Origin of the sequence: Faecalicatena faecalis, from assembly GCF_012524165.2 — a bacterium.
Taxonomy (GTDB): Bacteria; Bacillota; Clostridia; order Lachnospirales; family Lachnospiraceae; genus Faecalicatena_A; species Faecalicatena_A faecalis.
Genome location: NZ_JABACJ020000002.1, coordinates 173,015 through 288,357 on the forward strand (window position 1 = coordinate 173,015; position 115,343 = coordinate 288,357).

103 protein-coding genes and 2 pseudogenes (1 of these 105 cut by a window edge) are annotated in these 115,343 nt (G+C 44.4%); 24 read left to right on the forward strand and 81 right to left on the reverse strand.

What is annotated here, in order from left to right; translation table 11 throughout:
- The first annotated feature begins 128 nt into the window (after nucleotides 1–128).
- Complete coding sequence (locus tag HGO97_RS03450) at nucleotides 129–1,112, forward strand: MerR family transcriptional regulator (protein ID WP_216239457.1); 984 nt, start codon at nucleotides 129–131, stop codon at nucleotides 1,110–1,112.
- Nucleotides 1,113–1,258: 146 nt separating this feature from the next.
- On the opposite strand, the gene HGO97_RS03455 is transcribed toward HGO97_RS03450, so the two are convergent.
- The 4 genes from HGO97_RS03455 to HGO97_RS03470 form a co-directional block, all read right to left on the reverse strand.
- Complete coding sequence (locus HGO97_RS03455; protein WP_216239462.1) at nucleotides 1,259–1,537, reverse strand: helix-turn-helix domain-containing protein; 279 nt, start codon at nucleotides 1,535–1,537, stop codon at nucleotides 1,259–1,261.
- Nucleotides 1,538–1,691: 154 nt separating this feature from the next.
- A complete protein-coding gene (locus HGO97_RS03460) occupies nucleotides 1,692–3,245 on the reverse strand; it encodes an AAA family ATPase (protein WP_216239463.1) in 1,554 nt (517 codons plus the stop codon).
- 62 nt (nucleotides 3,246–3,307) lie between these two features.
- The gene (locus tag HGO97_RS03465; RefSeq protein ID WP_216239464.1) at nucleotides 3,308–3,883 is read right to left on the reverse strand and encodes a DNA-3-methyladenine glycosylase I; all 576 of its coding nucleotides are present in this window, start codon (nucleotides 3,881–3,883) and stop codon (nucleotides 3,308–3,310) included.
- 45 nt (nucleotides 3,884–3,928) lie between these two features.
- Nucleotides 3,929–4,468 carry a methylated-DNA--[protein]-cysteine S-methyltransferase gene (locus HGO97_RS03470; protein ID WP_216239467.1) on the reverse strand — a complete coding sequence of 180 codons (540 nt, stop codon included), beginning with the start codon at nucleotides 4,466–4,468 and terminating at the stop codon, nucleotides 3,929–3,931.
- A 335-nt stretch (nucleotides 4,469–4,803) separates the two neighbouring features.
- Between HGO97_RS03470 and HGO97_RS03475 the strand changes: the two genes are divergently transcribed.
- The 3 genes from HGO97_RS03475 to HGO97_RS03485 are packed head-to-tail and all read left to right on the forward strand — an operon-like array spanning nucleotide 4,804 to nucleotide 5,850.
- Nucleotides 4,804–5,166, forward strand: a complete 363-nt coding sequence (locus HGO97_RS03475) for a DUF2089 domain-containing protein (RefSeq protein WP_216239469.1) — start codon at nucleotides 4,804–4,806, stop codon at nucleotides 5,164–5,166.
- A gap of 21 nt (nucleotides 5,167–5,187) precedes the next feature.
- Nucleotides 5,188–5,574 carry an SHOCT-like domain-containing protein gene (locus tag HGO97_RS03480; protein WP_216239471.1) on the forward strand — a complete coding sequence of 129 codons (387 nt, stop codon included), beginning with the start codon at nucleotides 5,188–5,190 and terminating at the stop codon, nucleotides 5,572–5,574.
- Nucleotides 5,575–5,586: 12 nt separating this feature from the next.
- Nucleotides 5,587–5,850: a hypothetical protein gene (locus HGO97_RS03485; RefSeq protein WP_216239473.1), complete on the forward strand. Its 264-nt coding sequence runs from the start codon at nucleotides 5,587–5,589 to the stop codon at nucleotides 5,848–5,850.
- Between the two features lie 50 nt (nucleotides 5,851–5,900).
- On the opposite strand, the gene HGO97_RS03490 is transcribed toward HGO97_RS03485, so the two are convergent.
- The 5 genes from HGO97_RS03490 to HGO97_RS03510 all read right to left on the reverse strand — a co-directional run bounded on the left by HGO97_RS03490 (nucleotide 5,901) and on the right by HGO97_RS03510 (nucleotide 13,451).
- Nucleotides 5,901–7,538 carry an AAA family ATPase gene (locus HGO97_RS03490; protein ID WP_216239474.1) on the reverse strand — a complete coding sequence of 546 codons (1,638 nt, stop codon included), beginning with the start codon at nucleotides 7,536–7,538 and terminating at the stop codon, nucleotides 5,901–5,903.
- A 248-nt stretch (nucleotides 7,539–7,786) separates the two neighbouring features.
- Complete coding sequence (locus HGO97_RS03495; RefSeq protein WP_216239475.1) at nucleotides 7,787–9,760, reverse strand: oleate hydratase; 1,974 nt, start codon at nucleotides 9,758–9,760, stop codon at nucleotides 7,787–7,789.
- A 210-nt stretch (nucleotides 9,761–9,970) separates the two neighbouring features.
- Nucleotides 9,971–10,534, reverse strand: a complete 564-nt coding sequence (locus tag HGO97_RS03500) for a TetR/AcrR family transcriptional regulator (RefSeq protein WP_216239476.1) — start codon at nucleotides 10,532–10,534, stop codon at nucleotides 9,971–9,973.
- A gap of 81 nt (nucleotides 10,535–10,615) precedes the next feature.
- Nucleotides 10,616–11,818, reverse strand: a complete 1,203-nt coding sequence (locus HGO97_RS03505; protein WP_330654158.1) for an AAA family ATPase — start codon at nucleotides 11,816–11,818, stop codon at nucleotides 10,616–10,618.
- Nucleotides 11,736–13,451, reverse strand: coding sequence for an AAA family ATPase (locus tag HGO97_RS03510; protein ID WP_216239484.1), 1,716 nt, complete (start codon nucleotides 13,449–13,451; stop codon nucleotides 11,736–11,738). The genes HGO97_RS03505 and HGO97_RS03510 overlap by 83 nt, the downstream gene beginning before the upstream one ends.
- 434 nt (nucleotides 13,452–13,885) lie before the next feature.
- On the opposite strand from HGO97_RS03510, the gene cptIN reads away from it, so the two are divergent.
- The gene (gene cptIN, locus HGO97_RS03515; protein ID WP_246597277.1) at nucleotides 13,886–14,305 is read left to right on the forward strand and encodes a type III toxin-antitoxin system CptIN family toxin; all 420 of its coding nucleotides are present in this window, start codon (nucleotides 13,886–13,888) and stop codon (nucleotides 14,303–14,305) included.
- Nucleotides 14,306–14,427: 122 nt separating this feature from the next.
- Here the strand turns inward: cptIN and HGO97_RS03520 are convergent, their stop codons facing one another.
- From HGO97_RS03520 to HGO97_RS03575, 12 genes are all read right to left on the reverse strand, one after another.
- Nucleotides 14,428–15,432, reverse strand: a complete 1,005-nt coding sequence (locus HGO97_RS03520; RefSeq protein ID WP_216239843.1) for a TRAP transporter substrate-binding protein — start codon at nucleotides 15,430–15,432, stop codon at nucleotides 14,428–14,430.
- Between the two features lie 29 nt (nucleotides 15,433–15,461).
- The gene (locus HGO97_RS03525) at nucleotides 15,462–16,748 is read right to left on the reverse strand and encodes a TRAP transporter large permease (RefSeq protein ID WP_216239485.1); all 1,287 of its coding nucleotides are present in this window, start codon (nucleotides 16,746–16,748) and stop codon (nucleotides 15,462–15,464) included.
- Nucleotides 16,736–17,230, reverse strand: coding sequence for a TRAP transporter small permease (locus HGO97_RS03530; RefSeq protein ID WP_216239487.1), 495 nt, complete (start codon nucleotides 17,228–17,230; stop codon nucleotides 16,736–16,738). Before HGO97_RS03530 ends, HGO97_RS03525 begins: the two co-directional genes overlap by 13 nt.
- 37 nt (nucleotides 17,231–17,267) lie before the next feature.
- Nucleotides 17,268–18,485: an MFS transporter gene (locus tag HGO97_RS03535; RefSeq protein ID WP_216239489.1), complete on the reverse strand. Its 1,218-nt coding sequence runs from the start codon at nucleotides 18,483–18,485 to the stop codon at nucleotides 17,268–17,270.
- 16 nt (nucleotides 18,486–18,501) lie between these two features.
- A complete protein-coding gene (aroD, locus tag HGO97_RS03540) occupies nucleotides 18,502–19,266 on the reverse strand; it encodes a type I 3-dehydroquinate dehydratase (RefSeq protein ID WP_246597278.1) in 765 nt (254 codons plus the stop codon).
- A gap of 80 nt (nucleotides 19,267–19,346) precedes the next feature.
- Entirely contained in the window at nucleotides 19,347–21,362 is a 2,016-nt protein-coding gene (locus tag HGO97_RS03545) for an NAD(P)/FAD-dependent oxidoreductase (RefSeq protein ID WP_216239493.1), read from the reverse strand.
- A 30-nt stretch (nucleotides 21,363–21,392) separates the two neighbouring features.
- Nucleotides 21,393–22,202 carry a sugar phosphate isomerase/epimerase family protein gene (locus tag HGO97_RS03550; RefSeq protein ID WP_216239495.1) on the reverse strand — a complete coding sequence of 270 codons (810 nt, stop codon included), beginning with the start codon at nucleotides 22,200–22,202 and terminating at the stop codon, nucleotides 21,393–21,395.
- Nucleotides 22,203–22,213: 11 nt separating this feature from the next.
- Nucleotides 22,214–23,260, reverse strand: coding sequence for a zinc-dependent alcohol dehydrogenase (locus HGO97_RS03555; RefSeq protein WP_216239498.1), 1,047 nt, complete (start codon nucleotides 23,258–23,260; stop codon nucleotides 22,214–22,216).
- A 112-nt stretch (nucleotides 23,261–23,372) separates the two neighbouring features.
- The gene (locus HGO97_RS03560; RefSeq protein WP_216239500.1) at nucleotides 23,373–24,416 is read right to left on the reverse strand and encodes a zinc-dependent alcohol dehydrogenase; all 1,044 of its coding nucleotides are present in this window, start codon (nucleotides 24,414–24,416) and stop codon (nucleotides 23,373–23,375) included.
- Between the two features lie 129 nt (nucleotides 24,417–24,545).
- Entirely contained in the window at nucleotides 24,546–25,508 is a 963-nt protein-coding gene (iolN, locus tag HGO97_RS03565) for a 3-dehydro-scyllo-inosose hydrolase (RefSeq protein WP_216239502.1), read from the reverse strand.
- Between the two features lie 123 nt (nucleotides 25,509–25,631).
- The gene (locus tag HGO97_RS03570) at nucleotides 25,632–26,540 is read right to left on the reverse strand and encodes a beta/alpha barrel domain-containing protein (RefSeq protein ID WP_216239503.1); all 909 of its coding nucleotides are present in this window, start codon (nucleotides 26,538–26,540) and stop codon (nucleotides 25,632–25,634) included.
- A gap of 130 nt (nucleotides 26,541–26,670) precedes the next feature.
- Nucleotides 26,671–27,303, reverse strand: a complete 633-nt coding sequence (locus HGO97_RS03575; protein ID WP_216239505.1) for a GntR family transcriptional regulator — start codon at nucleotides 27,301–27,303, stop codon at nucleotides 26,671–26,673.
- Between the two features lie 362 nt (nucleotides 27,304–27,665).
- Between HGO97_RS03575 and HGO97_RS03580 the strand changes: the two genes are divergently transcribed.
- A complete protein-coding gene (locus HGO97_RS03580; RefSeq protein WP_216239507.1) occupies nucleotides 27,666–28,955 on the forward strand; it encodes a dihydroorotase in 1,290 nt (429 codons plus the stop codon).
- Here the strand turns inward: HGO97_RS03580 and HGO97_RS24370 are convergent.
- The 4 genes and pseudogenes from HGO97_RS24370 to HGO97_RS03600 form a co-directional block, all read right to left on the reverse strand.
- Nucleotides 28,943–29,495, reverse strand: a pseudogene (locus tag HGO97_RS24370) (carboxymuconolactone decarboxylase family protein); the annotation flags it as partial. The gene HGO97_RS03580 and the pseudogene HGO97_RS24370 sit on opposite strands and share 13 nt — an antisense overlap.
- 98 nt (nucleotides 29,496–29,593) lie before the next feature.
- Nucleotides 29,594–29,713 (reverse strand): hypothetical protein, encoded by a 120-nt coding sequence (locus HGO97_RS03590; protein WP_246597297.1) that lies wholly within the window; start codon nucleotides 29,711–29,713, stop codon nucleotides 29,594–29,596.
- A 227-nt stretch (nucleotides 29,714–29,940) separates the two neighbouring features.
- Nucleotides 29,941–31,119, reverse strand: coding sequence for a DUF3737 family protein (locus HGO97_RS03595; protein WP_216239510.1), 1,179 nt, complete (start codon nucleotides 31,117–31,119; stop codon nucleotides 29,941–29,943).
- A gap of 20 nt (nucleotides 31,120–31,139) precedes the next feature.
- Nucleotides 31,140–31,415 (reverse strand): hypothetical protein, encoded by a 276-nt coding sequence (locus HGO97_RS03600; RefSeq protein WP_246597305.1) that lies wholly within the window; start codon nucleotides 31,413–31,415, stop codon nucleotides 31,140–31,142.
- A 133-nt stretch (nucleotides 31,416–31,548) separates the two neighbouring features.
- Here HGO97_RS03600 and HGO97_RS03605 point away from each other — a divergent pair, with 133 nt between their 5' ends.
- Nucleotides 31,549–32,445: a LysR family transcriptional regulator gene (locus HGO97_RS03605; RefSeq protein ID WP_216239512.1), complete on the forward strand. Its 897-nt coding sequence runs from the start codon at nucleotides 31,549–31,551 to the stop codon at nucleotides 32,443–32,445.
- Between the two features lie 54 nt (nucleotides 32,446–32,499).
- Here HGO97_RS03605 and HGO97_RS03610 read toward each other — a convergent pair whose 3' ends face one another.
- The 8 genes from HGO97_RS03610 to HGO97_RS03645 form a co-directional block, all read right to left on the reverse strand.
- Nucleotides 32,500–33,420, reverse strand: coding sequence for a D-ribose ABC transporter substrate-binding protein (locus HGO97_RS03610; RefSeq protein WP_216239515.1), 921 nt, complete (start codon nucleotides 33,418–33,420; stop codon nucleotides 32,500–32,502).
- A 20-nt stretch (nucleotides 33,421–33,440) separates the two neighbouring features.
- Nucleotides 33,441–34,379, reverse strand: a complete 939-nt coding sequence (locus HGO97_RS03615) for an ABC transporter permease (protein WP_216239519.1) — start codon at nucleotides 34,377–34,379, stop codon at nucleotides 33,441–33,443.
- Nucleotides 34,379–35,866: a sugar ABC transporter ATP-binding protein gene (locus HGO97_RS03620; RefSeq protein WP_216239521.1), complete on the reverse strand. Its 1,488-nt coding sequence runs from the start codon at nucleotides 35,864–35,866 to the stop codon at nucleotides 34,379–34,381. Before HGO97_RS03620 ends, HGO97_RS03615 begins: the two co-directional genes overlap by 1 nt.
- Before the next feature lie 111 nt (nucleotides 35,867–35,977).
- Nucleotides 35,978–36,385, reverse strand: a complete 408-nt coding sequence (gene rbsD / locus HGO97_RS03625; RefSeq protein WP_216239534.1) for a D-ribose pyranase — start codon at nucleotides 36,383–36,385, stop codon at nucleotides 35,978–35,980.
- A 118-nt stretch (nucleotides 36,386–36,503) separates the two neighbouring features.
- Nucleotides 36,504–37,394, reverse strand: a complete 891-nt coding sequence (gene rbsK / locus HGO97_RS03630) for a ribokinase (protein WP_216239536.1) — start codon at nucleotides 37,392–37,394, stop codon at nucleotides 36,504–36,506.
- A 213-nt stretch (nucleotides 37,395–37,607) separates the two neighbouring features.
- A complete protein-coding gene (locus HGO97_RS03635) occupies nucleotides 37,608–38,585 on the reverse strand; it encodes a LacI family DNA-binding transcriptional regulator (protein ID WP_216239538.1) in 978 nt (325 codons plus the stop codon).
- A gap of 317 nt (nucleotides 38,586–38,902) precedes the next feature.
- A complete protein-coding gene (locus tag HGO97_RS03640; protein WP_216239540.1) occupies nucleotides 38,903–39,871 on the reverse strand; it encodes an aldo/keto reductase in 969 nt (322 codons plus the stop codon).
- Nucleotides 39,872–40,022: 151 nt separating this feature from the next.
- Nucleotides 40,023–40,388 carry a hypothetical protein gene (locus HGO97_RS03645; RefSeq protein ID WP_216239542.1) on the reverse strand — a complete coding sequence of 122 codons (366 nt, stop codon included), beginning with the start codon at nucleotides 40,386–40,388 and terminating at the stop codon, nucleotides 40,023–40,025.
- A gap of 108 nt (nucleotides 40,389–40,496) precedes the next feature.
- On the opposite strand from HGO97_RS03645, the gene HGO97_RS03650 reads away from it, so the two are divergent.
- Together HGO97_RS03650 and HGO97_RS03655 are read left to right on the forward strand one after the other, a co-directional pair.
- Nucleotides 40,497–40,694, forward strand: a complete 198-nt coding sequence (locus HGO97_RS03650; protein ID WP_216239544.1) for a helix-turn-helix domain-containing protein — start codon at nucleotides 40,497–40,499, stop codon at nucleotides 40,692–40,694.
- A gap of 81 nt (nucleotides 40,695–40,775) precedes the next feature.
- Nucleotides 40,776–41,003 carry a helix-turn-helix domain-containing protein gene (locus tag HGO97_RS03655; RefSeq protein WP_216239547.1) on the forward strand — a complete coding sequence of 76 codons (228 nt, stop codon included), beginning with the start codon at nucleotides 40,776–40,778 and terminating at the stop codon, nucleotides 41,001–41,003.
- Between the two features lie 32 nt (nucleotides 41,004–41,035).
- Here HGO97_RS03655 and HGO97_RS03660 read toward each other — a convergent pair whose 3' ends face one another.
- From HGO97_RS03660 to HGO97_RS03685, 6 genes are all read right to left on the reverse strand, one after another.
- A complete protein-coding gene (locus HGO97_RS03660) occupies nucleotides 41,036–41,698 on the reverse strand; it encodes a hypothetical protein (protein ID WP_216239548.1) in 663 nt (220 codons plus the stop codon).
- The gene (locus HGO97_RS03665) at nucleotides 41,682–42,155 is read right to left on the reverse strand and encodes a hypothetical protein (protein WP_216239549.1); all 474 of its coding nucleotides are present in this window, start codon (nucleotides 42,153–42,155) and stop codon (nucleotides 41,682–41,684) included. The genes HGO97_RS03660 and HGO97_RS03665 overlap by 17 nt, the downstream gene beginning before the upstream one ends.
- A 161-nt stretch (nucleotides 42,156–42,316) precedes the next feature.
- The gene (locus HGO97_RS03670; RefSeq protein ID WP_216239550.1) at nucleotides 42,317–42,667 is read right to left on the reverse strand and encodes a transporter; all 351 of its coding nucleotides are present in this window, start codon (nucleotides 42,665–42,667) and stop codon (nucleotides 42,317–42,319) included.
- A gap of 2 nt (nucleotides 42,668–42,669) precedes the next feature.
- Nucleotides 42,670–42,861, reverse strand: a complete 192-nt coding sequence (locus tag HGO97_RS03675; protein ID WP_216239551.1) for a DUF4177 domain-containing protein — start codon at nucleotides 42,859–42,861, stop codon at nucleotides 42,670–42,672.
- Between the two features lie 110 nt (nucleotides 42,862–42,971).
- A complete protein-coding gene (locus HGO97_RS03680) occupies nucleotides 42,972–43,154 on the reverse strand; it encodes a hypothetical protein (protein WP_216239552.1) in 183 nt (60 codons plus the stop codon).
- On the reverse strand, nucleotides 43,138–43,560 hold the full coding sequence (locus HGO97_RS03685; protein WP_216239553.1) for a hypothetical protein: 423 nt from the start codon (nucleotides 43,558–43,560) through the stop codon (nucleotides 43,138–43,140). The genes HGO97_RS03680 and HGO97_RS03685 overlap by 17 nt, the downstream gene beginning before the upstream one ends.
- 169 nt (nucleotides 43,561–43,729) lie before the next feature.
- Between HGO97_RS03685 and HGO97_RS03690 the strand changes: the two genes are divergently transcribed.
- Together HGO97_RS03690 and HGO97_RS03695 are read left to right on the forward strand one after the other, a co-directional pair.
- Nucleotides 43,730–44,455 carry a LytR/AlgR family response regulator transcription factor gene (locus HGO97_RS03690; RefSeq protein WP_216239554.1) on the forward strand — a complete coding sequence of 242 codons (726 nt, stop codon included), beginning with the start codon at nucleotides 43,730–43,732 and terminating at the stop codon, nucleotides 44,453–44,455.
- Nucleotides 44,452–45,801 carry a GHKL domain-containing protein gene (locus HGO97_RS03695; RefSeq protein WP_216239557.1) on the forward strand — a complete coding sequence of 450 codons (1,350 nt, stop codon included), beginning with the start codon at nucleotides 44,452–44,454 and terminating at the stop codon, nucleotides 45,799–45,801. The genes HGO97_RS03690 and HGO97_RS03695 overlap by 4 nt, the downstream gene beginning before the upstream one ends.
- Nucleotides 45,802–45,869: 68 nt before the next feature.
- Here HGO97_RS03695 and HGO97_RS03700 read toward each other — a convergent pair whose 3' ends face one another.
- The 5 genes from HGO97_RS03700 to HGO97_RS03720 form a co-directional block, all read right to left on the reverse strand.
- Nucleotides 45,870–46,787 (reverse strand): DMT family transporter, encoded by a 918-nt coding sequence (locus HGO97_RS03700; RefSeq protein WP_216239558.1) that lies wholly within the window; start codon nucleotides 46,785–46,787, stop codon nucleotides 45,870–45,872.
- Entirely contained in the window at nucleotides 46,780–47,631 is an 852-nt protein-coding gene (locus HGO97_RS03705; protein WP_216239561.1) for an AraC family transcriptional regulator, read from the reverse strand. Before HGO97_RS03705 ends, HGO97_RS03700 begins: the two co-directional genes overlap by 8 nt.
- 210 nt (nucleotides 47,632–47,841) lie before the next feature.
- Nucleotides 47,842–49,308: an MFS transporter gene (locus HGO97_RS03710; RefSeq protein WP_216239563.1), complete on the reverse strand. Its 1,467-nt coding sequence runs from the start codon at nucleotides 49,306–49,308 to the stop codon at nucleotides 47,842–47,844.
- Nucleotides 49,309–49,398: 90 nt separating this feature from the next.
- Nucleotides 49,399–52,173 carry an alpha-L-rhamnosidase gene (locus HGO97_RS03715; protein ID WP_246597279.1) on the reverse strand — a complete coding sequence of 925 codons (2,775 nt, stop codon included), beginning with the start codon at nucleotides 52,171–52,173 and terminating at the stop codon, nucleotides 49,399–49,401.
- Between the two features lie 19 nt (nucleotides 52,174–52,192).
- On the reverse strand, nucleotides 52,193–53,395 hold the full coding sequence (locus HGO97_RS03720; protein WP_216239565.1) for a serine hydrolase domain-containing protein: 1,203 nt from the start codon (nucleotides 53,393–53,395) through the stop codon (nucleotides 52,193–52,195).
- A 156-nt stretch (nucleotides 53,396–53,551) separates the two neighbouring features.
- On the opposite strand from HGO97_RS03720, the gene HGO97_RS03725 reads away from it, so the two are divergent.
- Nucleotides 53,552–54,517: a helix-turn-helix domain-containing protein gene (locus HGO97_RS03725; RefSeq protein WP_216239568.1), complete on the forward strand. Its 966-nt coding sequence runs from the start codon at nucleotides 53,552–53,554 to the stop codon at nucleotides 54,515–54,517.
- Here the strand turns inward: HGO97_RS03725 and HGO97_RS03730 are convergent.
- From HGO97_RS03730 to HGO97_RS03745, 4 genes are all read right to left on the reverse strand, one after another.
- The gene (locus tag HGO97_RS03730; protein ID WP_216239570.1) at nucleotides 54,514–55,533 is read right to left on the reverse strand and encodes an alpha/beta hydrolase; all 1,020 of its coding nucleotides are present in this window, start codon (nucleotides 55,531–55,533) and stop codon (nucleotides 54,514–54,516) included. The genes HGO97_RS03725 and HGO97_RS03730 overlap by 4 nt on opposite strands.
- Nucleotides 55,534–55,540: 7 nt before the next feature.
- Complete coding sequence (locus tag HGO97_RS03735) at nucleotides 55,541–58,135, reverse strand: glycoside hydrolase family 3 C-terminal domain-containing protein (protein ID WP_216239580.1); 2,595 nt, start codon at nucleotides 58,133–58,135, stop codon at nucleotides 55,541–55,543.
- Between the two features lie 113 nt (nucleotides 58,136–58,248).
- Complete coding sequence (locus HGO97_RS03740; protein ID WP_216239582.1) at nucleotides 58,249–60,816, reverse strand: family 78 glycoside hydrolase catalytic domain; 2,568 nt, start codon at nucleotides 60,814–60,816, stop codon at nucleotides 58,249–58,251.
- Nucleotides 60,803–63,616, reverse strand: a complete 2,814-nt coding sequence (locus tag HGO97_RS03745; protein WP_216239584.1) for a family 78 glycoside hydrolase catalytic domain — start codon at nucleotides 63,614–63,616, stop codon at nucleotides 60,803–60,805. The genes HGO97_RS03740 and HGO97_RS03745 overlap by 14 nt, the downstream gene beginning before the upstream one ends.
- A 474-nt stretch (nucleotides 63,617–64,090) precedes the next feature.
- Between HGO97_RS03745 and HGO97_RS03750 the strand changes: the two genes are divergently transcribed.
- The 4 genes from HGO97_RS03750 to HGO97_RS03765 all read left to right on the forward strand — a co-directional run bounded on the left by HGO97_RS03750 (nucleotide 64,091) and on the right by HGO97_RS03765 (nucleotide 69,067).
- On the forward strand, nucleotides 64,091–66,325 hold the full coding sequence (locus HGO97_RS03750) for a PTS transporter subunit IIABC (RefSeq protein WP_216239587.1): 2,235 nt from the start codon (nucleotides 64,091–64,093) through the stop codon (nucleotides 66,323–66,325).
- 18 nt (nucleotides 66,326–66,343) lie between these two features.
- Nucleotides 66,344–67,183, forward strand: coding sequence for a PRD domain-containing protein (locus HGO97_RS03755; protein WP_216239589.1), 840 nt, complete (start codon nucleotides 66,344–66,346; stop codon nucleotides 67,181–67,183).
- Between the two features lie 167 nt (nucleotides 67,184–67,350).
- Nucleotides 67,351–67,782: an EamA family transporter gene (locus HGO97_RS03760; RefSeq protein ID WP_246597280.1), complete on the forward strand. Its 432-nt coding sequence runs from the start codon at nucleotides 67,351–67,353 to the stop codon at nucleotides 67,780–67,782.
- Between the two features lie 115 nt (nucleotides 67,783–67,897).
- Nucleotides 67,898–69,067, forward strand: coding sequence for a M28 family metallopeptidase (locus HGO97_RS03765; protein WP_216239591.1), 1,170 nt, complete (start codon nucleotides 67,898–67,900; stop codon nucleotides 69,065–69,067).
- Between the two features lie 110 nt (nucleotides 69,068–69,177).
- On the opposite strand, the gene HGO97_RS03770 is transcribed toward HGO97_RS03765, so the two are convergent.
- From HGO97_RS03770 to HGO97_RS03840, 16 genes and pseudogenes are all read right to left on the reverse strand, one after another.
- Nucleotides 69,178–69,888, reverse strand: a complete 711-nt coding sequence (locus tag HGO97_RS03770) for an HAD family hydrolase (RefSeq protein ID WP_216239592.1) — start codon at nucleotides 69,886–69,888, stop codon at nucleotides 69,178–69,180.
- A complete protein-coding gene (locus HGO97_RS03775; RefSeq protein WP_216239593.1) occupies nucleotides 69,885–70,568 on the reverse strand; it encodes an L-ribulose-5-phosphate 4-epimerase in 684 nt (227 codons plus the stop codon). The genes HGO97_RS03770 and HGO97_RS03775 overlap by 4 nt, the downstream gene beginning before the upstream one ends.
- A gap of 44 nt (nucleotides 70,569–70,612) precedes the next feature.
- Nucleotides 70,613–71,662: a hypothetical protein gene (locus tag HGO97_RS03780; RefSeq protein WP_216239851.1), complete on the reverse strand. Its 1,050-nt coding sequence runs from the start codon at nucleotides 71,660–71,662 to the stop codon at nucleotides 70,613–70,615.
- Between the two features lie 20 nt (nucleotides 71,663–71,682).
- The gene (locus tag HGO97_RS03785) at nucleotides 71,683–72,534 is read right to left on the reverse strand and encodes an L-ribulose-5-phosphate 3-epimerase (RefSeq protein ID WP_168866755.1); all 852 of its coding nucleotides are present in this window, start codon (nucleotides 72,532–72,534) and stop codon (nucleotides 71,683–71,685) included.
- Nucleotides 72,535–72,548: 14 nt separating this feature from the next.
- Nucleotides 72,549–72,854 carry a PTS sugar transporter subunit IIB gene (locus HGO97_RS03790; protein WP_168866756.1) on the reverse strand — a complete coding sequence of 102 codons (306 nt, stop codon included), beginning with the start codon at nucleotides 72,852–72,854 and terminating at the stop codon, nucleotides 72,549–72,551.
- Nucleotides 72,855–72,967: 113 nt separating this feature from the next.
- Nucleotides 72,968–74,461 (reverse strand): PTS ascorbate transporter subunit IIC, encoded by a 1,494-nt coding sequence (locus HGO97_RS03795; RefSeq protein WP_216239594.1) that lies wholly within the window; start codon nucleotides 74,459–74,461, stop codon nucleotides 72,968–72,970.
- A 23-nt stretch (nucleotides 74,462–74,484) separates the two neighbouring features.
- Complete coding sequence (locus HGO97_RS03800) at nucleotides 74,485–74,940, reverse strand: PTS sugar transporter subunit IIA (RefSeq protein ID WP_216239595.1); 456 nt, start codon at nucleotides 74,938–74,940, stop codon at nucleotides 74,485–74,487.
- 35 nt (nucleotides 74,941–74,975) lie between these two features.
- Nucleotides 74,976–76,079: an L-ascorbate 6-phosphate lactonase gene (gene ulaG / locus HGO97_RS03805; protein WP_216239602.1), complete on the reverse strand. Its 1,104-nt coding sequence runs from the start codon at nucleotides 76,077–76,079 to the stop codon at nucleotides 74,976–74,978.
- 279 nt (nucleotides 76,080–76,358) lie between these two features.
- Nucleotides 76,359–78,398 carry a BglG family transcription antiterminator gene (locus HGO97_RS03810; RefSeq protein WP_216239604.1) on the reverse strand — a complete coding sequence of 680 codons (2,040 nt, stop codon included), beginning with the start codon at nucleotides 78,396–78,398 and terminating at the stop codon, nucleotides 76,359–76,361.
- 175 nt (nucleotides 78,399–78,573) lie between these two features.
- Nucleotides 78,574–80,433, reverse strand: coding sequence for an FtsX-like permease family protein (locus HGO97_RS03815; RefSeq protein WP_216239606.1), 1,860 nt, complete (start codon nucleotides 80,431–80,433; stop codon nucleotides 78,574–78,576).
- Nucleotides 80,434–80,446: 13 nt separating this feature from the next.
- On the reverse strand, nucleotides 80,447–81,124 hold the full coding sequence (locus tag HGO97_RS03820; protein ID WP_216239608.1) for an ABC transporter ATP-binding protein: 678 nt from the start codon (nucleotides 81,122–81,124) through the stop codon (nucleotides 80,447–80,449).
- 9 nt (nucleotides 81,125–81,133) lie between these two features.
- Nucleotides 81,134–83,122, reverse strand: coding sequence for a MerR family transcriptional regulator (locus tag HGO97_RS03825; RefSeq protein WP_216239610.1), 1,989 nt, complete (start codon nucleotides 83,120–83,122; stop codon nucleotides 81,134–81,136).
- Nucleotides 83,123–83,374: 252 nt separating this feature from the next.
- Nucleotides 83,375–84,340, reverse strand: a complete 966-nt coding sequence (locus HGO97_RS03830) for an aldose 1-epimerase family protein (RefSeq protein ID WP_216239612.1) — start codon at nucleotides 84,338–84,340, stop codon at nucleotides 83,375–83,377.
- A gap of 24 nt (nucleotides 84,341–84,364) precedes the next feature.
- Complete coding sequence (locus tag HGO97_RS24490) at nucleotides 84,365–85,033, reverse strand: xylulokinase (RefSeq protein WP_408610841.1); 669 nt, start codon at nucleotides 85,031–85,033, stop codon at nucleotides 84,365–84,367.
- Nucleotides 85,034–85,186: 153 nt separating this feature from the next.
- A pseudogene (locus HGO97_RS24495) lies at nucleotides 85,187–85,848 on the reverse strand (FGGY-family carbohydrate kinase); the annotation flags it as partial.
- A gap of 50 nt (nucleotides 85,849–85,898) precedes the next feature.
- Complete coding sequence (locus tag HGO97_RS03840; protein ID WP_216239614.1) at nucleotides 85,899–86,816, reverse strand: class II fructose-bisphosphate aldolase; 918 nt, start codon at nucleotides 86,814–86,816, stop codon at nucleotides 85,899–85,901.
- Between the two features lie 233 nt (nucleotides 86,817–87,049).
- On the opposite strand from HGO97_RS03840, the gene HGO97_RS03845 reads away from it, so the two are divergent.
- The gene (locus HGO97_RS03845) at nucleotides 87,050–87,889 is read left to right on the forward strand and encodes a PocR ligand-binding domain-containing protein (protein WP_216239617.1); all 840 of its coding nucleotides are present in this window, start codon (nucleotides 87,050–87,052) and stop codon (nucleotides 87,887–87,889) included.
- A gap of 95 nt (nucleotides 87,890–87,984) precedes the next feature.
- On the opposite strand, the gene HGO97_RS03850 is transcribed toward HGO97_RS03845, so the two are convergent.
- The 4 genes from HGO97_RS03850 to HGO97_RS03865 form a co-directional block, all read right to left on the reverse strand.
- Complete coding sequence (locus tag HGO97_RS03850; protein ID WP_330654166.1) at nucleotides 87,985–89,049, reverse strand: alcohol dehydrogenase catalytic domain-containing protein; 1,065 nt, start codon at nucleotides 89,047–89,049, stop codon at nucleotides 87,985–87,987.
- 15 nt (nucleotides 89,050–89,064) lie between these two features.
- Complete coding sequence (locus HGO97_RS03855; RefSeq protein ID WP_216239622.1) at nucleotides 89,065–90,033, reverse strand: ABC transporter permease; 969 nt, start codon at nucleotides 90,031–90,033, stop codon at nucleotides 89,065–89,067.
- Nucleotides 90,034–91,533 (reverse strand): sugar ABC transporter ATP-binding protein, encoded by a 1,500-nt coding sequence (locus tag HGO97_RS03860; RefSeq protein ID WP_216239624.1) that lies wholly within the window; start codon nucleotides 91,531–91,533, stop codon nucleotides 90,034–90,036. It lies immediately after the preceding gene.
- Between the two features lie 75 nt (nucleotides 91,534–91,608).
- Nucleotides 91,609–92,727 carry a substrate-binding domain-containing protein gene (locus tag HGO97_RS03865; RefSeq protein WP_216239628.1) on the reverse strand — a complete coding sequence of 373 codons (1,119 nt, stop codon included), beginning with the start codon at nucleotides 92,725–92,727 and terminating at the stop codon, nucleotides 91,609–91,611.
- Nucleotides 92,728–93,141: 414 nt separating this feature from the next.
- Here HGO97_RS03865 and HGO97_RS03870 point away from each other — a divergent pair, with 414 nt between their 5' ends.
- Together HGO97_RS03870 and HGO97_RS03875 are read left to right on the forward strand one after the other, a co-directional pair.
- Nucleotides 93,142–93,852, forward strand: coding sequence for a response regulator transcription factor (locus HGO97_RS03870; protein WP_216239853.1), 711 nt, complete (start codon nucleotides 93,142–93,144; stop codon nucleotides 93,850–93,852).
- Nucleotides 93,849–95,258, forward strand: coding sequence for a sensor histidine kinase (locus tag HGO97_RS03875; RefSeq protein ID WP_216239629.1), 1,410 nt, complete (start codon nucleotides 93,849–93,851; stop codon nucleotides 95,256–95,258). The genes HGO97_RS03870 and HGO97_RS03875 overlap by 4 nt, the downstream gene beginning before the upstream one ends.
- 49 nt (nucleotides 95,259–95,307) lie before the next feature.
- Here the strand turns inward: HGO97_RS03875 and HGO97_RS03880 are convergent, their stop codons facing one another.
- The 3 genes from HGO97_RS03880 to HGO97_RS03890 all read right to left on the reverse strand — a co-directional run bounded on the left by HGO97_RS03880 (nucleotide 95,308) and on the right by HGO97_RS03890 (nucleotide 98,078).
- Nucleotides 95,308–95,937 (reverse strand): DedA family protein, encoded by a 630-nt coding sequence (locus HGO97_RS03880; RefSeq protein ID WP_216239630.1) that lies wholly within the window; start codon nucleotides 95,935–95,937, stop codon nucleotides 95,308–95,310.
- A gap of 94 nt (nucleotides 95,938–96,031) precedes the next feature.
- Complete coding sequence (locus tag HGO97_RS24160; protein ID WP_216239631.1) at nucleotides 96,032–97,333, reverse strand: sensor histidine kinase; 1,302 nt, start codon at nucleotides 97,331–97,333, stop codon at nucleotides 96,032–96,034.
- Between the two features lie 10 nt (nucleotides 97,334–97,343).
- Nucleotides 97,344–98,078 (reverse strand): LytR/AlgR family response regulator transcription factor, encoded by a 735-nt coding sequence (locus tag HGO97_RS03890; protein WP_216239632.1) that lies wholly within the window; start codon nucleotides 98,076–98,078, stop codon nucleotides 97,344–97,346.
- 250 nt (nucleotides 98,079–98,328) lie between these two features.
- On the opposite strand from HGO97_RS03890, the gene HGO97_RS03895 reads away from it, so the two are divergent.
- Both HGO97_RS03895 and HGO97_RS03900 read left to right on the forward strand, forming a co-directional pair.
- A complete protein-coding gene (locus tag HGO97_RS03895; RefSeq protein ID WP_216239633.1) occupies nucleotides 98,329–99,087 on the forward strand; it encodes an ABC transporter ATP-binding protein in 759 nt (252 codons plus the stop codon).
- A gap of 43 nt (nucleotides 99,088–99,130) precedes the next feature.
- Entirely contained in the window at nucleotides 99,131–101,176 is a 2,046-nt protein-coding gene (locus HGO97_RS03900; protein WP_246597283.1) for an FtsX-like permease family protein, read from the forward strand.
- An 87-nt stretch (nucleotides 101,177–101,263) separates the two neighbouring features.
- Here the strand turns inward: HGO97_RS03900 and HGO97_RS03905 are convergent, their stop codons facing one another.
- From HGO97_RS03905 to HGO97_RS03930, 6 genes are all read right to left on the reverse strand, one after another.
- Complete coding sequence (locus tag HGO97_RS03905) at nucleotides 101,264–102,493, reverse strand: [Fe-Fe] hydrogenase large subunit C-terminal domain-containing protein (protein WP_216239637.1); 1,230 nt, start codon at nucleotides 102,491–102,493, stop codon at nucleotides 101,264–101,266.
- A 336-nt stretch (nucleotides 102,494–102,829) separates the two neighbouring features.
- On the reverse strand, nucleotides 102,830–102,976 hold the full coding sequence (locus HGO97_RS24165) for a hypothetical protein (RefSeq protein ID WP_216239639.1): 147 nt from the start codon (nucleotides 102,974–102,976) through the stop codon (nucleotides 102,830–102,832).
- Nucleotides 102,977–103,055: 79 nt separating this feature from the next.
- A complete protein-coding gene (locus HGO97_RS03915) occupies nucleotides 103,056–105,902 on the reverse strand; it encodes an ATP-binding protein (RefSeq protein WP_216239641.1) in 2,847 nt (948 codons plus the stop codon).
- Between the two features lie 274 nt (nucleotides 105,903–106,176).
- Complete coding sequence (locus HGO97_RS03920) at nucleotides 106,177–107,307, reverse strand: DUF4179 domain-containing protein (RefSeq protein WP_216239643.1); 1,131 nt, start codon at nucleotides 107,305–107,307, stop codon at nucleotides 106,177–106,179.
- A gap of 2 nt (nucleotides 107,308–107,309) precedes the next feature.
- On the reverse strand, nucleotides 107,310–107,837 hold the full coding sequence (locus HGO97_RS03925; protein ID WP_216239645.1) for a sigma-70 family RNA polymerase sigma factor: 528 nt from the start codon (nucleotides 107,835–107,837) through the stop codon (nucleotides 107,310–107,312).
- A gap of 377 nt (nucleotides 107,838–108,214) precedes the next feature.
- Nucleotides 108,215–108,424 carry a helix-turn-helix domain-containing protein gene (locus tag HGO97_RS03930; protein ID WP_216239646.1) on the reverse strand — a complete coding sequence of 70 codons (210 nt, stop codon included), beginning with the start codon at nucleotides 108,422–108,424 and terminating at the stop codon, nucleotides 108,215–108,217.
- A 261-nt stretch (nucleotides 108,425–108,685) separates the two neighbouring features.
- Between HGO97_RS03930 and ade the strand changes: the two genes are divergently transcribed.
- From ade to HGO97_RS03945, 3 genes are all read left to right on the forward strand, one after another.
- Entirely contained in the window at nucleotides 108,686–110,416 is a 1,731-nt protein-coding gene (gene ade, locus HGO97_RS03935) for an adenine deaminase (protein ID WP_216239855.1), read from the forward strand.
- Nucleotides 110,417–110,549: 133 nt separating this feature from the next.
- On the forward strand, nucleotides 110,550–111,107 hold the full coding sequence (locus HGO97_RS03940) for a TetR/AcrR family transcriptional regulator (protein ID WP_216239647.1): 558 nt from the start codon (nucleotides 110,550–110,552) through the stop codon (nucleotides 111,105–111,107).
- An 83-nt stretch (nucleotides 111,108–111,190) separates the two neighbouring features.
- A complete protein-coding gene (locus HGO97_RS03945; protein WP_216239648.1) occupies nucleotides 111,191–111,625 on the forward strand; it encodes a hypothetical protein in 435 nt (144 codons plus the stop codon).
- Here HGO97_RS03945 and HGO97_RS23980 read toward each other — a convergent pair.
- The 4 genes from HGO97_RS23980 to HGO97_RS03960 form a co-directional block, all read right to left on the reverse strand.
- Nucleotides 111,622–111,753, reverse strand: coding sequence for a response regulator (locus HGO97_RS23980; protein WP_281419929.1), 132 nt, complete (start codon nucleotides 111,751–111,753; stop codon nucleotides 111,622–111,624). The two genes, HGO97_RS03945 and HGO97_RS23980, sit on opposite strands and share 4 nt — an antisense overlap.
- Nucleotides 111,753–113,057: a sensor domain-containing diguanylate cyclase gene (locus tag HGO97_RS03950; protein ID WP_216239655.1), complete on the reverse strand. Its 1,305-nt coding sequence runs from the start codon at nucleotides 113,055–113,057 to the stop codon at nucleotides 111,753–111,755. The genes HGO97_RS23980 and HGO97_RS03950 overlap by 1 nt, the downstream gene beginning before the upstream one ends.
- Nucleotides 113,058–113,065: 8 nt before the next feature.
- Nucleotides 113,066–113,602 (reverse strand): V4R domain-containing protein, encoded by a 537-nt coding sequence (locus tag HGO97_RS03955; protein ID WP_246597284.1) that lies wholly within the window; start codon nucleotides 113,600–113,602, stop codon nucleotides 113,066–113,068.
- A 268-nt stretch (nucleotides 113,603–113,870) separates the two neighbouring features.
- Nucleotides 113,871–115,343: the 3' portion of an IMP dehydrogenase gene (locus tag HGO97_RS03960; protein WP_216239657.1), read on the reverse strand. 21 nt of this gene lie beyond the right edge of the window; 1,473 of the gene's 1,494 nt are visible here — the last part of the coding sequence; the start codon falls outside the window, past its right edge; it ends in the stop codon at nucleotides 113,871–113,873.

Consider the following 115,343-nt stretch of genomic DNA (forward strand, 5'->3'; position numbering starts at 1 on the left):
ATACTATTTATAGTTTTTATGGAAAATACGTGTTTATCTGCAGCAAAAGTGTTACGTTACGTTCCACTTATGTTCTTGTATGACTGCCTGAAACAGAACTTCAAAAGCATGAAAAGGAGAATTCGGTTATGAGACTTGGAGAGGTTGTAAAATTGACTGGCTTAACAAAAAGAACGATTTATTTTTACATCGGGGAACAATTTCTTACTCCCAGCACCGATCCTGCGAACGGATACTATGATTTTTCCCAGGAAGATGTGGAACGCTTAAAGGTATTAAAACAGCTTCGGAAGGCGGATTTTTCAATCAAAGATATCCATGCCATGCTTAAGCATCCTGCAACCGCATATCTCTACGTGCAGAAACAAATCGAGACGCTTAAAAAGGAACGGGAACTGTTGAACCGGAAAATCGTGGGACTGCAGAATCTCCATGACCGCATGCCGCTTTTGGTTTCTGATGAATCCTTCTCAGATGCAGTTTTCCATGCAGATTTTCCGGATAATTCTGTGCCAGTCATACCGGATGAGGAAAATGATGCCCATCTGATCAGTTTATATTTGTGGGGACCATTTCTGAAAGATATTCCCATGACAGAATACCGTCAGTTCCTCTGGAGTAAGCTGGTCACAGCGGCAGGGAAATCCGACAGTACAGATCTTGAGACATTGAAAGCCCATCTGTATTCCTTATCTGCGGAGGAACTGGATGAACAGTTTACCGAGTGCACCAGACACATCCAGCAGGTAGTTTCTCTGTCGAAAAGCAACATTGAAGAATATGTAGAAAAGGCGAAGGAATACATCAAAAAGATATCAGATAATGAAGCTTTTGCCAAAGAATGGAAAAAGAAATATCACAGCCTGACCCTGCCGACTACCATTTTATATGATTCAGATTTTAATACGCTGGTGGCAGAGCTCAGCCCATGCTTCTCTGCATATTATGATAATATCCATAGATGCTGTGATGATATATACCAGTGGCTTTGCTCAGAGGAAGGCATCCCGGTAAAGGCTGCTTTGCTTAAGAATCTGGATGAGTATCTTGATCTGTGCACGGACCACCATGCACAGATCGGGGCATTGTTTGGGACGGGGATGCGGGAATAGGCCTGTCCGCTTTGACTAAGAATAGGATTACAATTCTACCATTCCCATTGACACAGGTGGCATGCTCTCCTCCAATTGAATTACTGTAAGTCAGATCATTATAATCCAGGATTCCGACCATCCTGCCATGATATCTCACTGTTAGATTATTGATTTCTTTCATCTATAACCTCCTGAATTGATTGATATTCCTTACTTGTAAAAAGTTCTTCAAACGCCCCCTTTTCTCCCAGAATATCCGCTATTTTAATCAGTGAAACAAAAGAAATCTCTCCCGTCTGCTCAAAACGCTTTAAGGATGCAAGGCTGATTCCTGCCCTTTCACTCAACTCCGTCTGTGTCAGTTTTCGCATCTTCCTTTTCTTCTTCTCTTGTAATGCAATGTCCTTTGCAATTTCTTTCGGAAATTTAAGATTGCCAAGCATGTATGCCTCCACTTTTTAAATATATTGCACTAATATTTTATTCTTTTTTATTATTTTCATAACAAAAAGCTAATATTTTATCAGTTTTATCATGTCACGATTTGGGATTTTTTAAGTACTATAACATCTTCAATACATTTAATCTCTAATCTTTTCAGTTATTAGTACATCTTTCAATCATACAAACATGTTCCTTTTTCCTGCTATATGCAATCCCAACCAGTAAAATCTCCTGATATTTCTCCGTTTTCTGTAGATAATTTCGATCCTTTATCTGCCTGATTGCTTCCTCACATGTTCCACCTGATTTTAACTCAAGTATAATTGCCGGAAGTCCTGACTTCCGTGGTCGGAAAAGATAATCGCAGTAACCTTTTCCACTTTTTGCTTCTCTTTCTATATCATAATCTTTTCTTGCATATAGATAGCACAACGTAATTACGCAGGATAATGAATTTTCATCTCCATATTGTAAAAAAGGAATCTCCTGGTCGTGTACATATTCGATCATAGATGCAACCTTCTTTTCATCACATTTTATCGTTGCTTCCAGCATCTCCCTGGAGCGATCTACAATCTCTTTCACTCCGCCCATACTGTCTCTAGATAATACACGTTGAAACTTCTCCATCAGTTCATGATTTGGGATACTGAGGTGGCCATCATAATATGATAAAAAACCATACACTACCATTGCAGACAGTATCTCATCTCTGGTATTCAACTCCAAATCCAGGGCACTGTACCCATGCAGGTCCTCCTCAACAGAAATTCCCGACACCATCTTTACAATATCTTCGCGTACCTCATCAACATTATTTTCAATACAATCTGCAATTTCATTCATCGGTCCTGTTTCTGTCCAGTAATTCAGACAGAGTTTTCTGTTCAATGCTTTTGTTACAGAACGAGGATTAAACAGACTTTTCCCATCACTTGTATAGTAGCCATCATACCAACGTTTCAACTCATCAAACGTAATTCCTTCATTCTTTTCACAGAGTTCTTTTACTTCACCTTCGCTGAATCCAAAAAAATGATCGAAAATGTTATCATTCATAAAATTGAACTCATCAAACATGTTGAGCTCTGAACCACTGGAATACTTGGCAATCGGCAGTACCCCCGTCATATAAGCAAGCTCCACATATGGCTGATCTTTTAAAAGCCCCCGCAAAAATTTCAGAAAATGGACCTTATCTCTGGTGTTTACGAATTCTTCATGAAAAATAGAGTCCCACTCATCTAAGATAAAAATGAAACTATCACCTGTCTCCCAAAGCATCTGGCTGATTCGATCATAAGCCTTACCTCTTGTCTGCGAATATGCTTCTGCCAGATCACTTTTAAGCATTTTCAGAATACTCTCCAAATACTCCTGGTAAGAAGTACAGAAATCAGGCATACGACTGAAATCGATCTGGATAACATTATGTTGATTCAAATGATCCCGGTATTCCTGTGTACATGCTATTTTAAAATCAGCAAACAGCTTATCACTGTCATACCCCTTCGTATAATATGCTCCGAGCATATTTGCATTAATTGTTTTTCCAAATCTTCTTGGTCTTGTCAGACACAAATACTTGCTTTCTGTGCCAATATATTCTGAAACCTTCTTTATCAACAGACTCTTATCCACGTAAGTCTTACTGTTCACTATCTCCTGAAACGTTCTGATTCCAATATCAGTATTCAAAAAATTCATAAGACACCTCCTTGCCTGCTTTTATTATAGACAGAATTTCATATAACAGCAACCTGAATCAATCATTTTTCCACGGTCTCCTGATAAACAAAACACTCTTTAATATGGTCATTCACCATCCCGACTGACTGCATAAAGGAATAGATGATCGTTGTCCCCAGAAATTGAAATCCCATCTTTTTTAGATCCTTACTGATCCGGTCTGAAAGCGGCGTGCTTGCAGGCATGTCTTCAATCTTTTCCCAATGTCCTGTAATCGGAGTATTATCCACATATTTCCAGATAAACTTATCGAAGCTTCCATACTCTTCCTGTACTTTTAAAAACAGCTTTGCATTGTTAACCGCCGCTGTTATCTTCCGGCGGTTTCTGATTATCTTCTCATTGTTCATGAGTTCTTCTATCTTCTCATCGTCATAAAGGGCAACTTTTTCCGGGTCAAACCCATCAAAAGCCTCCCGGAATGCTTCTCTCTTTTTTAAAACCGTAATCCAGGAAAGACCTGCCTGCATGCTTTCCAGAACCAGCATTTCAAAAAGTTCCCGGTCATCATGTGTCGGACGCCCCCATTCATTGTCATGATAGTCTATATAAATCGGTGTGTCCCCCGGCCAGGGGCATCTTTTCTTCTTATCCATATTTAATCATCCTTTTTTAAATTTTCCAGCATGGTACCATGAATACTATAGCGCTGTCCCTTTCTTCGGTACACGAAACTGCTTCGTATCGACTCCCTCCAGACGAAGCAGCGCTTCTTTCTTCTCTATGCCGCCCGCATACCCTGTAAAACTTCCATTGCTTCCAACGACCCGGTGACAGGGAACGATAATGGAAATCGGATTATGTCCTACAGCACCCCCGACTGCCTGAGCGGACATATTACCAAGGCCTTTTTCTTCTGCGATCTTCTTCGCGATATCCCCATAAGTTATGACACTTCCGTATGGGATCTCGCAGAGAATCTTCCAAACTGCCTGTCTGAACTCACTGCCGGCAGGTGCAAGAGGAAGTTCTGAGATATCTGGTCTCTTTCCTGCGAAATACCGGTCAAGCCACTCCTTCGCAGACTCTAAAACAGGAATATCCTCTTTTTCTACAGGTTCTTCCGCCAGACTCCCATAAAAATACTTCTGTCCCTCAAAGTATACTCCTAATAAGCTTGTCCCATCACTTGCAATGGTAATCTCACCAAGTGGTGATAAATAACGCGCTGAATAAATCATTGACACGCTCTCCTTTCACATCCTCTGCACTTGCCCTTACACAGGCGCCTTTTTACGTCCATAGAACATTCGTTCTGTTTTCATTATACAGAAATCTACGACGCTTTGCAATCACAACTTTATCTTTTACTCTTCCGTTTTATTTTCTATTTTTTTACAGTCAAATCAGATATTCGGAATCGACTTCGCTGCTTCCTTGATGAATTTAAAATTTATATTTTTGACATTAATATTAATATTTTTAATTTTTATATTAAATTATTTAATTCAGCTATTGATTTTTTCAATTTGTGTGTTATATTAATACTAAGAACACAAGAAAAGGATGTGATTATATGAATAAAGTTATCAGCCGCTGTCCAATCTGCGATAACGAGCTGACCGTGGTTCGGCTCAAATGCGATTCCTGCGATACAGTCATTGAGAACAACTTCCGACTCAGCAAGTTTGATTACCTTTCCGATGAAGAACTCTATTTTACAGAGACATTTATCCGATGCAGAGGGAATATCAAGGAAGTAGAAAAGGAACTGGGGATCTCCTATCCCACCGTCCGCTCCAAACTGGATGGGGTCATTAAGAAACTGGGATATGAAACAGAATCCGAAGACCAGCGTTCCAAGAAGAAAGAAGAGATCTTAAAAGCCCTGGAGAACGGCGAAATTACTGCCGAACAGGCAATTGCACAGTTAAAGTAGCATTCGAAAAGGAGAATGAATATGGATGAAACAATGAGAATTTTAAAAATGATCGAAGATGGAACCATCACAGCAGAACAAGGAGCAGAACTTATGGCCGCCCTGAATGCAGACGTGCCGGCGCAACAGACTGCCATCGTAAAGACCAGCTATGATAAGAAGATGTTCCGTATCATCGTAGACAGCACCAATGGTGACAAAGTGAACGTCCAGTTTCCAGTCAGCGCAATCAAGAAGATTTTAAAAGTGACCGGAAAGCTGCCTATCCCGGAACAGGATCTTCAGGGAGTGGATCTGCCCGCAATGATGGATGCCATTTCCGAATGTCTGGAAGACGAAATCGACGGAGACTTCGTCAACGTGCAGGCTGCTGATGGGACAACAGTCCGCGTATTTGTAGACAAATAAAGGGAGCATGCTATGAAGATTAAGATCAGAACAAAGGACTTCCGGTTTTCCATGCCTGTCCCTGTTTCCATGGCCGGATTCGTCCTTAAGTTCCTCCCGGAAAGGCTGTTCATTGAGATGAGAACAAATACACCTGAACCCTATGCAGCTCTGGTCACAAGAGAGAACCTGAATATGATTCTTTGGGAATGCATGGATATTATAAAGGAAAACAAAGGTCTGGAAATCGTACATGTGGAGGCTTCTGACGGGACATTTGTGTCGATCCGGTTATAGAACAGAGCGAGAATAAGGGAGAACTGCCGCCGGCACGATCTCCCTTCATTTTATTTTTTCCTATCTATTTTCCACACTGCTTCCATACATTTCCCCCGATGTCCCAATCCAATGCACAAGACCGTTCCATCCAGTCCTGCCGCATAACGCTTCTCTTCTATCTGCTGTAATGCCTCTTCAGCCAATTTTTCGAGATCATAAGATGTATCTTTTGTATACTTAAATTCCATTATCACATGAGGAGAGGCAGGACTTTTGGAACGAAGCAAAATGTCACTTCTTCCATATCCCCATTCCCTGTTACTACTGATTTCATAATCACCAGAAAGTGTAATGCAAATGCCAAGCATCATCATATGGTAACTGTTTTCATCTTTCAAATCATGATAAGATGGCAGAGTTTCTAACAGAACACGGTATTGCGCAATAAACCCCTCTATATCACTATGCCGAAGTGCCCCAAACAAATTACCAAGAGCTCCATCCTGAATCTGTAAGTAATATTCTGTGATTCCGATAAACGCGGACTTTACTTCCTGATTCGGTATCCGCACCTGATAATATCCTGGTTCCAATTCATGCTCAATCGTAATCATTCCCGAATTCAATAAAAGTCCCCACAAAGAAGATGTACTCGGCATTTCATAAAACGAATTTTCAGGCTGAACAGAAGTTGTAAGGGTTCCCGACTCTATCAACTTATCATAATTTCGGTAAAATGATTTATCACATTGAGTCATGGCAGACCGAATCATCTTATTTTCACTTGTATTCACCCAATATGGCTGTAAACTTTTTCTCTGCGCATAGTTAAGAATGGACCATGGATTATAGATCTCTGCTCCCGAAAAAGAATACCCATCATACATGGACTTAACTTTCTCATCCAATTCCATTCCGTAGTAGTCAAGCAGTTTTTCACTCTCAGCCATAGTGAATCCAAAACAGTCTTTGAATTCTGGATCCTTCACAGTACAGACTAAAAGATTATTCAGACCTGAAAAAATATTTTCTTTGGCTACTCTTTGTATCCCTGTAAGCATGGCAAGATACAGAGATTCATTTCCTTCCAAAGCCGATGACAGCATCACAGAAAGTTCACTGTGGACTTCATCATAAAATCCATTTAAATGTGCTTCTAAAAAAGGCGTATCATATTCATCAATCAACATGATTACTGGCTTTTGATAGTAGTGAAACGCTGCTCTGGATAAAAAAGACAACGCATTATCTATTCCTGTCAGGCTGCCTGTATTATAATCTAACAGTTCGCTGAGCGTTTGCTCATAAATCTTCCGGTCAATATGTGACAGCTGATTAAATACAACTGAAAATCTCTGATATTCTGCTAGCAATGCAAGCTTCACCTGTTTAATCAGCAGATTTCTATTTCCCTTTGCATCTTTAAAGGATAAAAAAATAACCGGAAATTGATTCATTTCATTCGCATAGCAAGTCTGCATAATCTCCGTACCTTCAAAAATCGCCTTTGAATCCTTGGTTATATCCAGAAATTCTGCCAGCATTGACATATTTAGAGTCTTTCCAAATCTGCGGGGACGTGTGATCAGGGTTACCTCTGCTTTTCGTTCTAAAAATTCACTTATCATACGTGTCTTATCAACGTAGTAGTAGTTGTTCTCAATAATTTTCCGGTAGTCCTGTATGCCTAATGCGATATCCTTCATAATCTCACCTGCTTCCTGGAATTTGGGATTGCTTTAGATGATTATTGTACCACGAAAACCTAACTCGTAAAAGCCCCCTGTGAACAATTCTCTCTCCCGCAAAACTATAAGAACCCTGTAATGCTATTAAACGAAATGAGCATTACAGGGTTCTTATTTTCTAAACAACTATTGATATGCTACCGTATATCAAAGCATTTATTTACTTACTTTACAAAATCTCTTCCACGCAGCCGATCCAGAATCTCTTACATGCCTTCTTTCAGCACGTTATGATCTCTCAGCAGTTTCTCCACAACGGTTCCCTTCACCAGTCCGATCAATGGCTTTTTCAGTACATTCAGCGGTCCCGGCAGTTCAATCTCAAGCGGAGATTTTCCGTCCATCAGCTTCACAGAGCTGTCGAGCAGCTCACGGACATCATAGACGCTTCCCCATACTTCCGGCACACCTCTGTCCACGCCAAGCAGGCCATAGACTGCCTCCATCGCGGTCCTTACGGAATATTCTGTCGTGAAAACGGTATCTCTCGGTGTATCGGCAAACTGTCCCAGGAATGCGAAGTTCACACATCCATCCGGGATGACATCCGGGCGGTCACCTTTTGTTCTCGGCATGAAGAATGCTGTGATATAAGGCATCATGGTCGGAACGCAGACTGCACTGTGTTCTGCCAGCTCTGGTATCTGTTCGGTCGGAACTCCAATATGATAGAGCCACTCTTCAGTAATTTCTTTTCCGGTGCAGTCTCTCATCGGCTTCTTCACATAGTCGCCTTCCACATCTGTAAATAGACCGTATACCCAAACACAGACCTTCTCCGGGTCCTGCCCCTTGAACTGCGGCTGTCTGTTGATGGTCCAGCTCATGAGCCATCTGGAATCCTTGCAGCTTACGATACCGCCTGTTACCACCTTGCCGCTTCTTGGATCGCGTTTGCAGATGTTGGTAATATAAGGAATAATCTTGTCATCCAGTGTTGTAATTGTCGCAGATTCCCAGTTTGTCTTCGGGATATCGGAACAGAATTTCTCCGGGTGACCGAAGGATGGGTCTTGTTTTGCGATATTTTTCCAGAGATTCCAGCAGCCGCTCGTTCTGACCTCTGCATCACCGTTCGGCGCATGGTTCTGGTCTCCATAAATTGTTCCCTCTGTACAGCTTCCATTTGTGACAAATACAAGGTCATTTTCTGTCAGCAGAATTCCCTTTTCCACGCCTTTTACCTTGCACTCGATCGCTGTTGCCACTTTTTTGCCTTCCTGAATGTCGAAGAGTACATTGGTCACTTCTGTATTGAACTGGAAGTCAACACCTGCTGCCTCCAGGTATCTCTGCATTGGCAGGATCAAGGATTCATACTGATTATATTTCGTAAATTTCAGGGCGCTGAAATCCGGCAGTCCTGCGATATGGTGGATGAATCTCTGGAAATATAACTTCATTTCCAATGCACTGTGCCAGTTTTCAAATGCAAACATGGTCCGCCAGTACAGCCAGAAAGTAGAGTCAAATACTTCCTCGTCGAATACATCTTCTATTTTCTTATCATACAGATCTTCATCTTTTGTCATGAAAAGCTTCATGATCTCCATGCAGCCCTTCTGGCTTAAATTGAACTTTCCGTCCGTGTGTGCATCTTCTCCGCGGTTCACGGTCGCACGGCACAGAGAATAGTTCGGGTCATGCTTATTCAGCCAGTAATATTCATCCAATACAGACACATCCGGCGTCTCGATGGATGGAATACTATGGAACAGATCCCATAAACATTCGAAGTGGTTCTCCATCTCACGTCCGCCGCGCATGATATAGCCGCGGGTTGCGTCAAAAATTCCGTCACATGCTCCGCCTGCGATATCCATTGCCTCTAAAATGTGGATGTGGGAGCCTTCCATCTGCCCGTCACGCACCAGGAAACAAGCTGCTGCCAAAGAAGCCAGGCCGCTTCCTACGATGTAAGCGCTCTTGTCATCCACACCCTCTGGTTTCTCCGGACGTGCGAATGCTTCATAATTGCCATTGGTGTAGTAGATTCCCTTGCTGTTCTTCTCATGTTTGCCGAGTTCTGTATTGCGGTATTCATTTTCACCACTTGAAACCTTCTCTTCTTTCTTCTCTGCTTCCTTATTCTCTTTTGATCTCTTAGCATATAATGCAGCCGCACCTGCACCAACTGCGATTGCAGAAGCAACACCTAATTTTGTTCCCTTTTTTGACATAACCGTGACCGCCTTTCTAAAATTGTTTTTACCTTTTTCCAGGTAAAACAGATTATATACTGTTGTTTTATAAGATGCCCCTTGTGGACTTTCTGTATTCCAATAGACTTTCTCTATTCAAATGGGCTTCTTATCTTTGCTACAGTCACATCATAATCTTTTCTATTTCGGCGTGCAATTTACAAAACAGGAGGTTTGATAAAAAACTTATCAATCCTCCTGCTTTGTAAAGTTATGTATTGAGTTCGTAATATTTCCCTTCAAAGTAGTACTGAGCCGTTCCGTGATTTCCTGATAATCTTCCTTCATCCCCTGCTTGATCCAGTCCAGCATCATCCCCACAAATCCATACTTGTAGAAATCTGCGATGAAGGCTTTCTCTTCCTCCGTAATCTCAAGCCCGGCAGACTTTTCCTCCACCACGCCCATCAGCAGGTTATGGGTCAGCTTAAACAGGTAATTCTCGATCTGCTCTCTGCTCAGCGTATGGTAAACATTCATGATAAAAGGCTTGTTCTCAATCACCGCCTCGAAAATCTGCTCAAGCCCCTCCTGCCAGGTATCGTATGTCTTCTTACCTTGTAAAGCTTTTGTCGCATCCTCCAGGCAGACCCATTCTACCAGGTCATAGATGTCCTTAAAATGGTAGTAGAACGCCATGCGGCTGATGCCGCAGTCGTTCGTTAGGTCGCTGATTGTAATTTTATCGATTGGCTTCTGGAGGAGCAACTTCTTTAAAGATGCCTCCAGGGCGTATTTTGTAGTGTTAGACATGGTATATTCCTTCTTATTTCGTATCTTTCAAAACTTCAATCCTGCAGCTATGTTTTTTATCTACTCTGTTATAACTGATTCCTACAGCATATCTTCAAACCTTTCCATCAACTCCTGATTCGGAATACTCACCCTGCCATTTTCGTAGCTTAAGAACCCATAGACAATCATAGCAGAAAAAATTTCATCCTTCGTCTGCAGATTCATTGAAGTCGCTGCATACTCCTGAATTTTGGCAGGCACAGCAGTACCAGACACCATCAATGCCAAGTCGTCTCTGACATCGTCAACATTATGTTCAATATAATAAAATATCTCGTCATAGGGACCGGCACTTGTCCAATAGTTTTCCAAATGATTATATTGCAATGCCAAAACTACAGAACGTGGATTATAGACCCTCTCTCCTGCAGCCGTATGATATCCGTTATACCAGGTGCGCAGCCCTTCCTGTGTGATTTCCGGTGTCTCGCATATGTTCAGATACCGCCCATGCAGATTCGATACCTCCGCCTCTGTAAATCCAAAATAGTCCGAAAATGCCGGTGATTTTGCCATAGTAAATTCCACAAACATATTCAACTCTGAACCGCTTGAATACTTTGCTATCGGAAGAATTCCTGTCATATATGCAAAGACAACATATGGCATATCCTTTAATAAGTCTCTTAAAAAAGACAAATATTCTCTTTTATCCTCATCAGTCACAAAATCCTGATGAAAAATAAAATCCCACTCATCCAGAATAAAAATAAACTGTGCAGTATCATCTACAGCATAGATCGACATAAGGACATCCCATACAGCATCTGTCTCATTCACTTCTACTTCTGGATATTCATCTTTCAAATCTTTTATCAGAATCCGTTCAATACGGTTAATATACTCCCTATATGAATTACATTGCCGTGGCAGTTTATTAAATGAAATATGGATTACTGAATACTTATTCCGGTATTGGTTATATTTTTCACTTGCAGAAATTTGAAGTCCATTAAAAATATCCTCTGCATCACAGCCTCTGGAAAGGAAAGAGGAGATCATGTTGGCCATAACCGTTTTCCCAAACCGTCTCGGTCTGGTAATGCAGATCTGATTATTTCCCTGCTTAATCAAGGGAAACAATTCCACTAACATAAGTGATTTATCCACGAAATATGGCTGCTTTGTTTCTTTCTTATATAAAGTGTATGCCGTTTTACTATTCAAATAAACGCCCATTGTCTTCCCCTTTTCTTTTTCCACATAATGCAATGCATCCCTTCTTAAAGAAACACACTCCATATTTCAGCACTTCACGATACCCCTCACTCCTCAGTGCCGCCTCATATTCTTTCTCTTCAATCTGCCTGAGTGCCTTATGACACAATTCTTCCATCTCTGAATAATCCCGTGCGGACTTCAATTCCAAAATCACCGCACGTCCACGAAATTTCTGTTCTTTCATGATAATATCTGACCTGCCGCTCTCCCTGTTAGACAGAATCTCATATCTCCCGGAGCTTTTTAACAGTCCTACCAGAAAACCATGATAGTAATTCTCGGCATAATCAAAGAAGCTGATTGACTCCGCCAGCTGTTCGGAAACAAAATCTCCGAAGGCATTACCGTCTCCATTTTCAATTGCAGTAATCAAAGGCGTCATATCCTGCTGCTTTACTCTCTTTTCAAACCATTTCAAAATTGTCTGCCGGTAAATAAAACGCACTTCAATATTCGGTATGGCAAGGGTTAGATAAGTAAATTCTTCTTCTCTTCGTTCGCCCGCCTTTTTCAGATACCCCGTGAAAAACAGAAAATTCCACAGGTTGTCCTGAGATTCGTAAATATCTCCATAAGTAATGTCTTCATGCACAGGCTTTTCTATCGTCTCTCCGGCAACTAAACGTTCGATCTCACTCCTGGTCTCCAGATCAGCTCTTTCCACTAATTCCCGGATGATACTGTTGGAGGAAGTATTGGACCAGTATGGCTCGGGAAATGCATCCGGCTTCATGACCACTGCATCTACATAGTTCAAAATACTCCAAGGATTGTAGATTTCTGTATCTCCAAACAGATAACCGTCATACCATTTCCTGACTTCATCCTGCTTCCTGGACAGGTCATAGTAAGAAAGGATCTCTGTTACCTCTTCCTGTGTAAATCCAAAACTGTCAGAATATCCGCCTGATAGAATAGAGTGGATCTTTAAATTATTCATCCCGGTAAAAATACTTTCTTTGCTGATCCGCAGGCATCCGGTAATCACAGCAAATTCCAAATGAGGATTTGTTTTCAGCACGGATTCAAACAGCGTCCGGATAAAATCACTCATCGTATCATAAAAACCACGAAAATATGCATTTTCAAGTGGTACATCATACTCATCAATCAGAATCACTGTTTTCCTGCCATACTCCTCAGATAAAAGCCGGGACAAAAATGCCAGTGCATCCGCATAATCTGCAAGCTCTCCCTGCCCGGACATGAGCAGCCGGAAACGTTCACAATCTGCTCCCTCTGTCAGCTTTGACAACAGGAAAGCATGTCTCCTGAATTCGTCTGCTATTGTACGCCTTAACATCTGAAATGCCATATCAAAATCGGGCTGCTTGGCAGACTTCAATGACAGATTAATCACTGGATATTTTCCCTGATGTGACAGATATCGTTCTCCACATGTACTGATCTTAAGCCCATTGAAAAGGAAACTGTTATCTGCCGGCGCTCCATCTGTTCCTTTCTCTGCTTCGAAGAAATATCTGAGCATACTTAAATTCAGTGTCTTTCCGAATCTGCGCGGCCTGGTGATCAGATTGACTTTTCCTGCACTATCTAACAGTTCTTTTATCATCAATGTCTTATCTACATAGTATAAATCCTTTTCAATCATCTCCCGGAAATCTTCATATCCGATCGGTATGGCTTTTCTCATTGCAATCCGCCCTTTCTGGTGGTGTTCTTTTATCATTATACCCAGAATATGTGAGCATTGCAATAGAGTGGATATTAGTAGTAATTGCTTAGTTAGCTCCAAGAATGGGCTTTGGCGAATGGCACGTAAGAACTGTAGCTCAATCAAAATATTTTATAAAAGATTAATTGAATTTTTCTTGCTTTTTTTGAGTATACTTCATATAATAAAATTATAGAAAATGTTCCCGCTTACTGATGGTGCGGGTTATAAATTATTCAGTGTGTCAAATGTTTCCGCTTACCGATGGTGCGGATTTATAAATTATTCGGTGCGAAAATCATGTCCCCACCCTTGTGGTGGGGATTTCTATTAAGGAGATTTATGGAAATAAGATCAGGCTTTCTTTATCATATTAAAGATTCTTTTTTCGATGATGTAAAAGATCATCATTAATGAGTAATAAAGAAAGGGGAAGTTACCGCCCCCACTTTCTTGCCATACAGGATACACAAAATTCAGAAATCTTTTGGATGGTTCCAGTAAGTTCGAAATTTAGCAAATACAAAAAAATCTATGAGTCACAGATACGCAAATACAAAAAATGTACAAAAATTGTATTAGGAAAATGTGGTGGATGGGACGCCGCCTACTTGATACAAAATGCATTTCCTATTATTCCAGACTATTTTGATCATATACATATCAGCCAGGGACAAGCATTAACGATACATGACACCACTCAAAAACGGATTATGAAAAACTTAAATTACAATTTACGATTACACAAACGAGGTGTTTCTCTTTTCTTTGCTGATATTGACCGTATCTATACATTAATGGAAACTTTAATCAATAAAAGGAAGGCTATATAAAATTACACTCGAAGCCTCATATATTATATAAATCTTATCTATAAAGGCGCAGCGTCCACCCGCTGCGCCAAAACTTTCTTTTAATTCCCCCGATTTAAAGGCGAGATTCGAACTCTGCCTTCCTACTTCTCCCCCGATATATACAGCTCCACCAGCTCGTCCCCGACCTGTCCTTGTATCTCTTCATAAAGCGGTTCACACACCTTGCGCATCTCCTCGAAGACTTCATCCGACAGTTCAATCACCTCAGTCCCCGACTCTTCCATGATCTGCATCCTGTCATCGACTCTCTCATCGGCCTGCTGCCTCGCGTAGGCCGTAGCAATCGCCCCCGCCTCAGTAATGATCTCCTGATGCTTCTCATCGAGCCCCTGGAAGAGCTCATCACTCACATACAGACTGATGTAATGCGGCAGATGATTCGTCTCCACCACATAATCCTGCTGCTCATACAATTTTCCTGAGACAATCACCTCACATGGATTTTCCTCCGCATCAATCGTATTCTGCTGCAATCCGATATAGACCTCACTGAATGCCATTGGGGTAGGATTGGTGCCCAGTGCCTGCCAGAAAGCAAGATGGTTTGCATTTTCCATGGTCCGTATCTTCTGGCCTTTAAAATCAGATAACTTCGTGATCTTCTTATTCGTCGTCATCACGCGGAACCCCTGGTCCGCCATGCCCAGCAGCTGATACCCATTCTGCTCGAATATATTCACGATCTTCTCATAAAATTCAGGGTTATCCACCGCTGCCCTCGCTTCTTCAATTGTCTGGAAAGCTACCGGCAGATCAAAAACTGCCATCTCCGGCATAAAGCTCACCTGTGGAGCTGTACTCTGTACGACAAAGGGAATATCCCCCTCCTTGCAGCTTTCCAGCAGTTCCCGGTCATTGCCGACCGTAGAATTGGGGTAGATCTCGATGTGCATCCTGCCATCGCTTAAGTTTTCCACCTCCTCGGCAAATTTCTCCGCAAAGACCTGTGTGACCGTATCTTCCGGGCTGCCTGTTCCGAGAGGCCATGAGTACGTCTGTACGTCGTCCTTACTTTCTTTTTCTTTCGCGCATCCCGCCATACAGACTGTAAGTAACGCTGCAAGAAGGATACAAAATACCCGCATTTTTTTATCTTTCACACGCCTTTCCTCCTTTACAATGCCAGGCTGATTGCCGGAATAAACGTAATGAGCATTAACGCAATCAGGAAAATGATGATCAGTGGAAATGCCTTTTTCGCAATGCTCATGACCGGAATATCCGAAAGTGAGCTTGCCACAAACAGGTTGACTCCGATCGGCGGAGTCACAAAACCGATTGCCAGGTTGATGACCATGACAATACCGAACTGCACCGGACTCATTCCGATCTGCACGATGATAGGCAGAAGGATCGGAGTCGTAATCAGGATAGCCGGGCTCGTGTCCATGACCATTCCAACAATTAACAGGAACAGATTAATCACAATCAGAATCACAACAGCACCTGTAAAGTTATCCAGGATCCAGCCGCTGATCGCCTGTGGCACCTGCATCAATGTGAGTACCCTGGAAAATGCTGTGGAAGCAATCAAGATAAACATCAGCGGTCCATATGTATGCACTGCCTCGGAGCAGATTGCGATGACATCCTTTATTTTCAGCGTTTTATAGATCACAATACTGACAAATAATGCATAAAATACCGAAATCACAGCTGCTTCTGTAGGAGACGCGATACCTCCGTAAATGCATCCCAGTATGATGACTGGTGTCAGAAGTGCCCAGATTCCTTCCTTCATCAGGTGCAGAAATCCCCGTTTTCTCAGGATATCAACCACTTCTTCAATCTTTTCCCGGTCCTCCCCGTATCTCCGGCAATAATAGCTGGCATACAGCATCAGAAGCACTGCAATCAGAATTCCCGGAACAATACCGGCCTTGAACAGCGCGCCTACGGATTCACCGGATGCCATGGAATACAGGATATAAGGGATGCTCGGAGGGATAATCACACCCAGGCCTCCTGCCACTGCCACGATGGCTGTGGAAAATGTTTTATCATATCCCAGATTGATCAGGATCGGAATGGTCATGCTTCCTACCGCCGCTACCGTTGCCGGAGCGGAGCCGGATATAGCACCATAGAACAGACACGTGATAATGACCGCACAGGGCACCCCTGCCCTTCTTTTCCCGATAAAATAGGTGAAAATATCAAATAATTTCCTGGACACACCGCCCCGCGCCATGATGATACCGGACAGTACGAACATCGGTATCGCCAGCAGCGGAAAGCTGTCCACACCGCCTAACATGGAGCGGATCACATAAGAAACACTTGCTGGAAAATCCGCATCAAATGCTCCCGGCAGGATCGATGCGATTCCCAGTGAGGAAGCGATCGGCAGGGAAATAAACAATAATATAATAAAGATCAGAAATACGCCTACTGCTGACATGTTTTCATCCCCCTCACCTTTTTGATTTCCAGATAAATCTTCTGGAGCAGCCGGAATTCCACCAGCACAAATCCCACAACAGGTGCTGCCTGCAGAATCCACATCGGCATTGCACAGGCCGGGCTTACCTGTCCACTTTGGATCGCGGTCACAAAATACCGGTAAGCCGCCGGGATCATATAGGCAAAGAACACAAATTCAATCAGATAATCCAGAATAAATATCGCTGACTTTGCCTTTCCTTTCAGCTTATCTGTCAGCTGTTCCAACCTGATCGCAATGGATCTCTGAACCCCAAACCCGATACTTAAAAAGCCGCTCCATACAAAAAGATATCTTGTAATTTCCTCTGTCCATGACAGGGAAAAGTTGAACAAATATCTGGCACAGATCTGCACTCCCATGATGAGCGTCATAATCATAAGAAGTCCGATCAGCACCGCCTCCTCAAAATACTGATTCAGCCATTTCAATATTTTCATAGAATCCTCCCATTCTGGCGGAGACTTTAACGTCTGTTTAGCCGCGTGAACTTTCCGTCAGTCTGCCGTAGCGCAGATTTACAAATAATGCCAGCACCACACCGATTATAGTAATCACGATATTCAGCATGATGACAGAAGCGGCTCCCTTAGAAGCCTGCATAGAACCGGCAAGTGACAGGATGGTGTAATTCGAAAGACTGGAAGCGATCATAATAATACTGGTGATCGTTCCTTTGATCGTCGGGAACAGGTCATTGACCGTTGCCGTTGCAAGCTGAAGCACACCTCCTGCTGCCGAATAACCGATCACAAATGCACCGACCTGGCAGATAAACGGAGTTTTTACCACATACACCGCAATCAGCATTGCCGCCGCAATTGCCGGGTAAATCGCCAGGAAACGGACCGGCAGGAACTTATTTACCAATATAGAAGTAATAAAGATCGCTGCAATCGTTCCTGCGGAATAATAAGTCTGCATTAAACTTGGATCTGCCATGTGAGCCACTTCTTTTCCAAAGGTCTGTGCACAGTTCAGCCAGAGCTGGAAGGTTGCGGTACAGGTAAACCCAATCACGATCAAAGCTACACTCTCCATGGTGAATTTTGCCTTTTTCAGGCTGCCCAGGAAAGAATCTGCCTTCCCTTCCGCCTTTTTATTCTCCGGCAGAGGGATCTTAAAGACCAGCACTCCGATTACCAGAATTGCCGCCGCAGACACATACATCAGTACAGAATACGGAAGGTTCGCTGCCGCCAGCGCTCCCATGATAAATGGAAGGATGAGCTGTGCCACAGAGATGAACAGTTTCGTCAGCATTGTCGCCAGTCCTGATTTTGGCTCCATAATCTCCACACAGGCCGGAATGACTCCCGTGTCTAAAAATGAGTTTGCTGCCCCGCCCAGGACTGCCGCAATATAAGCGACCGTCATATTCGGTGAAAATGCAATTCCAATGAAAAACAACGCATAAGAGGCAATTCCCATCAATGCACACGGTCTGCGTCCCATTCGGTCTGAAATTGGTCCGGAAAACGGCAGGGTGATCAGTCTTCCAAGCCCCAGTGCCGCTGCGACCATGGTCACCTTTTCCACGCCCGTCCCCCACTGTCCTGCCAGGAACTCCTTAATCACCTGCTGTCCCAGAAGCGAACAGCCGATTCCATGGATAAAAAAATTCAAATATAAAATAAATGCACTCCCCAGATATTTCCGGTTCGGGGCAGATGCTTTTGTGATATTCCCGCTCATATTCCTCTACTCCTCTTTAAACGTTTTCCGGGCGATGCAGTACATCCAGAACATATTTTAAATCAGCAATATCCAGTTGTCCAGGGGCAGATGTACGCGTGGTACTTCCAAATGTCAGTGCTGACCCGAAGATTTCACCGCTGATCCGGCTTAACTGTCCCAGCCACCCCATCGACATCGTGATCAGGGGGCCGTCAGCATGTGCATTCGCATACTGATTGGTCGCAGATAACAAAGTCAATACGTCCTCCGCATTCCTTGGCATCACGGCCACCTTCGGCACGTCCGCGCCCAGTTTTCTCATCTTGCACATCCGTTCCACGATTTCCTGATCATTTGGCGTCTTGTCAAAATCATGGTTGGAGATGATCACCGTTTTATTTCTCTCATGTGCATATTCACAGAACTTCTGGCAGACCTCATCTCCCATAAAAAGTTCAATGTCTAACAGGTCCACATCCCCGGCATCCGCCATGCGCTGATTCAGTTCAATATATTTTTCCAGTTCCATACTGTGCCCGCTGCCCTCGGTGCGGTATGTAAATAAAATTGGTCTGCTGCCCATTACATCACGCAGCCTGCTGCCCAGCCTCACAGTCTTCTCCATATCATCCGCCTCGGCAAAAAAGTCAGCCCGCCATTCAACCAGATCCGCTTTCGCCTCAACGGCAAGCCTTGCCTCTCTCAAAATCTCCTCTTCCTCTATGGCAGTGATCGGTACACACACCTTGGGGCGTCCCGCGCCCAGTTCCATATTCCTGATTTTAATTGTTTTTCTCATGCTTACCTCCTGCTTATGTAACTTAGGCTCGGTCATATCGAGCCTTAGTTACAAAGTACATCCTGTCGACTTTGGCTCCCTTATTTATTTGCAAGATATCCGTGTTTGCGCAGTACATTCAGGATATTATGTCCTTCCTGGACTCCTTCGATGATACGCCGCGCGCGGACACTGTCACCGATGTTGATGATTTCCACCTTACTGTCGTTACTGAACGTTTCCTCAATCTCTTCCAGAACCGGACTTAAGGATTTCATTCCCAGACAGACAAATCCGTAGTCAAATGTCAGTTCTTCGATACCGCCATCCGGAGTCTTCACCTCAAAATGGCTCTCGCACACTTTTGTCAATGCCGTCTTTGTCATTTCCCTGACACGGTATTTACTGCTGATTTCCTTCATCCGAAGCTTGCTGATCGGGTCTAAGTCCCTTCCGATCTGATCCAGCATCTCCACAATCGTCACATCTGCCCCTCTTGGAGCAAAGAACTCAACCACATCGAGGCCTACGGCGCCTCCTCCGATAACAGCCACTCTTTTCCCTTCCAGATTTTCCGGGAAACTCTCCAGACTGTCAATCATCCGCAGGATAGAGTACACCCTGCTTCCCTCCTGGTCAATCCATTCATGCAGCCCTTCGATCGGCGGGAGCAGCGGCTTGGAACCTGTCGCGTTGACGATGATATTCGGTTTCAGACATTTTACCAGCTTTCCAGTTGCTTCTGTCTCTGTAAATGTATAGAGATTCGGCAGTTTTTCCGCACGGTTGGTCAGATAGTCTACAAAATCATGAATTCTCCGTTTGTCCGGTATTTTGCTGATTTCAGAAGCCAGTCCGCCCAGCACATCCTTTTTCTCAATCAGGAAGGTCTGGCATCCTGCCTCGGCTACGGTACAGGCTGCCTCCAGTCCGGCGGTTCCTGCGCCGATAACTACCACATTACACGGCTTTACCACCTTCTGTGTCTTATCCTCCCAGCGGTTCACCAGCGGATTGACCGTACAGCGGATCGGGGTATTCTGTGCAAGCCGGTGTCCTGCACATCCGATATTACAGGAAATACATTTGCGGATGTTGTCTTCTTCACCGAATTCTACCTTATTGACCCATTCCGGGTCTGCAATCAGCCCACGGCCTATGCCGATAAAATCAGCTTCTCCTTTTTCCAGGATTTCCTCCGCACGTTTCGGGGAACGGATATTTCCAGTCGTAATGGTCGGTTTTCCAAAAGTCTCCTTGATTGCCCTGGACATATAGGAACGCCATCCGTCTTCCAGCTGGCAGCTGTCGATCTGGTATTGCAGGGAATTGTTCAGTCCTGCGGAAACATCGATGACATCCGCTTCCTCCTGGAAATAAGTCAAGAGTTCTTTCGTATCCTCCAATGTGTTGCCGCCTTCTGTCAACTCATCTGCACTGATTCTGACGAAGATCGGGAAAAATGGTCCCACCTGTCTTCTGACTTCTTCCATGACCATTTTAGCAAAGCGGGCCCTGTTTTCCGGGCTTCCGCCAAATTCATCGGTACGGTGGTTCATGGTCGGGGAGAGAAACTGGCTGATCAGATATCCGTGTCCGGCATGAATCTCGACTGCATCAAAGCCTGCTGTCTGTGCCCGCTTCGCCGCCTCACCGTATTTTTTAACGATTCCTTCGATTTCCTCTTTGGTCAGAGGTCTTGGGATGCATCCGCCCGATTTGGAAGGGACATCAGATGATGACACAGTCTGCATTCCAATCCGGCTCTCCAGGGCAGATGCCCCGGCATGATTGATCTGAATGGCAATGCAGGTGCCGTACTGGTGAACAGATTCACAGAGCTTATAAAGTCTGGGGATGTAATTATCATGGTCGATTCGAATCTGCGTGGTGCCGTTAGAGCCTAAAGGAAAGTCCACGCATGCATTTTCCACGATGATCAGTCCTACGCCGCCCTGTGCCCTCTGCTCATAGTAATCCATATGAAGAAAACTCATTTCTCCATTCTGCTCCCCATAGTTCGTGCCCATAGGCGCCATTGATATTCGGTTTTTCACTGTCATTCTTTTCACTGTGAACGGTTCAAATAATTTTGGATATTTTTCATGTTTCTTCATATCGATTACTCCTTCTTACGCTTCTTCTATTTATTCATCACACCCGTAGGGGTGAATGTCATAATGTCTAAGCAGCTTTAGTCCTTTTCTTAAATCCTGCTCATAATCATCGAATGTATTTGCCTCATAGGAAATGTATCCTTTATAGGAAATTGCCTTCAAGGTGTTAAATAACTGGCTGTAGTCAAATCCATCGTCCAGCATCGGAACACGCCTTTCCGGGAAAGGAAGCAGCGGATTGTCTACATGGACGTGCTTGATAAAATCTGCATACTCTACAATATCTGAATACGGATGTCCTCCCGCGATGAACCATCGGAAGTCTAACAGAGTCTTTAAATTTTTCTGTCCCAGCTTTTTCGCATATTCATAAGCCTGTGGGACACTTAAAACAGAATTGCAGATAGCATCTGCCAGAGGCTCCATCATGATCGTCACGTTATACTGGGACGCGATCTCACATAAAGTCACGATGAGCTGGTCATTCTTTTTCACGGCTTCTTCCCGCTTATCCCCCTCGGGAAGACTTCTCGTCTTCCCGTTTCCATAGACGAAATATCTGGCGCCCATTTCTGCTGTCCGGTCAACGGCCTTTTTCAGATATTCGGTGTAATACTTAAAATCAAAATCATCGTCTGCAATCACCACATCCAGGGGCAGGGGATTGTCAAATACTTCACTTGCCAGGCCGCTGTCCTTTACAAGCCTTCTGGCTTTTTGATATTCCTGGTCATCAAAGGACATGATTTCCTTAATGTGCAGTTCAATGCCATCGTATCCTGCAGCGGCGATCTGATCTGCCTCTTTTACAAAACCGAAATGGCTGGTCTTCATTCTCATCAGGCTGCCCCCTATTCTTCGTTAACTAAGATGATCTTCACATCTGTAGATTTACCGGATACAAGCTCTTCCATCTTCTTCTGTACCTGATTCATCGGAACAACGGACGTGATCAGTTTCTTTAAGTCGATTTTTCCTGATGTGATCAATTCCGGAATTTCATATAACTCGTCAACGTAGCAGTAGCTGCCTTTCAATTTCATCTCATGTGCGACCGCATATTTATACTCGAATCCATCCATATGCTCTGTAGCCATTCCAATCATCGCGATCTCGCCACCGTTTTTCACCATCTTCATACTGGTGTTTAAGCTGACTGCGATTCCGACACAGTCTGCACCGGCATCTGCACCTTTTCCACCTGTAATTTCCATGACCTTTGCAACTGGGTCCTCCTTGCCGGAGTTGATCACATAAGATGCCCCGCATTCCAGTGCCTTCTCAAGACGCTGTTCATTCAGGTCGATGCAGATTACATCCTTTGCACCCAGGCTCTTTAAGCATTCCAGAGCCAGAAGTCCGATCGGGCCGGCACCAAATACAGTCACCACTTTGTCCTTCACATCACTGAGCATCTTGACACCGCGCAGTGCAACAGATGTTGGTTCGAACATGGAGCCTTCTTCAAAGCTCATGCTGTCTGGAATCGGGATGAGCTTGTCGGCTGGAACCACCACGTAATCTGCCATGGCTCCGTCATAACCTCCTGCCGGCATTGTCGTTCCTGGTATAAAACGGTTCTCACACAGGTTCGGAAGCCCCGCCTTGCAGTCCGGGCACTCCCCGCATGGGATGTTGGGATATACCACGACTCTGCCGCCCACCGGGACGGAAGGGTTTTTCACATCCTCCCCGTATTTATCTACAATACCGGAAAATTCGTGTCCCATGACCAGCGGTGCGACACGCATGGCGCTGGTCCCTTTGAATCCGCCGCTGTCTGATCCGCAGATGGAGACTGCCTTCACCTTAATTCTAACCTGTCCTTTGCCCGGTTCCGGAGTCGGACGTTCCTGCTCTTCTATTTTAAATGGCTCTACATAGCAATACGCTTTCATAATGATTCCCTCCTACAGCTTAATTTAAAGCTTCTTTTACTGACTGACCTGCTGCTGTCCTGACAGCATGATATACCATTAAATGCTGATGGCTGCTTCTAATTTTCTCTGCCTATAATTTAATCTGAACCTTGATCTCTGTGTTCTGCGGATCGTTCAGGACATCGAATGCTTCTTTTCCTCTTTCCAGCGGGTAGGTAGATGTGATGAGGTCCTCCACATTCAGCCTGTTATCGGCAAGCATCTGTGCTGCCTCTTTCATCTCGCTTGTGAACATATAGCTTCCGAGAAATTTCAGCCCACGGCCTACGATTTCCATCGGATCGATTTCTACTTTTTCATGCATCAGTGCTACCAGTACGATTGTTCCGCCGTTTCTGACCAGCTCAAAGGACTGGTTGATGGAGGAACCTACTCCTGCCGCGATGATGACTCTGTCTGCTCCGTAGGAATCAGTCAGTTCTTTTACTCTTGCTACGACATCCTCTTCTTTCGCGTTGATGACCTCATCTGCTCCGACCTCTTTTGCCTTCTTCAGTCTGGTATCCAGAATATCGGAAACAATGACCTTTTCGACGCCCAGAGCCTTTAAGAATTTTACGATCAAAAGACCAATTGGACCGGCTCCGATCAGTACCACACTCTTTTCATCCTCTGTCATGCCTTTTTTCGCACACGCCAGTGTGACGCCGCACGGCTCCAGCATCGCCGCTGCTTCGTAGGAAACATTGTCCCCTACCGGAACGACCATCCAGTCAGGAACAGTCACATATTCTCTCATAGCTCCGTCTGTCTGCGTTCCGCCGATTGCAGTTCCCATACTCTTTCTGTTTCCGCACAGGTTTCCCTCGCCGCGTCTACAGAAAAAGCAGTCGTTGCACAGTACCATCGGATTGACGGTCACCTTCTGTCCCACTTTCAGATCCTTCACGTTTTCTCCCACCATGGTGATGTCCCCTGAGAATTCATGTCCCAGTACCAGCGGCGGTGCGAAACGGTCTGATGCGAAACGGTATGCCCCCAGGTCTGATCCACAGATGGATACCGTATTGATCTTGATCTGTACTTCCCTATCCTTAGGCATCGGGATGCTGCGTTCTTCCAGTTCTAACACTCCGGGACCCTGATAAACTAATGCCTTCATTGTCTCTCCCATTTTCCTGATCTCCTTCTATTTTTAAATATAATATTGTCTGGTTGAGAGTCTGCCTGAACATTCATGTACCTGACAGATTTCATCCGGGCTTTTCGTATCATGAATGTTCAGGCCGCTCTGTTAAGGCTCTTAGCAAGGCCAGGCGATTGTATAAATATGTTTTCCGCCCTTTGTAGGTCCTTTGAGCAGCTTTTCGATCTCTTCCGGGTCTCTCTGGCTCATGTATTTTGCATCCGGAAGGGTTCCGACCGGGCATGCCTCAAGGATATCGTGATGAAGTTTTACAAGGTAATCACATACTTTTTCAATGCAGGCTTTTGCTTTTGCAGGATCAGCTTCTGTTGCGTGTCCAAGAACGCCCTGAGGAGCGGTCACACACTCGATTCCTGCATTTCCGACTACACAGTGCCCTGGAATTGGGTTGCCGTAAATATCTCCGCCGCGATCAACGTGTCCTGCCGGCAGGATTCCGTGCACATCTGTGTCTTCTGCATGTTCCATGTCACAGTATTCCGGGAACAGTGCAAGGGAAATGCTCTGCTCTGCCTCACATGCATGCTGGAACGGTCTGTTGAAAGGTCCGCCGTGCTCTTTGTCCATCAAGGTCTGTGCCATCACACGTGGAAGATCTACAAAATAAATCATAGCAGGAACCTGATATTTTTTGCCCCATTCCTGGATAGCCACAGGAAGGGAATATTCCTGACCGTGCATGCTGATGAAGATCATCTTGCGGAATCCTGTGTTCCAGAATCCAGTGATAATTGCACGCAGATATGCCATAAACACATCGTCCGGAAGCGGAATCGTGCATGGCTGGCCGATGTGGTGGAATGGATGGGAACCATACCATACAGGCTCTGCCACTGTACAGCCGACTTTTTCTGCTACCATCTCAGCGATACGGGAAACAATAAATGTATCCTCTCCGATCGGGCCTGAATTTCCGTGATTTTCTGTGGAACCAACCGGAATGATGATGACATCGTCCTTTTCCAGTCTCTGCTCAACATCTCTCTTTGTCATTGTCTGATAATACATCTTCTTTGCGGACTCCATCTGTCCTTCATTTGGGAAACTCCATTCTGCCATTTTTAAATCCTCCTTGTAAAAACACTTTTTCATTTTTTCTTTTTATGAATAATGGATCTGGTCCACTATTTCTGAATTTGTAGGTAAAGCTGTATATCTCTTTATATCTGATTCTTTTGCTGCTTATTTCCCGGCCAGTGCCCTCAATCGCTGCTGATAGCTGTCTGTACCTTCGCCATGTACCAATTTTACGATTTTGGCTCCTGCATCCATAATTTTTTCAAAATTCATTCCAGTCTCAACGCCCATGGAATCCAGCATGAACAGGACGTCCTCTGTGGAAATGTTACCTGTTGCTCCTTTTATGTAAGGGCATCCGCCAAGTCCTGCAAGCGATGTATCGATCTTGTCGATCCCTGCTTCCATCGCGGCCACCACATTGGCAAGCCCCATGCCTCTTGTATTGTGCATATGAAGCATCCAGTCCATGTCTGGAAATGCATCTCTAAGGGCCATTGTTCTTTCATACACAAGCTTTGGTGTGCCAAGTCCTGCGGAATCAGAAAGAGAGATCTGCGTGGCGCCTGCATCCTGAAATGCTTTTACGATTTCCTTGATGAAATCAAAGGGAATCACACCCTCCCACTGGGATGCGAACGGTAGTGAAATCGATCCTGCGAACCCCATCTTGTTGTCTCTGGCGATCTGTCCTGATTCGGCAAAGGTCTTCATGGACTCCATTGGGGAACGTCCAGCCCCTGCTTTGTTATGTTCCATGCTCGCGGAAACATTCAGCTTGATCTTCTGGCATCCGCATGCCGCCGCTCTTCTGACATCGTCCGGAAGATATACGAGACCTCTGTACTCCACGCCTTCTTTCTTATGAAGCTTTTCGAATACTTTGTCGGTATCCTTCATTTTGTACATAGTCTCATAAGTGGAAAATGCTCCTACTTCGATGCTTCTGCATCCGGCATCCACGACTTCCTCGATGATACGCACCTTCTCTTCCACCGGGTAGATCTCCGGGGCTGTCTGGAATCCATCTCTGGTAACGACCTCGCAGAGGGTTACTTTTTTGGGTAAATTCATGTCTTCTTCTCCTCCCTGTCCTTGTTGCTTTCCATCTCTCTATGTGATATCACGTGGTTGAATTGATGTTTTATGATTCTTTTGATATTATGTGATGCATCACTTTGTTTTAAAAATATGTTCAGATGGTTTACATCCCAATCTGAACATATCCGTCTTTCATTCTCTCGACGGCAGCACTCGTATGCTGATACATACATTCCAGTGCCTCTTCATACTTTTTCTCTTCTACCAGTTTCAAAAACTTCTCGTGCTCTTCAATCGGCAGGCTGCTGTGTTCCTTCACGATCTTGCGGGAACCTACCCGGTACTGGCTGCGCACGCTTCTGTAAAAATCAGAGAGCTGCTTGTTCCTTAACAAATCGATCAGGTAGATGTGGAACTGTGCATCTACCTCTGTATAAGCCGAAATATCTTTCTTCTCCATCGCCCTCTTCTGCTTTACAATAAGAGACCTCAGTACCAGGATATCATCTTCCTCAATCTGATCGATAATCTTCGGCAGTACGAACTGCTCCACACACTGCCTGCTCTGGCTGATATTCTGTATTGTCTTCATATCGATCTTAGGGACCGAGAAGCCTGCACTGGAGGAAACCTCCAAAAGTCCTTCATTCTGCAGCTTGACAAGCGCCTCTCTTACAGGAGTGTAACTCAAACCCAGATCCTTGGCACTCTTGCGGACACTGAAGACTGTCCCCGGCTCGGCATCCATAATCTGTTCTTTCAGGCTCTCATAAGCCTGATCCTTTAATGTAGACATCTAATAAACTTCCTTTATCTGTTTAGTTGATTTCTTGTGATGCATCAATCATATCACCTATATCTTGATTTGTAAATCCTGCAAAACTTACAAATGTCTTTTAATATTTTTATGCATTATTAACAAAATTGGAGAGATAACCCTGATATTCTCCGTCTTTTTCATAACAATTATTGCTTCTAAAAAAACTGTATGCTAGTGTACTGACATAAGCCATACTAAATGCCTTTATGTTTCACACAGAATAAATTTCCAGCCTGCAAGGCCAGGAAATGAGACGCAGTAGTAACTGCTTCGGTCGACGGCAGCGGTGTGGATGGAACTTTAATACACTATCATTTATTGGAAAGGAACTTCATGCAATGAAAATATGGATCAAAAATGGACGCGTCTTAAATCCCGCCACAAAGACAGATGAAATACTGGATATCCTGACTGAGGATTCTTATATAAAACAGATTGGTAAAGAGCTATCGTCAGATCAAACCGCCGATGCCGACCAGATCATCGATGCTTCCGGCTGTTACGTCATGCCGGGCCTGATCGACATGCATGTCCACCTGCGGGACCCCGGCCTTACTTATAAGGAAACCATGGAAACAGGGACAAAAGCTGCCGCAATGGGCGGTTTTACCACAATTTTGGCAATGGCCAATACCTCTCCGGTGATTGATGATGCAGAAAAATTATCGGCTGTATATGAACACGCAGAAAGTTGTTCCCCGATTCAGGTATTACAGGCTGCCTCTGTCACAAAAGGGATGAAAGGAAAGGAATTGACCGATGCCGCCGAATTGAAAAAGGCCGGAGCGCCTGCTTTAAGCGAAGACGGTAAGACAGTCATGGATGCCTCTCTTTTCCGTAAGGCACTCTATCAGGCTGCGTCTCTTGATATGCCCGTACTGGATCACTGCGAAGATGCTTCTCTGAAGGGAAAAGGAGCCCTTAATCAGGGGGCGGTATCTAAGAGGCTGAATGTGGAAGGTATTACAAATGCTGTGGAGGACATTATCATAGCCAGAGATATCCTGCTTGCCAAAGAGACGGGTGCCAGGCTGCACATCTGCCACTGCTCCACCGAGGATTCCATGAAGATCATCCGTGCTGCAAAACAGGATGGGCTATCTGTTACAGCAGAAGTCTGCCCTCATCACTTTACCCTGACCGATGAAGACATTATCCCCGGAAATTCCAATTATAAGATGGCACCGCCGCTGCGTTCCCGAAAAGATGTGAATGCTTTGATTGAAGGATTGAAAGACGGAACAATCGATGTCATTTCCTCAGACCACGCCCCACATGCTGCCCATGAAAAAACATCTGATATCGCATCCGCTGCCTTCGGCATCGTCGGTCTGGAGACCTCCGTGTCTCTGACCATCAGTGAACTTGTCCGTCCAGGATATCTCACACCACTGCAGATGGCTGAAAAAATGAGCTGGAACCCTGCAAAGATCCTGGGAATTGAGAAAGGGAATCTCGCTGTGGGGAAAGATGCGGATATCACGATCATCGATCCGGAAGCAGAATATGTGATTGACAGTGAAACCTTTGCAAGCATGGGGCGCAATACACCATTTCATGGACGGAAAGTATGTGGGAAAGTAATGTATACCATTTGTGGAGGAGAAATCTGCAAAAGGGTCAGATGAGCAAACCAGCTGTCCGGTGCCGCACCATGCCAATGCTTCATTCCCACAGGAATATTGATGCAGTCACCCGGCTTCATCTCCACAGGCGCTTTCTCCCATTCCTGATAATAGCCCCGTCCGCCTACATAGACCAGAATCTGCCCGCCGCCTTTGTCTTCCTGATGAATATGCCAGTTGTTACGGCATCCCGGCTCAAAGGTCACATTCTTCCTCTTTCTCATTCCATACGTCTTTCGCTAGCTTAAATGCCGCCCATCCCTTTGGCCATCCTACATAAAAGGCAATGTGGGTGAAAATATCTGCGATTTCTTCTTTTGTCACACCATGTGCCTTTGAGTTTTGCAAATGGTAAATCAGTGACGAGTCTGTAATTCCCGATGACACCAGAGCTACTACAGTGATAATAGATCTTGTTTTCAGATTGATGGACTGGCTGTTCCATTCCTCACCAAATAAGATGTCATCATTGAAATGTGCAAATAGTGGCGCAAATTCCCCTAACTGATCTCTCCCTGCAGTCTGTACGATTTTTTCTGACATTGTGATCCTCCTTACTTTCAATTTAAGTTTTTACCCAGTTTATAGGCTTTCTCCGATAAATACTTTTTACTTTTTTGATTTATTTTATCTGAATCCTCCTATTCCTGATAAGCTGTAACCGTAATAGTCCCATTCAGCTTTTCTATATCTTCTTTCCCACTGACCACTTCTCCAAGCTCATACAAACTGCTTCCCTGACCAAAGTGATTATAAAACATCACAACATCTGCCCACGGAGAATAATAAACAATTCCTTTGCCGCCTGACTCTGATTCAACTCATATATAACCTTATATTCTTTTGATGTTACTTTCATTTTCATCACTTCATCCTCCTCTGTTGCAGGCAATTCCGAATTCGCTTCCTCATTACTCTGCTCCTGCTTTGTTTCAGTTTCAATAACAGGGATGTCTGTCCATCCGATTCCTGGTTGCCTTTTGTAATTTTAACAACGCTCTGCACAGAATTTCTCATACGCTGTTATTCCCTCCTTCAGTTGATGAAGATTATCTTCCAAAACAGAGCGTGAACAAGCAGTGTTGATCCGTAAAAACTCTTTTTCTACCCGTCCATTTTGTTTTCCATAGGAAAGATACAATCCTGTTTTTTCCTTAATATATTCTGCTACTTCCATTCCACTTCCTATCATTCGTACAAAATCCAATCTTAAAAAGCAGGTATCATAAAATGATGCCGCCTGCATCTGCGGAATTTTATTTCGAATAAACTCTTTGACAAATTCCTTGTTCTCAGAAACAGTCTTTTGAAATTCCTCTGTCTGAGCATCAACATCACTTATCATGACTTTACCCTTTGCCTCTGCAACATCCATAATGATTTCTCCCACTTCCGGAACCTGTATCCATCCTGAAAGAGGATTTTTAATACTGTCCACAGAAGATGTAAGGATTGCCTGAACCTCTGATCTTTCAAAACAAAGATCTGTATCCACCATTTCACAGTGAATCAATGTCAGATTTTTGCAGTAACATAATGGCTGCGTACCGCTGATCTTGCAATTGATAAGCGTCAGACCATCTGAATACCACGCCAGATATTCGCCTTTCACTATGCTGTTCTTTACAGTCACATTTTCAGAATGCCAGAAAGCATCTTTTGTATCCAACACACAGTTCTCAAAAACAGCATTCTTTATGTACTGAAATGAATATTTCCCTTTGAACTGCACGTCCGAAAAATACAAGTCTGCAGCACGCATCATAAAATACTCACTCTGAGCGGTACTGTGTATCATCTGAATACCATTTACTGACCAGCCGAATTCCGGGGAGATAATATCACAATTTTCCATTACAACATCTCTGCATTCACGAAGTGCTTTGATCCCGTGCATTTTTGTATCTGTGATTTCAACATGTTCTGAATACCATAAAGAAGCTCTGCAAAGTTCTGTCATTTCACAGCCTCGAATTTTCAATCCGCTATTGTGCCAGAATGGATAACGAAGATTAAAAAAACAATCTTCCACCTCCATCCCATGACACTCTTTCAATGCACTTTCTCCATCTGCTGGGCCGTCAAATGAACATTTTTTTACCAACAGTTCTGTACTTCCATATAGTGCTCTTTCCTCATCAAAATTCTGATTTTCTATTATATTCATAATCATCTGTCCTCTCTTTTTTATTTCTGCTCCTTATTCCGCTTAATCTGATAAACAAAATAATCCAGACAGTCAATCTGCTTTTCTCTCTCATGTACCATGCCCAGAAGACAGCTTCTGTGATGTTCCAACAGTTTCAGCAATTCTCCCATATCATCCTCATCCAGATGACTCATGATACACTCCATCATTTCCGGCGTACATCCGGCATCCTTCAAATTCTGGATTACTGCTTCCCTTGAACCGTAATGTACCGTTTTCTCCAGCTCCATCCCTTCTGACCTCTCTTTTTTCATTTTCCTGTCTTTCATCTCATTATAAATCCCAAGCTTTTAATTAACAAATACTTATATCATATTACTATCTATAGTTGAAACCTAGTCATATTTGGGATATACTAAAAGAAAATTAAAATAAGGAGGTTATCACATGGAACTGCGGGTACTGAACTATTTTCTGACAGTTGCCAGAGAACAGAGTATCATCAGGGCAGCAGAATCTCTACATCTCTCACAGCCAACCATCTCCACACAGATTCGGAACATGGAAGAAGAACTTGGCAAACAACTTTTAATCAGGGGAACAAAAGGTTCAAGAAAAATCACTCTGACTGAGGAAGGTATGATTCTAAAAAAACGGGCCGAAGAAATTTTAGACCTGGTAGAAAAAACAGAAAAAGAAATCACCCTTTCAGACAGCATCATTATAGGTGATGTTTACATCGGAACCGGAGAAACCGATGCTTTCAGACTGCTTGCTAAAACAGCAAAAGAACTGCAGAACGCATATCCGGGAATTCACTATCATATTTCCAGTGGTAATGCAAAATTCGTTATGGAACAACTAGATAAAGGACTCATTGACTTCGGCATCATATTTGGAAATACATCCGCTGAAAAATATAACTCTCTGAAAATGCCTGCCAAAGATACCTGGGGTGTATTGATGCGCTGCGACTCTGAACTTGCCAAAAAAAATTCTATAACTCCTGAAGATTTATGGGATAAACCTTTAATCATTTCACATCAGAAAAATCAGGATACAGAACTCAGCGCATGGCTGAAACATGATTTGTCAAAACTGAATATCATTGCTACCTATAATCTGCTTTTCAATGCCTCCCTACTGGTGGAGGAGGGACTGGGCTATGCCATCGGTCTTGATAAAATCATAAATATTACAGAAAACAGTAAGCTTTGCTTCCGTCCACTCATGCCAAAGGTGGAAGCAGAATTGTATATTATATGGAAAAAATATCAGGTATTTTCCAAGGCAGCGGAGAAATTTATGCTGACGATGAAGGAGCATCAAGAACATCCTATCTAAAAAACGGTGAGGTACAATTTTCACTCCAAATTGTCCTCACCGTTTTCTCTTTTATTATTTGATTAACTCTACTTCTACCGGTATGGATTTCTCCACGCTTTCGCCCTGAATCATCTTAAGAGCTGTCAGGACTGCGGTCTCTCCCATCAGTTCCGGCTTCTGTGCTACAGTCGCAGCCATCTTGCCGGCCTTTACGGCAGCAACGGCGTCGTCTGTGGCATCGAATCCAACGACTTTGATGTCTTTTCCTGATGCAGAGATTGCCTCGACTGCTCCTAATGCCATCTCATCATTGTGAGCGAAAACGCCCTTGATCGCTCCATCGGACTGCAGGATGTTCTCCATGACATTCATGCCTTCTGCACGGTTGAAGTTGGCTGACTGACTTGCGACAACATCGAAGTCTTTATCTGCTACCAGATGGAATCCTTCTCCACGGTCGATGGTTGCGGATGCTCCCGGAACGCCCTGAATCTCAGCAACTTTTGCACCGTCTCCGACCAGTTCTTTTAAGTATTCAGTAGCCATTCTTGCACCTTCCACATTATCAGATGCAATCTGGCAGTCCACGTCTGCTCCATTCACCACACGGTCAACGGAAATAACTTTGATTCCTTTTGACAGTGCATCTTTGACAACCGGGCCAACTGCATCAGAGTCTACTGGGTTGACGATCAGAACACTGACATTTCTGGAAATCAAGTCTTCAATGTCACTTGTCTGTTTCGCCGCATCATCTCCGGCATCGACCACGATCAGATCTACATCCTTCTCTGCTGCGGTCGCTTTGGCGCCGTCAGAAAGGGATACGAAGAACGGGTTGTTCAAGGTAGATACGGAAAATCCGATTGCACCGCTGCCTTCATTGGAGGCTCCTGTATTATCTTCTCCATCGATTGTGATCGCATTACAGCCTGTCGCTGTAAACAATACTGCACACGCCAATACTGATACTACTAATTTTTTCAATTTCATTGCTTTCACCTTTCCCTTTCCTATCGCTTGCGGTCTGACAATACTGCCACAAGGATAACCAGACCTTTGATTACGTCCTGATAATATGAAGAAACACCTAAGATATTCAGTCCGTTATTTAATACTGCAATGATCAGCACGCCGACCAGTGTTCCATAGATTTTACCACGTCCACCGCTCATACTTGTTCCGCCCAGCGCAACTGCTGCGATGGCATCCAGCTCATATCCATCTCCCAGTGTGGGCTGTGCGGAACCGAGTCTGGAGAGAAGAATCAGACCGGAGAGTGCTGCCATGAAACCAGAGATTGCATAAGCAATGATTTTTGTCTTATGAATATTGATTCCGGCAAGCTTTGCACATTTTGCGTTGCTTCCTGTTGCATAGATTGCACGGCCAAATGTAGTTTTCTGTAAAAGGATATAAAATCCGATAAAAATGAGCAGAAGCAGGATGACCGGAATCGGGATATGATAAAAGTTTCCTTTTCCTACTACTTTCAAGGTAAAGCTGTCACCAAGGTTGGAAATTGGTTTTCCATTTGTAAAAATCATGGTCAGTCCACGGTAAACTGTCATGGTGATCAGAGTTGCGATAAATGGCTGAAGTCTTCCTTTTGTAACAAGCACACCACTCACACATCCGAGCAGCACACCGATCACAAGTGCAAGGAGCATTGCCAGACCAACCGGCACGCCATTTACGATCATTCCTGCACAAAGTGCTGTTGACAGGGCCAGAACAGAACCGACTGACAGGTCGATCGCATCCGTCAGGATAACACAGGTCATACCAAATGCAATCAGTCCGTTGATGGATGACTGACGCAGCAAGGATAAAAAGTTGTTCCATGTTCTGAACTCAGGGCTTACACAACTGATTCCGATTACAAGCAGAATCAATGCAATCAACGCACCCAGATCCTGGGCATAGTTTAAAATTTTATTTTTCTCTTTCATTAGATTGTTCCTCCCGTTGCTAACGTCATAACATTTTCCTGATTTGCTTCCTCTTTACTGATAATCCCACGGACCAGCCCCTCGCGTACTACCATGATCCTGTCACTCATCCCCAGGACCTCCGGCAGTTCGGAGGAAACCATGATGATTGCCACACCGTTTGCTGCCAGTTTATTAATGATCGTGTAGATTTCCTTCTTCGCTCCAATATCCACACCTCTGGTCGGCTCATCCAGAATCAGGATTTTCGGATCTGTGTAGATCCATTTTGCAAATACGACCTTCTGCTGGTTACCACCGCTTAAATTGTTGCATTCATGGTCTGGACCAAAACATTTGATGTGCAGCTCCTCGATTGCTTTGCTGACCAGGTCTTCTTCCTTTTTCTTCTTTAAAAAGATATTTTTATCGGAAACCTTCCCCAAATTGGCAAGTGCGATGTTCTTTTGAATACTTTCTTCCAACATCAGACCTTCCGTCTTTCTGTCCTCCGTGATAAATCCGATTCCCTGTTTCATTGCCTGCATTGGAGATTTTATCTGAACCTCCTTGCCCTCGATCTTAACCTTTCCGCTCTCATAAGGCAGATTTCCGAAAATCGCCTGCATGATTTCTGTTCGTCCAGCTCCCATCAAGCCTGATACGCCAAGGACCTCCCCGGCACGGACAGAAAAGCTTACATTCTCAAAAACGCCTGTCTTGGTCAGACCTTCCACAGCCAATACCTCTTCCTTAATTTCACAGTCTCTGGATGGATAACGCTCCCCAATCTCACGTCCAATCATCATCTTTACGATTTCGTTCATGTTGGTATCAGGGATGTTCTTTGTTCCCACATAAGTTCCATCTCTTAAAACAGAAATCCGATCACATAATTCAAAAATTTCTTCCATACGATGGGATATGTACACAATTGACACGCCTGATTTTCTAAGTCCCTCGATTACTTCGAAGAGTACTGCTGTCTCACTCTGTGTCAAGGCTGCTGTCGGCTCATCCATGATGATGACCTTGGCATCGACCATCAGTGCCTTGCAGATTTCAATCATCTGCTGTTGTCCCACAGAAAGATTGGACATCGTTTCTGATGGGGAAATAGAAACACCAAGTCTATTCAGTGCCTCTTCTGCTTTTTTCTTCATTGCCTTAGAATCACAGAGTCCGAATTTCCCCTTGATTTCTTTCCCCATGAACAAATTTTCCTCCACTGTCAGGTCAAAAAGCACGTTCAGTTCCTGGTGGATGAATACAATCCCGTCCTTTTCTGCCTCCTGAGGATTCTTATAATGTACCTCTTTTCCATCCACAATCACTGTCCCGGCATCTTTGGTGTATACACCGGTCAAAATCTTCATCAAGGTGGATTTTCCGGCACCATTTTCGCCCATCAGCGCATGGACTTCCCCGTCACCGAGCACAAATCCTGCATCTTTCAGGACCTGGTTGGTCCCGAAGGCTTTGTCAATTCCTCTCATTTCTATCTGCATATTAATTCCTCCTGATCTGCAATACAGATTCCTTCCTTACTGTTCCTGCATTATGTGCCTGCATTTTTTAATCATCCTACTTAAATGCAGCCATTTTTACTTTACACTGTACTAGAACAGGCAGGCCGACTGCAGGATAATGTTCGCATATGGTGTCGTCTCTCCTGATCTGATTACGGCTTTACAAGCTTTTGTTCTCTGCTTTAACTCATCGTGCGGAACATATTCGATTTTGAAACCGGTTTCAAAACCAGTAGACAACTCCATGATCTCATTCAGAACCGTCGGGTTCTTTTCCTTGATTTCCTCTGCCAGAACAATCTTCTCAATCTTCATGTCTGCTGCCACAGCCCTTAACACCTCCATGAATGAAGGGGTCCCCTTCACAAGAGCCAGGTCTATGCGCTCTGTCTCCTCTGGAATCGGCAGGCCGCAGTCTCCGATTGCAATTGTGTCTGTGTGCCCCATGTAAGAAAGCACTCTGGAAATATCTGCGTTTAAAATTCCTGATTTTTTCATCACTTTTCCTCCTTCCTTTCTTTTGTAACTTAGGCCCGGTCTCGGGTCTTAGCTTCCAAATACATCCTGACGGCTTGTGTTTACTTATTTAAGCCTTAGTGACATGAATGCTTCCATATTAACATTTTTCTAATTCTGCCATTACTTCTTCAAACGTCGGCATACCGCCCTGTGCTCCGAATTTTTCTGTAGAAAGACTGGCTGCAACGTTGCCGAATCTCAATGCTTCTCTTACGCTTTCCCCTTTTGCAATCTGTACTGTAAATGCCCCGTTCAATGTATCTCCGGCGCCTGTTGTATCTACCACTGCTGCTTTACGAGCTGGAACTAAAAGGACTTCCCCTCCTGCCAGACACATGCTCACTCCTTTAGAGCCCTGCGTAATCAAAAGCTTTTCTGGATATCTCTTCAAAAGCTCCTCTGTCTGTATCTCGTCGCCAAAAATAATCTTGGCCTCATGCTCATTCGGCGTCAGATATGTCACCAGTTCTACGATTTCCTGCTTCACAGGTCTGGCCGGCCCTGGATTTAAAACCACCTTCACACCATTTTCATGACAAAGACGAATAACATACTCATTTGTCTCCTGTGGAATTTCATGCTGGAGAACAACTACCTCTGATTGAAGCAGCTCATCTTTAATACTGTCCACATAAGCCTTGTCTACACAGTCATTTGCCCCGGCTACCACGATAATCGTGTTGTCGTTCTCGCCTACTGTAATCAATGCTATTCCTGTCGGAACCCCTTCCACTGTGCGGATGTTTCCAGTCTTAACACCCATGTCCTCCAGATTCTTGAGTAGTTCCTTTCCTGCACCGTCATCACCGACACATCCGAACATTTCCACATCTGCGCCCAGCTTTGCCATCGCTACCGCCTGGTTCGCTCCCTTGCCACCCGGGATATACTTTAAGTCCTCCCCCTTGAGCGTCTCCCCCTTGAGCGGAATCCTTTCCGCTTTTACTGTCATATCCATGTTGATGCTGCCTACCACTGAAATCTTCATCTTTATTACCTCCTGCTTATGTTACTTAGGCTTGGTCTTTTCAAGCCTTAGTTACAAAGCACATCCCATGGACTTTGGTTTGGTCCTTTCAAACCTTAGTCATGTGGATGTTACCTTGCTTTCCTTACTTAGGCTTGGTCTTTTCAAGCCTTAGTTACAAAGCACATCCCATGGACTTTGGTTTGGTCCTTTCAAGCCTTAGTCATGTGGATGTTACCTTGTCGTCTCACGGTGAATGAGTTCCACCTCGAATATATTTTTCTGAGGGACCTCTTTCCCCTCGATATGATCAATCAGAACCTGTGCCGCTTTCGCCCCCATCTCAGCGATTGGCTGTGCTACCGTTGTCAATTCAGGAGTCATGAGCCTGCTCATGATGATATTATCAAATCCGATGAGCTGTACATCCTCCGGCACTCTTTTGCCATGTCTTCTCAGTACTTTATATGCCGAAATCGCCGCCATATCATTTGCTGCGATGATTCCATCCACTTCTGGAAATGTCTTTAAAATCTCTTCGGTCCTGACCAGTCCATCTTCATAATCATAGGAACAGTCCACGTACTGTTCTTTGATATGTTGTTCTCTGCAGACATCCAGATATCCTTTAAACCGGTCCCTGCCACTGGAAACATTCTGTGGGCCCCGCATCGCTACAATATTTTTACATCCGCTCTCCAGCATGTGCTCCATGCTGATGCGGCCTCCCTCATAGTTATCGGATGTGATGCTTGCAACCTCGTTTTTATGCTTCACCGTCCTGTCCAAAACCACGACTGGAATCCGGGCGTCCTTTGTCTTTTCCAAAATCTCATCTTCATTCGTCAACAGGATAATCCCATCCGCATTCATTCTGCCAAGCAGTTCAATGCTGTTCTTCTCCTTCTCTATGTCATCATTGGAGCTGCATAAGGTCAATCTGTAGCCCCGCTCATAAGCTTCATTCTCGATTGCCTTAGCCATCTCGTTAAAAAACGGGTTCTCGATATTCGGGACAATCACACCGATTAAATGCGCGGATTTCTTGTACAGCGTTCTTGCTGCTTCATTTGGTTTGAAACCCGTTTCAAGAATAACCTTCTCTACTTTTTGCTTTTTAATCTCATCTACCTTCGCTGTTCCATTCATGACTCTTGATACCGTTGCCGGAGAAACGCCGGCGAGCCTTGCCACTTCTCTGATGCTGATCATGTATGTCACCCCAATCGTCCACTGCTGTAATCGTATATCTGCTATGTAATTCCTTAATCGAGCTTCATTTTATGTGTATTTTTTCTTTTGAAACCCGTTTCAAACTTGACTTTATTATATATTTTGTACATTTAATTGTCAATCGATTTTAAACGAGTAATTTCTTTTTGGAGACTTTGTATATTTTTGAATGGTATTTTAGGCTGAATCGGACCGAATATTTAGGCAAAACTGACAAGAAAAAAGAAGTATCTTCAGTGCCACCGCTTCTGAATATACCTCTCTCTTCTTGTATTTATATCATTTCACATTGGACATTATCTCAAATCCAGATATGCGATTTCCTCTTCGCTTAATTCAATCTGCAGGGCATCAATATTTTCCTGCATCCGTTCTGCCTTGGAAGTACTCACCACTGCAAATGTATTCAGCTTCTGCTGGTAGATCCATGCCATAGCAATCTGTGGTACACTGGCACCTTTTGCCTTTGCCAGCTCTTCACAGCGTCTAAGACGTTCAAAATTTTCTGGATAAGCATACCCCTTCATCGCGGGTTCATCCAAAACATTCCCCGCATGTTCAATATTACTGCTCTTTACCTGTCCAGAAAACAGTCCATGGGCCAAACTGGAATAAGCAATTACAGGCATCTGGTTCTCCTGATACCACTTTCTCGCCCTTTCATTGGCTGGTCCCGATATCGTCACGCATCCACCGCCCCAGGGATCCAGCACCTGATCGGCCAGTCCAAAATGCGGACTGGATACGGTAAATGGAATCAGATTGTGCTTATAGGCATACTCATTTGCCTGCTCAATGCGCTCATGGGTCCAGTTAGAACCACCAAAAGCGCCAATTTTTCCCTCTGCATGCATGGCATTAAATATCTCTACGGCCACTCCTGCCTCTATTTCCGGGTCGTCCCGGTGCAGTAGATAAATGTCAATATAGTCTGTGTGAAGCTCTTCTGTGGATTTCTTAAAGTCCTTACGCATCTCTTTTTCATTGACTCTCTTCTCTCCTGATGGTGAGGGGTGCCCGCATTTAGAAAGCAGCACCACATCCTGACGATTGCCGCGTGCCTCAAGCCATCTGCCCACGGACGTCTCCGCAAGCTGATAGACTCTGGCTAAATCAAAAGTATTCACCCCCATCGCATAGACCGCGTCCAGAAGGTCAAGCTTCCCCTCCCCGGTCATGAACGGCGGAATTGCCGTCCCGTAAATGATTCTGGATACCTTCTTTTTTACATATGGAATTTCAACATATTCTAATTTAGTGTTCATACTGTTCCCCCTTATTCTTTTTGGATATATGAATTATTTCACATACATCCCATACAATGAATACACCTGTAAAACATCTCTGCTTTTATTATACTCATATATCTAGTTTCTCTCAATCATAAATATGGGGTAACAAAATTTCGATATTCTATCACTCAACATCTCGCTTTTCACGATTCCTCAAGCTGCGAGCTGACTCCTGCTCTATAGTCATATTCTTAAACATATCTAGTATAAGCAGAATTCCTGCCTGCAGACCAATTTCTATATGGACACTTGCACTCACGCTTTCTATCTCACCAGCTAAATCTAACAAATTATGCTGTACTTTTTCATCACACTGCTTAATAAGCCTTTCATATTTGTGATAGGTATCATCCATTCTTTCTTTATAGTTCCTTTCATCTTTATCTAACAAACTTCCATATAAAAGATAATCAGCTACTCCTTTAACTGTTGCCCGTTTAAAAATATCTTCTGTAGTATCCATAGTCTTTCTCTTCTTAACTTTCTTCATGAATTTTCGTACACATGATTATACTCGGATTTTCGTACATTTTCAATATTCGAGTATAACTTTACAATAAATAGAAGATATTAGAGATGAGTGAGGAGGAGTTTTTGGATGATTAACTATAAACCATTATTTGAGACAATGTCCAAAAAAGGAATCTCTTCCTATGCTCTTTTTAAAATGGGATTTTCGAAGGCCACATATCATTCTATCCTAAAGGGTAACAGCATCAGTACCAATACAATCGATCAATTATGTAGATTACTTAAGTGTTCTGTATCTGAAATTATCGAATACACAGATGACTGAACATAAGAGTTCAATAACATATATGGTTCTGGTACATATCCATTATTTGAGTGTCCCTATTATGATTGTGAGAGGTGTACCATGATCAGTTACGAACCATTATTTCATACGATGAAAAATAAGAAAATCAGCTCCTATGAACTTTCAAAAAGAGGATTTCCCCGTTCCACCTACTATGCAATGAAGCGCGGTAATAGTGTTACTGTTAACACAATCAATCAGCTCTGTGCGATTCTCCATTGTAGTGTATCAGATGTTATGGAGTATATTGAAGATGACTCTGCACAAAGAAAGGAAGATAAAACCTAAAGAAACAGGTTTATCTTCCTTTTATGATTCCCTCAAATGTTACTGACCCACTCTACGATTTCATTTCTCACCTGCTCTAATACGTCCTCACTAAATCTCTGATCTGTTTTACTCCCAATCAAAGTACAATTCAACGTGCAATTTTCCTCATATGTACTGACAGAAATCTGAAAATCCGGTGGCAGCCGATAGGAACCCGTCAAAAAACAGTTTCTAACCTCACATCCCTGAAAAAATAATTTCTTTTCATCAATTACTCCAAAGTTAGTATAGGAAACAGATGGAAGCGGATATACAGCCCTAATCACTTTTTTCAGCTTCCTTACGGGAATCAATTTTTCCGCGCAATGTAACAGTTTGATTCCAGAAAGGCACATATTACGGGATTTCTGCATTTCCATCTCCAGATGGACCATGGCCAGTGTGTCTACAAATCTCTGCCCAGGAGTATATTCTATTGTCACCCTTCTGTATATGCCTGTCATATTTGCCACTGTAAACTCATCTCTAACCGATAGCACACTGCGTAAGTCTGCCGGACTGGGAAGCACTACTTTATCCAGATTTTTTACCCTTGAAATCACGCTGGCATAGGCAGTCAGAAAAACATCATTTAACGTTGCCCCGCATTGCCGTGCCTTTTTCTTGATTTCACATAGGTATTCAGCCTGAATCACTTTACTTATACAATACATTTGATTGCCTCTGTTCTTTTCTATGATACAGCCTGATCAACAGGTACAGATATTGAAGAAAACCTTTTCCATCTGATAGGATATGGCTCATTGCGAACACAATTTTGCTCCCCTGTTCTTTTTCCTGAATAAATATTCTGAATTGGGGACCGCTGCTCAAATCCCATATTTCCTGACATGGGCTTCTCTGTTTTTTAGACTTCCTGCCCCCATTCTCAACCATTACAACACCATCCATCGTCAGCCCTTTATCAACAAATTCGCAATACCTAAAGTCAAACGTATATATGATTTCCGGTACAAATTTGCAGGACTGGCGAACTGCCTTTTTTAACCGCTCCGGCTCTATTTTACCAACTATCTCCATCCGGCAGTACAAAAAAGATGAGACTCTTTTACTATGTGCTGCCTCCACGATATCCAATCCCTCGCCTCTTGTTCTACACGTTTTCTTCATCGTATCACCTTAATTCTCCCATTCTTTGTTTCCAGTTCGATTCTGACAGATGGCTTCTTCCCGACTACACCATAAAAAAGTCAATAAAAATCCCGGGACTGATATGGATCAGCCCGCATTGCTCATCCTTTCATTCCCGGGACATATCCATCCACGCAGCTTCACTTATCCTTATCATCCGCTCTGCGCAGAAATTCCACGAAGGCAAACAGAATCGAGATCACGGTGAGTACAGATACGATCAGTTCCGCCATATTGTCAGCATATTCAGCCTGTCCAGGATCTGCAACAGCCAGAATGAGAAAATAACTGCACCATAATAATCCCATGGCCAGCAGAAAGAAGGTAATGTATTTGAGTATGCCTGCTGCCTTTGCTGTCAATTTCTTCGTATAGCGGATTTCTTCCTCCGTATAGGATTTCCTCCGTATCACACTTTTAAATCCTCCCAGCAGAAAGCCGACAATAACTCCAAAAGAAAGTGCCCTGCAAATCTCGAAAAACAGTCTCATAATCACTCGTCCTTCTCGAAAATCAGGTCCATCTTCCTGATGCACCCATTGACACTGCTCTCCGTCGGGACCATCCCCACATACCGGTAACCTTCCCCTGCATATTTGTCAATAATCTCACGGTGCTCTGATACGGTAGCCATTACCATATCCTTCATCTGGTAAGTAACACTTACATATTCGTATCTCTTCATCTTACTGCTCTCCCTTCTGGCTTCATTATAGTGAAATTATACTCCCCTTTTCCACCTTCCACAAGTAGAACAGCAAATAACAGACCATTTCCAGTCACATTCCAAAAGACCTAACTTTCTCGTTTCCATCCGCTCACTAACAGTTCTGTCTTCTGTGTATTCATCTGCCTGTCTATCGCTGCCAACAGCTCAATCTCACTATGAAATACGATGCTCCCCTGCTTTGTTGTCAGAACGCCCTGCCATGTGCTGTTCTTACAGGATGTAATATTGATTTTAAAAGTCTCTTCCATGGACTTCCTCCTCTCTATACGCTCCAAACCGCGAATTCTCGACCTCAAGCCGTACTTCCATACATCGGGCAAGTGCCCGCTCCACCTTTGGGCGGGTGATCGGTTTTTTACTGAAATAAGCGACACACAGGCGGTACGCCTGCACCCCGAAATCCAAATCTGAGAACCAGACGATCTTCCCGGAAAGAAGCCTTGCACTGGTAATGATATCCAACCCTTCCACGCCGTTCTGGGCAACAATCACCATATCTGGTTCTGCCTTCTTTATTTTCTGGGCGAGCTCCGTCCAGTCAGCGCAGCCCTGTATCTGCACAGACACTCCTGCATCTTTGCAGCAATTCTGTACATATGCCGTCAGCTTTTCCTGTTCTGCTTTATTGTGATCACATACAATTACGTTCCACATATACTGCCTCCTTTATACTTTAAATCTAATGATTTGAAAAACCAATTTCAATAAGTTGGCGTCGAACTGCAGGTTTTGGCGACAAATTACATTGTCTAAGCCTTCTTTTTCCTGTAAAATAAAAGTAACCAAATGGTGAAGCTCATTTAGGGAAGGAGGAACCATCCTGTTGAAAGCCGCTGTGATTGATGATCTTGCCGAATGCCGTGAAGAAGCAACCAATGCTCTACGACGTTATTTTCATGAGAATTATGCCGGGGAGACACCCGTGATCGAAGAATTTAAGGATGGGGAGGAATTCTTATCTGCGTTCATTCCCGGAGGCTATGATCTAATTTTTATTGACCAGTATATGAGTGGTCTTTCCGGTATCGAGACCGCTCAAAGAATTCGGGAAGCAGACAGGCTGGCCGCGCTTATATTTATCACCACCAGCCGGGAACACGCCGTCGAAAGTTTTCGCGTAAGAGCCTGTGGTTATCTGGTAAAGCCTTATACTTACGAGGACTTTGAACGGACCATGACACTTTGCGGAATAGAGAAGATTCGCAATGCCAGGTTCATACAAATAGGTGACGTAAAAATCCTGCTGCGGGATATTCTTTGGTGCAGTCAGGACGACCATTATGTGCAGATACATACACAAAGTCGAAGTATCTTACGATTTCGCATCGCCTTTAAAAGATTTACTGCGCTGCTTAGCCCCTACCCTCAGTTCCTGACTTGTTACAAAGGGTGTATCGTCAATATGGAGCGTGTAGAGCAGATCGATGGTCTTGATTTTGTCATAGATACGGGAGACAAAGTCCCCTTTTCCCAACGTGACAAACGGAAGCTTGAAACGATGTTCCACTCCTATTTATTCCAACGCGAAAGAGAGGACGAACTATTATGAAAACAATCGATACCCTGATGGTCCTTATTTTTCCATTTCTGGATTCCCTGCCCTTTACCCTGCCGCGCTATTGGCTCTTTAAAGAAAAACTGCGGATTCCTTTTCGCTATATCGTTGGACTGCAGCTTTTCTTAGCGGCAGTCTACAGTGCTGCTTTTTACTATATCAACCTGGGCGGCTATGCATACGCGGCCCAATGGACGACGATCATGCGCTATTGTTTCCTGCTAATCTATCTCGCCCTTGCCTTTTTGCTGATCCGGGACAGTATCCCAAAGCTTCTGTTCACCTGGCTTTTATTTCTTTCCTGGCAGTTCTTTGTATTGGGCAATGCAAACTATATTGAAAGCAGATACTTTTGGGATTTCTCTGGCCTTCACCCCTATCTGATTTATAATATCGCCCGCATCGGAATATACCTGATTACTTGTCCGTTTCTGCTTCACTTTTTCTTTCATACAGTGGCGGATGCACTTAAAATCAATGACCGGGATATCTGGCGCTATTTCTGGGTCATCCCACTCTTTTCCACATTGTTCGGCATGCTTTATTGCACTACAGAAGACGTGTACGCCTATGCCTCCTGGCAGTTTTTAGTCTCTCGGTATTTCATGCTGCTCGGTGCATGTCATGTGTCCTATGTGGCTCTTAGGGTCCTGAAAATATCCCGACGCGAAACCCAGTTGGAAGAAGCATTAAAGTATGCAGATAAGAACCTCCTTGCCCAGAAAAAACAGTATGACAGTCTTGCCGCACATATGGACGAAATGAAAAAAGCCCGCCATGACCTGCGCCAGCATCTCACTGTTGTACAGTCTTATCTGGACCTGGATGACAAGGAAGGACTTCGGGAATACCTGGACCTCTATAAGAATGAACTGCCCCCTGACACTCTGGAGCTATACTGCCGCAATGATGTAGTAAATGCGGTAATCTGCTATTATGCAGCACAGGCACGGGACCATAAGATCCGTTTTGAGGCAAAGGTCGATTATCCCGACAACTGTCCCATCTCTGCCACTGATATTACAGTGCTGTTAGGTAATCTACTGGAAAATGCAGTTGAAGCCTGCCATCGTGAAGCCGGGGGCCAAAAATATATCAAGCTGAAGATCAAACAGAGAGGAAACACTTCCCTTCTGATCCTGGCAGATAATCCATGCACCACACCTGTCAGGTTCAGTGGAGACATCCCTTTCTCCTCTAAGCAGGAGGGTATCGGAATCGGTGCCTCCTCCATCCAGGAGATTGCTGCTAGATATGACGGCGAGGCAAAATTTGAACAGAGGAACGGAGTCTTTAACGCCTCCGTATTTCTAAAGACCACGGTGAATCCTAACATCTGATTTTCCACAAAAAATGTCCCGAAAATAAGGATGCCAAGAAGGTATCTTCTTATTTTCGGGACATTTTATTAAGCTGGAGAAGGACTTTTTTCCATCTTTCTATTTTCAGACAGGAACAGACCGAGCAAGGTCAAAACGATACCTGCTGCAGTAGTCCATGTCAGCTTCTCATGCAGGATCAGTGCTGAGGTGATTGCAGTGATGACCGGAACCATATAGATATATACGCTGGTCTTGACTGAACCTAGGATCTTTACTGCAAAGTTCCATGTCACAAAACAAAGAGCTGACGCACCAAAGCCTAAGAATAACAGGTTCAGGATGTTCTTCATACTCGCGAACTGTGCCAGTTCAATTTTGAAATCCATCAACACCAGGGATGGAATCATGAAGATCAGGCCGTAGAAAAAGGTCCGTCTTGTGGTCTGTATCGTATTGTAGCCCAGTCCGCTAATCTTCTTTGTAATGGTAGAATAAGCCGCCCAGATCATTGCCGCTATCACTGCCAAAACGTCCCCTAACGGATTCAATTGCAGTGCACTCTCACTGCCGAAGCTGATCAGGAAGATTCCTGCCAGAGCAATCAAAAATCCGATAAAAAATCTTCCCTCCGGCCGTTCTCCCTTGAGAAACAGACAAGAAAAAATCACGGTAAAAAAAGGAGCGATAGAGATAATGACCCCTACATTGGATGCAAGTGTATAGGTGAGTGCTATATTTTCAAACAAATAATATAAAGTCACACCGCACAGCCCGGCCGCAGCAAACAGCCATTCCTGTTTTTTCTCCTTTAATTTCAAAGTACGCGGACAGACACACCAGAGTGCAAAATACCCAATCATAAAGCGGATAAAAAGAATCTCGATCGGAGTAAATGTCTTTAGAAGTACCTTCGTAGAGATGAAGGTGGTCCCCCAGATTAGTATTGTAATAAATGCTGCCACGTGTCCGCTGATTGTTTGATTCTTGTCTTTTATGCTAGTCATTCCCATGCCTGTCATTTTCCTGCTCCTTTGTAAAGATTTTCTGATACTGTTTCGGTGTCAGTCCTATAAATTCCTTGAAAAAATTGGTAAAGTGGCTCTGATCCGAGAATCCTGCCATGCTTGCCGCTTCAATTGGCGCGACTCCCTCCTCCAGAAACCTTTTCGCCTGCTTTAGCCGTATATTCTGAAGATATCGATATGGCGAAACTCCCACTTGCTTTGTAAAGGACCGAAGCAGATAGGACTTTCCGAAATTTGTCATAGAGAGCAGGTCATCCAGGATAATATTCTCCGAGAAATGCTCCTCCATATAATCGCAGAGTGTCTTGATCTGCTGGTTCGGCTCCGACACATCTGCCTCATCAAAAGGTTCTGCATATTCCTGCAGCACCTGTTCCAACAGGAAGAAAAACGCTTCCTCCCTTTTCAGCTTCGGTGCCTGTGATAAAATCGCCCCGTACAGTTCATCTATGGACTGGGTAATATCGCTTTGATATACGACATTCTGAGTGAAATGCGGAACAAAGTCTTTCCCGGTAATCTCCTTTACTGCCTTTTGCATCACTTCGATTTCTATATTTACGGCACGGTAATCCAAAATCTCTCCATTGATGGGAGCACAGTAATGATTATCCCGCGGGTTAAATAAGATCAGATCCCCCGCTGCCAGATCGTATTCCTTCCCGCGGCACCATAAATGTCGCTTTCCCCCTTCTACAAAACCGATGACATAATAGTCGTGGAAATGGTTCGGGAACTTTTGAACGATTCCACCCAGATTGTATGCTTCTATTTTCAGATCACGGTCATAATAAACATGCCTCTGCTCCTGTACGCCCTGCATTGATGTCTCCTCCTTTGGGTTGATAAGAGTTATTTTACCATTTTGTGAAAGGAAAATCTTGAACGATATTACACTCATGTAACAAAATAATCCCGGACCACAACCGTGATCCGGGACTTTGCAAAACCCATTTTCAAAATCGACGTCATCCGTTACTCATACCAGCCATATCTATGACCAGACGCCAACAGACTGCGCGTTCATTTTTCCTTACTTATTTTTTTCCTCATATGCCACAACCCCCGGTGCATATTTTCCTTCTTTCAAATCTGCCGCAATCTTCGGATATATCTTATCCAGGTCATACAGCCAGGCCGCGATTGCAGATATGGTAGAAAAGATGACTGGCAGCCCGATAAACATCACACGCAGTCCTGTCACTGCCGCCGGTGTCTGTGTTGCTGCTCCTGCCACGTATCCGCTGAGGCTCATGATCCATCCAAGCACGATTGTCCCCAAACTGTTTCCTACTTTATTACAGAAGGAATTCGCCGCATTTCCCATACCAATCATACTGAAACCGTTTTTCCATTCCCCATAGGTAAGAACATCCTGAATCATGGAAGCGAATGCACACCCTGCAATTCCATATCCGATTCCGCCTGCAACACCTGTAACAATGAGAATGCCTTTTGAGCTTGAGAACAGAGGCAGAAGGGAACCGATGGCACGGATGGTCAATCCGCCTAATACCGCATTTCTTTTACCAAACTTTGCCATAACCCCAAATCCTGCAAGCATGGCAGCCAGCATAGATAACGTGTTGACCGTTGAAAAAATCTGGAAAAATGCTGTGTCCCCGACTACATAGGTCATATAATATGCCGTCGTCGAACCTGTTGCCCCCATCAAGAAGTTGATGGAAAGACAGATAATGATGTTGTAGATCCAATATTTATTTTTAACAAGCGCTTTCATTGTAACCCAGAATGGAATATCTGCCTTTTTTGTTTCTTTCTTTGTTTCTTTTGCAGAATCATCCGTTGCCTGAGCGCCCTCTTTCACACGTTCGCGGGTACCAAATACTACAATAAGCTGAGCCACTGCCCCAACTGTCATCCAGATAATCAGCAGTTTCACCCATCCACTGCGGTCTCCATAAGCAGAGTAGGAAGGATTATCACTCAAAGCATGGAGCAGGGTAATGATTGTTGCATTTCCCACCAGCCCGGCAATGACATTTCCGACCATGTTAATACCGCCGTTTAATCCGCGGGATGTCTGATTCCTTGTCATAAGTCCGTTCAGAGTCATATACGCTACATAAGTCAGGGTATAGCACACTGTGGATGCAAGGTTATAGGTAATAAAAATGTATACCAGCTGTGCCGCGCCTGTCAGACTGGACGGCATCAGATAAATCAGCAGAAGGGCTATGATCGTAGCCGGTATCATCCGAAGAAGCCAGATCCTGGTCTTTCCAAATCTACTGTGCGTCTTATCAATAATCCGTCCTGCCACAAGGTCTGACAGACCATCCAGCAGCTTGGAAATACCGATGATGGATGCGGCTGCACCCGGGTTAACATGCATCACTTCTGTGTAAAATATAAGCAGAAATGCGGAGATAAACAGGTTGACCGCATTGGTCGCAAAACCGCCCCCGATTCCGTATGCAAGATGTTCTAAAATTCCTACTTTTGCGTCTGGTGATAAATCTACATTCCTTTTACTCATGACTATCCTCCGTTTTTAATCTGATTCTGTGATAAGTTCAGGCACATTCAAACTGTACCTGTTCTGTTATCTGATCCGTTATCTAATCTGTTATCTGTTCTGCCATCTAATCTCTTCTATTTTTCTAATTGCTTCTTTATAGTGATCTACGGGCCCTCCAAGCATCGATACCTGCGCCTGCATTTCGTATAATGACTCAGACATTTTTTCTATATTTTCTGTGGCAATCGCTGCCACTGCCTGTGGCACATAAGTCTCCAGCACTTTCCTTGCCTCCTGATTCTCTGCCAGCAATTCCAGTCTGGTGCCGCCTCCAAATGGTGTACGGTAATCCCTGTCAGGCATGTAAGTATATTCATACTGCCCTGCCGTCACTTCTTCCGGCTCTCTGCCGCTGTCAGGCAGAACAATGACTGCTGATGCTCCAAATGGAACCTCGAACCTGAAGGTCAGACTGCCATCTTCATTGATTTTCCATTCGGATACATATCTGCCGGATGCCGATTCATAGGAACATTTCATAAAGCCAAGCCGGATATCCGGTTTTGGTTCAAACCTGACTTTTTTGAATCCCGGTTCTACTGGAATAATACCCGCCGCATGCCGGTACAGGAATTCTGCAACGGAACCGTAGGAATAGTGGTTCAGGGAATTCATGCCCGTTCCACTGATTTTACCATCCGGCAGCACAGAATTCCAGCGCTCCCAGATTGTAGTCGCTCCCAGATTAATCTCATACAGCCAGCCCGGGAACTTCTCGAAAAACAGGAAATCATATGCCAGGTCCGCCATGCCGTTCTCGGCCAGAACGGTACTCATCATGGTAGCTCCCACGAAACCGCCCTTGATACGGTAACAGTCCTTTTTGATCCGATTTCTTAAATCTTTTACCATTCTCTCCTTGTCTCTGTAGATTCCAAATCTCAGAGCCAGGATGTATCCGGTCTGTGTGTCCACTGTAAGCCTTCCGTTCGGACTGAAGAATTCATCCAGGATTGCCTGATAGATTCGACCGGCAAGTGCTCTGTATTTCTCTTCCTCCTCAAGTCCGAGGATTTTCGCAGCCTCTGCAACATACAAAGCCGATGCATAATAGTATACCGATGCAACATAATGGGAATCGGTCCTTCCGTAGTTGCTCTGCTCGGTTGCCCCGTCCAGTGCAAGCCAGTCACCGAAGTGGAACCCAAAGTTCCAGAGATACTGTGCTCCCCTCTTTTCATCTTCTCTTATAATGCTGTCCACCCAGTCTTTCATCATGGGATAATTGGCTTTTAAAGCACTCTGATCTCCATAATATTCATACAGCATATAGGGCATAAATGTTGCGATATCACTCCACACGCTAGATGTCATTCCCGGTAGGTTATTCGGCAGATAGACCGCCACCTTACCGTCATTTTTTATCTGATCCAGTCTCAGGTCATGCTGAAACTTGTGATAAAATGCCCTGGTATCCATATGGTACCCTGCCGTTCTGCAGAACACCTGTGCATCACCTGTCCAGCCCAGCCTCTCGTCCCGCTGCGGACAGTCTGTCGGCATATCAAGAAAATTCGATTTCAGGCCCCACATTGTATTCTGGAACAACTGGTTGATCTTCTCATTTCCTGTCGTCATCTCTCCGGTCTGCTCCATCTCAGAGTAAACCGCCCTTCCGATAAAGCACTCCGGCAGGACCTCTGTGAGACCGGATACCTTCACATAGCGGAAGCCATAGAACGTAAAATGAGGTTTGATGACCCTGTCTAATCCATCTGAAATATATTCGAACACGGACCTTGCCGTCCGGTAATTATCATGGTAAAAGTTCCCGTCCTGAAGGATCTCGCCAAACTCCAGCTTCATATGAGTCCCTTTGGGAAGCTTCTGGCAACACTCAATCATTCCTGCAAAGTTCTGTCCAAAATCCAGTACCGTCTCCCCTGCCGGAGTGTGGATCAATTCCTTGACAGGCAGTGCTTCCATCTCATGCAGAGGAGGAGAATATCTGGCCGAGAGTGGTATCTTTGCCTCGCTGGTCACTGCCTTCTTCCACGGATTCTCTTTTTCTTCCCACAACAGATAGTTCTGAATCTCTCCGTCGTAGATGTCTGTCAATTCAAATTCACTGCCCTGATACATCCATGAATCATCCGTGCCCAGAACTTCTGTCGTCCCATCCTCATACTCGATACGAAGTTCTGCAATGCAGAGGAACTTTTTATCAGGGTCCGGCTTCCCAAATCCAAAACGGCCCTTGTACCATCCATTTCCAAGGTAAATCTGAATCCGGTTCTCCTCCTGCAAAAGACTCTTCACATCGTAGGTACAGTACTGGACGTACTCTGCATAGTCGCTGATAAAAGGCGCCAGCACATCCATTCCTGCCTTCTCTCCATTTATCAATGCCTCGAACAGTCCAAGACCGCTGACATACAGTCTGGCACTTCTCACTTTCCCGGAAGTCGTAAACTCTTTTTTAAATACCGGATGAAAATGGTCTCCCTCCTGCGTGGTAATCCACTGCCCCTTCCATGACTGGTCCAGTTTAGCGGTCTCGAAGTAGCAGACCTCGCTCACAGCAATATCACTTTTAGCTGCTTCTTCTGCTGTCTCATCAAATTCTGCCTCAACAGTAATGCGGCAGTAATATCTCGTGCAGGGCTTCTGTTCAAATTCAAAAGTTTCCGCAAGACTATTCAGACTGCTTCCTTCCCTGACTGCTATGACGGTAATAAATGCCGGATCCTCTGCAATCTCAATCTTTGCATTTTTCTGCCGGATACCTTTTGTTCCCCTGACCTTCCAGGATAAAGTGACCGTATCGAATACATATCCCACTGGATTTGTCAATCCATTGATTTTTACATCATAAATCTCCAATTGTTACTTCCTCCTTAACTTATCGTGAACCCCAGATTCCGAATACCAGACGTTCCACTTCTCTGCTGATATAGGAACCCGAACCATTAAGATCGGTTCTTTTTGTCATAAAGACTGCCTCCAGATTATCTTTGGGGCTGACCACCAGGTGGGTTCCGAATGCCCCGCTCCACCCATAGGTCCCCTCTGTCGCATAACTGTCTGCGGCCTTCGGATTCTGCCGGATCCGAACCCCCAGTCCCCACACCATCCCGGGTTCTGGCTCAAGGTGCTGCTTCGGGGCCTCTGTGTGCATCAGCTCCACGGTCCGGGCTTCTAAGAACTGCTGCCCATGATACATTCCCTGGTTGCAGAGCATCTCTGCTAAATGTTCCATATCGGTGATCGTGGAAAATAATCCGCCGCAGCCCTGCTCAAACTTTGCTTCATCCTGCCGTAAGATTCCCCACATGTCTTCTTTCGTACCCGTAACATCTGTAAGACTTTCGTCCTGCCTCTTATATACCCTTACCAGACGTGATTTCTGCTCGTCATTCAGAAAATAGGTCGTGCTTGTCATCTCCAGCGGCTGAGCGATCTCCTTCTGAAGATATTCTTCCAGTCTCATGCCCGATACGATTTCCGTGACCCTGCCCAGGATATCAAAACTTGCCATCGGGGAATAACCGGTTCCCATTCCCGGCTGAAAATCTAGGACATACCCTGCATATCTGTTCACACGCTGCTCTAACGTCTCATCTTCATTTTTCATCTTCAGCAGGGCACATAACCCCACACTGCCCTGTTCGAGCCCGGAAGAATGAGAAAGCAGATCACGGATCGTGATTTTTCTTTCTGCCGGCACTGATTTTACCTCTTCCATTTGAAAAAGTGGCAGTTGTGCATACAACTTTTTATAATCATCTGAATCGACCCTGTATCTCTCGTCACAGGACACCCGCATATCGGAAAATTCAGGAATATACTTTGAAAGCTCATCATCCAGCCCTATTTTCCCCTGCTCCATCATCTTTAAGATTCCGACCGCTGTCACGACTTTTGACAGGGACATCATACGATAGATAGAATCATAGGATATTGAAACATTTCCTTCTATGTCTCCCTTTCCCCATTTGTTTTGATAGACCAGTTCTTTATTCTTTCTCACCATCAGGGCACCGCCCGACATCTCCCGATTAGCTACATAATTCTGCATACTGTTTTCAATTTCCTGTATTTCCATTATGTACCCCCTTTCCTCTTCCTGTTACATTTATCATATCTTGTCTGCGTTCTTTTGAAATCATGTTTTATTGGCAAAACATCATATAATCTTGTGTTTTATAATTCCTATGTTTATAATAAGGGTACACTGCCAATCTAACAGGAGGAGTAGAGCATGTTTGAGAATATAGAGCTTACCACTGCCGTAGCAAAGACAAGCCTTTCGTCCAGAAGGCTTACAGAGAGTACAATCGAGGACCCCAAATATAACAGTGAGAACCTGAAGAATTCCAGTTTCTGCATCACGGGAAGTGCGGATTGTTTTTCCCGCCCTCCAATCACCGATTTTGCGGTGAAAAATCTATATTATATGCAGGATTTCAGTGTCTTCCATTACGGTTTTGGCTCTTACACAGAGCGCAAGAACTTCCATTCCTTCCTGATTCTGTATACCTATTCAGGACACGGGTCTATCGTATATCAGGATAAAACCTACCAGTTGAAAGAAGGGGATGGAGTCTTCATCAATTGTATGGATTATCACTTTTACAAAGTGATGGGAAAGTCCTGGGACACAGCGGTCCTCCATCTGTACGGCTCTCTCCTGCCTGAGCTCCATGCACAATATATGCAGAATGGAACTGCCGCCTTTCATGAAAACACTACCGGAAAGTACCAGCATTATCTTGAGAAGCTTTTAGCACTTTACAGTTATCCGCACTTATACCGTGACTGGCAGGTGTCCACCTGCATCGATAATATGCTGAATTATCTGCTGCTTCTTGGCTCCAAGGAAGCCGGGAAGCGCAATGATACGCCCCAGGATATTCAGTACTTAATGAAATATATGGAAAATAATTATACAGAACGTCTGACTTTAGATTACCTTGCATCTTTTGCCAATATGAACAAATACTATCTGTCCAAGGAATTTAAAAAATATACAGGGTTCTCGCCCAACGATTATCTGATTTCTCTGAGAATCGATCAGGCGAAGACCCTGCTGAAAAGTACCTCCATGCCTGCATCAAAGATTGCCCATGAGGTAGGGATACACGATATTAATAATTTTACGAACCTGTTTAAAAAGAAGACCGGGATGACGCCCATCCAGTATCGGAATGCAAATGATGTCTTTTAGCGCTCTAAAGTCAGTGAATTCCAGTATCCTGCTGCCCGTTCGATCCACCCTTCTGCCTTTGTACCGCTTCCCAGACCATATCCATGTCCGCCGCTTACAGGATGTTCAAAACGATAGGGAATCTGGTATTCTTTCAGAGTCTTCACCATGTCCTGCGCATTCCAGAATGGCACAATCGGGTCATCCTCTGCCTGAATCAGGTACACAGGCGGATAATCTGCGTCTATATTTTCATCAATATTGTAGGGTGAAGTCTGTTCTTCTGAATACTGTTCTCCCAAATATCCCTGAAGCATCATCTTCTGATACGGCTCCGGCAATTGCCTGACGGTACGCCACAGGGCGATCATCGGATAGTCAAGCAGCAGGACTTCGGGAGCTGGAAGCTGATACTTCCGAAACCCCAGTTCTTTCGTCCCCCAGGCTGCCGCAAGGTGCCCTCCGGCTGAAAAGCCGCCTACCGCATAGGTCCCCGGGTCTACTTTGAATGTTTCCGCATGATCCCGGATAAACCGGTATGCCGCCGCCAGATCATCCATAGGTTTCGGGAATAATGCCGGACCTCCTATCCGGTAATTCAGACAAAAGACCGGGATTCCAAGTTCATTTAATCTGGCAGCAACAGGAAATGCCTCTGCGAGGGAACAGACCGCACCATAACCTCCTCCCGCCGCCAGAATGACAAACCGCTGACTGCCCTGTGCCGGAAAATAGATCAATTTCACATGTTCTTTGCCTGAATCCTCTTTTCTTTCCTCTTCTGAATAAACATCGAATAGATATTTGCCCTCTTCCCTGGCGATTTTCAAAAGACGATTCAGTCCATATACCATGTCGGATGCCTGCCAGGTCGGATTCTTCGCCTGCACATCTTCGAGACTGTTTTCATCTTTGATATCTTCATGTCCTCCTGGCTGCATGCTCCAGATCAGATAAGGGAAAACCGGAGCCAGTTCTTTGACTTCTCTGATTTCTTTAAAAGTTGTCTTTGTTGTAAACATCTTGATCTCCTCCATTCTGCATTCAGACCCTCTCTCTTTTTTCCACCCGTAAAATCACCCGCAGGATATTTTCTGCACACCACTGCAGATTGGCAAGTGACAGACTTCCCTGTGCAGCCGCCGCAAGCAGCCTGTCGTAGTCTGCCTGGGATCCCGGCATAATCAGGTCATTTCCTGCTGTGATGCATGATGCGGATGAAGAACAGTTGTACTTATGGCTGCCGGATTCTGACCCGAAATCAGAAGTTGTCCCCCAGTCTGTCATGACCAGCCCCTGAAATCCCCATTCATCCCTCATAGCTGCTGTCAGGATATCATAATGATTCGCCGCATGTATTCCATTTACAAGATTAACAGAGGTCATTGCCGCAAAAGGCTGTGCCTTTTTGATGCAGATTTCAAATGGTTTCAAATATAACTCTCTTAAGGTTCGCTCTGTCAGATGGCTGTTATTATAGTTCCGGTTGGTCTCCTGACTATTGGCAGCAATATGCTTGATCGTCGTTCCTCTGCCCGGATGGGACTGGACACCCTTTGTCACTGCCGCTGCGCACAGCCCGGAAAGAAGAGGATCCTCTGAATAATATTCAAAGTTCCTGCCGCCCAGTGGATTCCTCTGGATATTCATCCCCGGTGCCAGCCAAAGGTCAATCCCCATCTCTTCCATCTCTCCACCCACCAGGTCACCGGCAGTCTTCCAGATTTCTTCGTTCCACGACTGGGCCAGCATTGTAGCAACAGGAATGGCAGTACAATACTGATAATATGTCTCTGCACCTGACAGATCCACATTCAGGGCTTCTTTTGGCAGTATATTTTTAAAGAGCGGATCATTTGCCAGATTCTTTAAAATCACCCCATCCTTTACAAAATACTCCGGATTCATCCGAAGCCCTGCCGGACCATCTGCCATTGCAAGTGATGGGATTTTTCTCGTATCCCATAATGCCTTTGTTGTCTCGCCGGCTGCTCCCGGAATCGTATCCGCAGCATTGCCGATCACGCTGAAATCCTGCATATTCATCCTTGCGCCGCCGACACAGAGCAGTGCCAGTTCCTCCACGCTAAGCTGGCTTAGCAGATCCCTAAGACTTGCTCTTCCCTCTTTTACGTCCTCTAATGTGAGCGTGGGAGAAGATGGGGCTTTGTCCAGAGGCTTTCTTATCTCATGATAAATGTGGCTTATTTTCTGGATTTCATCAACCGGAACTGTGATATGAGGAAGTACGCTCTTTTCATGCTGATTATCTTCTGGCTCTCCACAAGTCATGATTCTTTCTGTATTTTTCTCTTTCTCCGTATCCCATGACAGTAGAGAAACTTCCTCTTTTCCAAACAGATTTTTACACTGCTCAGTAACCACCTCTTCTGATACTGTCAAGATAGCTGCGTTAACTGTATTTCTGGAACTGTTTCCTATCCGAACGACATACTCCCCTTTTTCAAGTACATAGGAGGCTGTAGATTCCTTGTAGGAACTCATCTGTGAAAGAGGGAAGGAAAGCACGCCCTTCTGGCTTTCTCCTGGTTCAAGAAGATCTGTCTTCCAGAATGCGCAAAGATTCTGATATGGCTTATCTAATGTTCCATCCGGCGCTGAACAATACAACTGTACGACTTCCTTACCCATACAGGTATCTCCGATGTTCTTAACTGTTGTCTCTACTTCCACGACTCCCTGATTCAGCCGTACCTGCTCCACTTTGATCTGAAATTCTGTATAAGAAAGACCGTACCCGAATTCATAGGCAGGCTCTATCCGGGCCCGGTCAAAGTACCGATATCCCACATAGATTCCCTCTTCATACCAGGAGTCATCCACATCCTGATTACGCCCGGCAAAACTGTCCGCTCCCGGATAATCTTCATAGTGTTCTGCCCATGTGGCGGTCAGTTTTCCTGACGGTGTCACTTTTCCTGTCAGAATATCTGCCACAGCCTCTCCGAATGCGCTTCCACCCTGGCTGATGTTGACCATCGCATCGATTCCCGGAATAGACTTCACTGTCTGCATATCAACGACTCCGCCCACATTCAGAAGCAGAATAAACTTTGAATATTTTTCTGCCAAAAGACGGATATCATGCTCTTCTTCCTCTGTCAATAGATAGTCCCCCGGTTCATATTTCCGGTCAGCTCCTTCTCCTGAATTCCTTGCAAGTACATAAATGGCAGTATCTGTGAGGCTGCATTCTAATTCCTCTTCTTTCAATTTCCGAAATGCAGGTTCGTGGAATGGGCTGCCCATAGAAGAAAGGAGGGCTGCCTGAGGACCTTTCTCTTTTGCGATCCGTTGAATTCCTTCCTCATACTTTTGAAAGGCTGTTTTATAAAATGTCTCCTCTTCATCAAGCCAGGATTTCGTAGTAATCTGAAATCCTGCCTGAATCAATCCCTCTTCAATCGTTGTATACTCTCTTACATTTACGTCTCCTGATCCGGTGCCGCCCTTCACGGTACGCCTTGCCCCGCTGCCATACAATGCAATCTTATCTGTATCTTCTGAAAGCGGAAGCACTCCATTGTTCTCAAGAAGGACCACGCCTTCTGCAGCAAGCTGTCTTACAATCTCTTTATTGTTCCGTTCCCTTGCGGAAACTTCTGGTGTTGTTCTCATCGTTCTCATTGCTATCCGGTTCCTTTCATTTGTTTTTCTTTATTGTAGCCTTTATCCCTGTCTGTGAAATCTAATTATGTTGGCATAACATCATATAATCTTGACATCTCATTTTATCTAAAAAAATAATCCCCGCTTCCGATTTCCGTCTTTTCTCCGTCCCACTCTACCGTTGCTGTTACATTACATGGTATCGAAACACAAAGGCCCTTCTCATCCCACGCAGCCTTAATTGTGCCTGCCTCACATTCAAAAGTTCTCTCACATGAGGTCAGTCTCTTTCCCCCATCCGGCCTGATGATAACATGTGAGAATCCGGGAGTGTCACTGTCGATGCCGGCAATATGCCTGCAGATCCATTCATCCACACAGCCGAACGCATAGTGGTCGAAGCTGACATACCTGCCGCCTGATTTCGCATCATCTGCGTCCCATGCTTCCCATATGGTCGTTGCCCCATGGTCGACTTCATACAGCCAGGATGGTCTCTTATCCTGCCACAAAAGTGCATATGCCAGCTCTTTTTCCCCTATTTTACAGAGCGTATCCAGAATAAACGGAGTCGCAAGGAATCCAGTATCCAGACAGTTTCCATTCTTCCTGATCAGATCTGTCAGATCTTTTTTGTAACTGTCATATAGCTCCTCCGGGACAAGATCAAACGCAAACGCGAGAATATAGCCTCCCATCAGATATTCCGGCAAAAGCCCGGCCAAAAGGATTCCTTTCTGGATTGCTTCCTTCATCCGTTTTGACCTGTCGGCATATCTTTCCTCTTTTTCTTTCTCCCCGAGAACCCGGCATATCTCCTTCATCCTTAAGAGAGTCATGTATCCAAAGAACGGCGCAATATAAAATGCCGATTCTTTACAGATTCCGTACTGCTCCCCGGTATCATCAGGACGGCTCGGCACCAGCCACTCTCCGAAGTGGAACCCGGTATTCCACAGATACCGGTCGTAATCATAAGGGATATCATGGTATCCTCTTTTCTCTTCTGCGGTCCGGATGATATACTCGCACCAGGATTCCATTGCCTCGAAGTTATCTCTCAACACACGGGCGTTTCCTGTCATTCGATACATATCATAAGGAACCCAGACGATGGCGTCGCTCCAGCCTGCGACACCGGTCACCTTCTCATCTCCGAATTTTTTTACAGTCTGTAAAAGCAGCGCTTCATAGAGTTTCATATATGGTGCAACAATACGGATCACCCCGTCGTCCTGCTGGTCTGCCCTGACAATGTCAAGCCAGCTGCTTAAGAATGGAGTCATCTCTTCGTTCATAAGAGCTGTCTTTGCATAAATCAGAAGATCACCGGTCCATCCGGCCTTCTCCCTCGTCGGGCAGTCTGTCGGAACAGACATCATATTATTATACTGAGACCACCTTACATTTTGATAGAGTCTGTTCAGCCTTTCATCCGAGCATCTGAACTCTCCTTTATTTTCTTTTTCCGTAGTGAGCAGTACCGCTGTGAAGTCTTCCTTTCTCACTTCCTCCAGCCCGCCTACACGGATATACCTGAATCCATGAAATGTGAATTTTGCTTCATGCTCTATCGGCTTTCCATCCGAAATGACGATATCTTTTTGCGGTGCAAACATGGTATTGATATAATTTCCATCCTGGTCCAGCACTTCAAAATATTCCAGTGTGATTTCCTGATCCTTCAAAGCATCGATTTTTACTCTGGCCCTTCCGGCGATCACCTGACCGAAATCCACCACCTTCTCGCCAGCCGGTGTCGTAATCACCTCAACTGCCGGAAGCAGCCTGACCGGGCGGACCGGAGGAATGGGCTGGGAGCGTAAGAATTCATATCCATAATCCTTGACATCCACCGGATATTTTTCTGTATTCTTGATCCTGTAATCCTGCTTTTCTCCCTGATACAGGTCAGAATATACAATGTGCCCGAGACTGCATTTTTCTGTTCCATCTGATGCAACGGTCTGAATCGTCCCATTTTTATATCTGATTTCAAGCTGAAACAATACAGACGGTTCTTTATGGTACTCTTCCATGACCGGACGTGCCTGCGTGCTGAAATGCCAGCCGTCTCCCACATACATTTCCAGACTGTTCTTTCCGCCAAGAAGCAGCTTCGTCACGTCATAGGTCTGATAATACATAATCTTATCATACCTTGTGAACTCCGGCGCGAATTCACGGTCATCCGCTCTTTTCCCATTGACTTTCAGTACATAGACACCATGAGACGTTGCATAGACTCTGGCACTTTCAATCTCCCCGCATGTGTCGAACTCCCGTTCAAAAAGAACCGGAGGATACGCTGCCCCGAAACTGTATTCACTGGCGGGCTGCCGGTCTATCGTGCACTCGATCCATCTGGCACACCAGTCTTTGTCCCTTAAAAATGCCGTCTCAAACCAATCTGACGCGCTCGATACTTCTTCATAATTGTCCCATACGGTTACCGTCCATTCGTATCTTTCTGCTGTTTTAAACCCTTCCCCTTCATACTCCACAAACGCCTGGCATCGGGACTCCACTTTTCCTGTATCCCATAGTATCCCGTCTTTATTTCTGACTACAATACGATATGCCCTCTGCAGCACATTCTGCCTGGTACTTTCGATCTTCCAGGAAAATTCCGGTCTCCTGTCAATCACCGGATTCTTCATGTGCATTACTTTAAGATCATATATCTTCATCTGGAACTTCCTCCTCTATTTTCTTTTTCTGTGCACCCCACTCTTCGGAAAACTCCCAGACACCGCTGCCCACATGATATTCCGCGGTATTCCCTCCATCTTCTGGCAGGCAGATCGTTGCCGTCGTATTTACCGGTACCATAAACTCATACTCTATTTTCCCGTCCTTCTTTTTCCATGAAGAAAGGATTTTTCCATAGCCGCTTTCATACTCCGCTTTTGCTTGTGTCAGGCTTCCCCCTGGTACCGGACTTATCGTAAAATGCTTATATCCAGGAGCATCAATATCTGGTCTGATGCCAGCCGTGTACTCAAATAAAAAGCTGCATACAGCGCCATAACTATAGTGGTTGAAAGATGCCTTGCAGTTCTCGTAACCATCCCAGTTCTCCAGGATCGTGGTCGCCCCTGCTTTCACATTGGCAAGCCATCCCGGACTCTCTGTCTGCTCCAGGACCCGGTATGCTTCCTCAATAAAGCCCTGTTTCGCCAAAACCGGAAGCAGATGTGCTGTCGCCAGAAAACCTGTATTTAACTTATAACCATTTTCTTTTATCATCTCTAAAAGCTTTGCTGCGACCCGTTCCTTATGATCGTCATCTGTCAGACCAAATGCAAGTGCCCTGATACTTGGCGCCTGCCGCCCCTCTTTGATACTTCCATCTTCACGGATAAAATATTTATTAAATACCCGTTTTACCTTTTGTGCAATATCCTGATATTTTTTTTCATCCTCTTTCATTCCAAGAATTCCTGCCATCTGACTTAACAGCTTCGCCGAGTAAAAATAGTACATCGTCGCAGTATTATAGTCAGGATTCTGATACAGACGCAAAAACGGGCTCGCCTCTGTCTCATCCGGTTCACACCATTCCCCGAAATGAAAATCGGTGTCCCAGACAAACTCTGCATCCTCCGACTCCTTATACCATGGCATGTGCTGGTACTTTTCACTTTTCTGCCTTGCCTCATGGATCACATAATCTACCCATTTCTTAGCACAGGGATATTGTTTCTCAAGGATCTGCCTGTCCCCATATGCCAGGTACATAACATATGGAGTAATCACAGCGGTATCCCCCCAGCCTGCTGAACCGTCTGAAATTGCCCCTTCTTCCATGGATCCCAGAGTCATCTTTAAGACCAGCTTCATAATATTGTCATCCGGCAGCATTTCAATCCGGCTCTGCCTGCGCTTAAGCTCTTCGGCGTGGTGAAATGAAGTGCTAATTGGAATCGTAATCGGAATCTTTCCATTCTTGAATTGCTCCAAAGACATATCTCCAAGCCATTTTTCAAAAAAAGGATATACATTCATGAACTTTGTCGCTGTATTAGCATAGATCTGACTGTCACCAGACCAGGGATTGCGTTCTCTTGTCGGGCAGTCTGTCGGAACATCCAGGAAATTGCCTTTCTGGCTCCAACGGCTGTTACTTACCAACTGATTAATCAAAGGATTGGAGCAGGTAAAGTCACCACATTCCTCCAGCGCAGAGTACACAGCCACTGCTGTAAAATCTCCGGGCTCAATTTCCTTGTCGTATCCCTGGATCAGAACGTATTGAAATCCGAACACAGCGAATATCGGACAATACTCCTCCTCATCTTCCCCTTTGGCAATGTAGATGATCTCCTGCATACGCTTCTCTTGTTTTCCGACGATCAGGTTTTTCAAAGTAAAATTACCCTCTTCATCAAGTGCCTCCCCGTGCACCAGCCTGATTCTCTGCCCCTTAGAAAGACCGCGAAACCGTATCTTTACATAACCGGCGATATTCTGCCCAATATTAAGGACAGTATCTCCATTTGGTGTCTTTATGACCTTCGGGTGAAATGTCTCCATCTCCTGGACCGGAACGCTGTTAGAGGATATGAGAATATCCTTCCTGGCATATTGATCTGTCTCTAAATGTACGAACTTCCATGAAGTATCATCAAAACCAGACTCTTTCCAGCCTTCCGGTTCCAAGTTGGCATCGAAAAGTTCTCCCTCTTTCATATCACATTCCCGGATTCCACCTGTTGATGTTTTAAATGTCTCGTCAGATACGATCCATTCCCTGCTTCCATCTTCATATTCTAAGAGAATCTGTCCGATATAGGACACCTTATATCCGAAATTATTGCGGTAGGCCCCACCTGTCGTGCCGCGCCACCATCCGTCTCCCAGTGCAACGGACAGACAGTTCCTTCCAGCGCTCAGCAGATGGGTAATATCATAGGCCTGATACTGTAAACGTTTATGGTAAGTCGTATAGCCAGGTTTAAAGACATCTTCTGTTCCTCTTTGTCCGTTCAGCCAGAATTCATACAACCCATGGGCTGACTGATAGATTCTTGCCGATTTGAGACCGGGGCGAACTATAAATTCTTTTCTGAGATAAGGTGCAGGCATTCTTCCGTCAATCTCTACTTCATCCTCCGGTTCAATCCAGTCCGCAATCCAGTCCAATTCCTGTAACATCCCCATCTCAAACCATGTCAGGCTGCTTTCTGCCTGCTCCAAAATTCCCTCTTCATTTTCTAGCTTCACGAATACCTTCCAGTAGATACGTTCGCAGGAGTGAAGTTTTGGTCCCTGCCAGATTACCGCTATGGACTGCTCACTTTCTAACTCCCCGCTGTCCCAGATAGCTTCTTTCTCCCCCTGTTCACGAAAAGCTATGATACGGTAACTTCTCTGCTTCATATTCTTTCCATCGCTAGATGATTTCCATGAAAATCTGGGCTGTACTGCATCTATTCCCAAAGGTCTATCCAGGTATTCTGTCCTTAAATCATAAATCTTCATTGCCATCTTGTTCTTTCTTTTCTCCTTGATCTATTTTTTATTCCCGCCACTGTCTTTATTGTAATGCAGGAAAACGGATTCGAAATCATACTAAATTGACTTTATATCATGTTATCTTGTCTAGAATTTTGTGGAGGATAAAAAGAATAGGGAAATGTTGCCTTGATCATCATTACTACAGCAATACTTTTCAGATTGCAAAGGAGATCCGCTCCCATAACTGTTTCTATTGATCCTGTTCTCAAAAAGGAAAAAGGATTCTCCCAAAAAAGTGCTTGACAAATCCTCTCCCAGATGGTAATTTAAATCACAGATATAGTATGTAACTCATTAGAGGCATTCACTATACATAAAACATTTTGGATGTTTATGTGTGTGGATGCCTTTTTATCTTTTCATACCTTGATCTGATAGCCAGTCTGCTTCCAGATACATAAAACATCCGGTTCAAAATAATAGGATGAGTAAAGGAGAATGGTTATGAAAGACAAGATTTTTGGTGTTTTGCAGCGTGTGGGCAGAAGCTTTATGCTCCCAATCGCAATTCTTCCGGTAGCGGGGCTTCTGCTTGGAATCGGAAGTTCTTTTACCAACGAAACAACGATCGCCATGTATGGACTGGAAGGGATTTTAGGCAGTGGCACGATCCTGCATGGACTGCTGTTGATCATGAACAAGGTCGGCAGCATCGTATTTGACAACCTTCCACTGATTTTTGCAGTGGGTGTAGCAATCGGTATGGCTAAGAAGGAAAAGGAGGTATCCGCATTATCTGCCGTGATTGCATATTTTGTTATGAATACTGCAATCAATGCAATGCTGGTGCTTAATGGGGATATTCTGAAAAGTGGTGAAATCGCTGCGGATGTCCTGGAAGGTACGATTGCTTCCTCCTGCGGGATCCAGACACTGCAGATGGGTGTGTTCGGCGGTATTATCGTGGGGCTGGGTGTTGCAGCACTGCACAACCGCTTCTATAAAATCCAGCTTCCCAATGCACTTTCCTTCTTCGGGGGAACACGGTTCGTGCCGATCATTTCCACACTTGTATACATGTTCGTGGGAATCGCACTTTATTTTGTCTGGCCGACCGTACAAAGCGGCATCTATGCACTGGGCGGGCTCGTGACAGGCAGCGGATACGCAGGAACACTGGTCTTCGGACTGATCAAGAGGGCTTTGATTCCCTTTGGCCTTCACCATGTATTTTACATGCCATTCTGGCAGACAGCCGTTGGCGGAACCATGGAAGTCGCAGGACAGATGGTTCAGGGAGGCCAGAACATTTTCTTTGCACAGCTTGCTGATTCTGCAAATGTGGCACATTTCAGTGCAGATGCAACACGATACTTTTCCGGGGAATTTATCTTCATGATCTTCGGTCTTCCAGGCGCAGCACTTGCTATGTACCGCTGTGCAAAGCCGGAGAAGAAAAAAGCCGCAGGCGGACTGCTTCTTTCTGCAGCACTTGCCTGCATGTTGACTGGAATTACGGAGCCAATTGAGTTTTCCTTCTTATTCGTGGCACCGGCGCTGTTTGCAGTACAGGTAGTCCTTGCCGGTTCTGCCTATATGATTGCCCATATGCTCAATGTGGCGGTGGGACTTACCTTTTCCGGCGGACTTTTAGACTTTTTCCTGTTCGGAATCCTGCAGGGAAATGAGAAGACAAGCTGGATTCGAATCATTCCTGTTGGAATTATTTATTTCTTCCTATATTACTTTATCTTTACGTTCCTGATCAAAAAGTTCAATTTCAAGACACCGGGACGCGAAGACAGTGACACTGAGACCAAACTCTATACAAAGGCTGATGTCAATGCAAGAAAAGAAGGAAATAATACAACCAACGTAAACGACAGCGGCCAAAAGCTTTCCGATGAGGATGCAGTCAGCAGAACCATCACCAGAGGACTTGGCGGAAAATCAAATATCAGTGATGTGGACTGCTGTGCAACAAGACTGCGCTGTACTGTGATAAATGCAGAACTGGTCAATGATGCTCTGCTTAAATCGACAGGTGCTTCCGGAGTCGTGCATAAAGGGAAAGGCGTGCAGGTCATCTACGGCCCTCATGTAACAGTCATTAAATCCAATCTGGAGGACTATCTGGAGAATGCACCTGACGAGATAGACGATGCAGCAGATATTATAAAAGCGACCAATGCATCTGCAGATCATGCCAAAACCACGGATGCCACAGCTAAGGAAACGGCAGATAAAGAGGCTGCCGAAAAAGAAGCAGAGGTCGTAAAGACCATTACGATTTCCAGCCCGGTCAAAGGACTTGCGGCCGACCTGTCTGAGGCTCCGGATCCCGCCTTTGCAGAGAAGATGATGGGAGACGGTGCGGTCGTAACTCCTCTGGATCCAATCGTTAGAGCACCGGAGGACGGAGAAGTATGTTTCGTCTTTGAAACCAAGCATGCAATCGGATTTATGACGGATACCGGGGTCAGCCTTCTGATCCATATCGGAATCGACACAGTAAAATTAGATGGAAAGGGATTTGAGTCATTGGTGGAAAACGGACAAAAGGTAAAGAAAGGTGAGCCGATGTTAAAGCTTGACCTAGATTATCTGAAAGCAAATGCTACGTCCGTTGTTTCTCCGATTCTGTGTACAGAGCTGGAGGACAACCAGAGAATCCGTCTTTTGAAACACGGAACGATTGAGGAAGGGGAGGCGCTTTTTGCCATAGATTTCCTTGCATAACAAAATGGATGGTGAGATATGTATAGAATAAGAAAGATTCTGAACCACAATACAATTATTGTAATCAATATGGACGACAATCTGGAATATCTGCACATGGGAAAGGGAGCGGGTTTCCAGAAGAAGGTCGGGGAACGGATCGGGCAGCGCTCAGAAGATACGGTGTACTCTCTGCAGAAGCTGACTGACCGCGGAGATGCCAGGGAGATCGTCAAATCGGTCTCCCCCCTCTGCCTGGAACTTGCCAATGAAGTGCTAAAGGAAGCCCAGAAAGAATTCGGTGAGGTGGACCGCGCTATTTTATTTCCCATGGCTGACCATATCGAATTCGCCGTCCAGCGGATCAAGAATCATGAGCAGATCTCAAACCCACTGACCGATGACATCCGCGTCCTTTTTTATAAGGAATACAAGGTTGCAGAATGTATCGTGCCGCTTCTCTGGGAGAAGTTAAAGATACGGATTGACGAACATGAAGTGGGGTATATTGCGCTGCATATCCACTCCGCCATTGATCATGAAAAAGTGTCACAGGCCATGATGATCACCCAGGCGGTCCGGGAATGTATCACCATGGTAGAAAAGCAGACGGGAAAGAAAATAGATATCATGTCTCTTTCCTATAACCGGCTGATGAACCATGTGCGTTATATGGTTGCCCGGGCGCTGAAAAAGGAACGGATCAAGCTGAACATGAATGATTATATGGAAATAAAATTTCCGGAATCCTTTCGGACAGCCACTACTGTCTGTGACGAGATCGGGCGCAGCCTGAAATGTACGCTGGATGAGGTGGAAATCGGATATCTTGCTATGCATATCGAACGAGTTGCGGGGGATGAGATGGAGCCCTCTTAAAGCCTTAACTTGCCCACTGTTGTGGCAGAAATTCTCTTTCTAATATTCTCTTTCCCAATATTTGATTTTCTTAGATGAATATGATAAACTATTTTCTGCGGGTGAGCACCTACCGACAGTCAGGCTATTCTGATTGTCGGTTTTTTATATCAACTAGAGGAGTGTGAATGAAAATGTTTCAAATGTATTGGCCTATTTTCCTGATCGTATTGTCTAATATCTTTTATCACATCTGTTCCAAATCAACACCAGCAGGCATCCATCCACTTGCTGCCCTGACCGTGACCTATGCTGTGGGAGCCATCGTTTCCGCAGTGCTGTACTTTGTTTTGAACCATGGCGGTAACCTGATTCAGGAATATCACAAACTGAATTGGAGCAGCTTTGTCCTGGGGCTGGCAGTTGTCGGATTGGAAGCAGGCTCTATCTATATGTATAAAGCAGGCTGGAATATCAGTGTTGGACAGCTTGTCCATAGTTCCCTATTGACCGTATGTCTCATCATCATTGGATACTTTGTATACCATGAAGCCGTTACGATTCAAAAGGTCGTGGGTATTCTAATCTGTATGTTCGGTTTATATTTGATCAATAAATAATCAAAAGTCCTCTCTCCTTATATTTATCGTAAAATATGTTTGTCTTAAAAAATCAAGAGATTCAATTTTTGAAATGATATTCTTATGGTAAATACAAAAAGCAGGAGGATACAAAATGAAAAAAAGAATGGAAGCATATTTACGGGTACTTTGCGAAGAAATCGGTGCTCGTCCAACAGGTTCTGAGGCGAATCGTACAGCAGTGGAATATGTCTGTGAAGAGTTGAAGCGTTCCGGACTCAGAATCTCAAAACAGGAATTCGACTGTATGGACTGGAGCAAAGAAGAGGGCACTCTTACTGTTGAAAAACATAAGATTCCAATTGCTCCGGCACCGTATTCCCTCCCTTGCGATCTGCAAGGTGAATTGATCTGTGTTCATTCATTGGAGGAGCTGCGCACGGCCCCTATTTCTGGAAAAATCGTTGTACTCTGTGATGCTCTGGCATCTGAACCCCTGATGCCGAAAAGCTTTATCTTTTGGAATCCAGATGAGCATAAGGAGATCATTTCGCTACTAGAAAACAGCGGGGTAAAAGCGGTACTCACGGTCAGTCTGTCAAAGGAATGCTTGTTACCGGTCATAGAAGATGGTGATTTTACTGTTCCCTGTGCAATGGTCCTTCCAGAACATGTACCGCTTCTTTGTACCGGCTCCTTAGCGTCTCTTACATTGAATACCGTCCGACGTCCTGCGAAGGCAGCTAACATACTTGCTGCTTATGGCAGTGGAAAACAGAAAATCTGTCTTTCCGCACATATCGATACCCAGCCTGGAACTCCCGGAGCATTGGACAACGCTTCCGGTGTAGCTGTATTGCTTGCAGTAGCGGCAAAGCTGTCCGGCCGGGAGCTTCCTTGTCAAATTGAATTTGTTCTTTTCAATGGGGAAGATTATTACTCTACTCCAGGAGAAATGCTCTACCTGAACACCAGCCTTACCCATCCAGATGAGTATCTTTGTGCCTTTAATATCGACGGAGCAGGGGTCAAAGGAAAGCATACAGCATATTCCTTTTATGAATGTCCACAAAATCTCATGGAGAGCTTGACAGACCTGGCCTTAAAGACCGGTGATTTTGAACAGATCGAGCCGTGGCCTCAAGGAGACCATACGCTCTTTTCCTTTTCCGGTATTCCGGCAATTGCAATTACTTCTGAGGGAATCTTTGAATTGACTGACCATGTCCTGCACACAGAAAGTGACACATTGGAATGGATCGATCGAGAAAAACTAGAAGTTCTGGTGGATTTCCTATTAGATGCGATTTGTAAAATAGCTTGAGAATATCTACTTTAATTAAAATCATATAGGGGTATGGAACATATACCATACCCCCTTCATAATTTCAAAAGGGTCATCCTCATTCGAAAGACCCCTCTGAAATTTCCCTTTTAAATTGTAAGCTTTCCGATTCTGATTCTATCTCCCTGTATACAATCCTCATATGAGTTGAAACAATACTCTTCTCCCCAGCCCGGAGGTCTGGAATATCTGGAATAGCAGGCACAATGCATTCCCGCCGCACAGGCTCCTGCCACATCCTTTTCCCAGTTGTCTCCAATGAACAGGCATTCTTCCGGGGCACATCCAGATTTTTCTATGCAGAGTCGAAAGATACTGGAGTTAGGTTTGTCGCTCCCTGCCTCCTCGCTGGTGATCACACTGTCAAAATAAGGGGCAAGCCCGAGCCTCTCCAGCTTTTTATTCTGGATATAGGAGGTCATATCCGACCCGATTCCCAGGTGGATTCCTTTCTTCTTTAACAAGTCAAGCATCCTCTCCACTCCTGGTTCAGGAACTGCATTCTTCAGAACCGTATCCCAATAGAGTTGATATAGCTTTGTCCCATGCGGATAAATGGGCTTATGCAGGATTTCCAGTGCGTTCTGAAAACGTATCTGCCGGTTATGAGTCGTGGGACTACTTTGTCCCAATCTGGCTCCGATCCTAAGTTGTGCCTGTTTTACTGCATCCTTCCAAGCATCTGATTCAATCTTTAGCTCTTTACATACGTATGTTTCAACCTCACTGGCAGCCAGCCTGTTTGCCTCTGTGAAATGATAGAGGGTATCGTCTATATCAAAAAATACTGCCTGAATCATTGTCCGTAATAAGCATTTTCTCCGTGCTTGCGGTAATAATGTTTATCCATCAGTTCCTGCGGGGCTGGTCCAACTTTTGGATTGATCATCTCACATCTTGCACCCATCTTAGCGACCTCTTCCAGTACAACCGCATTGTGTACGGCTTCGAGTCCGTCTTTTCCCCAGGTGAACGGTCCGTGGTTTTTACAAAGCACGGCCGGCATTGCTTCGTAATCATTGGTCTGAAACGCCTCTGCTATGAGTACTCCTGTATTCACTTCATAGGCCTTAAGCTCCTCTTTCGTCAGGTTCCTCACACATGGCACGGTGCCGTACAGGTAATCTGCATGCGTGGTCCCATAACATGGGATGCCTCTGCCCGCCTGTGCCCAGCTTGTGGCCCATGGGGAATGGGTATGCACGATGCCGCCGATATTTGAAAATGCCTTGTACAATTCTACATGAGTCGGAGTATCTGAAGATGGGTTGTAATGTCCTTCCACTACTTTTCCATCCAAGTCTACGATTACCATGTCCTCTGGTCTTAATTTCTCATAATCCACGCCGCTCGGCTTGATTGCAAAATATCCGGTCTCCCTGTCGATCTCACTTACATTTCCCCAGGTAAATGTGACAAGTCCATATTTAGGAAGAAGCATATTAGCTTCATATACTCTTTTTTTCAGTTCCTCTAACATTGATAAAATCTCCCTCTTTTCTCCAGCCGCTTCACGTCTGTCTGCTATTTGCACATCGTATAGATAGCAACCTCATCGGTCTCCCTGTTCGCGGAAACGAGAATATCTCTGCCATCCTTTGTAAGTTTCAGTACATTAGCCGGACCGCAGTCCTCATCGATGACCTCTGCACGGTATCCTTTTGCTGCTTCATCATAGGTAAACATAATCAGATTGCGCTCTGCCTTCCTATGTCCGACCACAACTGCCTGCTGCCCCCACAGTTCTCCGCCATAGATAGCGTGGGTGAATTCAGCCGGTTTCTCATAATCATAGACCTTCTGATATGCCCCATCCTGTCTTTTATAAATGGAAATCTGGTCGCCATGGAATGGAGATAATACTGCCAGCTCCTTCTCTCCGTCCCCGTCCAGATCTACCAGAACTGCGTCACTCGCCGGCGTATCTAATAAGGTCCGAATATCCCATTCCCCTTCTGCCGTACTTGGGGGCAGGAACTGGAAGACGCCGTTATCGGAGGAGATCACACAAGTATCTGTGCCATTTTCTTTCACTCTATAGTATCCATGATTCTTTAACATGTTGTCCTTTATCACCGTGAGCTTTAATTGGTTATCATCATGAAAGCTGCTCAGATCATCCGGGAGCACTGCCGCATAGACTTTTCCCGGAGAACTCCAGTCATCTTTGAATTCATGTCCTGATTTGAGCGCACAGGCAATCAGATATCTCACACCGTTTCTCTCCACGATATCAAAACGGTGCACATGAGGCAGATCTACCAATGTCCTGACCTCCCAGTTTCCCTTGGAAATCGGAGTCACAATCACGATCTTGGCTTCCTTTGAATCGTTCGGAGAATAGAACTTATGTGTTGCCAAAAATACTCCATTGCTTCCCGGCACCTGTACCATACTCATCACACCGCCCGGCTCGTTCCATACAGTATCCACTTCGTTCCCGTCAAGATCAAAAAGGATGCATCTGTCTACCTTTTCTGCAGCGACCAGGAAGTATTCCTGTCCATTATAGTTCAGTGGTGCTATGGAATAACACTTATTTAAATTTGAAATAACTTTTTTCTCAATATTCACGTTCAATCCAACCCTTCCTTTTACTCATTGTCCTGCCGTTTCAAAATCTCTGTGAACATATCGTGTGCGTTCCTAAGATCATCCTTCCAGGCCGGATTCCCCGTATACCAGAATTCTGTCACAAATTTCCGAACGCCCAGTTTCCAGGCCGCTTCTGCTGCACCTTCAAAATCCACATGTCCAGTTCCAAATGGAATCTCACGGAATTTTCCAGGCACGGTCTCTTTTAAGTGCATTGCCACGATATGCCCTTTCCCCAAGGTCAGATCTTCCAATACATCTGTCTGGTATGTCTTGGCTGCATTCGTGATGTTGCCGATATCAGGATATACATTCAGATAAGGGGAACACACAAGGGTCACATATTTCATGGCCTTTTCCACCGTGTTCATGAACTCATTCTCCATGGTCTCGAACCCAAGAAGGATTCCGTATTTTTCAGCGATCTCCGCCGCTTTCTTAAGATTCTTGAGAAAACGCTTCTTCGTCTCGAAGGTGGACTCTTCATAATATACATCATATCCGGCAAGCTGGATGATCCGAATTCCCAGATCATCCGCCAGACGGATTGCCTTTTCCATGATTTCCATGCCTCTTGCGCAAACTTCTGGATCTCTACTGCCAAGAGGATATTTCCTATGCCCGCTCAAGCACATGGTGCGGATCGGTACGCCCGTCTCTGCCATCAATCGAACCAGTTTTAGACGCTCTTCCTGCGTCATATCCAGTCTTTTTAACTTTTCCTCTGTCTCATCGATGCTGATCTCTACAAAATCGAAGCCTGCCTCTTTCGCACAGAGTAACTTTTCCTTCCATTCCAGCTGGGACGGCATGGATTTTTCATACAGTCCCAGTGTAAATGCTTTTGCCATCTCTTCCACCAGCCTTAATCGATAATTCCGTTCTCTCTCATCTTGTCTTCGATTTCTTTCGCTGACATGATGTTTCTCAGACCAATAACTTTTGTTCCTTTTTTCTCAGCATCCTTGAACATATTTGCAAAATTCTGTGCACAGAATACCACATCATACTGTGCAGCAGCCGTTTTTCCTTCGGAAAGTGCACAATGGTGCACCTTTCCCGGCTTTAAGCCCACTTTATCAAGTACTTTCTGCATCGTCATCTTCATCATCAAACTAGAACCTGCTCCATTTGCACAACATACCATAAAACTTAAATTCTCTTTACTCATTTTTTCTTCTCCTTTTTATAAATTTGTAGTATAAGAACCATCATTCTTTTTTATTATTTATAACACTATGATTTTAATGCTATCAGATTTTTTTATGAATTTCTATTTAAATATTACTTTGCAGCGCTTTTCTGGCGTGCCTTGATTTCTTTATATTCTTCATAATCCTCTGTCATCTTAAAGTATCCTTCTTTATCCAGCCTGTATTGGATCTGCGGGATAACTGCAAGTGCAATAACTACGACTACGATACCTGCGTAGCTTAAGAACTTCATTACTCCTGTCATGACCGGCCATACGACTGCCCAGTCCCACATTCCTATGTATCCACCGTATGCTGCCATTCCGACCCATCCTGCGATCAGTGCGGAACCGAATACCTGGCAGAGTCCAGAGATGAATGGAAGAATCAATGCTGCTTTAATACCGCCCTTTTCATTGGCAAAAATACCAATTGTTGCGTTGTCAAAGAAAACCGGAACGAATCCACAGATGACAAGGACCGGACTCTTTAATACGATCAATGCTACGATCGCGATGATCTGTCCTGCAAATCCTGCCAGGAATCCAAGCGGTACTGCATTTGCGGAACCAAATCCGAAGATAACTGCACAGTCAACTCCTGGGATAGAACCTGGAAGCAGTCTGTCAGCAATTCCCTGGAAGGAAGCTGTCAGCTCTGTAACGAAGGTCCTGACTCCAAGCTGCAGGATTGCAAGATATACTGCAAAATACAGACAGGTCTGGATGACATAGAATACCATGCTGGCTCCTTCTTGAAGGAATCCGTTTTCTGTCAGATAGTCTCTGCCGAGTACGACCAGGATCGTACCAAAGAAAATCAGCATCAGGATTGAAGTACAGACCATATTTTCATTGAAAATGGACATGAAGCCCGGAAGCTCGATGTCATCGATCTTCTTTACTTCTTTTCCGTTTTTCTTCTTACCGAACAGCTTTTCCGCTAACCAGTAGTTCAGTGCGACTCCGAACATCTGCTGATGTGCCAGACAGAAGCCTGCGCCGTCTGTTACCTCCTGACACGGCTTGATGGTCAGGTTGGCGCCGACTGCCCAGTAGAGTCCGAGCACAAGTGCCATAACAATGATCATTTCGATATCGCTCTTTAATAAGAATGGACATGCGAACATGATCAGCCAGTATGCGATGGCGGCCTGCTGTACCTGTACATGGCCTGTTGTGAACAGTGCACGCATCTTGGTATATTTACTAAAACGTACTAACAAAATATTGACGATAAATGCGATCAGAAGAAGAATCATCGCCTGGCCGAAGCCTTTTCCAAAAACCTCTTCCACACCTGCGGTTACCGCATTCTGTCCGAAATAAGGGTCGATGACCATCGCATCCAGATTAAAGCGGTCCTTGAGTCCGCTGAGTACCGGGCGGAAGTTGGTGACCAGCCCGTTCGAACCAACTGCCAGGATGAAGTAACCTACGATTGCTTTGATTGCACCTGCAAGGACATCATACCACGGCTTTCTCAGCAGTACATATCCAATGACAACGATCAGACCAATCATAAATGCCGGCTGCTGCAAAATATTCGTTGCAAAATATTCCCATATTTTCATTAAAATTTCCATAAACTCTCTCCCTTCACTGCTCCCTAATCAACGTACTTCTTCTGGAGTTCTAATAGATCCTCCGCAGTTTTGGCCTTTGCCAGGGCTTCCAGTAATTCCTCATTCATCAGCATTTCTGACAGTCTGGACATGTTATCCAGATGCTGCTCTGGATTACAGGAGGCCAGCGTAAAGAATAGCTGTGCATCCTTTTCCGGGTCTCCCGGCTCAAAACTGACCGGATTTTCAAGCTTCATAAAGCTGATTGCGGTCTTATTGACGCCCTCGGCGCCCTCCTGGGAATGCGGCATTGCCACATTCGGTACGATCACAATGTAAGGTCCGTATTTTTCCACACATTTAATAATATCTTCTTTATAATTTGCTTCCACCGTGCCATCTGCCTCCAGCGGCTCACAGCTCATGCGGATGGCATCCTTCCAGTCCTTTGCCCCGTCCGCAAATTTATAATGTTTACTTTCTACAAATTCTCTCAGCATATTTTGCCTCCTGTTATTTTCATGATACGCCCTGTTTATAGGCAGGAACGGAATGGAATGTTCTGTGGTGCCTCGAAGCAGTCCTCGAATCCTCGTCTGTGGTGGTATGCCTTTTTATCCTTGTCTGTCGGGTATGTATATTTTCCGCCTACTTCCCAGAAGAATGGGTGGAACTGATAGTCCAGACGGTCTTTTTTCATATCATAGAGGACTCTGATTTCATTGACATCAGCCATGAAATTAGTCCATACATCGTAGTGAATCGGAATCACGACCTTGCATCTGAGCGCTTCTGCCATACGCAGGATGTCACAGGATGTCATCTTATCTGCCATTCCCACTGGGTTCTCTCCATAAGAACCGAAAGCAACGTCTACATCATAATCTTTTCCGTGTTTTGCAAAGTAGATAGAGTAGTGGGAATCTCCGCTGTGGTAAATATTTCCGCCCGGTGTCTTGATCAGGTAGTTGACTGCCTTATCATCCATATCTGTCGGGCAGACACCTGTCAACTCTTCTCTATCCGGTCCCTGTGAATCTGTTGTCACGATACAAGTCCTGTCGAAGGAATCCAGTGCAACGATCTCCAGATCCTTGATCTTGATGGTATCGCCAGGTCTTACGGTGATACATCTGTCCGCCGGAACGCCCCATTTCTGCCAAAGCTCAACAGATTTCTTCGGTCCAATGAATGGAACCGGAATTTCCTTTCCATTTTCATCTACAGTGGTCAATCCGCTCTGGATGACATGTGCTGCATATTCTGCACTCATGTGATCCTGATGATAGTGTGTCGCGAGGACTGCATCGACCTGTTTGATTGCGAATGGATCGATCACAAATGGAACGGCTCTTAAGTTCGGCTGCATTGCTCTTGCCCCGCACATGTTCGCCATCTGGTGTCCCACCTTCATCTTCCCGTCACCGTGGGTACGCTTTCCATTACCGCACCATAAGTCGATCGTAATATTGCAGTCTTCTGGTGTTTTGATCCACAGCCCTGTACATCCAAGCCACCACATTGCTACATTTCCCGGTGCGACCTTCTCTGCTTCTATCTCTTCATTCAGCCAGGTTCCCCATTCCGGGAAAGTCCCCATGATCCAGCTTTCTCTTGTGATTTCTTCTACTTTACTCATATCTTGATATCCTCCTGATTTTTACACTTCCTAATGTTTTACTTGAAAATGCTCCCTGCTTTTCGACATCTGCGTCCAGATGATATATGCTTTAAAAACCGGTTTCTTTGTTTGTGAATTCATCATAGCATCTGAGAATGTGAAAGAGAAGTCCAGGAAATGTATTCTGAATGTGCAAAATTTTGTATGGGGATGTGCAAAAGAAAAACGACGGCTTTGCATATTCCTACAAAGCCGCCGCTGTATTTTATGATTTTATGTGTTTCTAATTTATCTATTTTATTCTCCGATCACTTTTCTTAAATACGAAAGGACCTCCTCCTTTGTTTCCAGGGCCGCCACATCATCCACTCTCGACTCTATTTCAAATACAGTCATAATATCCTTTAGGATCTTCAAATGCTTTTCCTGATCCTCCGCCGCCAATGTGATGAGTATCCTGGCCTCATGAAAGTCCGAGAACTTGACAGGCTTTTTGAATATGGTCATGGATACATCCAAATGCTTCACACCGTCCTCCGGCTTCCCATGGGCTAAAAGAAGCCCCTGGGTCACGAACATGTATGGGCCATAATACCGAATCTGGGATATGATATTATCCAGGTAACGCTTCTCTATACTTTCCTCCAAAAGAAGCTTTTCCCCTGCGTATTTCACTGCATCCTGCCAACGGTATTCCTCCCAAGTAATCATGATCCTATCCTTCTCCAGAAAATCGATCAGGCCCAGCGGTCTTTTGAAAAAGGATTTTCCTTCTACCTCTGCCTCCCCCTCAAAGAAGGAAGCCAAATCTTTTTTCAGGTTATCATAATCCTTCTCGTCCACATATTTTTTCACGATATCGAACAAAAGCTCTCCGTCATCCAGCCGCTTTCTCTGCTCGATCAGTCTGTGATTTAGGATGGCCCTGCGGTCGATATCGGTCAGAATCGGATGTACTGTGATACAGGGAACAATACTTTTCACTTTTACGGTAGAAATGACTAAGTCGCAGATTTCCTGCAGATTCATTACATCTACCATTGCCACCACATCTACGATCTTGGCGTAGGGCAAAAGCTGCTGTACCTCCCTGCGCAGCATATTTCCCGCTGAAACTCCATTCATACAGACGATCAGTATCCGAAGCTGGTCCGCCATTGGACGTGAGACCTTTATATGTGCCCCAAAATGAAGTGCCAAATAGGCGATCTCACTATCCGGAATCGGCAGGCCCACTAACTGCTCCAGATATCTGGTCACTACCTTTGTAATATCGAACAGATTCGGATATTCTCTGATGATATCATCGCTGAGCGGATTGCCAATCTGGATTCCATACTGATATCTGTATAGGGAGGTATTAATATGTACGAATAAGGAACGTTCCAGTTCTTCCCTGTCCTCAAAAATCACACAGGCTATTTTTTCGAACTCTGCAACTAAAGCCTTGGTAATCTCATAGACAGACTGGTCTGCATTATTGTCGAACATATCACAGGCCGGAACTGCGACTCTGGAGCCTAGCAGATGCAGGCACAGATAAAGCTGTTCCGACTCCGCCAGATCTGGATAGTACTTTTGAACCAGCCGGAATTCATCTGTATTGATGATCTTCTCCTTCCTCAGGTTCGGGAAATACGGCCGTCTGGCGCCTTTATACATCAGAGGGGTCAGCACTGCCAGAGACTGAAGGACACCGTCTACATACTCTGTATTCAGTTCTCCGGCAATTAGTTCCAGCCGGTGCTCATACTCATCAATGGGCTCCTGGTTCAGGAAATTCAGGACTCCACTGTGGTATAAGGGCAGTAATGTATTAAAATACATAAAGAACAATGCCCGGATACTGATGACATCCCCGGTGATCCGATACCCTCTCTTGGACTCATATTCCAGGGTCAGGTTGTACTCCTGGAGTTGATTCACCACTACCCGCAGGTCATTAAAAATAGTATTCCTGCTGACCTGACAGTACTCCGATAACTGCTCGATGTAGACAGGCCTGCTCAAATGCGAGATCAGAATATAGCAGTAGATGATCTTCACCCGCTCCGTTGGAGAAAATATGTAGCTCTCCTCCCCGGACTCATTCTCTACGATCTTTTCGATCTTCCGTTTGTCTTCCTCCGGGATAAGAATTCCTTTTCCCCGTACGACCTCAATCTCGTCCACTCCATAATAACTGAGGTACTCATTGATTTTACACAGGTCATAATAAATACTCCGCTTGGACACACCTGTTTCCTCGGCAATCTGTTTCAAAGAAATATAATCCTCCCCATTATATAGAAGGGAAAGGATCTTCTGGCATCTTGCATTGATATATACCGTTCCCATGAACTTTAAGCCTCCTTGTTATCATTTAGACGCTTGAATTTTATTCCTATTATAACAAAGAGAAGTTCTGTTTACAATTGTATGTCAAAAAAGATGTCAAAATAAGCTGTAGGAACTCTGAAAGCCTTAGGAACTAAAAAGAGGGGCTTTATGACCTTCCTTTCAAATCCTCTTTTTATTCTTCAATCCTCCCCAACAACTCCAACGGCTCTTTCTTTAGATTTGCCCCCATATAGCAGGAGGAAATCAACACTGCCGCTGCAATCAGGGCGCCCCCGGCTCCTAATGCCACTTCCACACTTGGCTTCGTCCACTTCACGTCCTTTTTTTCCTCCCCGCCGGTCGCCGCATTACTGAATGACAGATCAAATACGAGCTCTGTATCCGCCTTCTTTGCTGCAACCCCAGTGGCTTTCCATCCAGCAATACTTCCCGCGATGCTTCCCAATGCTGCCAATAAAAGGAGTCCTGTCAGAATCGATCCGGCACACTGCTTCTTTGTTCTTCCTAGAATCCGTTCCACAGCGATCCGTTTCTGCTGTCCCGTGATAAATACATTGGAGAAAAACAAAAGAATCATGACCGCCATCACGCATCCGCTGACCAGGAAGATCCAGGACATTAATTTCCGGTTCTCAATCCCATCCTTAAGCTGCGTATATCCTTTATCGTAAAGTGTAATTTTTAAATCTTTGATTCCCTGTTTCTCTAACAATTCCTGATACTTCTGAATCGTACCATTTGGAATCTGGAAAGAAGTATTTGCTCCAGACATCCGCCCAAAACTGCCAATGTTATCTTTCCAGGAATTCTCAGGTACTGCGCCCCAAGGGATTACGACTACCTTCTTCCCCATTCCATAGGAACCTTCTCCTTCATCCACGACCTTATAGATTCCCACAATTTTATATTCCTGCTCATTGAACACAGGATACATCTTCCCTTCTGCATTGAGCAATGAAAAACCCAGTCCATATTGACTGTCCACAGGGGTGCCTTTATAATCCGCTGCATAGAGCGGAAGATTTACCTGATCTCCCACCGATTTTCTGAGCTGTATTGCCAGCATATCAGGAATCAGGCAGACCTTTTCCTTGTTTTTGTATTCCTCTTCTGTAATATCCCGGCCTTCTTTGATCACGACCTCATCTCGATAGAACGGCATCAAAAGCTCTGTGCCCTCTGTCGGCTGTACAAGTACCAGACGGCTCATATGGTCCTGCTGACCTGCTGCCTCAATCCAGCGTTTTCCCTTCTCTGTATCATAGAAGCCCTCTGTCACCTCGTCAGTAAATGCGATATCGCCCACCTCATCATATTCCTTATCCAGTGCATCTGTAATCGGATCATCCACAGGTTCTCCATCTAATGTATATTGGGAGGAAGTAATTCCACTCTGTATATAATATTCATTGATCTGCCCCTCATTATTATCCCCTTCTGTTCCGGGTTCCTGGTAAATATCCCAGCCTGTCAGACGCATAACATAGGTCTTCCCCATTTCAAATGGAAGTGGTTCTTCATCCTGATTTGACCGATCCGTAATATAGATTACTTCCCCTTCCTCCACACTGCCTTCCCAAACCTTGGTAATCTGCATTTTCGTCGGCTGACCCGTTGGAGCCTCCAAAGGAGTAGCCTCCACCTGAATGTCCAATCGGCCTCCCAACCCTTGATACATGTCTTCCACATAAGCCGCAAAATAGGGCCGCTGCCTTGGCTTTATGATATAATTTGCACCTTCAAAATCCAAGACATCCTCTCTGATCCTATCTCCATATTTAAAATCCTTGATATATTCATATTGTTTCGTAAATGGATTCTGCCATTTAATCATCCCGAGGTCCTTTTTCGTCTGCTCCACAGTTCCTATGGTCGTAAAGCTTTTCTCGAACTCTTCCAGAGATGCCTTACTCATGAACAAAAGATTTCCGCCCAATGCCAGAAAAAATGCTGACACCCCGATCAGAAGGAAAAACAGGAAGCTTTTCAAGGGGCTTCTAAACATTTGTTTCATACTATAATAAAATGTCATGTCATACACCACCTCACTGTTCTTCTGCTGCTGTCATTTTTCCATCCTTCATTGTCATACGGACATCTGCCATCTCCGCGATCAGAGGATTATGAGTCACCACGATCACCACATAATCCTTCTCATGGGCCAATTTGAGTAAAAGTCCCACGATGTTCTCCTCATTCTCAGTATCTAAGTTCCCTGTTGGCTCATCCGCCAGCAGGATTCTGCCGCCTGCTGCCATCGCTCTTGCGATTGCCACTCTCTGCTGTTCGCCGCCGCTCATCATCTTAGGATACTGGTTCAGGATTTTTTCGCTTAACCCCACCTCTTCCAAACATTCTGCGGCCTTCTTTTTGGCCTCTTTGCGCGGTATGCCCTTAAGTTCCAGCGGATACATCACGTTCTCCCATGCTGTCAGCAGAGGGAACAAATGGAATGCCTGATAGACAACGGATACCTGTTTCCGTCTGTATGCATCCCTGTCTATTTGTGCAATATCCTCTCCATCTACAATGATTCGCCCCTCTTTGGGGCTGTCAAGCCCTGCCAGAAGAGATAAAAAGGTACTTTTCCCACTGCCGGATTCCCCGGTGACCGCATATAATTTCCCCGACTCAAAGGTACAGGACACCTGCTTTACTGCCTCGATTGTCTGATACTTGTTCTGATAAGAATAGCTTACATTTTCTACGATAATTCTCTCCATATCTCCCTCTCAATCTCTGTGTGACAACACAGCTGCTACGCTGAATCTTCCGAACATTCCCATGGATACCGCCGCTCCCAGTGCATAACAGATGAGGAATAATCCCCATATGGAAAAGGCACTGCCTGCATCTGCTGTATGGAATAATAGTCCTATCATCGTTCCCACTACCGAACCCGCTGCAGCCAACAGGATATGCTCCATAAAAAACAGAATGCTTCCTTCTCTTCTGCTCGTTCCAAGTGCACGCATGATTGCATATTCCTCACGCCTGCCTGAAAGCAGCAGATTGGGAACAATATAGCCCAGCATCATGACTACCAGAAATACAAAGGGCAGAAATCCTTCCAATAATGACAGGCTTTTCTGCAGACTTGTCACAGATTCGATAAAGACCGCATCGTCCATCTTCAGTCCAGCACCTGCATAGGAATGTGCCGCCCCCTGAACCACAGATTGAAGCCCTGCCTCCTTCATTTCCTTTTTCAGTGCATTGAGTTTCATCGGATTCTTCACCTGAAAAGACAAGGATGATGCAAAATACGGTTTCTGATTTTTTTCAAAAATCTGCTTTGCATTCTCCAGAGGAATGAGGATATCCGGTTTTGCTATTTCTGCGTCCAGGCCTGTAAAATCTGCTGTTCCGACGATTTCACTCTGAATCGGTTCCAGTTTCTCACTGTACAGAGATACTCCTGAAATGTCCTGGTAATACCGTTGTAGTGAAAGAGAAAGTATATCCCCCAGCTTCATATCCTGTTGTTTGGCAATCTCCTGATTCACGATACAGACATCCTGTTCCTTTTGAAACTTCTCCCAGTTCCATCCCTCTGACCAAGCAATCTCTTTTTCCTTAAATCCATCGATACATCCCGTAGTATTCACGCCTTCGATCCAGTAGCTTTCTCCAGGTACGTATGCCTGTGAATACGATTTTTCTTCTTCCTTTTCTTCCTGACTTTCTTTTCCATTTGGAAAACCAATCAGTTCTACTCCTTCGTTGATATCCTTCGTATAGTTCGACTGATAGACCGCGTCAAGCACCTCTTCCCGGATGAACAGACCCGAATTCTGGTCTTCTGCCACATTCCATATCTCTGCTTTTATGGGAAGATTCTTTGGCAGGTTCTCGATCTGCTGCCTTGCACTGTTCAGATTTCCCATATAAACAGTCATTACCACAACAATGAATAGACTAACTGAAACATTCAGTATACTCTTTGCGCGGTGCCGCTTTATATTCACCACAATTGTATGTATGCCGCTGAAAAATCTGCGTCGTCTTTCCGGTATTTTTGTCTCTGCAACAGGTCTTAATTCTCTCTTGCAGATGATCTTTGTTTTTCCCGACATCTGGCCCGATCCCTCTGAATCGCTCTGAACTGCCTGATTTTCTTCCAATACCCGGACTGCTGTGTATACAGCCTTATCCAGCTTAAAAACAGGGTACATTCCACCCTCCACCAGTTCGAACTTCATTCCATTCTTCACAGCATATTTTTTCAATTCTGCCTCAAAAGCTCCTGCCGTGTTAATCTCCTGCTCTGTGTAAAAAGAGAACTGGCGCTGCTGTTCCTCCTGTGACACCTGCTTATAGTCATCGATGATTTTGGCGAACATGCCCCCGTTTCGAGACATATTTTCCATCTTTTCCAGATAATCGTCTACATCGATCACCTCTGCTTTTTCCTTATGGATACTCACACACACATCAATCGCCGCCTGCAGCTGCCTCTGCTGTTTTAACAAGGCCTCCTGTTGACGTATCGCCGCTTCTTTTAAGGACACTTCCTCATTCAGAACGCTCTCAATTTCCTTCAACGGCATATCCAGCATCCGAAGCATCTTGATCAGCTTTAACCGCCGCACATCCTCCTTCGAATAATCCCGGTAGGCATTCCCAGTCTCTCTGGCCGGCTCTAAGAGCCCCTGTCTCTCGTAATAACGAATATTCTGCCGGGTGATTCCTGTCAGTTCCTCTACCTGTTTCGTATTCAAACGGCCACCCCCTTACACATTTCATTTTGTACCGCATGTTCAAAATTGTCTGTAAAAATGAATTCGTGTTTTCACTTTTAACTGACTTTATGTACTTATCTTAAGGGGTGCAGTGGGTATACAGTCAAGCTTTTTAGGAAAAATTCCAGCATTTCCTTAAAATAATTCTTCCTCTTGCGTAAAGTGCGCAACCCCCGGAAACCAAAAACAAGTATAGGTGATAAACCCATACTTGTTTTTTTCACTGACCTACTATTCCTCCAGCATAGTCACCCGGACTGTATACTGCTTCTTTTCTCCTGGCTCTAAAAATTTCAGCATCCCGCTTCTTCTCATGACATCTCTTCCATCAGGATAACAATTGCCGCATTCCAGTCCCAGGACATAATCCCTGACTCCCATCATCTTCCACTCCACAAATCCGTCCAGCGCTCTCGGATCGAACTGGATCTTCAGCCCTTGTTTTCGTTTGGGCTGATAGATCGAGGCCATTCCCTGCCCTTCGAATTTATGGTAGTAGCATCTTTCCACATAGCCTGCCTGTGGGACTTCCATTTTCAGACAGTTTTCTATATCTTCCCTGGCATGTTCGTCTCTTGCTGTAACTTGAGTGGAAGGTATCTCTACGATACTGTCCTCATCCAACAGTGGATATCCCATATTCATATGATATAGGATTTCAAAAGGCTGTCTTACATCTCCCCGATTCTCTATTGTATCGGTAATCGTAAACTCATTTTCCGACAGGCTCAGCTTTATCTCTCTGTTCAGTCTCAATTTCCGTGCAAAAATAGCCTCGTCATATACGACCGCATTCACAACAAGCGCATCTTCCTCTTGATACCAATAAGCCTGATCCGCAGGCATATTTGCGATCGAACCATGCAAAGGAAGCACCTCCCCCTCATCGATGCATGGGCTTCCTACTGCCTCAAGTCCGCAGGTCGTCAGAAATCCAGCAGTAAATGATTTCAGCCAGTTCGACTCTGTCCTGTCAAAATACGCCGGTGCCACATAACCACAAGGGGAAAAGTAGGACATATTCATTCCCCGAAAACGCAGTCTGGAGATATCTGCCGCCCGGTCCAGAGAAATCGTCATCTCTATCCCTGTTCCGTTATTCAGCTCCAAAAGACGCATTCCATCTCCTTTTCCGCCTACAAGCCTGTGTTCTTCTATTCCTGCTATTTGTGAATCATGTCCAATATATGGATTCATACAATCTCCCACCTTTTCTTTGCATTATACTAACGGTCTGACCGCCTGATAAAGCTTCTTATATTTTTCATAGACTCTCTGGTATTTCTCATGCATTTCCGGCCTTGGTGTATATGTCGCCCGTTTGTCTACCATATGAGAGGCAGCCTCTGTAAGGTCCTGAAAGCATCCTACAGCTATCCCTGTCAGCATAGCGCTGCCTACCGTTCCTGCATCCACCGTCGCCAATGCAGTAATCGGTACATTCAGCATGTCCGCTTTCATCTGCATCCAGACCTTGGAATGCGCACCTCCGCCAGTCGCATGGAGCATGTCGAACTGAACACCACAAGCCTGCAGGTAGTCCATATTCAACATCATTTCATATACGACCCCTTCCATACAGGCCCGGTAGATTTCACTGACTGTAGTTCCCGTAGTCAATCCCAGAACAGCTCCTTTTGACCCGGTATCCATATATGGGGTTGCTGCCCCTGCAAAATGGGGAAGCACAAGCATACCGGTTGGACTCTCAGACTCATTCTCCAGCAATTGGTTCACCGATATTCCTTGTTGATCCGCAATTTCCTTCTCTTTCTTTGCCAGTGTATCTATACACCATTGAATCAGGGCCCCACCTGTATAGGAAAAAGCATAACAAACGTATTTTCCCGGTATCACATAAGGCACCACAGAATAATTTCCCCGATACATCGCATCCAGATCTGGCAGGCCGTCAAAGACCGGTGTGATACATTCAACTGTACCCGCACCATCTACTGCCTTATCAGAAGTAAATACCCCTGCGCCGACTGCAGCTGCTACCTGGTCATGACTGATTGCAACAATCTGTGTATGTACAGATAATCCTGTTTTTCGAGCCGCATGTTCCGTAACAGTTCCAATTGCAGTTCCTGTGGGAACTGTTTCTGACATCAACTCCATATTTATATCTGCTGCCTTGAATATTTCCCTGCTCCACTCTAAAAATGTAATATCAAAAGCCATCGTCCGGGTCGCCAGGGAATAATCTATTTTTGCCTGTCCAGTCAGTAAAAATATTACGTAATCTTCCATAAGAAAGATATGTCTGGCCTTTTCATATATCTTTGGATGGTTTCTTTTTATCCACATCATTTTTGAAATACTATACATCTCATGAGGCTTAAGTCCTGTTATAGAAGCAATAAATTTTCCTCCTAGTCTTTCTTCCAGCCCCTGCACTCTGCCGCCCCTCTAGGGTCTGTATACAGCATTGCCTTGTGTAGAGGTCTTCCCTCTTCATCTGTCATGACAAAACTTTCTCCAAAGCTGGTCACACCAATTCCAGCTATGTCTGGATACTTGCCGCTCATTTTTTGAATAACAGCATATACACCTTCCATGATTGCTTCCACGTCTACTTCGTGTTCACTGCTTCCTCTGGTAACCGGATAGTCCCGATACGCCTTATCCAAATATTTTCCCTTTTCATCAAATACGGTAAGCTTACAGCCTGTTGTACCTATATCTAATCCTGCTATTTTCATCTTCCTTTTCCTCCGTCTGGTGAATGGATTCGTAATGTAAGCTTAAAGACTTACTTCATTGCAAAGATTTTCATCGCCTCCAGGCAGTTCTTCTTCATCGCGCCTGTTCCCCATTGTACAATGTCGTGATAGAGGATCGGCACATCCTGGCTGCTCTCTACTAGAGAATAACAGTATTTATACTCTTTCCCCTTGTGAACTACAGGGATGCAGCCCAAGCGGAACTGATCCGCTACTGTTTCTCCTCCCGCAATCGCCATATACGTATAATAGTTCACCTTTCGGACACCTTTTCGAATTGCTTCCTGAAAATCCTCCTTTTTCACTCCAGAGCCTCCATGCATAACAACTGGGATATCCGCTCTTCTGCGCACCTGCTCCACAACATTCAGATCCAGTCTCGGTTCACTGACATAGACTCCATGTGTTGTCCCAAAGGAACAGGCGAGGGCATCGATCCCGGTCTCCCCCACAAACCTTTGTGCCTCTGCCGGATCCGTATAGATTTTTTCAGGATCTATTCCTGCACTTCCCGATGCGCCTGTCTCCCTGCGTCCCATACTGCCTATCTCAGCCTCTACGGAAGCCCCTGTCCGGGATGCCATTGCGACCACCATCCGGGTATTCGCTGCATTCATATCATATGGTAAGGTGGAACCGTCATACATAACAGAAGTAAATCCCATATCGAGCGCCTTGTAAATATAATTCAGACTCTCTCCATGATCAAGATGTACTCCTACCGGTACCTTTGCTTTCTTTGCCATCTCAATCATGATCGGCCCGATTATCTTGAGCGGCATGATCTCCTCATGTCCCTGGGCATGTTGGATAATAACTGGCACGTCCATCTCCTCTGCCGCCTGTATCACTGCCATAATCGCTTCAAGGTTTGGAGTATTAAATGAGCCCACAGCGCATTTACTCGCTTCACACAGGTTTAAAATCTCTTTTAAAGTAACTAGCAATTTTTCTCTCTCCTTTTCCAATTTTCATTGAAATCATTTAATTGCAATACTATAAATATTCCGTTATAATAACTTTATAACATTTACTTATGATTTATTTTCTTTTAATTATTATTTATTTTCGAAATTATTCGAATTATTTACGTAATTATACTTATTTCACATACTAAGACGGTTCATTTAACTGAAAAATTATAAGAATGCGCCAATATCATAAAAATGGAGGTAATACTATGACACTTAATCTTGAACTGGAATCATTGGAAAATATTATAAAAGACTTCTACAATGTGACGCACATCCGTTCCTCTATCTATGACGGAAATTATTCCAAGATTCTCTCCTATCCAAAAGAGCACAGTCCCATTTGTTCGATCATGCATAGCAACGAGAAAACCAGACATTTCTGTTCCCAGAGCAACCAAAATGCGTTCGAACAATGCAAAAAGGAAAAAAAGGTGATTATATACACCTGTCATATGGGGCTCTCCGAGGTTGCCGCACCGCTATGGGATAATGATATCATCATTGGATATATTGTTTTTGGACAGATCATCCGTTCACCTGCCGAGACCAGTCTGACAGAATCGATCCAGAAAAAATGTCAGGAGTATGGAATCGATATCCAAAATATTCCTGAATTAGTATCACAGATCGATCTCAGGACCGAAAAAGAGATTCTCTCCATCGCCCACCTTATGGAGGCCTGCACCTGTTACATCATGTACCGTGAAATCATGCGTCTCAACCGGGGAAGCTTTATCATGAAGCTGGATGAGTATATCAATAACCATCTGCACGATAAGATCACAGCCTCCGCGCTTTGTCAGGAATTCTACATGAGCCGTACAAAGCTCTATGATACCCTCAACGATACCGTACATATGAGTATTGGCCGCTATGTTAAACGAAAACGAATCGACCGGGCCAAACAGCTCCTTGCTGACACAGATATGACCATTTTGGAAATCGTGGAACAGACAGGATTTAATAATTACAATTATTTCTGTCAGGTCTTTAAAAAGGAGGTCGGTATGACAGCTAACCAATATCGCTCACAAGCCGCAAATTAATGTCCAAAAGGGCTGCTGCCTTTTCCTATACTACTTTTCGCACAGCCTAACAGCAGCCCGATCTTATTCCCTTTCGTCTTTGTTCACGCTCACGATTACGGAACTAACATGACCTTAAATGCATCTGGATCTTTTTCTGCCACCTCAAATGCCTTTTCCCAGTCCTCCAGCTTAAATGTATGTGAAATCAGCCCCTCTGTATAAATAGAGCCGTCTAATATGCTCTTCATGACTGGCTCATAACAATATGGTCCCAGGTGCGCCCCATAAATTTCAATTTCTTTTCCATCTCCGATATCATTCCAATCCACTGTGATCGCCTTTGGGAAAACACCGAACTGTACATATCTGCCGCAGAAACGGATTGCATCCATTCCCTGAAGTACACTCTTTTCACTGCCCGATGCTTCAATATATACATCGCATCCATAACCATCTGTCAGCTTTCTGATTTCTTCTCCAATATTTACTTCCATCGGATTCAGCACGATATCTGCACCACATTTTAAAGCCTTGTCCAATCTCTTCTGCCGAAGATCCAAACCGACGATCAGCCTGGGCTGTTGTTTCCTTGCTACACTGACCATTCCCAGTCCGATTGCGCCAAGTCCGCTGATCACGACTACATCATTGTGCTGAATCTTCGCCCTCTCCACTGCATGCATCGCACAAGCAAGAGGTTCGATCAAAACAGCCTGCTCTAATGTCAGTCCTTCTGGTATCTTGTGATGGATTCCTTCTTTGCTGAATTTCATATACTCTGCAAATCCGCCCTGCGCATCTTTTTTAAAGCCGTAAATATAATGCCGATGGCACATGGAATAATAACCTGCTTTACAGAATCTGCATTCTCCACAGGGAACCATCTGCTCCGATACCATTCGGTCTCCCTCTTTGACTCCAGTTACGTTCTTCCCATATTTTACTACCCGGCCCACAAACTCATGGCCGCCGATCACAGGTGCCTCAATATAACGGTTCTCCGGTGTGGTTCCCCAGACCCTCACACCGCCGTGGTAAGTTTTTACATCACCTGCGCAGATTCCACAGCCTTCTATTTTTACTAATATTTCATCATCATCAATTTCCGGTACTGGTACATCTTCATATCGGAAATCATATGGTGCATGCATTCTAAGTGCTTTCATTGTCTCTTTCATGATAAACATCTCCTTTTAGTTTGTAGTTTTATTTGTCACACGCTGAAGCAATACGGCAAATATGATGATAATCCCTTTGATGACATCCTGTGGATAAGAGGGTACCGCAAGCAGATTCATAATATTTCCGATCAGGGCCAGTACAAGAACACCAACGACCGTCTTCACAGGTGAACCTACACCACCGCTTAAGCTCGCTCCTCCAATCACACAGGCTGCTATACAATCCAGCTCCAGTCCATTTCCGACTGCTGGGGAGCCTATTCCGGTCCTGGAACATGCAATAATCCCTCCGATTGCCGAGCAAAATCCTGAAATTGCATAGGTCGCCATTTTAATCGGCATTGTATTGATTCCCGCAAGATGTACGGCCTCCTCATTACTTCCTATCGCAATGGTAATTCTGCCGAAAGATAGATAATTTGTGACGAACCATGCAGCCACTACGATAATGACTGCAATCACTGCAAGCCAGGTGAGCCATGAAAATATCTTAGCCGTTCCCAGAACGCTGATTGAATTGACAGGTGTCATGATCGGTGAACCATTTGAGATCATATAGGCAATTCCTCTTGCCATGGTCATCATTGCCAAGGAAGCCACAAAGGGTGCCATGTCTGTTCTGGCAACTAAGAACCCTGTGAATGTTCCGCAGGCGGTTCCAACAAGAAGACTGATCAGACAAGCCGGGACTACGCCCCATCCCCATGAATTTAGGGAATAAGCAGAAAGAACACTGCCGATCGCAACAATTGATCCCACAGAAAGATCGATTCCGCCTGTCAGTATCACAAACAGCATACCGATGGAAACAATGACCGTACTTGCATACTGCTGACAGATGTTCACCAGATTGCTCAATGTCAGAAAGTCTCTGGAAACAACAGAACAGACGATAAATAATACTAATAGGATCAGATATGTATTATTTTTTAGTATGAAATTTTTCACACTGAAGTTTGATTTACTTTTTTCTTGTGCCATTTATTTTTCTCCTCCCATCGCCGCAAAAATAATATTATCTTCACTAAACTCATCACGGCTCAAAGTCCCGCGTATTCTCCCCTGGTGCATTACGATGATATCATCGCACATCCCCATGAGCTCGGGCATCTCGGAAGAGATCATGATGATAGCAAGCCCGGCCTTTGCTAGTTGGTTGATACAATGGTAAATTTCTGTTTTTGCCCCTACATCTACGCCTCTTGTAGGCTCGTCAAAAATGATACATTTACAATCCGCCGCAAGCCACTTCGCCAAAGCGACCTTTTGTTGATTTCCGCCGCTTAGGCTGGATGCCGGATTTTCGATTGATGTATATTTAGTATTGATCTTTGCCAACAGCCCTTTCACAAAATCCGTTTCTTTTTTTGAATTAAAAATCCCGCTCTTTTGTGCCTTTTCCATGGCAGTGATCGAGGTATTCATTTTAATGCTCTGTTCCAGAAGAACACCCTGGCGCTTCCTGTCTTCAGGCAGCATTCCCAGTTTTGCCCTGACTGCCTGTTTCGGTGACTTAAAGTGGACCGATTTTCCCAAGAACCGGATATTTCCAGACTCCCATTTATCTGCGCCGAAAATGGCACGCATTGTCTCTGTTCTTCCTGCTCCAACGAGCCCATAAAATCCAAGCACCTGTCCCGCTTTTACAGAAAAGCTGATATCCTGCACAAGCTCAGATCCAGTCAAATGCTCTACTTCCAGTATGGTATCCCCAATTTCTGCGTTCCGTTTTGGAAACATCTGATTCAATTCACGTCCGACCATCTTTCGGATCAGGCCGTCTTTGTCAATGCTTCCTGCTGGAATGCAGTCCACAAATGCCCCATCCTTCATCACTGTGATTGTATCGCACAATTCAAAAATCTCTTCCAAACGGTGAGAAATATATATAATACTGACTCCGTCTGCTTTTAACTTTTTCAACAATGTAAAAAGCTTTTGAATTTCTTTTACCGTTAAAACTGCCGTTGGTTCATCCAGAATCAGTACCTTTGCATTTCTGGAAATAGATTTACAGATTTCTACTACCTGCTGATAGGCAACGCTCAGATTGGAGACCTTAGTTCCCGGATTGATCTCATCAAATCCCATCTCAGACAATAGACGCTCTGCTTCCTTTGTCAGACGTTTCCATTTGATGATCTTTCCTTCCTGATTTAATCTGTCAATAAATATATTTTCCGTAACAGTCAATTCCGGCGCCAGCATAAATTCCTGATAGATTGTCGCTATTCCTGCCAGCTTTCCTTCCTTCGGAGTCGAGAAATGAACCTCCTGCCCCTCTATCTTCACAATACCGCCGTCTCTTTGGAGTGCACCCGCAAGTACCTTCATCAGGGTAGATTTTCCTGCGCCGTTCTCCCCAATTAATGCATGGATCTCTCCTGGCTTCACCCTTAGCTGTGCACCGTTCAATGCATAGACGCCGGAGAATGCTTTTTTAATATCCTGCATTTCAATCCGATATTCTTGATTTTCCATCTTATTCCTCCCGGCTACTTTCTAATATCGGGGGATGCCGTTTTTAACAGCATCCCCCTCATTTGGTCCTATTTTTTAGAATAATGCATCCGGACTGTAGAACTCATCTACGTTGTCAGGGTTAATGCAGTTTGCCGGTGTTTTTGTGTATTTCTCATATCCTTCTGGATCAGCTCCATTTACAAGGATATCTTCTGCAATACCTACTGCGGTCTCTGCTACGACCTTCGGATTGTTTTCTCCAGTTGCTTTGTAAGATGTTCCCTTTTTAATTAATTCATATGCTTCTTTTTGTCCGTCAGCAGCTGCTGCCAGGACCACTTTATCTGTCAATCCAGCATTCTCCACAGCTGTCATAGCGCCCATTACCATAGCATCATTTTCTCCAAATAAGAAGTTGATATTTGGATTTGCGACGATCAAGTCTTCTGCTGCTGCCAATCCGCCGTTCGCATTCCAGTCGCCCCAGCCGACACCGCGGATTTCAAAATTAGCATCGTCATTCTTTGCAGAACCGTTACTGATCAGTTCAGCCTCCATCTTTTCTGCTGCATCCCATGCTTCATCCTCTGTACATCCTGAACGTGTTTCAATCACGCCGCAGATAACACCAGTACGTCTTTCCTGACCTGCATAGACACCCTTCTGGCCTGCAATCAGCACTGCGGAGATCAGTTCGTCTTTATCAAAGCAGTTCGCACCGACCCAGAGGCCGACTTCACGTCCATTCTGAAGGTTATCAGAGAATACTGTCGTTACATTGTTTGCTGATTCTCCACAACTGTTATCGCAGCAGATAACAGGGATTCCAGCATCATGTGCTTTATTGATGGCTGCTACTGCGCCTTCTGGATCATATGGATCCATGAAGATCAGGTCATATCCCTGTGTGATAAATGTATCCATATTTTCAGCTTCCTTAAGTGTGTCAGAGTCTGCATTCAGGGTGGTTACGCTCCATCCCTTGTCTTCACAGAAATCTGTAATATGTGTGGACAATGCTGTGAAATATGCTCCATCTAATGTTTTCATGGAAATACCGACCTTAAAGTCCCCGTCCTTTTTCTCTGTCTTTTCTGTCGTCTCCTCTTTCTGTGTCTTATCCTCAGTTGTCTTTTTTTCTCCTCCCGAACATGCAGCTAATGAAAATACCATCACACCTGCTATTAAGATACTTAATAACTTCTTTTTCATATCATTCTTCTCCTCTCATACCTCATTGGATGTCCACATCCAATAAGTGCAGAATATAGAACAGTCCGGCCGGAACGTTCATTATGCTTCATTTTTAGGAAGCTTTAATCATGATGTAATTGTATAATATATACATTTAGGGGTACTTTTCAATAGACTTATAGTTATTATGTACAAAATTATAGAAATATGGACGTTTTCATAGTGTTATTTTAACAAAAGAATTCATATGGCAGATATCCTCATAATCCCTCCGCTACTTTCTTCGTGCATAACCTTACATTTACCTTACATTTCTGCTACAAACCCAAATCTCCCGAATTTGCGTGATATAATGTAAGAAACTGCAAAGGGGGCAGGCCACTTTGCTCTCCGTTTTTAGAATATTCTTAAGTTAAGAGAGGATGATTTGTGATGACATATGATTACCTGAAGGAAAAGAAGCTCCTGTTAGTGGACGATGAGAAGGATTTACTGACGATGCTCGTTTCAATCTTAAGCGAGGCAGGATACCATAATATTCAGACAGCTTCTACTGTGAAGGAAGCTTTGGATATCTGCCGGAAATGGCAGCCGCAGCTTGCTGTGCTGGATGTGATGCTGCCTGACGGAGATGGGTTCTCTCTTTTAAAAGAAATCCGTAGGACTCAGGACTTCCCTGTTCTTTTCCTGACGGCACGGGGGGAGGACGAAGATAAGTTCGAGGGGCTTGGAATCGGGGCCGATGATTATATGGTAAAACCGTTCCTTCCAAAAGAATTGATTCTGCGTATCAATGGAATTCTTCGGCGATGCTATAAGGAGGAAACTCCACTTGTGCATCTTGCATACTGCTCGATCGATTTCGAGCGGGCCGAAATCATCCGTGAAGACGGACATCTGCCGCTCACCGCAAAGGAGTATGAACTTTTATCCGCCCTCTCTCGCAATGCCGGGCGTATCGTAACGATTGATATGCTCTGTGAAGCACTCTGGGGCGATAATCCTTATGGTTATGAAAACTCCCTGATGGCCCACATCCGAAGAATCCGTGAGAAGATCGAGCAGGTCCCTTCACAGCCAGAATCCTTAATCACGGTAAAGGGACTCGGATATAAACTCATCACAAAGGAGGGACACAAGTGAAAAGCATTCCAAAATTAATTCGCCGCTTTTTCAGTGTACTGCTGATTTCACTGTTCCTGATCCTGTTTTTGAATTTCGCACTCCTTTACCTGGTCACTGCCCGTTCACGGGCCAATGCCGGGGGATGGGATATGGCCGACAAGGTCTCTGCCGCCCTGATTAAAAACGAGAATGGACAATACATACTCGGGACAAATGAGGGGCAGGACATGGGGCAGATATTGAAAACAGGAAATACCTGGGCCATTCTCATTGATAAGAACAACCTGGAGGTCACCTGGCACAGTGAAGATCTGCCTTCGGAAATTCCTTTAAAATATGACATCAACATGATTTCTTTTTTATCCCGCGCCTATTTAAAGGATTATCCCACAACCACCAGCAACCATTCGGATGGCCTGATTGTACTTGGTTTTCCAAAAGACCGCTACTGGAAGCATATATATAATACCTTCGACTATCAGATCATCGCGAATGCCCCTAAACTGCTCTGGTTGTTCCTGACGGTAAACCTGTTCCTGATCCTGTTCATTTATCTGACCGTTACAACAAAACTACTGAAAACATTGGGCCCCATTGTTGACGGAATCCAGACGCTGCCGGATGGCCAGGAGGTCTATATCAAAGAAATAGGATTGTTCTCAGAAATTGCCCAGGCCATCAACCGTACCTCGGAAAAACTAAGAACACAGGAGCGGAAGCTTCGAAAACAGGAACAGGCAAGAGCCAACTGGATTGCAGGTGTATCCCATGACATCCGCACACCGCTCTCCATGATTATGGGATACGCAGGACAATTAGAGGACTCCCCTGCCCTCAATCAAGAGCAGCATGAAAAAGCGGCCGTGATCCAGCAGCAGAGTATTCGGATGAAAAATCTGATCAACGACCTGAACCTGGCCTCCAAACTGGAATACAATATGCAGCCGCTCCACACAGAGCTGTCTGATATCATCCCCATCATCCGGCAGACAGTCGTTGACTTTATGAATCTGGATGTAGAAAATAAATTCCCAATCGACTGGGAAATAGATGAGTCCCTGACTATGTGTATGGCACTTGCCGATAAGGAGCTCTTAAAACGTGCCGTATCCAACCTGATCATCAACGCGCAGGTACACAATCCGCAGGGCTGTATCCTCCATATTTCCGTGATCTATCAGGATGAGATCTGCAGCATCTTGGTAGAGGACGACGGCATCGGAATTTCAGAGGAACAGCTCCTGGCACTAAAAAATACTCCCCACTATATGCTCTGCGACAGCAACACCAATGGACAGCGCCATGGACTGGGCCTAATGATCGTCCGCCAGATTGCACAGGCACACGGAGGAACTTTGGAATTTGACCACGGGAAAAATGGAGGATTCCTGGCTGTCATCCGTATCCCTGCATTTTTATCTTAGAGAAGCTATCATTTTCTTTCTTCCAGACAACAGAAAAAACGGATGTTGATCACTCAACATCCGTCCCTCTGCAAAAGACCTTTTTCCACATAAACCTGACCGCTAAAAACAGAACCGCCGCGATCAGCACCGCTTTGATAAAAGCGGAGTATTTTCCAATATATACAAGCACGACTTCCCAGGAAGCTCCTAAAATTGCCCCCAGCGAGACCAGAATGATGTTCCAGACTGTACTTCCGATCATCGTATAAGTTAGAAAAACAGGCATATTGATTCCTGCCATCCCCGCCGGAACCGAGACCAAACTGCGGATGATCGGAACACATCTGCCCAGAAGGATTGCTTTTTTCCCATGTTTATCGAACCAGCGGATCGTTTTCTCCACATCTTCCTTCTCAAATCCGAGTACCCGAAAGAGCTTCCCCTTTGTCAATGCCTCCAGCCGCTGCGGATTTAACGCAGTCCCGACCCAATACAGCACAAGAGCCCCTATTGTAGAACCTAATGTAGAAAAAATCACGACTCCCGGCACCGTCAGCCGGGTATACGTCGTCATAAAACCTCCGAAAGTCAGAATCACCTCTGACGGAATCGGGGGAAATATATTCTCCACAGCAATCAGAAAACAAACTCCCAGATACCCAAACTGGTTCATGACCTGAATAATAAATTCCTGCATACACCTATTCCTGACCTCATATACTTCTGTAAAATAAGTATATGAGAAAAGTGCCAAATCATTCCTCATCCAAGAATATCCACATGGACTTTCCTTAACTTAAGTTGCTATTCTCTGAAATTAAAATCAACACGCAGAAAGTATTTTCATCATAACTGATTTCCATCGTCCCTCTATACCGTTTTACCACATCTCTTACATTCTCAATTCCAATTCCATGTGATTTTGTATTTCTCTTCCAAGTCTTATAGTGTCCCTCCTCTACCTGGATTTCTTGATTTTTAGAGTTCGAAATCTCATAACTAAAATATCCATTCTCCATACATCTGGCTTTCACAGAAATCCTGCGCTTGTCTTGCTCCACCTTCATGCAGGCCTCAATCGCATTATCTAATGTATTGGAAAAAATCGTACAGATATCCAGGTTATCCAGGAACCAAAGGGCATCGATCTCTATGTTGAAAAAACAGTCGATTCCCTGTTCTACTGCCCGATTATACTTCGAATTGATTACTGCATTGACAATACTGTCCTTACAAAAGGTCCGGCTTCTCGCCCGAAGCTGCCCCGACAGATTCCGAAAATATTCCTTGGCTTCGGCTTCCTTTCCGTCCTCCAAAAGCTCTGACACAACACTGAAATGATTATTCATATCATGCCGAAACTTCCTGATTTCTATCTGATTTGCTTCTAGTTCTTGATAATAATCCTGTTGAAGCTTTAAATTCTTCTCAACTAATTTTCCGCGGACATGCTCCGCCAGATAGTATACAAGACGAATTGCAGAAATATTTGTGATCATACACGCCAGCATACAGAGCCAGATTTTATAGCTCTGCTCCGGTGTATAGTATACGCAGCTAATCACCGCAGCCAGGGAAGCCAGACAGATTGCATCTAAAAGCAGCCATGAACGGGTATCCAAAGCCTGCGTCATTTCCCGGAATTTCTTTTTGGAAATCCGGGAGAATATAAACCAGAACAAGACCTGCCACAAAATCATGACATTCGAAACCATCGTATTGGCAAGTTGATTCATATGAAAATAATGGTTCCAAATCCATCCTGTCAATTCCTGTGTCAAAAAATTGAGGGATATGATAATCGGGAAAAACAAAAGAACAATCGATCCCTTTACCAATAGACTCTGTCTGAACCCAATCATCAGCACCACCAGGAACAGCGGCAGATTTGCAGTAATATTAAAAACATCCCTCGGGAAGATTACCATGATGCACATGGGACAGCAGATGAGAAATGCTGCTGCCCGGCAGAAACGATTTTTTCTCGGCTCTAAAAAACTGCAGATTGTCTGATAAAAAAACCATGTCTGCACCCAATAGAGTATAAATCCCATAAAGTCGAAGGCTGCTGCTATGATATCTATCTTATCCACTGTTCTCCTCCTAATTCAGCATCATTTTTGCGAATGCAACTGCGGTCTCCTGCTTATACGCACGGCTTACAGGTAGAGAAATACTGCCGCACTCCACACTGTTTCCCTCCAACTTATCCACAAATTTCAGATTGACCAGATATCGATTATGAATACGTACGAAATAGACCGGCATTTCTTCTTCTATTTCACTAAGTTTTCCATAAAATCTGACACTTTCCAAAAAGTTATCCACCTTTTTTGAACCTTCATCGGAAGATGTCAACACTGCTTCAACATTTCTCCCCTCGCTTCTAAAGTATACGACCTTGGAAAATGCAAGTCGCAGTGTTTTACTTTTCTGCTCCACCAGATAATATTTCTCCTTGAGAAGCCCTGCTTCTTCCATCGCCTTATCTAATACTTCCTTTATCTTTTCCTCTTTATATGGCTTCAATATGTAATGGAATGCATGGACTTCATATCCCTGGAACACAAAATCTGGATAAGCTGTCACAAATACGATGATCGTATCCTTATATTTCCTACGCAGCTCTCTTGCCGTTTCCATACCATTGCGTCCGCTCATCTCAATATCAAGAAACAGAAGATCCGGAAGAATCTTCTCCATCCCTGCAAGCAGCTCTTCCCCCGACTCATATTCCTGAATCCCATATTCTATTCCATCAAGCTGCAGCTTCGTCTCGATCACCTTACGAAGCCCTGCTCTCAACTTTCTTTCATCATCACAAATTGCGATTTCCATGTTGCTCCACCCCTTAAATTCCAACTCATTTCTAAATCTGATCTTCACCTCTTTTTGATAGACCTACATAAGGCTACCACATTCTTGATACAATTTGCAATCCTTTTTATACCTATTTTTTAACGCTGATTCTGTGTTCAAACTTGACAAAATCTATGTCAAACTTGACACTTCTTTGAATATATTATTTTCCTATCATTCGATAAAATAAAGCCATCAACTAAGAGATATCAAATAGGAGGATTCAAAAATGCTCAAAGTCAATCATTTATCAAAAAGTTATCAGACCGGTACGAATATGTACCCAGTGTTAAAGGATATTACGTTCCATGTAAATAAAGGGGAATTCGTCGCAGTCATGGGACCGTCAGGAAGCGGCAAGACCACACTGCTCAACTGTATTTCTTGTTTTATTCCTCACGATCATGGTGAAATCCTGCTCAATGACAAGAACCTGACCGGTTTGGACGAAAACAAACTTGCGGCCATCCGCAACAAACATTTAGGTTTTGTTTTCCAGGACTTCATGCTCCTTGACGGCCTCTCCGTCTTTGAGAACATCTGTCTGCCGCAGATCATAGCCAAAAAGCCGATTCCGCAGATGGAAGCCAAGGCGCAGAAATTATGCAGCTTGTTCGGAATCGAAAAAATCAAGGATAAATATCCTGCGGAAATCTCCGGCGGTGAAAAACAACGTACCGCTGTTGCCCGGGCCATGATGAATCAGCCTTATGTCCTGCTCGCAGATGAGCCCACCGGTAATCTGGACAGTAAATCCTGCAAAGCTGTCATAGATGCCTTCCTGCAGGCAAAAAATGAAATGCATACAACTATTTTCATGGTGACCCATGACAGCTATGCCGCTTCCTTTTGTGATAGAGTGATTGTTCTAAAAGACGGCGAGGTAAACCAAGAGCTTACCAAAACCGGAACACGCCGCGAATTTATGGATCAACTGTTAAATGTTTTAAGAGAACTTGGAGGTGATGATTCCCATGACGCTGCATAATATATTTTCAAAACTCAGGAAACAAAATAAGGGGCAATATCTGATGTTAGGGTTCTGTATTGCCTTATCCGTATTATTGGTCACATCCTTTGCTCTCATGTACATGGGTCCCACTGTCCAGGATATCCTGCCAGAAGGAGGAGATACCAGGAAAATGGCCTCCCTGCTCCTTGGAATCACCATTGTAGGATGCCTCATTTTTACAGTATATGCATCCGGTCTGTTCTTTCGCTATAAGAGCCGGGAATATGGTGTCCTGCTCGCACTGGGCACCCCTAAAAGAGCATTGAAGCCACTGCTTTTCCAGGAACTTGCATTCTTGACCGGAATCAGCTCCGTAATCGGTCTGATTCTTGCACTGCCAATGTCTTTTGCAATCTGGAAAATATTTGACTCCATTCTTCTATCTACAGATGCAATGAAATATCGTTTTGGTGCGAGAGGATATATTGTCGGACTCCTTTTCTGTGTGGTATTGACAGCTTTACTTTTTTTCTATGGAATGCGTTTTGTAAAAAAGACCGATATCATGGATATCCTTCGCCAGAGCCAGAAGACTGAAATGGTAAGACCGATTCCATCCTGGACAGGTAAAGTGGGGCTGATTCTGATTTTCTTGGGACTCTTTATCGCAACAGCTATCCCAACCTTGATTGCCAACTTCTTACACTATGAAGTACCTGCGGCTTTTAATCTTTTCTATCTGATAGCTCTGATCGGAATCTACATGTTTATGCTCAGCCTGGTAGCGCAGTCTTCTGCCGGACGTCATAAAGATAAGTATTACAAGAATCTGGTCTCTATCAGTATGATGCGTTTCTCAGCAAAGGCAACAACAAAAAACATGTGTGTAGCCACCTTACTTCTTTTCTGCTGCCTGTTTTCTGCCTTTTACGGAATGTATTATGCAACCCAGCCGGAGATTATGAGCATTGATAATCAAAAGGCTTTTTTGCTCCATTTTCCAATCGAAGAAAACCAGCTTACCGGAGAAGAAATCCATAGTCTGGCTGACGAATATGATATGACGATCACAGGATATGAGGAGAACGAAGCTGCTAACCTGGCGATTTCTTACTACTTCACAGACTTTTCAGATGAGACCAGCAAATATTTCAAAACAGATGGGAAACAGGCGAAGCTCGCACTCTTTTTCTCTGAGAGTGCTTTTGAACAACTGAGCGGACAGAACGTACAAGTAGACCATAACACTTATAAGACCATCACGGCTGTGGATTATAAAGAAAATATCTGGAATTTTATAGACGGCCTGTATGCCGTGACAAATCCAGATACCGACCAGACATACAATCTTTCTTATGGAGGCTCTGTAGAATTTAATGCATTATCCACGATCAGCGATCCCTATGCATTTATCCTCTCCGACCAAGACTACCAGACGATCACTGCTTCTCTGGGAACACAATATATGGAGAAAATCATCGATTTTGATGTAAAGGATGTCGAAAGCTCCTATGAGTTCGCTAAGGCTCTGGAAATGGAATATGTACAACATGCAAGCGTTCTCTCCGATTATATGGGAAATTACGACGCCATAGAGGAAAAGCATGCTTTGGAAAAGGGAGAAGAATATGAGCTTGGCGAGAGTATCGGGCTGACCCATAATATGGACAAAGTTCCTGAAGACTGGAAATATGCGCCGCAGTTCATCGTCGTCCAACATCAGGATTTTATGAAAAATATTGCTATATACGTAATGCTCTGTCTCTATATTTTCATCATCATGCTGACTTCTGTCATTATTATGAGTTATGTCAGAGGAATCAGCGTTGCGACAGAAAACCAGGCACTGTTTTTGAGCCTCTCAAAGTTAGGAGCAAACCCAGCTTACCGCAAACGAATCTTAAAACAGCAATTAAAGAAAATCTTCCAGTATCCCGCCATTATCGGATGCAGTGTTGCCTGGGTATACTCACTGCTCATGTCATACTTTAACGACTGGAGAATCGTGTCCGATGAAGTACTGAACCTTGGAAAGGTTTTCTTGCTCGCACTTCTTGTATGCACGCTCCTATATTTTGTATATACAAGGACCTACAAAAAGGCCTTAAAAATACTCGGAATGTAGTATGAAAAATTAGAATACGAAGATACAAGGAAGTCCTTCACCCGACATCCATAACACAACAGCGGGTAAGGGACTTCCTTGATGATGTTAAAAGCTTCTCTGCAGAATCTCACTGTGTTCTACAAAGTCTTCTATGGTCTTAAAATCCAGTTTCTCCAGCAATTTCATGACATAAGGATTCTCAAGAGGAGTGGCAAATGGGGCTTGATCCCCATAGTCCTCTACATATCTTCTACCATCCTCTCGATTCAAGATAGCTTTTGGCCCTCCTACACAACCTCCCACACATCCCATTCCCTCAAAAAAATTGGCATCTGTCTCATGGGCCTGTATGCGTCCGACCAGCTCTTTACAGGCTGAAACGCCATCCGCCTGCTCTGCCTTTACTTTGATCTTTCGGTCAGGACGAAGCTGCCGCTGTGTTTCCTTCACCGCCTCACTTACCCCTCCGGTTCTTGCATAGATTCGGCCGGCCCGGGAGGAATGTTCTTTTTTATCATCCTTCAATTCCTCGGGATGTATATCTGCAGCCTCAAAGATATCCTGTACCTCTTGAAATGTAAGCACATAGTCGATCGCATCTGCAATATCCGGTTCACGTGCTTCACTTTTTTTGGCAAGACAAGGTCCGGCAAATACGGTGACCGCATCAGGATGCAGCATTTTGATCATACGGCCACAGGCAATCATCGGTGAAACGGCTCCCGGAACATGCGGCATCAGTTCATGGTACTGTTTCCGAATCATGGCGATCCAGACCGGGCAGCAGCAGCTTGTAAGCTGGTAATCCCCTTTTTCTACAACATGTCTGTCAAATTCTAATGCCTCTTTCAATGTCAGGATATCTGCAAAAAGTGCAACCTCCACCATCCCTGTGAACCCAAGTGACCGAAATGCGGTCCGCAATTTTCCAGGAGTCACCTCCTTTGTAAACTGTCCCAAAAATGCGGGGGCAACCAGCATATAGGCCTTCCCTTCTGCCTCTCTTACAGCTTTCATTGCAGGAAGCACATCCTTTGCAGGTAAAATATTCTTCCGTTCACAGGCATCCACGCAGGCACTACAGCCCGTACAGAGCTTCGAATCGATAAATAATTTTCCCTCCTCATCTTCTTCAATCGCATCAAAAATACAGCTATTTTGACAGGCTCTCTCATATGCGCAATCTTGGCACTGATCATTGAATACCACTGGGGCATATAACTCGGGATGCAGCAGGCAGTCCAAATGATACGGCTGATATTCAGGCGGCAGCGGGGCTTTTAATGATATCTTCTGTGCAAGAATTTCCCGGTAAAGTTCCTCAAATGTCTTCATTCGCTTCTCTCCCATTCTGTAGTTACTTTTAGTATCAATCTCTTACTACACAATATGGAATATTATGGGCAGTATCGGCTCGTATTATTCGATTTCTAAATATTTCATTTCTGCAAAATGATGAAACAAAATTTACTCTTTGGATAATTCCGCTAACTTCTTCTTTAATAATTCGATTTCTTCTGCTTGATGCTTCAACTGTAATAGCATGCTACCCGCTGTCCCGGAAATGCGTACCCCATCTTTTGAATTTCAATATTAGCCAGAATTCCATCCTCCAGTTCCACCAGCATATCTGTAATCAAAAGACTCTGTTCATCTGCTATCCTTACCGAATCATTTGGAAGGATCTGTCGTATCTCTTAATTCCTTATCGTCCCCGAATTCTTTCAGTACCTCCTTCCGTGTTTGAATCATCGGGAAATAAAACTGCCTTGCCAAAGTGAATCTTAAAATCCTCCCCGCTGCTTTCTTGATAACCATAAAACAAATCGGGGAAGAACCCCTTCGGTCTCTTCCCCTTTTTCATGTTCAGAACTCTTATCTTTTTATACAAACGGCGTTATTCCTTCTGCACCTGTGCATGCAGTACCTTCCAAAGATATTCCATATCCACCGGCTTCGGTATAAAGGCAGTCATCCCTGCCTCTCTAGCTGCCTCTACATCCTCTTTGAACGTATTCGCGGTCATCGCTGCAATCGGGATATTCTTTCCATCAGGATGTGCTCCTGAACGAATCTCTCGCGCCGCCTGTAAGCCATCCTTCCTCGGCATCCTGATATCCATCAGGATTGCCTGGTACCAGCCCGCCTTACTCTGCTCAAACATCTCAACAGCTTCCTGTCCATCTGCTGCACGGTCTACTTTCGCCCCTCGTATCTCTAACAATTCTTTGGCGATCTCTGCATTCAGATCATTGTCCTCCGCCAAAAGTATCCGCATTCCCGAAAAATCTGCTTCTTCGAGAGAAGTATCTTGGGACTGACTTTCCTGAATTCCCTCCTTAGATACAGTACCTACTGGTAATGAAAGTGCAAAGAAAAACTTGCTGCCCTCATCAATTCTGCTTTCTACCTGGAGGCTGCCTCCCATTAAATCAACAATATGGCTGCTGATTGGGAGTCCGAGTCCAGTACCTTCACTTTTGGTCATGTTGTTGCCGACCTGCTCAAATGTCCTAAAAATCTTTTCCTGGTTCTCTTCGGCAATTCCAATCCCGCTATCCTGTACTTCAAAAGCCAAGACTACTTTTTCTCCATCAAACCGCCTTTCCTCAATCTTAAACAGGATGTTCCCACCAGGCTGAGTAAACTTAACAGCATTGGATAAAAGATTCAAAAGGACCTGCCTGATTCGAATTGCATCTCCCACTATGATCTCATGCTGAAGTTCTATCTTCGCTCTGAAGTGGATTCCCTTCATTTCCGCCTGTGTCTCGATCATCTGTATCAGTTCATCTGCCATATTCTTCATCGAGAATGGTTCTGATTCTATCTCCATCTTTCCATTCTCGATCTTAGACATATCCAAAATATCATTAATCAGAGAAAGCAGATAGCGGGAAGAGGCACGTATCTTCTCCAAAATCACCTTAACAGAATCAGGAATATCCTCCTTCATCCCCACCATGTCGGAAAGGCCGATGATTGCATTCATCGGGGTTCTGATCTCATGGCTCATCTTAGACAGGAACTCGCTTTTGGCACGGCTTTTGGCTTCCGCCCGTTCTAACTCCCCTTGCATCAATGTATTTTTCACCTTCGCACGCACTGCAATCAGAACTCCCAGCAGGATAAGTACTAAAAAGCCACACAGTATCAAGACGAATGCAACCGGATTGGCATAGACCAATTCTGAGAACGAAGCGCGTGTGTACCCCATCGAGACCAGACTCTTATCGAGCATCGTATTCATCTCTTTTGAAGGAATAGTGCTGATCGCTTTATTCATGATTCCAAACAAAGTCTTATCAATCGGACGAGCCAAGGCAAAGGAGACCTTTGTTTTATTATTGACACGGGTGACCGGAACTACATTTGCAAAATGATGGTTCTGCATTTCCTTATCCAGATTAGCCGAAATTCCATAGAAGAAATCTATCGTTCCATCATTCACGGCTTTCATTCCCTCTTCCGTACTGCTAAAATACTTGATTTCCTCTGTCTGAATATCCCCGGGCATTGCCCTGCCTTCTATGATTCCTCCTGTCATCCCGGATTCCGGGTAATTGACCGATTTATTCTTGATAATAATACTGTTCAGATTAATAAATGGCTTTGTAAGCGCAAGCCCCGCATTAAATGCATGTTCATCTGAATCCAAATAAGCTCCCAGGATATCGGCTTCTCCTTCATTGACCTTTTTAATCGCATCCTCATATGTATCTGCGAACACGTAGGTAAAAGGAATACCCAGATATTCGGACATACGGTCAAACATATCCGGCAGAAGCCCCTCATGTTCGTCGTCCAAATCATCCACACAATAGAAAGGATGCCAGTCGCTCACCATTGCAACCGTGATTTCCCCCTTCTCTTTAAGATACGATTCTTCTTTCTCCGTGAGCTGTATATCTGCATTCTTCACATCCGGGAAATTCTCTTCATATTCATTCTCCGCATATTCTGGATCTGCATCCATGATAGCTTCCAAAGCTGCATTCAGTTCGTCCAATATATCCTGCTCATAGACCTGGGTGACCAGATAATAAGGCTGTGCACTAAAAGAAGTCACAACGCGGAAATCATCCTCTTTATCGGAGTCATTTCCCATGAGCATATCCACTTCGCCGCTTCGCAGCTGCTGATACAAATTCTCTGACTCTCCCATATCATCATGGCTGTAATATTTGATCGTGCAGTCTAAATTATTCTTGCTTAGAAACTCCTTAAGATATTCAATCTTTGTCTTTGCCCGATCGTACACACCGATCGTCTTTCCGTTCAGACTTGTGAGTTCATAGCTTTTAATATCAGGATCCTCGCTTCTGCATAACAATATGCCACGGCTGCTTCCGATACGGTACTTCGGATACGCAAAATACTCTTCCAGTTCCTGAGAATAAAAAACACCGCCCATCAGGTCATACTCCCCGTTAAGGAACTCATCTGTCATCAATTCCGCATCTGTATCAATATAATCATATTTCCAATCTGTATACTTCGCGATCTCATTGAGGAAATCGACCATCAGCCCCGTGCGGTTTCCATACTCATCTGTCTCACTAATTCCTGGTGTCTCTGCAAAGGCTACCTTGAGTACCCTGCTAACTTTTTCTTGACCATCCTTCTTTGTATCTTTTGCCACTGTCGTCATTCCCAGACAGGATGTAAGCATGACCGCCATAAGCATAATAGAAAACAGCCGTGTGATTTTTGTAACTTTTCCTTTTCTTTTGTACTGTTCCATAATACCTCCTGCGCATCTAAGCTAACAATCTGGAAATCCTTGATATTTCTTTATTTCATCGTTCTATCCCGAATATGTTCATTATACATGAATCCCACAATCTTTGCAATTTAATTACTCTTATTCCAAATATAAATTCTATCTTTAAGTTTCTAAATACGCATTCGGCTATGGAACTATGGAGACCTCTCCCGATTGAGTCAACCTCCATGTATGCAAACAGGAACAGGAGCACAAACACTCCTGTCCCTGTATTTTATGGTTCAATTAAAACTTATTCCATGGAGAATGGAATCTCCACAACCAGCGGAACAGGCTCATTTTCAGCCAATTCAGCATTCTTATCATACATCTGCAGAATAAATTGATCCGCGTCCGTCTGGTCAAATACCATATATTTAATCCAGCTTCCATCCTCCTGTTCTACGATTCTTCCACTTTCTTCATAAATCCGGTTTCCTGCCGTATCTGTCAGTACATCTGCTGGATTCTTAGCAGCCCAGTCAGCCGGAACCACCAAAGTCACATACGTATTACTTGGCGTTTTCGTTACTTCCTTTACTACGAAACCATCTTTTTCTGCCTGCAGCTCTGTCGTTCTGTTGTTTGACGTATCGATCTGCGGATGGAATGCAAGTTTCCAGGAACCCTTGATTGTCTTAAATTCTGCTGTCGGCACATCACTATCCTGATAGCCGCTCGCTGCGCCTATATTCAATGCGACATCCATATCCTCCGGGAAAGTCCCCTTCGGCATATTCATGGCCTCGACTCTTACTAACGTCACATAGACCTGGTCGTCTGCTTTCTGTAATGACATAGCCGATGTTGGATATACTTCTTCTCCATTCACTGTCAGCCATGCTATATTTGGTTCAGAGCTTCCCTCCCGGTAAGACATTAACTCGATCCGATCAGCCTGGTTCATTTCCTCATCTTCCGTTTTTAAGGACAATGTGAAATACAGCTCATGCCCATCACAATATGCATCTGAAATCTCCATTGAAATCCCCTGATTCTCTGCCACATTCGTAGGATCATTTACCGGATTTGAATGTTCTGCGATCTTATCATATGCGGTCTTATCTTTATCTGGATATGGGCTCGAATCCCGCATCTGCTGAATCTTGGCAAATACATCTCCTAAAATCGGGATATCCTTAGCCAATGCCGGATTCACATAAAGCACACCTGTCAAGGCAATGACCATGCAGGCTGCCGCTGCTGCGACGCCGGCTTTCTGATAGATCCGCCGTCTTTTCCCGTTGTTGAGCCGCTTCATTTGCACCTCACCACGCCGAATTTTCCCATATGCCTGTTCAAAACTCTCATCCACAGCCTTTGGGATTTCTATTTCTTCCTGCAGCATTTCCTTAATATCCATATCATAATCAGATTTTCCCATTCTTAACCCTCCATTCTATATATTGATACCGTATTTTCTTTTAAATAGACTTTTTTAAAACTGGCCCGCCCTCTGGACAGTCGCGTTTTGACTGTATTCTCATTCATCTCCAATATAGTACCAATTTCCTTGATACTAAATCCTTCTACATAATATAGGAGCAGAACAATCCTGTATTGATCCTCAAGCTTATTCAAAAGCCTTAAGAACTCACGGCCAGATGTATCGACTTCCATCTCCCCAGCTTCCAACTGTTCCTTCATCGGCACCACCTTCTGACGTTCCTTCAAAATCCGATTGCAGTGGTTGATCAAAATTCTGGTCAGCCAGGTCTTAAAATACTTCGGTTCCCGAAGCCCCCGCAGATTTTCATAACTGCTCAGTATCGTATCCTGGATTACATCTGCAACATCCGCATCATTCTTTAACATGCTGACAGCGACCTTATAAAGAGCCTGCTTATTCTCCTCGATCAACTGTATAAAGGCATCCTGGTCACCGGCCTGCGCCCGCTTCACCAAATTTACCACATCAAACTCCCCCTTTCGTTCCTATACTTATTGCATTTTCCCATTTGTAAGCCATATCATCCCTAATTGAACATTATCATCTAGCGGCAGCTCAAAAAGTATTGTATCATTGTTTCTTCAATCGATTGATACCCATTAGATAAAGCGCCGTATTTAAAAGTTTCAAAAATGCAAAATAAATTCTTTTTTAAATAAAGATTTCGGCGGACCGAAATCTCGCGCCGAAGCACGGCCGCTTGCGGCCCTCTTCCTATTGCGCGAAGTGCGCATCCCCCGGAGGGTTTTATTATATAGGATAGTTCTTTGAACTTTCCTATATAATAAAAACAGGGACGTGCACGAATCCGTGCATCGTCCCCTCTAACAAAATCCTTTTGCTAAGATTTGCGTCCCGCGATCTGGTCTAGTGTGACATCAAAAATATCCGCTAATGTGATCAATTCATAAATATCGGGTACCCGTTTCCCAATCTCATAATTTGATAACGTCTGACGTTTCATATTCAACTGCTGTGCAAGCTGTTCCTGTGTCAGATTGTGCTGTTTCCTAAGTACTCTGATGTTTCTTCCGATTGTATTTCTTATCATTTTATCCACTCCTTATCTTTATTTATTGCTTTAAAAAGCAGGAATGGCAGATGTACTCCCCCCTCTCCCACATTAATCACATCTGCTTATGGGAGATATCATACAATTTAATGAAGTCAATATCAATAAATTGTTACACTTTGCAACATTTTAATATTTTGTTATAAAATCTGCCTAAATAATAAAATCCATAAGATATAATCGGCAATTCTATGGTAAAATATAAGAAGTATAAACATGGAGGTATGATTCATGAATAAAATGGATAAAGAAGGTCTGAAAAAACTAATTGATGTGGCTGCCGGCAGGGTCCCTGCAGATACCGTCATCAAGAACTGTAAAGTAATCGATGTATACAATGGCGGAATCATCGACGGAGACATTGCTCTGTGCGAAGGAATGATTGCGGGAGTCGGTACTTATGAGGGAAAGGAAGTCATCGATGCAGAAGGGAAATATGCTGCACCAGGATTCATTGACAGCCATATCCACATCGAGTCTTCTTACGTAAGCCCTGAAGAAATTGGACGTCTCCTTGTGCCGCACGGAGCCACGACCATCATCGCTGATCCTCATGAAATCGTAAACGTATGCGGTATACGTGGTCTAAACTATATGTTGGATGCCGCCGAGGGTACTGCGCTGGATATCAAATATATGCTTCCTTCCTGCGTTCCGGCAACTCCTTTTGAACACTCAGGAGCGACCATCGACGCAGACGCTATGAAGGCGCCCATTCGCAATGAACGGATTTTGGGACTCGGTGAATACATGAATTTTCCCGGCCTGATCGGTGCCAATGAAAGTGACCTTGATAAGATCATGACCGCAAAAGAAACTGGAAAATTAATTGATGGACACAGCCCCGGAATCTCAGGCAATGATCTGAATGCCTACGCTGCCGCACTGGTCCGCACAGATCACGAATGTTCTACCGTAGAGGAAATGACAGACCGCATTTCCCGTGGATTATATGTGCTCTTAAGACAGGGCTCCGCATGTCACAACCTGCGCCCACTGCTAAAAGGTCTCACACCGATGAACAGCAGACGCTGCCTTTTGTGTTCAGACGACCGTCAACCCAAGACGATCCTGGAGCTTGGACATCTGGACAACCACTTAAGTATCTGTGTGGAAGAAGGAGTAGATGCTATCACGGCCATTCGTATGGCTTCCTTAAATGCAGCGGAATGTTACCGCCTGTATGATCGCGGTGCGATTGCTCCGGGACTGCGCGGCGATATTGTCCTGCTGAATGACCTCAAAGACTTCAAAGTCGCAAAGGTCTGGATAGAAGGAAAGCTCGCGGCTGAAAACGGAACCTACCTGTTTCCAGTCGAAAAGCATGATATCACCCCTGTCAAAGGCAGCTTCCATGTGAAAGATTTTTCACTGGAAAAGTTGAAGCTCCATCTGAAATCTGGACATGTCCATGTCATTGACATCCTTCCGGGTGGTGTTGTGACTGGAAACGGCATTGCAGATGTAAAGATCGACGAATCAGGCGATTTTATCCGAGATCCAGAGGTGGATATCGTAAAAGTAGCTGTTGTAGAACGTCATCAGGAAACCGGCAACGTAGCCGCCGCACTTCTTCGGGGATATGGAATTAAAGAAGGGGCTGTTGCCCTGTCCGTTGCCCACGATTCTCATAATATCATCGTAGTAGGCGTGACCGATGAAGACATGGCCTTTGCCGTAGAACAGCTCATCGCCCAAAACGGTGGAATCGTACTTGTAAAAGAGAAAGAAGTGGTGGAATCTATGCCTATGCCCCTGGGCGGTCTGATGAGTGACCAGAGTGGAGAATGGGTCGATGAAAAGCTGACCTTGATTCACAAGGCTGCTTTTGAAAAGCTTGGAATCAGCGGAGAGGTGGAACCAGTCATGACATTGTGCTTTATGTCATTGGCCGTCATCCCGGAATTAAAGCTGACTGATATGGGACTGTTCGATGTCACCAAGTTCGACTTTATTCCCATTGAGGCCTGATCCTCACATATCGTATTCATTCATCTTCAAATCGCATTTTAAAAGAGACGCCTGCCCGGGCTTCCCTTTTTCTATTGACAATGAATCAAATCGAGCTTATAATGAACGGTGTTCATATTAAGGAGGTAAACACATGAATACGATTGTTACTTCACGGGAGGCGATTCTTACAGAGAGCAGAAAGCTCGTGATGGAAAAGGGAATCTCTGCAATCAATATGCGGACGGTCGCCGCCGCCTGCCATGTAGCTGTCGGTTCCATCTATAATTATTTTCCCTCTAAGGCCGATCTGATCAGTGCTGCGGTGGAGGATGTCTGGAAGGATATTTTCCATATGTCAGGAGAACCTGTCGAATTCCAACATTTTACTGACTGTCTGGCCTGGATGTTCGAACGAATCCAAAAAGGCTGTGCCAAATACCCTGGTTTTTTCACACTGCATTCTGTCAGTTTTACCGCAGATGATAAGGCTCAGGGCCGTCAGATGATGGATCTGTATTTTGGACATATGAAGCAGAGCTTGCTCCATGTACTGAAACATGATTCCTCGGTCCGCAAGGATGCCTTTCACAGCAGCTTTACCCAGGAACAATTCATTGATATGACATTTACACTTACCATTTCCATGCTGCTCAAAAATCAGAAGGACTGCGGGCCGCTTTTGGAAATGATAGGACGCTGCATCTATTAAAGCGGATATTCGAGATCCGCTTTGCGCAGCAAAATTTTTTAAAAGAAACTGAACATAGTTCATTTTATACAAGGAGGTACACTATGAAAATTCAAAAAACAAAATTACTTCTGCTGGCTGCCCTCGTCTGGATTGCTGCAGGCTTTAACATCTTACGCATCGGAGTCCTCTCCTACCAGAATTATACGACCGCCCTAAATCTCATGATCTCCGCCGTCGTCTTTTTAATCTTCTGGTTCATGGTTTTTGGAAAGCTCGTAAAAAAACATACCCACAGAATTATCCATTATAAAGAGGAAAGACAATTCTTCCTAAAATTCTTTGATGTAAAATCCTTCTGCATCATGGCGTTTATGATGACCTTTGGAATTGGCCTTAGGGTCTCCGGCATCTGTCCTGATGTATTTATCGCAGTATTCTATTCAGGGCTGGGAGCAGCACTTACATTAGCAGGAATCCTATTTGGATACCATTATCTGACACAGCTCAAAAAAACAGCAACAGAATCTCCTTCCTAGGATTCAGGAATATCCTTAAAGAGCACTTCTGACAAATGCCTGACTTTCAACGGCTTTGTCACGTGCTCATTCATTCCCGCCTGTCTCTTACGGTAAGCATCATTCACAAATGCATTGGTAGTCAGCATTATAATTTATGCGTATCCAATTTTTCATGATATTTCCTTTTATTGATTCTTTTACATTTATACATCTCCGCATCCGCCAGCTTTATGATCTCCTCGATCGTCTGTACTAAAGACCAGTCTTTTATCTCGACCAGACCATAACTAAAACTTCTTGGATAGTCCTTATCATTCTCTGAAATAAACTCATGCAAAAGACCATCCAGCTTCTTTTTTACGGACTCTCTGTGACTGTTCGGAAGTATGATACAGAACTCATCCCCACCGATCCGTGCGAAAACATCTGTATTGCGGAACGCCTTCTGTATCAGGGAAACAAAACTACGGATATAATTATCTCCCTCGGTATGTCCGTAACGGTCATTTACAAATTTCAAGCCGTCCAGATCCAGATAACAAAGGGTCACATTGATATTCCCCTGCTGGAGCATCTCCATGTATTCTTCAAAATATAATCGATTGCGTATTCCTGTCCCAGTATCATAATATGCTTTACTGGTCAACCGTTCAGCCGCTGCTTTCTCCTCTGTAATGTCTGCTACGATATGGGCATAAGCATTACATCCACGCCATTCTATCTGGAATGTTGTAATGCGAAAGACCCCCTGCTCCTCGTCTCCCATCTCCCATACCTTGTACTGCTCGCTGTCCTGCCAGTTCAGGATATCATTCAGGAAACGGAGCCGTTCCGTACATTTCTCACAGAACTTAGGATTCATCTCAGGTTCTCTGCCACACGCTTCCGACCCGCCTGTAATAATCGTTTTCTCATCCCTACTCTTATTGCAATATACGATTTCTCTGCTCTGTTCATCCACGACCAGTATCCATTCATTCCTCTTTCGTGTCATCTCTACCAGAAGCTCATTATAACTTTCGATGACTTCTGCTCTTTTCTTGACTTTTTGCGCTTCTTCTTTCAAAAGAGTCTCACGCTCTCTTAACTGATCGGTCATCGTATTAAATGCCTCTGAAAATTCCCCCAGATAGGACACGTGCTGTGAATAATCTCCGGCAGCCACCTGTTTTGCCTGCCAAGTAAGATGATTCAGATTCGCATGCAAATTCTTTAAATTCGTGCACAGCATATTCTCCCTGGCAGGATACACACCAGACAGATTCCCCCTGGAAAGATCTGCTGAATAAGCAAGCATCTCCTCCACTGCATGCTGCAGATAGGAAAGACCCTTGCCAAGCTTCTGATATGGCTCATCCAGTTCTTCTATATTCAATTCTTTCACTTGGGAATCATAGAGTATACTTTTTAAATATTCAAAAAGCATCTCACAGTTTTCTTTTTCCATCATAATATCCACTACTCCACAGGGGCTACCCGGAATCTACATACTCTGTCTCCCGTTGCCCAACAGTCGACTTCCTCTGCCATATATTCTTTTTTCATATAGGTTGACATAATTCCTGAAATAAATCCTTCATCATAATTGCATACAGTCTCACCAAGAAGGGGCAGTCCTGAACAATCCACGTCCTCGGCAACTGTAAGGATAAGGACTCCGGTCTTCTCCTCAAAGCTCTCGACTCTGAGTACCCCGATCTTCAGTTCCTCCATACGTGCCTGCAAGTCTGCAATAAAGCGATTGATCGGCATGGTAATATCTAACTGCTTCTTTGCGAAATAAACACCCGCTTTGTATCCGGCACTCCTGAAAATGCGGATCTGCATCTCTTCTCCGAACTCTTCTGTCAGTTGTTCCCTCATGGAGTACTCCATTAAACGGTAGACAATAACGGGCAGTTCATCTCCCAGATTCCCTCTGTCACCTGGATTATAATTCATATATTCAGCCAAACTCAGCTTTTTTTTATTCTCAAGAAATACATTCTCTGCCATCACATACGTCCTCCTTCTCAAACGCAGCAAATCAGACCGCAGGGCCTCTAGTATACAATACCCTGCGGATATACTTGTAGATTATTATATCACGAATCCTTGTCCTGTGGAAGTCTCGTGTGACTGTTATTCTGTTTTTGACATTTTTCGCAGATTTTCCACCTCAATTACAGTCCTATAAAATCTTCTGTCCGGGCAGAGTTTCCGACATACAAGAACCTCCACCCGGACAGATCCGGTTATGCCAAATTGGCACAATTATTCTTTTTTAACGCTTATCACGCAGCATAACATCGTGCGCACCACCCTCTACGATACTCGTAGAAGACACCAGTGTAATCTTAGCCTTTTCCTGTAATTCTGGAATGGTAAGTGCACCGCAGTTGCACATGGTCGAACGTACCTTGCTCAGAGTCAGGCTGACATTATCCTTGAGACTGCCAGCATATGGCACAAAAGAATCAACACCTTCCTCGAATGAGAGCTTCTTGTCACCGCCCATATCATATCTCTGCCAGTTCCTTGCCCTTGCGCTTCCTTCTCCCCAATATTCCTTCATATAACTGCCGTTGATATTCACCCTTTTTGTCGGGCTTTCATCAAATCTTGCAAAATATCTCCCGAGCATGATAAAATCTGCTCCCATAGCTAAAGCCAATGTAATGTGGTAGTCATGTACAATACCGCCGTCTGAACAGATCGGTACATAGATCCCGGTCTCTTTATAATACTCATCACGAGCCTTTGCCACCTCGATCAGGGCTGTGGCCTGTCCTCTTCCGATTCCCTTCTGTTCACGGGTAATACAGATAGCGCCTCCGCCGATTCCGACCTTTACAAAATCAGCACCGGCTTCTGCGAGAAAACGGAACCCTTCCGCATCAACCACATTTCCTGCACCGACCTTTACACTGTCCCCATAATTCTCTCTGATATAGTCGATGGTCAACTTCTGCCACTCTGAAAATCCCTCTGAGCTGTCGATGCAGAGCGCATCTGCACCTGCTTCCACTAAAGCTGGTACTCTCTGTGCATAATCTCTTGTATTGATACCAGCTCCGACCATATACCGCTTGGATCCGTCAATCAGCTCATTCTCATTCTTCTTGTGAGTGTCATAATCCTTACGGAAAACCAGATATACTAATTCCTGGTTTTTATTGACCAGAGGCAGGCAGTTAATCTTATGCTCCCAAATAATATCATTGGCTTCTTTTAAGGTCGTGTCCTCATCTGCATACACAAGGTTCTCAAGCTTTGTCATGAACTCCTTCACCTTTGTGTCCGGCTCCATCCGGCTCACCCGATAATCCTTATTGGTGACGATTCCCAACAGTTTCCCATTGGGACTGCCATCCTCCGTCACTGCAATCGTAGAGTGGCTTGTCCGTTCCGTCAGTTCCAGAACATCCTGAAGCGTCATCTCCGGCGAAATATTCGAATCACTCACTACAAAACCTGCGCGGTAATGCTTTACTTTTCGTACCATCTCAGCCTGCTCTTCAATCGGCTGGGAACCATAGATGAAAGACAGTCCACCCTCCTGGGCCAAAGCAATCGCCAGCCGGTCATCTGATACGGACTGCATGATTGCGGATACCATCGGGATATTGATGGAAATCTCAGGCTCCTTCCCTTTTTCAAACTTCACCAAAGGCGTTTTCAGGCTTACGGATGAGGGAATACACTGCGCGGATGAATATCCCGGAATCAAAAGATATTCACTAAAAGTCCTGGATGG

Coding starts and splice junctions, on each gene's coding strand:
- ade (WP_216239855.1), top strand. CDS start 108,686: ATGGATAAAGAAGGTCTGAAAAAACTAATTGATGTGGCTGCCGGCAGG.
- HGO97_RS03645 (WP_216239542.1), bottom strand. CDS start 40,388: ATGAAGAAAGTTAAGAAGAGAAAGACTATGGATACTACAGAAGATATT.
- HGO97_RS03650 (WP_216239544.1), top strand. CDS start 40,497: ATGATTAACTATAAACCATTATTTGAGACAATGTCCAAAAAAGGAATC.
- HGO97_RS03675 (WP_216239551.1), bottom strand. CDS start 42,861: ATGAAGAGATACGAATATGTAAGTGTTACTTACCAGATGAAGGATATG.
- HGO97_RS03720 (WP_216239565.1), bottom strand. CDS start 53,395: ATGGAAATACAGGAAATTGAAAACAGTATGCAGAATTATGTAGCTAAT.
- HGO97_RS03880 (WP_216239630.1), bottom strand. CDS start 95,937: ATGCAGGAATTTATTATTCAGGTCATGAACCAGTTTGGGTATCTGGGA.
- HGO97_RS03870 (WP_216239853.1), top strand. CDS start 93,142: ATGACATATGATTACCTGAAGGAAAAGAAGCTCCTGTTAGTGGACGAT.
- HGO97_RS03700 (WP_216239558.1), bottom strand. CDS start 46,787: ATGACTAGCATAAAAGACAAGAATCAAACAATCAGCGGACACGTGGCA.
- HGO97_RS03740 (WP_216239582.1), bottom strand. CDS start 60,816: ATGAAGATATATGATCTTAAAGTAATGCACATGAAGAATCCGGTGATT.
- HGO97_RS03455 (WP_216239462.1), bottom strand. CDS start 1,537: ATGCTTGGCAATCTTAAATTTCCGAAAGAAATTGCAAAGGACATTGCA.
- HGO97_RS03605 (WP_216239512.1), top strand. CDS start 31,549: ATGGAACTGCGGGTACTGAACTATTTTCTGACAGTTGCCAGAGAACAG.
- HGO97_RS03710 (WP_216239563.1), bottom strand. CDS start 49,308: ATGAGTAAAAGGAATGTAGATTTATCACCAGACGCAAAAGTAGGAATT.
- HGO97_RS03905 (WP_216239637.1), bottom strand. CDS start 102,493: ATGAAGACATTTGAGGAACTTTACCGGGAAATTCTTGCACAGAAGATA.
- iolN (WP_216239502.1), bottom strand. CDS start 25,508: ATGGCAGAATGGAGTTTCCCAAATGAAGGACAGATGGAGTCCGCAAAG.
- HGO97_RS03900 (WP_246597283.1), top strand. CDS start 99,131: ATGTTAGGGTTCTGTATTGCCTTATCCGTATTATTGGTCACATCCTTT.
- HGO97_RS03450 (WP_216239457.1), top strand. CDS start 129: ATGAGACTTGGAGAGGTTGTAAAATTGACTGGCTTAACAAAAAGAACG.
- HGO97_RS03640 (WP_216239540.1), bottom strand. CDS start 39,871: ATGAACACTAAATTAGAATATGTTGAAATTCCATATGTAAAAAAGAAG.
- HGO97_RS03775 (WP_216239593.1), bottom strand. CDS start 70,568: ATGTTAGAGGAACTGAAAAAAAGAGTATATGAAGCTAATATGCTTCTT.
- HGO97_RS03745 (WP_216239584.1), bottom strand. CDS start 63,616: ATGGCAATGAAGATTTATGATTTAAGGACAGAATACCTGGATAGACCT.
- HGO97_RS03570 (WP_216239503.1), bottom strand. CDS start 26,540: ATGAATTTACCCAAAAAAGTAACCCTCTGCGAGGTCGTTACCAGAGAT.
- HGO97_RS03590 (WP_246597297.1), bottom strand. CDS start 29,713: ATGTTTTATAATCACTTTGGTCAGGGAAGCAGTTTGTATGAGCTTGGA.
- HGO97_RS03895 (WP_216239633.1), top strand. CDS start 98,329: ATGCTCAAAGTCAATCATTTATCAAAAAGTTATCAGACCGGTACGAAT.
- HGO97_RS03830 (WP_216239612.1), bottom strand. CDS start 84,340: ATGAATCCATATATTGGACATGATTCACAAATAGCAGGAATAGAAGAA.
- HGO97_RS03950 (WP_216239655.1), bottom strand. CDS start 113,057: ATGATGGAAAAAGAAAACTGTGAGATGCTTTTTGAATATTTAAAAAGT.
- HGO97_RS03545 (WP_216239493.1), bottom strand. CDS start 21,362: ATGAAGAAACATGAAAAATATCCAAAATTATTTGAACCGTTCACAGTG.
- HGO97_RS03940 (WP_216239647.1), top strand. CDS start 110,550: ATGAATACGATTGTTACTTCACGGGAGGCGATTCTTACAGAGAGCAGA.
- HGO97_RS03770 (WP_216239592.1), bottom strand. CDS start 69,888: ATGATTCAGGCAGTATTTTTTGATATAGACGATACCCTCTATCATTTC.
- HGO97_RS03600 (WP_246597305.1), bottom strand. CDS start 31,415: ATGAAAAAAGAGAGGTCAGAAGGGATGGAGCTGGAGAAAACGGTACAT.
- HGO97_RS03475 (WP_216239469.1), top strand. CDS start 4,804: ATGAATAAAGTTATCAGCCGCTGTCCAATCTGCGATAACGAGCTGACC.
- HGO97_RS03845 (WP_216239617.1), top strand. CDS start 87,050: ATGACACTTAATCTTGAACTGGAATCATTGGAAAATATTATAAAAGAC.
- HGO97_RS03500 (WP_216239476.1), bottom strand. CDS start 10,534: ATGTCTAACACTACAAAATACGCCCTGGAGGCATCTTTAAAGAAGTTG.
- HGO97_RS03615 (WP_216239519.1), bottom strand. CDS start 34,379: ATGAAAGAGAAAAATAAAATTTTAAACTATGCCCAGGATCTGGGTGCG.
- aroD (WP_246597278.1), bottom strand. CDS start 19,266: ATGAGAAAAACAATTAAAATCAGGAATATGGAACTGGGCGCGGGACGC.
- HGO97_RS03850 (WP_330654166.1), bottom strand. CDS start 89,049: ATGAAAGAGACAATGAAAGCACTTAGAATGCATGCACCATATGATTTC.
- HGO97_RS03560 (WP_216239500.1), bottom strand. CDS start 24,416: ATGGGAGAGACAATGAAGGCATTAGTTTATCAGGGTCCCGGAGTGTTA.
- HGO97_RS03750 (WP_216239587.1), top strand. CDS start 64,091: ATGAAAGACAAGATTTTTGGTGTTTTGCAGCGTGTGGGCAGAAGCTTT.
- HGO97_RS03955 (WP_246597284.1), bottom strand. CDS start 113,602: ATGGCAGAGAATGTATTTCTTGAGAATAAAAAAAAGCTGAGTTTGGCT.
- rbsD (WP_216239534.1), bottom strand. CDS start 36,385: ATGAAAAAATCAGGAATTTTAAACGCAGATATTTCCAGAGTGCTTTCT.
- HGO97_RS03655 (WP_216239547.1), top strand. CDS start 40,776: ATGATCAGTTACGAACCATTATTTCATACGATGAAAAATAAGAAAATC.
- HGO97_RS03795 (WP_216239594.1), bottom strand. CDS start 74,461: ATGGAAATTTTAATGAAAATATGGGAATATTTTGCAACGAATATTTTG.
- HGO97_RS03520 (WP_216239843.1), bottom strand. CDS start 15,432: ATGCGGGTATTTTGTATCCTTCTTGCAGCGTTACTTACAGTCTGTATG.
- HGO97_RS03765 (WP_216239591.1), top strand. CDS start 67,898: ATGAAAAAAAGAATGGAAGCATATTTACGGGTACTTTGCGAAGAAATC.
- HGO97_RS03490 (WP_216239474.1), bottom strand. CDS start 7,538: ATGAAGGATATCGCATTAGGCATACAGGACTACCGGAAAATTATTGAG.
- HGO97_RS03785 (WP_168866755.1), bottom strand. CDS start 72,534: ATGGCAAAAGCATTTACACTGGGACTGTATGAAAAATCCATGCCGTCC.
- HGO97_RS03945 (WP_216239648.1), top strand. CDS start 111,191: ATGAAAATTCAAAAAACAAAATTACTTCTGCTGGCTGCCCTCGTCTGG.
- HGO97_RS03730 (WP_216239570.1), bottom strand. CDS start 55,533: ATGGAGGAGATCAAGATGTTTACAACAAAGACAACTTTTAAAGAAATC.
- HGO97_RS24165 (WP_216239639.1), bottom strand. CDS start 102,976: ATGGTTATCAAGAAAGCAGCGGGGAGGATTTTAAGATTCACTTTGGCA.
- HGO97_RS03505 (WP_330654158.1), bottom strand. CDS start 11,818: ATGGAGTGTGTTTCTTTAAGAAGGGATGCATTGCATTATGTGGAAAAA.
- rbsK (WP_216239536.1), bottom strand. CDS start 37,394: ATGAAGATTTCAGTGGTAGGCAGCATCAACATGGATATGACAGTAAAA.
- HGO97_RS03680 (WP_216239552.1), bottom strand. CDS start 43,154: ATGGAAGAGACTTTTAAAATCAATATTACATCCTGTAAGAACAGCACA.
- HGO97_RS03485 (WP_216239473.1), top strand. CDS start 5,587: ATGAAGATTAAGATCAGAACAAAGGACTTCCGGTTTTCCATGCCTGTC.
- cptIN (WP_246597277.1), top strand. CDS start 13,886: ATGAGTAATAAAGAAAGGGGAAGTTACCGCCCCCACTTTCTTGCCATA.
- HGO97_RS03580 (WP_216239507.1), top strand. CDS start 27,666: ATGAAAATATGGATCAAAAATGGACGCGTCTTAAATCCCGCCACAAAG.
- HGO97_RS03635 (WP_216239538.1), bottom strand. CDS start 38,585: ATGATCAGCATCAGAGAAGTGGCAAGGCTCGCCGGCGTTTCTCCGGCA.
- HGO97_RS03860 (WP_216239624.1), bottom strand. CDS start 91,533: ATGGAAAATCAAGAATATCGGATTGAAATGCAGGATATTAAAAAAGCA.
- HGO97_RS03815 (WP_216239606.1), bottom strand. CDS start 80,433: ATGACATTTTATTATAGTATGAAACAAATGTTTAGAAGCCCCTTGAAA.
- HGO97_RS24490 (WP_408610841.1), bottom strand. CDS start 85,033: ATGTATCGGGGAAATTATTCTGTGGTGCCTTATGTGATACCGGGAAAA.
- HGO97_RS03575 (WP_216239505.1), bottom strand. CDS start 27,303: ATGTCTACATTAAAGGATCAGGCTTATGAGAGCCTGAAAGAACAGATT.
- HGO97_RS03755 (WP_216239589.1), top strand. CDS start 66,344: ATGTATAGAATAAGAAAGATTCTGAACCACAATACAATTATTGTAATC.
- HGO97_RS03550 (WP_216239495.1), bottom strand. CDS start 22,202: ATGAGAATGAAGACCAGCCATTTCGGTTTTGTAAAAGAGGCAGATCAG.
- HGO97_RS03495 (WP_216239475.1), bottom strand. CDS start 9,760: ATGTCAAAAAAGGGAACAAAATTAGGTGTTGCTTCTGCAATCGCAGTT.
- HGO97_RS03890 (WP_216239632.1), bottom strand. CDS start 98,078: ATGGAAATCGCAATTTGTGATGATGAAAGAAAGTTGAGAGCAGGGCTT.
- HGO97_RS03695 (WP_216239557.1), top strand. CDS start 44,452: ATGAAAACAATCGATACCCTGATGGTCCTTATTTTTCCATTTCTGGAT.
- HGO97_RS03930 (WP_216239646.1), bottom strand. CDS start 108,424: ATGATAAGAAATACAATCGGAAGAAACATCAGAGTACTTAGGAAACAG.
- HGO97_RS03735 (WP_216239580.1), bottom strand. CDS start 58,135: ATGAGAACAACACCAGAAGTTTCCGCAAGGGAACGGAACAATAAAGAG.
- HGO97_RS03595 (WP_216239510.1), bottom strand. CDS start 31,119: ATGAATATAATAGAAAATCAGAATTTTGATGAGGAAAGAGCACTATAT.
- HGO97_RS03855 (WP_216239622.1), bottom strand. CDS start 90,033: ATGGCACAAGAAAAAAGTAAATCAAACTTCAGTGTGAAAAATTTCATA.
- ulaG (WP_216239602.1), bottom strand. CDS start 76,079: ATGAGTAAAGTAGAAGAAATCACAAGAGAAAGCTGGATCATGGGGACT.
- HGO97_RS03465 (WP_216239464.1), bottom strand. CDS start 3,883: ATGGATAAGAAGAAAAGATGCCCCTGGCCGGGGGACACACCGATTTAT.
- HGO97_RS03760 (WP_246597280.1), top strand. CDS start 67,351: ATGAAAATGTTTCAAATGTATTGGCCTATTTTCCTGATCGTATTGTCT.
- HGO97_RS03915 (WP_216239641.1), bottom strand. CDS start 105,902: ATGGAACAGTACAAAAGAAAAGGAAAAGTTACAAAAATCACACGGCTG.
- HGO97_RS03820 (WP_216239608.1), bottom strand. CDS start 81,124: ATGGAGAGAATTATCGTAGAAAATGTAAGCTATTCTTATCAGAACAAG.
- HGO97_RS03810 (WP_216239604.1), bottom strand. CDS start 78,398: ATGGGAACGGTATATATCAATGCAAGATGCCAGAAGATCCTTTCCCTT.
- HGO97_RS03510 (WP_216239484.1), bottom strand. CDS start 13,451: ATGAGAAAAGCCATACCGATCGGATATGAAGATTTCCGGGAGATGATT.
- HGO97_RS03790 (WP_168866756.1), bottom strand. CDS start 72,854: ATGAGTAAAGAGAATTTAAGTTTTATGGTATGTTGTGCAAATGGAGCA.
- HGO97_RS03670 (WP_216239550.1), bottom strand. CDS start 42,667: ATGAGACTGTTTTTCGAGATTTGCAGGGCACTTTCTTTTGGAGTTATT.
- HGO97_RS03865 (WP_216239628.1), bottom strand. CDS start 92,727: ATGAAAAAGAAGTTATTAAGTATCTTAATAGCAGGTGTGATGGTATTT.
- HGO97_RS03665 (WP_216239549.1), bottom strand. CDS start 42,155: ATGAAGAAAACGTGTAGAACAAGAGGCGAGGGATTGGATATCGTGGAG.
- HGO97_RS03555 (WP_216239498.1), bottom strand. CDS start 23,260: ATGAAAGCGTATTGCTATGTAGAGCCATTTAAAATAGAAGAGCAGGAA.
- HGO97_RS03470 (WP_216239467.1), bottom strand. CDS start 4,468: ATGATTTATTCAGCGCGTTATTTATCACCACTTGGTGAGATTACCATT.
- HGO97_RS03620 (WP_216239521.1), bottom strand. CDS start 35,866: ATGCAGATAGAAATGAGAGGAATTGACAAAGCCTTCGGGACCAACCAG.
- HGO97_RS03525 (WP_216239485.1), bottom strand. CDS start 16,748: ATGTCAGCAGTAGGCGTATTTCTGATCTTTATTATATTATTGTTTATT.
- HGO97_RS03800 (WP_216239595.1), bottom strand. CDS start 74,940: ATGCTGAGAGAATTTGTAGAAAGTAAACATTATAAATTTGCGGACGGG.
- HGO97_RS03920 (WP_216239643.1), bottom strand. CDS start 107,307: ATGGGAAAATCTGATTATGATATGGATATTAAGGAAATGCTGCAGGAA.
- HGO97_RS03535 (WP_216239489.1), bottom strand. CDS start 18,485: ATGAGCGGGAATATCACAAAAGCATCTGCCCCGAACCGGAAATATCTG.
- HGO97_RS03660 (WP_216239548.1), bottom strand. CDS start 41,698: ATGTATTGTATAAGTAAAGTGATTCAGGCTGAATACCTATGTGAAATC.
- HGO97_RS03705 (WP_216239561.1), bottom strand. CDS start 47,631: ATGCAGGGCGTACAGGAGCAGAGGCATGTTTATTATGACCGTGATCTG.
- HGO97_RS03610 (WP_216239515.1), bottom strand. CDS start 33,420: ATGAAATTGAAAAAATTAGTAGTATCAGTATTGGCGTGTGCAGTATTG.
- HGO97_RS03460 (WP_216239463.1), bottom strand. CDS start 3,245: ATGAATTTTTTGAATACTGATATTGGAATCAGAACGTTTCAGGAGATA.
- HGO97_RS03480 (WP_216239471.1), top strand. CDS start 5,188: ATGGATGAAACAATGAGAATTTTAAAAATGATCGAAGATGGAACCATC.
- HGO97_RS03725 (WP_216239568.1), top strand. CDS start 53,552: ATGTTTGAGAATATAGAGCTTACCACTGCCGTAGCAAAGACAAGCCTT.
- HGO97_RS03685 (WP_216239553.1), bottom strand. CDS start 43,560: ATGTGGAACGTAATTGTATGTGATCACAATAAAGCAGAACAGGAAAAG.
- HGO97_RS03530 (WP_216239487.1), bottom strand. CDS start 17,230: ATGAAAATATTGAAATGGCTGAATCAGTATTTTGAGGAGGCGGTGCTG.
- HGO97_RS23980 (WP_281419929.1), bottom strand. CDS start 111,753: ATGCTGACTACCAATGCATTTGTGAATGATGCTTACCGTAAGAGACAG.